We start from the raw sequence: 113584 nt of genomic DNA, 5'->3' as shown, positions 1-113584 counted from the left end.
CGCCGGTACGCACCGGTCAGCGGAGCATCTTGCCCGCAACCCGCAAGGGCTGGTGCCGGCGCTGGAGATCGACGGGCAGATGCTGACCCAGTCGCTGGCGATCATCGAATATCTCAACGACACCCGGCCGGAGGGCGGCCTGTTGCCGGCCGATGCCCTGGGACGCCAGCGGGTGCGCGCCATCTCCCATGCCATCGCCATGGAAATCCACCCGGTCTGCAATCTGCGGGTGGTGAAGCATATCGTTGAGCTGACCGGCGGCGGCGACGAGACCCGCAATGCATGGATGCAGCAGTATATTTCCTCCGGTCTGGCGGCGGTGGAGACCCTGCTGGACGCCCCGGGCACCGGCCAGTTCTGCCATGGCGACACGCCGACCATGGCCGATATCTGCCTGGTCCCGCAGCTCTACAACGCCCGCCGCTGGGGCGCCAATCTCGATGCCTGCCCGAGGGTGCTGGAGATCGGCGAGCGCTGCGAGGCGCTGACCGCTTTCGCCGCCGCCCATCCGGACCGGATCGGCCCGCCGGCGACCTGACCCGCCCCCCAGCTTGCCGTTTCGATCCGGCGGCAAGGCCCGGTTGCGGAAAACCGGTTCCCCCACCAGCCGGAACTGATCTAGTCTCCCCGCATGACCGGTTTTCATGCTCAGGATCCTGCCGATGCCGGCAGGATCGCCCTTCCCCTCTTGCTGCTGGCGCAATTCCTGATTGCCGCCGCCGGGCTCGTCGTCGAGATCGTCGCCGGCCGCATGCTTGCCCCTTACGTGGGCATGTCGCTCTACACCTGGACCGCGGTCATCGCCGTCGTGCTGGCCGGCTTTTCCGCCGGCCACTGGCTCGGCGGGCTTTATGCCGACCGGCCGCCCCGGACCGCGCTGCTTGCCCTGACCTTCGCCGGCGCTTTCGGCGCGATCACCACCGTTGCCGCCCTGCCACTGGTGCGGCTGCTGTCAGCCCCCGTGCTCGGCACCATCACCGATCCGGTCGGCGGGATCGTCATCCTCACGGGCCTGTTGTTCTTCCTGCCCTCGCTCGCAGCCGGCATTCCCTCGCCCATCCTGGCCCGGCTGGCGATCATCGACACCGCCCGCAGCGGCCGGGCGCTTGGCGCCCTGCACGCGGTCAGCGCCATCGGCGCCATCGCCGGTACCCTGGCCGCCGGCTATCTGTTCATCGCCTGGCTGGGCACGAGTTGGACCCTGATCACCGTCGCCGCGATCTACGCCGGCTTCGCCGTTGTCTGCCTGCTGGCGGCCCTGCGGCGGCCGGGGGAGGCACGGGCGCGCGCCGCGACGCTGACCTGCCTTGCCGGGCTGCTGGCGCTCGGCGCCGCCCCTTTCCTCACCGGGTCCGCCTGCACGGTGGAAAGCCGCTACTACTGCATCCGCTCGCTCGACATCTCCGGCGAGATCGGCGCCCCGGCGCGGCTGATGGTGATCGACCACCTCGGCCATGGCATCAATGTTCTGGGCGCGCCGAAGCGACTGGAAATGCCCTATACGGCGGTGATCGACGCGCTGGCGCGTGAACGCTTCGGCGGCCCGCCGGACAGCGCCTACTTCATCGGCGGCGGCGCCCTGACCCTGCCGCGCGCCTGGAGCGCGGACGCGCCCCGGCCCGGTCTCATCGTCGCCGAGATCGACCCGGAGGTGACCCGCATCGCCGCCCGGGATTTCGATGTGGACCCGAGCCGCTTCACCCTGCGCCATGCCGATGCCCGCGCCGCGCTGCGAGACACGGGGCAGGTCGAGGCGGTGATCGGCGATGCCTTCACCGATATCGCCGTTCCGGCCCATCTGGTGACGCGCGAGTTCTACGCCGAGATCGCGGCAAGGCTGACGCCGGATGGGGTCTACCTGATGAACCTGATCGACCACATGGACAGGCTGCACGCATTGGCCGCAACGGTGCGCACCCTCAAGACGGTGTTTCCGGTGGTCGAGGTCTGGATCGAGGCGGAGGATTTCGCCAGCGGCGGGCGCACCACCTTTGTCCTGTCCGCCGGCAGCACCCCCTCGCCCCAGAGCCGCATCCTGTTGCCACCGACAGACGCCGACGGCACGCCGCGCATACTCGGGCGCATTCCGCAGGCGCGGATCGACGCGCTGGTGACGCGGCTCGACCCGCCGGTGCTCACCGACGATTATGCGCCGATCGCCCGGCTGATCGGTCCGGCCGGATGACCGGCACCCGCCTGCATGTCTTGAAACCGCCGGTCGCGAACGCCACCTGACGGGCTCCAGATTGCAACCCGAAGGAGCCGGCATGCTGGTCACCACCACAAACACCCTGCAGGGCCAGGAGATCGCCGAATACAAGGGTATCGTCACCGGCGAGGCGATCCTCGGCGCCAACCTGTTCAAGGACCTGTTCGCCGGCATCCGCGACATCGTCGGCGGCCGGTCCGGCGCCTATGAACAAGAGCTGATGAAGGCCCGCAAGATCGCGCTGGAGGAAATGCAGCAGAATGCGAGGGCGCTTGGCGCAAACGCCGTGGTCGGCGTCGATCTCGACTACGAGACCCTCGGCCAGGGCGGTTCCATGCTGATGGTCAGCGCCACCGGCACCGCCGTCGTCCTGCGCTGACAAGGACGCAAGAGGCAAACAAGTCCGGCGCGGAAGCTCTCTTCCGCGCCGGATCCGTTCAGGTCATCTTGTTCGCAGCGTGCGCCGCGCCTACTCCAGCCCGTCGAACAGGGCGGTGGAGAGGTAGCGTTCGGCAAAGGACGGGATGATCACGACGATCCGCTTGCCGGCCATGTCCGGCCGCGCCCCGACCTTCAGCGCCGCGACCAGCGCCGCACCGGAGGAAATGCCCACCGGCAAGCCTTCCAGCACCGCCACCTTGCGTGCCATCTCGAAGGCCTCGTTGTTGGAGACCTGCAGCACCTCGTCATAGGCCTTGGTGTTGAGCACACCGGGAACGAAGCCCGCGCCAATGCCCTGGATCTTGTGCGGGCCGGGCGCGCCGCCGGACAGCACCGGGCTGTCGGTCGGCTCCACCGCCACCACATGCAGATCCGGATTGCGGGTCTTCAACACCTCAGCAACGCCGGTGATGGTGCCGCCAGTGCCAATGCCGGACACGAAGGCGTCGACCCGACCGTCGGTGTCGTTCCAGATTTCCTCCGCCGTGGTGCGGCGATGGACCTCCGGATTGGCCGGGTTCTCGAACTGCTGCGGGATGACCGCACCATCGATCTCGGCCAGCAGTTCCTCGGCGCGGGCAATCGCGCCCTTCATGCCCTTCGGCCCTTCGGTCAGCTCCAGCTCCGCGCCAAGCAGCTTCAGCATCTTGCGCCGTTCCACCGACATGGTTTCCGGCATCACCAGGATCAGCCGGTAGCCCTTGGCGGCGGCAACGAAGGCAAGGGCGATGCCGGTGTTGCCCGATGTCGGCTCGATCAGGGTGGTCTTGCCCGGGGCGATCTTGCCAGCCGCTTCCATCGCCTCGATCATCGCCAGACCGATGCGGTCCTTGACGCTGGCAAGCGGGTTGAAAAACTCCAGCTTGCCAAGGATCTCCGCCTTAACGCCGGCATCCTTCGCCAGCTTGTCGAGACGCACGAGCGGCGTGTCGCCGATGGTCTCGACAATGGAGGAATAGATCCGGCCCCGGCCGGGGGTTTGATCGCTCATCACAGGCTCTCCTGAAAAGCGGCGCGAGAAGGGCCGCGTGTCTTGCCGCCCAATGTAGAAGCGAGCGGTACAGGAAGCGAGGGGGACACCTTACCCCAAATGGCGAAATGTAAAATCTCGTCCTACAAATTACCGGCCAGGTAGAACGATTTTCCAGGAAATGCGGAATGACGCCCGCGCGCGCTTGCAGGTTCTGTCAGTGCCGCCCGGTGGAGCCAAAGCCGTTGTCGCCGCGCAGGGTCTCGTCCAGCGCATCGACCTCGATCAGGTCCGCCCGGGCCACCGGGGCGATGATCATCTGGGCAATGCGGCTGCCGCGTTCCACGGTGAAGGGCGCCTCGCCGAGGTTGATCAGGATCACCTTGATCTCGCCGCGATAGTCCGGGTCGATGGTGCCGGGCGTGTTCAGCACCGTCACCCCATGCTTGACGGCAAGGCCGGAGCGGGGCCGCACCTGCGCCTCGGTGTTGGGCGGCAGGGCAATGGCAATGCCGGTCGGCACCAGCGCCCGCGCGCCCGGCGCAAGCACCAGCGGCTCGTCCACCGCCGCCAGAAGGTCCATGCCGGCGGCCTCGTCGCTCTGATAGGCGGGAAGCGGCAGGTCGAGGCCATGCGGCAGGCGCCGCACGCGAAGGGGAAGGGTCATGGCTTGGGTCCGTTGGTAAGTGGGGCAACCTAGCTTGGTCTGGCTGACATCAAACGCCTAATAGCCTTAATATCAGCGCTTTGCGCGGCAGGCGCTTAGCTGGGCTGCCTAGCTTGTGTACCGAGATCGCTGGTTTTGTGGGCCGAATTAAAAAGTCGGTCAAGTAGGTTGCGGAGAATCATCCTTCAATTACCTTCAATTCGATACGGCTAGCCGTGGCATCCGTAGCGTGTTCGGAAAGGAGCCGCTTGATGGATTTGTTCAGAGGCATCATTTTCTTGATTTCTTGGATTTTGATTGTGAACGCGGCGTGGGTAGTTGTACTCGCCGCGTATCATCCAGATCGTTTCTCCATTTTATATAGAGATACTAGAGACTTTTCACCGGACAGAAAATACTCGCCTCTTCGTTCTAAATCACATCTTTTGGGTGCGGGGTTGGCATTTTTTATAGCTGGTCTAGTCATTTTCGATCTAGCGTTTTCATTTATTCCGAATAGCTGGGGGAGCGTGGATGAATACGGGGATTTTTACCCGTTAAGCCAAAGCCTCGCGGGGTTCATCTCCCTACCGCTAGCAATTGTATTGTTCCGCCTTATGGAGCATACAGGGCTTCGTGAGGAAAGTTTGGAGACTGCACAGCTCGAATCTCAGGCGAGAATTGAAGAGCTTGAATTTAACCTCAATGAAGTTACTGAACGCCTAAACAAATCCAATGACTATTACTACGAAACCTCTCATCAAATGGACCTTCAACGAATAATAAATGAAGAAATATTGAATAAGGAGATAATCGAAAACAGCAAATTAAAAAGTGAGCTTCTTGAAATCAGAAAATTAGTACCAGAAAAAACCCTGAAAGATTACGATGAGATGAAGGCTCAGAGAGCCATTGCTAAGACTCGAACCTATTATAGTTGAGCTCACAAAGGCTGATTTTGGCAAAGATCTGAGCCTTCAAAAACCGCCGGTCACGCCGGTCCGACGGTTGCGGCGAGACGGCGGGCGACTTCCGCCACCAGCCGTTCCGCCACTTCCGTCTTGCTCAGGGTCGGCCAGTTGGCAACGCCCTCGCCGCTGACCAGATGGATCGTGTTGCGCTCGCCGCCCATCACCCCGTGTTCCGGCGACACGTCATTGGCAAGGATCATGTCCGCGCCCTTGCGCGCCAGCTTGCCCCGGGCATTGTCGACCACATTCGAGGTTTCGGCGGCGAAGCCGACGACAAGGCGCGGGCGCAAGGTGGCATGCCGGCCGACGGTGGCGAGGATATCCGGGTTTTCGACAAGGGCCAGCGCCGGAACCGTGCCGCTGCCGTCCTTCTTGATCTTGCCGTTCTGCGCCTCGGCCATGCGCCAGTCGGCGACCGCAGCCGCCATCACCGCCACATCGGCCGGCAAGGCCGCATCGACAGCGGCCAGCATCTCGCGCGCGCTTTCCACATGCACCACCTCCACACCGGCCGGATCGGGGATCGTCACCGGTCCGCAGACCAGCGTCACCCGGGCGCCCGCCCGGGCAAAGGCGGCGGCGATGGCATGACCCTGACGGCCGGAGGAGCGGTTGGCGATGTAGCGCACCGGGTCGATCGGCTCATGGGTCGGGCCGGAGGTGATCAGCACATGCCGCCCGGCGAGCCCCGACAGAGGCGGCGCCAGCGTCTCCGCCACCGCCTGCAGGATTTCCATCGGCTCGGCCATCCGGCCAAGGCCGGCCTCGTTGCTTTCGGCCATCTCGCCGCTGTTGGGACCGACGAACCGCAGGCCGTCGGCCACAAGCTGCGCCTGATTGCGGCGGGTCGCCGGATGGGCCCACATGGCCGGGTTCATGGCCGGGGCGACCAACACCGGCCGGTCGCAGGCAAGCAGGACCGCCGTTGCCAGATCGCCGGCAAGGCCGTTGGCCATCTTCGCCATCAGATCCGCCGTCGCCGGGGCGACGATGACCGCATCCGCCTCGCGCGCCAGCCGGATGTGGCCGACATCCTGCTCCTCATCCCGGTCGAACAGGTTGAGAAACACCCGCTCCCCGGTCAGCGCCCCGACCGAGACCGGGGTGATGAACTGACAGGCGCCCTCGGTCATCACCGCCCGCACCCGGGCGCCGCGCTCACGCAGGCGGCGAATGAGATCGAGGCTCTTGTAGGCGGCGATGCCCCCGCCGATGATCAACAGGATACGCTTGTCGGTCAGGCTCACCGGCCATCCTCCCCCATAACGATTGCGCGCGCCGTTGCGGCGACCGGTCAGCTTCCGGAGCCGAAGGAGCGCGGCGCCGGCGCGATCACGCGCGAGCCCGAACCGGTCACCTCGTAGATCGCCAGACCGCGCTGGTTCAGGCCATCGCGGTTGAAGCGGAACACCCCGTCGATGCCGAGAAATCCGTCGCGGTTGGTCAGCACCCGCTCGGAGAAGCGGCTTGCCCCGGCGGAGCGCACCAGCCCGGCGGCCAGGATCGTCGCGTCATAGGCGAGCGAGGCGTTGCGCGGCGGCGCCGAGCCATGCACGGCGCGGTAGCGTTCCGCGAAGGCCTTGAAACCCGCGCCATCCGGCCCCGGATACCAGGCGCCCGACAAGGGCGGCGCGTTCAGCACCTGCGTGGCTTCCCACTGGCCGCTGCCCAGCATCTTGGTGGTCGCCAGGTTGACGCCGCTGGTCGTCAGGGTCTGCGCCACGAAGGGCGCGACATTGCCCGCCGGCACGAACACCGCATCGATCTGGCTGGCGTTGGCGGCGATGCGCCGGGCCTTTTCGGCAATGTCGGTGGTGTCGCCGCCCTGCACCTTGTAGCGCTCGATGGTAACGATCCGCGCGCCGGCCCGGCCGACCTCCTGGCGGAAGGCCGCCTCGACCACCGCCCCATAGGTATCGTCGGGCAACAGCGCGGCGAAGGAGCGTTTGCGCTGCGACGCCGCGTAGGTGACGATCCGCTGGACATCGCCGCGCGGCAGGAAGCTGAGGAGGTAGATGCCGCGCGAGGCGACCGCTTCATCGCTGGAAAAGGCGACGATCGGCACGCCCGAGGCGCGCGCGACCGAGCCGGCACCGCCCACTGCCGGCGCGAACACCGGCCCGAGCAGCAATTCCGCCCCTTCCGAAATCGCCGCCTGGGCGGCCGCCTTGCCGCCCGCCGCCGTGCCGGCGGTGTCCTTGACGAGGATCTGGATATCGGCGCCCTGGAAATCGCTCAACGCCAGTTCCGCGGTGTTGCGGAACACGGTGGCGATCGATGAGGCGCTGCCGCCCCCCGACATCGGCAGCAGCAGGCCGACCCGCACCGTTCCGGTCCCCAGTGTTTCGCCCGTTGTCGCCGGCTGGCCATCGGGTGTCGACGGATAGCCGGGATATTCGCCAAGGCTCGAGCCCATGCAGCCGGTCAGGGCGACCGCACCGGCGAGCATCGCTCCAAGGGACCCCAGGCGCGCCTTCGCGGCGGCGCCACGCATAACGTCGAAAATTCCAAGCACGGCGTCAGTTCTCCCAGAACCCGCGGACCGGCCCGCGTGCAGGACGAACATGCGCCTTCGCGCTGCGTCCGCCTGCCAGATTATCCTGATGAGATGCTTATCAGCCCGGCCCATTGCATGTAAATCTTGGTATCCTCGCCTTTTCCTGTCAAAAAGCGGGCCGGATGTGGAATTTCGATGCCCAAGCCATGCCGGAACCGGCCTTCCATGAGGCCACCACCCGCGCGAAACGCCCGCACACCGCCATTGCCCCCGCCCACGCCGCCCCTCCCGTGCCGCGAAAGACCCTGATGAGCATGTCCTCCCCTGACCCTGACGCTTCCCCAGACACGGGCCCAGCCAGCGTACCTGCCAGCGCACCCGCCTCTGGCGGACGGTCAGCGGACACAGGCTTCATCATCGGCGCCCACCGGTTCGAGGCGCCAAGGCTGGAGCCGGGGCTCTATATCGTCTCCACGCCGATCGGCAATCTGGGCGACATGACCGTGCGCGGACTGGAAACGCTGGCCTCAGCCAGCCTGATCGCCTGCGAGGACACGCGCATCACCGCCAAGCTGGTGCAGCGCTTCGGCCTCAGGACACCGCTCATCGCCTACCACGAGCACAATGCGAACCGGATGCGCCCGCGCCTGCTCGCGGCGCTGGAAAACGGCGAGGCGGTGGCGCTCGTTTCCGATGCCGGCACGCCGCTCGTTTCCGACCCGGGCTACCGGCTGGTGCGCGACGTGGTGGCGGCCGGCCATCGGGTGATTCCGGTGCCGGGTGCGAACGCCCCGTTCGCGGCGCTGGTCGGCGCCGGTCTCGCCTCGGACACGGTTTGCTTTGCCGGCTTCCTGCCACAGAAAAGCGGCGCCCGCTCCGCCCGCCTTGCCGAATTGCGGACGCTGCCGACAACGCTGATCCTGTTCGAAAGCCCGCACCGGCTGGCGCGCTCGCTGGCCGATATGGTCACGGTGCTGGGGCCCGACCGGGAGGCCACGGTCGCCCGCGAACTGACCAAGCGCTTCGAGACCTTCGAGCGCGGCACCCTCGGCTCGCTCGCCGAGCTGTTCGCCGACCAGACGGTCAAGGGCGAGATCGTCGTCGTCATCGGCCCACCGCAGGCGGAGGCCGAGGCGGATGCGGAAGATGCGGACGCGCTGTTGATCGCCGCGCTTGCCGGCAACAAGGCGGCGACGGCGGCCAAGCTGGTGGCGCAGAAGACCGGGCTCGACCGGAAGACCCTCTATGCCCGGGCGCTGGAGTTGAAGGCCGGCCCCGAGGCGGCGGACGAAGACGAAAGCGACGGGGAGCCGCAGACATGACCAAGATCATCATGCTGTTCTTCGCCGCCGTCGCGGCGATCCAGATCATCAAGCCTCTCGGCTGGCCCGGCCTCAAACACCGCCGCGACGCCTGGAAGCTGGCGCTTGGCGGTTTTCTCGCCACCGTGTTCGCGCTGGCCCTCACAACACTGTTCAAGTTTCCCGCCTAGGGAAAAGATCACACGAGACACGGTGGGACATGGAGCGGCAAGGGCGCAGCGGGAGTTCGGCGGAGCGACGCCAGGCCGCCTATCGGCTGGGCCTGCGGGCGGAGGCGCGGGCCGCGCTGTTCCTGCGCCTCAAGGGCTGGCGCATCCTCGCCCGGCGCTACCGGGCGAGCGGCGGGGAGATCGACATCATCGCCCGGCGGGGGCGTGTCGTCGCCTTTGTCGAGGTCAAGGCACGGGCAACGCCACAGGCGGCGCTGGAGGCAATTACCCCGGCAGGCCAGCGACGGATCGCGGCGGCGGCGCGCATGTGGCAGAGCGGGCGCACCGATCTTCACCGGTTGACCCTGCGCTTCGATGCGGTGCTGCTGTGTCCGCGGCACCTGCCCCGGCATATCGCCAACGCCTTTGTCCCCAACGAGTGATAACCCCGTCCCGTGACCATTGGCGCGGCGGCGCATCTGGACAAACCCGGCGGCGGCCCGCATATCTTGGGCAACACCCCTCAAGGCCGCCGGCTCCGATCCGGATCCCGGCCCCTCCCCCTTCGCCATACGGCAGCGGAGACGCCCATGTCGCTCAAGGTCGCGGTCCAGATGGACCACATCTCCTCCATCAACATTGCCGGCGACAGCGCCTTCGCGCTGATGCTCGAAGCCCAGACGCGCGGTCACGCGCTCTACCACTACACGCCCGACCGGCTGGCCATGACCGGCGATACGATCACCGCCGGCCTGGAGCCGGTCGAGGTGCGCGACGCAAAGGGCGAACACTTCGTTCTTGGCGAGCGGAAGATGGTCGATCTGTCGGAAATGGACGTGATCCTGATGCGCCAGGATCCGCCGTTCGACATGGCCTATGTGGCCGCCACCCACATGCTGGAAAAGATCCACCCGAAGACCCTGGTGGTGAACGATCCGGCCTCGGTGCGCAATGCGCCGGAAAAGCTGTTCGTCACCGAATTCGCCGACCTGATGCCGGAAACGCTGATCACCCGTGACCGGGAGACCATCGACGCCTTCCGCGCCGAGCATGGCGACATCGTCATGAAGCCGCTGTTCGGCCATGGCGGCGCCGCCGTGTTCCGGATCACCAACGACGATCTCAACTATGGTTCGCTCTACGATTTCTTCGCAGCGAGTTTCCGCGAACCCTGGGTGATCCAGAAGTTCCTGCCCAATGTCTCCGAAGGGGACAAGCGCATCCTCCTGGTCGACGGCCAGTTCGCCGGTGCGGTCAACCGGGTGCCGCAGGCCGGCGACCTGCGCTCCAACATGGTGCGCGGCGGCGCGGCGCGCGAAGCCGACCTGACCCCGCGCGAGCGCGAGATCTGCGCAAGGCTCGGCCCGGCCCTGCGCGAACGCGGACTGATCCTGGTCGGCATCGACGTGATCGACGGCCATCTGACGGAAATCAACGTCACCGCCCCCACCGGCATCCGCGCCGTCGCCCGGCTCGGCGGACCGGACATCGCCGCCCTGTTCTGGGACACGGTCGAGGCCAAGCGCGCCGGCTGACCCGGCGCACGCCCGTTCCTCATATGTTCTTGCTCTCCCGCATGGGTTGCGCTAGGTTGCCCCGCGTGACCATGCGGGGGGACGAGAATGGTGTCGCGGGTAACCACCGTTGCCTTTCAGGGCATCGAGGCCAAGCCGGTCGATGTGCAGGTGCAGATCGGCCCCGGCCAGGTCGCCTTCACCATCGTCGGCCTGCCGGACAAGGCCGTGGGGGAAAGCCGCGAGCGGGTGCGCTCGGCGCTGATTGCCTCCGGCCTTGCCCTGCCGGCCAAGCGGGTGACGATCAATCTCGCCCCCGCCGACCTTCCGAAGGAAGGCTCCCATTACGATCTGCCAATCGCGCTGGCGCTGATGGCGGCGATGGGCGCCGTGCCGGCGGATGCGCTTGAGCGCTATGTCATCCTTGGCGAACTCGCTCTCGATGGCGGCATCACGCCGGTGACCGGGGTGCTGCCGGCGGCCATCGGCGCCAATGTGCTCGACAAGGGGCTGATCTGCCCCGCCGCCTGCGGCTCGGAAGCGGCCTGGGCCGACCGGGACATGGATATTCTCGCGCCGAAGTCGCTGATCCAGCTCGCCAATCATTTCAAGGGAACCCAGATGCTGTCGCGGCCGGTGCCCCGGCTCAACACCAGCGCCGCCCCCTTGCCGGATCTTGCCGAGGTGCGCGGCCAGGAAACCGCGAAACGGGCGCTGGAGATCGCCGCCGCCGGCGGCCACAACCTCCTGATGGTCGGACCGCCCGGCGCCGGTAAGTCGATGCTCGCCGCCCGGCTGCCGTCGATCCTGCCGGCCCTGTCGCCGAAGGAATTGCTGGAGGTGTCGATGATCGCCTCCATCGCCGGCGAGCTGGCCGACGGGCGGCTGACCGAGCGGCGGCCGTTCCGCGCCCCGCATCATTCGGCCTCCATGGCGGCGCTTGTCGGCGGCGGCATCCGCGCCCGGCCGGGCGAGGTGTCGCTGGCTCACAATGGCGTCCTGTTCCTGGACGAGTTGCCGGAATTCCAGCCGCAGGTGCTGGATGGGCTGCGCCAGCCGCTGGAAAGCGGCGAGACGGTGATCGTGCGCGCCAATTACCGCACCTCCTATCCCTCGCGGGTGCAGCTCATCGCCGCGATGAACCCCTGTCGCTGCGGCCATGCCGGGGAGCCAGGCCATGTGTGCCGGCGCGGCGAACGCTGTGCCGCCGACTATCAGGCGCGCCTGTCCGGACCGCTGCTCGACCGGCTCGACCTGCGCATCGAGGTGCCGGCGGTCACCGCCAGCGACCTGATCCGCCCCGCCGACGCGGAAAACTCGGCAACCGTCGCCGCCCGTGTCGCGGCGGCCCGAACGATCCAGTCCGACCGCTTCGCCGCGCTCGGCGTTCCCGCCCGCACCAATGCCCAGGCGGGCGCCCGGCTGATCGAGCAGATCGCCGCGCCGGACGCGGCCGGCCTTGATCTGCTGCAACGGGCGGCGGACACGCTGCATCTGTCGGCGCGCGGCTATCACCGCATCCTCAAGGTGGCCCGAACCCTGGCCGACCTCGACGGCGAGGAGAAGGTGGGGCGGGTGCATCTGGCCGAGGCCCTCAGCTATCGCGGTGCCGACCCGGACCGGCGCGCCGCCTGAGCGGGTGGGCCAGCCTGAGCCGCTTCCGGCGCTGGCCCGCCCATGCGGGAGCGTCCTCGCAGGACATCGGCGCAACGGTTTTTCAACTCCTTTCCGGTCAAGCTGGCGGCGTCGGTCCCTGGCTGCCCACGGCGCCGTGAGGAGGGCCGCGTCCCCTGATGCCGGGCTGTCCGGTCACACCCTCTGAAGGAGACCGCCATGACCGGTCGTGACGATCATGGTTCCCCTCCCCCGGCCGCTCGCCGCACCGCCGCATCCACCGCGCCCCCGAGCAGGCACAAGAGCACGGCGGCCGCCGCGCGCGCGCCATCGCTGACCGCCCTCGCCGGCTTGCCACGATTTGCCGGCCTCCTGATTCTGGTGATCGCCGCCCTTCTGGCCGGGGCCGTGTCGCTGGTGCTGCTGGCCCCGTCCTCCGGCCCGGTACCGCTGGTCGGTCTTGCCCTCGCCTTCTTGAGCGGTGCGCTCGCCTCCCTCTGGCTGACGCGCGCGGGGAGTGCCCGGCCGGATGATGCCCCCCATGCCGCCAGGGTCGAGGCGCTGACGCTGGAGCGCGAGGCCCTGCTCGACGACATCTGGCGGCTCAAGGATTGCGAAGCGCGCCACCGCGACGTGCTCGATACGCTCGGCGACGTGGTGACCCGCTGGCGCGAGGGCGGCGCCCTGACCTACGCCAATGACGCGGCCATGCGCCTGTTTCCCGATGGCAGCATGAGCGTACTGCACGCGAGCGAGGGCCGCGAGACCGGCGACGGTTTCGCCGATATCCGCATCGACACGACCGAGGGACCACGCTGGTTCTCCCGGGTCGACGTGCCGGTGCGCGATCTGACCGACGGAACCCCGCTGGTCCAGACCATCCTGCGCGATGTCACCGAGCGGCGCCGGGTCGAGGAGGAACTGGTTGCCGCCCGCAACCAGGCGGAGACGGCAAGCGCCTCGAAAAGCCGGTTTCTCGCCACCGTGAGCCATGAGATCCGCACCCCGCTCAACGGCATTCTCGGCATGGCCGGCCTGCTCAGGGACACCCGGCTGACGGCGGAGCAGCACAGCTATGTGGATGCGGTGCACAGTTCCGGCGAAATCCTGCTGCTGCTGATCGATGAGGTGCTCGATCTGTCGAAGATCGAGGCCGGGAGACTGGAGCTCTCCCCCGCCCGGCTGGAACTGACCCCGCTGGTGGAAGGCGTGGTGGAGCTCCTCAGCCCGCGCGCCCAGGCCAAGGGGCTGGAAATCGGGTGCCACATCGGCCCCGAGGTCCCGACCCATCTGGTCGGCGACGGCACGCGGCTGCGGCAAATCCTGTTCAATCTTGCCGGCAATGGCTTGAAATTCACCGAGACCGGCGGCGTGACCATCGACGTCGATCACATCCATGACCCCGATCAGACGCCACCCGCCCGGCTGCTGGTGACCGTGCGCGACACCGGCATCGGCTTTACCGCGGAAGATGCCGACCGGCTGTTCCAGGAGTTCGAACAGATCGATCACGGCCCGGCGCGCCGCTTCGACGGCGCCGGCCTTGGCCTCGCCATCTCCCAACGCCTCGTCCAGATGATGGGCGGCACCATCACCGCCAGGGCCTCCTCCGGTGCCGGCGCGGAGTTCCTGGTCAACCTGCCCCTCGTCGGCGCGGACGGATCCCGGACCCAGCCCGAGCTCGCCGGCCAGCGCATCTCTCTGATCACGCAAAGCCAGGTCGAGGGACCGCTGATCGCCCGGCAACTGGGCGAGGCCGGGGCGCGCGTCACCCTGCTGGCGCCGGGCAACGAGGCCATCGACGAGGCCCTGGCCGACGCCGATCTGATCCTGCTCGACCAACTCTCTGTGACCGAGGCCGGGGGCTGGCTTGCCGGAGCGCGGGCGATCGGCATCGAAGCCCCCGCGATCGTCCTCGTCACCCCTGCCGAGCGGGATCGGCTGCCGCGCCTGCGGGCCGCCGGCTTTGGCGCCTACCTGATCCGCCCGGTGCGCTCTTCCTCGCTGCTGCAGGTGACTAAATCCATGCTGGAGAGCGGGGCGCCACTGGCCTCCTGGGACCTGCAGCAGGATGAACGGTCGCATCTTGCCACCGTGCGGCAACGGCAGGCCTCGCGCCGACCCTTGCGGCTTCTGGTCGCAGAGGACAACGACATCAACCGGATGCTGACGGAGGCGTTGCTGCGCAAGCTCGGACATGAATCCGTTGTCGTCGGCGATGGCGCGGAGGCGTTGAAGGCGATTTGCGAGGGCAACTTCGATGCGGTGCTGATGGATCTGCACATGCCGGGGATTGACGGAATCACGGCCATTCGCCGCCTGCGCGAGCGGGAGCGGGAGCAGGCCCTGCCCCGTGTCGCCGTGTTCGCGGTCACCGCCGATGTCACGGCGGAGGCGCGCGATGCGGCGCTGGAAGTGGGCGCCGACGCGGTGCTGGCCAAGCCGCTGGACCCGGACCTGTTGCGCGATCGCCTCAGTGCGCCGCAGGATGGCGGCAAAGCCGCCGGCTAACGACGATTGTCATGCAAGTGTCGGGAAAGTATGATTTATGACACGGCCAAGGTGGATAGCCATCCGGCCCGATGTTCCTGGTGCATGACGTCATTCTCACGACTGACGGGTGCGGGACAGCAAGGGTTCGACCGCAGCGCCAAATGGCCGGATCGGTCCGGGGGCACAACAGGGAAGGGCGTGATGGTCATGCCACGATCGGGACTCTTGTCACCCCGCAACTTCGTGCGGAAGTTCGTGCCGGCCGTCGCCTCTGGCGCCCATCGTCCGTTCTGGCTTCCCGGCACCGGCGCATCGCGGGTCCGACGCGACAGCCCCAGTCTCGGCCGCATCGGCTCGCTGGAGGTTCGCCTGGCGCGCAGCGCCAAGGAGATCCGCAAGGCGCAACAACTGCGGTATCACGTCTTCTACGAGGAGATGTCGGCCATCGCCAATGCCGAGGCCCTGGCCAGCCGACGCGATGTCGATGCCTATGACGCGATCTGCGACCACCTGCTGGTGCTCGACCATGAAGCGGTGGAACGCAACGCGCCGTTCGGGCGCAAGAAACCCCGGATCGTCGGCACCTACCGGCTGCTGCGTCAGGAGGTTGCCGAACGCAACGGCGGCTTTTACACCGCCGGCGAATACGACATCCAACCGCTGGTCGAGGCTCATCCGGGGCAGCGTTTCCTGGAGCTCGGGCGGTCCTGCGTGCTCAAGCCCTACCGCACCAAACGCACGGTGGAGCTGCTCTGGCATGGAATCTGGTCCTACGTGCTGATGCACCGGATCGACGTGATGGTCGGCTGCGCCTCCATCGCCGGCACCGATCCGGACCGGCTCGGCTCGCAGCTCTCGTTCCTGCATCATCACGCCCGCGCACCGGAAGAATGGCGCGTGCGGGCGGTCGACACGCGCTATGTCGAGATGAACCGGATGGACAAGGCCGAGATCAACGAGCGGCAGGCGCTGCGCGAGCTGCCGCCGCTGATCAAGGGCTATCTGCGCCTCGGTGCCTATATCGGTGACGGCGCGGTGGTCGACCACCAGTTCGGCACCACCGATGTGCTGATCATCATGCCGGTTTCGGCGCTCAACAGCCGCTATGTGAACCACTACGGCGCCGACGCGGGCCGCTACGGCAGCTAGGCGGACCGCCGCGGCGACAGGGCGCCCGGCTCAGGGCTGGGCGCCGTCATAGCCTTCGATGATCACCAGATCCGAAACCCCGGCATGGGCGCGCAGGGCCCGGGCCCGGGTGTAGGCGTCGCTGTGGTAGCAGGCCAGCGCCTGCTCGTAGCTGTCGAACTCGATCACCACATTGCGCTGACGCGCCGCCCCTTCGACGCATTCCGGCGGTGCGCCGCGCACCAGGAACAGGGCGCCATAGGTGCGAAACGCCTCCGCATTCGCCGCGACATAGGCTGTGTAGGCCTCCGGATCCGTCACATCGACCCGGCCGATCCAATACCCTTTGGCCATCTGCTGCCCTCCCCTCTTTCTCGAAACTCAAGGCCGCCGCATCCGTTCAAGAGGCCGCGTCTCCCCAGCCGTAGGCGAGACCGGCACGGCTGTAAAGGCGGTGCACGTGGGAACGGTACCCGCCACGCCCCGGCGGATTTAAGACCCCCTTAAATCGCCGCAATTAAACTGCACAGCCAAAGCGCCTTGCATGGCGGCGACCTGCCGTCGCGAGGCGCAACGAGGCAGAATTTAGTGGGGTTTGGCCCCCTCAACCGAACCGGGCATCATGGCACAAGGATCGTCACGCGGCGGACGCAAGGAACCGCGCCTGGGCGCAGGCGGCGGCGTTCTGGACATGCGCCTGACGCCCGCCGACCGACCTGCCGGCGGCGCCGTGAAGCGGTCCGGTGCCACGACCGCGAAATCCCGGCCCCGGACGGCGAGCGGCGGCAAGCCGGCGACACCCAAACGGCCCGCCGGCACATCCTCCCCCAAGGGACCGCGGGGACCGCGCGGCGGCGCGAGCCGGCGCCGCAAGCCTGTACGCAAGGGGCGCAAGACCCGGCGGATCGGTTTCGGCCGCCTCCTCAAGCGCGGCGCCTATTGGAGCGCCGTTCTCGGCATCTGGGCGTTGATCGCCGTGGTCGGCGTGCTGGGCTATTACGCCGCGCATCTGCCGCCGACCTCCGAATGGCAGGTGCCGCAACGCCCGCCGAATGTGCGCATTGTCTCCGCCGATGGAATCCTGATGGCCAACCGGGGCGACACCGGCGGCGAAGCGGTGCGGCTCGAACAATTGCCGCCCTATCTGCCGCAGGCGGTGATCGCCATTGAGGACCGGCGGTTTCGCTCCCATCCCGGTCTCGATCCGATCGGCCTTGCCCGGGCGATGGTCACCAACCTGACCTCCGGCCGGCTGGTCCAGGGCGGCTCGACCCTGACCCAGCAGCTTGCCAAGAACCTGTTCCTTCAGCCCGACCGGACGCTGAAGCGCAAGGTGCAGGAAGCGATTCTGGCGGTCTGGCTGGAAGCCAGCTACTCCAAGGACGAGATCCTGGAGATGTATCTCAACCGGGTCTATTTCGGCGCCGGCGCCTACGGTGTCGATGCCGCCGCACGGCGCTATTTCGGCAAATCCGCGCGCATGATCAACCTGGCCGAGGCGGCAACCATCGCCGGGCTGCTCAAAGCGCCTTCGCGCTACGCGCCGACCCGCAATCCGGATCTGGCCGACGAGCGGGCCGGCACGGTGCTGATGGCCATGGCCGAGGAAGGCTATATCACCGCCGCCGAAGCGCGCGATGCCATTGCCGCGCCGACCCGCGTCGTCACCCACCACACCTCGGCAAGCGAGAACTACGTCGCCGACTGGGTGATGGACCTTCTGCCCGGCTATGTCGGTGCCATCGACCAGGACATCACCGTCAGCACGACCATCGACCTCGGCCAGCAGATCGTCGCCGAGGACGCCCTGCGCCGGGCGCTGGCCGAGGACGGCGCCAAGCGCGGCGTCAAACAGGGGGCGGTGGTCACCCTCGACGGCTCCGGCGCGGTCAAGGCGCTGGTGGGCGGGCGGGACTATGCCGCCAGCCAGTTCAACCGCGCCGTCAACGCCCGCCGGCAACCGGGGTCGGCGTTCAAGCCCTTCGTCTATCTGGCGGCGCTGGAAAGCGGGCTGACGCCGGACACCGTGCGGGTTGACGAGCCGATCCGCTTCGGCAAATGGACACCGCGCAACTACTCCAAGTCCTATCAGGGGCCGGTCACCCTGGCCCGGGCGCTGGCCCTGTCGATCAACACGGTGGCCGCGCGGCTGGCGCAGGAGGTCGGCCCCCGGCATGTGATCCGCACCGCCCGCCGGCTGGGCATCACCTCACCGCTTGCCGCCAACCTGTCGCTGTCGCTGGGCACCTCGGAGGTAACGCCGCTGGAAATCGCCGCCGCCTATGTTCCGTTTTCCAACGGCGGTTACGGCGTCGTGCCACATGTGATCCACAGCATTCGCGGCAGCGATGGCACCCTTCTCTACAGCCGCACCGGCGGCGGTCCCGGACGGGTGATCGAGCCCGGCCTTTTGGCCAGCATGAATGGCATGATGGCCGACACCCTGACGATCGGCACCGGACGCAAGGCCCAGCTCGCGGACCGGCCCGCCGGCGGCAAGACCGGCACAAGCCAGGATTTCCGCGACGGCTGGTTCATCGGCTACACCGGCACGCTCACCACTGCCGTCTGGCTCGGCAATGACGACAATTCGCCCACCAAACGGGCAACCGGCGGATCGCTGCCGGCGAAGATCTGGAAAGAGGTGATGTCGGCGGCGCATCAGGGCCTGCCGGTGGCCGGACTTCCCGGCGTAGGCACCCAGCCGGTGCAAGTCGCCAAACCGACCGCCGGCGTCCCCGTTCCGGCCCGGCGCGACCGTGCGGAAGGAGACCCGGAGCGCCGTCTGGCGCCGATGGAGGGCGGCTCGCGCAGCCTGCTGGACCGGATCTTCGGCGGCTGAGCCGCCGCCCGCACGCGACCTCGGTCAGACCACCGCGCGCGCCCCGCGCGTCATCAGAAAGACAAGAAACGCCGCCACCCCATGCCCGGCGATGATCAGCGCCAGAGCCAGCCCGGTGCCGCCGAGCGTGGCGCTGACACCGATGCCGACGAGGGCCGCCGTTCCCATCTGGCCGATGCCGAGCAGGGAGGAGGCGGTGCCCGCCCGGTCGGGAAAGGGCAGCAGGGCCGCCGCCTGGGACAGGGGCATCGCCAGCCCGACCCCGGCCATATAGAGCATCATCGGCAGCACCACCGTCAGCACATGCGGCTGGGCGAGGAGCGCCAGCACCATCGCCAGACCGCCCAGCGCCAACATGCCGGTGCCCAGAGCGATGGCCGCCTCGCCGCCGAGACGCGGCGCCACCCGTTGCCCGATCAGCGTGCCGACGACATAGGCGCCGGCACAGACGCCAAAGGCGATGCCATAGGCGACGGGCGACAGGCCGTAGATATCCTGAAGAACGAAGGACGAGCCGGAGATGAAGGCAAACAGGCCGGCAAAGGTCAGGGTGACGATCGCCAGATAGGCGCGAAAGCCTTGATGCCGCAGCAGGCCGGCAAAGCCGCGCAGCATCCCGCCGAGGGAAAACCTTGAGGTCTCGCGTGCCGGCAGGGTTTCCGGCAGCCGCCGCAACACGGACACCAGCAGAACCCCGGCGAAGGCGAGCGAGACAAGAAACACCATCCGCCACCCGCCCGCGGCGGCAATCAGCCCGCCGAAGAACGGCGCCACCGACGGCGCCAGCCCCATGATCGACCCCATGCGCGCCAGTTCCTGCCCCGCGCGGGGACCGTCATAAAGATCGCGCACCATCGCCCGTGCCAGCACCACGGGTCCGGCGGCCCCGAAGGCCTGAAGGAACCGGGCACCGACCAACACCTCGATGGAGGGGGCGAAGGTGCAGGCAAAGCTGGCGACCGCGTAGATGCCGAGCCCGGCCAGCAGAACGGGCCTGCGCCCAAGCCGGTCGGCGAGCGGGCCATAGAAGACCTGCCCGGAGGCAAAGCCCGCCAGAAACAGCGACAAGGTGAGCTGGACCGCCTCCTTCGAGGTGGCCATATCGCGCACGATGTCCGGCAGAGCCGGGAGGTACATGTCCGTTGACAGGGGACCGAGGGCGGTCAGCGCCGCCAGAAGGAACGTCAGGGACCAGGTGTTTGGCTTTAAAATATCGTTTCAACCGCAACCAATAAGGAGCGCGCACCATAGATCAGCGCGCGGCGAAGGGAAATCCTTTTCGCACAGCAGCGGACGGCCCCGTACTGGCTTATCCGTAAAGGTGCAGCCCTGCCCCCTCGCGCCGCAGCCAGAGCCTGGCCTCATCGGTCTGCGGCGCCAGAGCGCGGCACAGCTCCCAGAAGCGGGGGCCGTGGTTCATCTCCGCCAGATGGGCGACCTCATGGGCGGCGACGTAGTCGAGAATATCGGGCGGCGCCAGAACCAGCCGCCAGGAAAACGACAGCCGGCCAGCGGCGGTGCAGGATCCCCAGCGGCTGCGGGTGTCCTTCAGCGACAGGCCCGCATGGGAGAGCCCGAGACGGGCGGTATGAACGGCCACCGCCTGTTCCAGATCGCGGCGCGCTTCGCGCTTCAGCCAGTCGGTGAGCTTGCGGGCAAGGTGACGCGGATCGCCGGGCACCTCGATCTCCGGCAGCCCCTCGCCCGGGCGCAGGGTCACCAGCCCCCGCAGACGGGCACCTGCGACCACGCGATGCAGCGCGCCGCGCAAGGGAATGGCCGCTCCATCGGCGAAGGGAATGCCTTCGGGACGGCGTGTCAGCCTGTCCGCCAGCCAGCCCCGATGATCTTCGGCAAAGCGCCGGGCAGTCTCCAGCGTGCCACGGGCCGGCACCGTGAGCACCGGATCGCCGCCAGCGGGCAGGCGCAGGATATAGCGCTTGGCGCGGTCGTTGCGCTTCAGGCGAATGGCCTGCCGCACACCGCCCACGGTCAGCCACAGCTCGTCCGGCAGGGGCTCGGGCGCCAGTCGGGCCAGAAGCCGCCTCACGCGCCCGCCAGTTCCGGATAGGTCAGCGTCGTGTCACCGGTCAGCGGGTTCTTGCGCGACCAGCGGTAGCGGATCGTCTCGAACCGCATGGCCCGGGCATCGTAGAGCAGCAGGCGCCCGACCAGCCCTTCACCAAAACCGGTGATTTCCTTGATCGCTTCCATCGCCTGCAGGGCACCGATGACACCGGTGAGGGCGCCAAGCACCCCGGCTTCGGCACAAGTGGGCAGGGCGCCATCGGGCAGGCGCTCGGGAAAGAGACAGCGATAGGTCGGATTGGGCTGTCCGTCCGCGTCGCTCTCATAGGGTTTCAGCAGGGTCAACGAGCCGTCCATCCGCCCGACCGCCCCGGCCAACAGCGGCCGCCTGGCAAAGAAACAGGCATCGGAAACCAGATACTTGGTGGAGAAATTGTCCGACCCGTCGATCACCAGATCGTAGCGCGAAATCAGCGCCAGCGCGTTTTCCGGACGAAGGCGCACCGGATGCGGTTCCACCTTCACATGCGGATTGAGCCGGGCGATGGCTTCCGCCGCGCTCGCCACTTTCGGCTCGCCAATCTGGTCCGTGTCATGGATCACCTGCCGTTGCAGGTTGGACAGCGACACGGTGTCGTCATCGACGATCCCGAGGGTGCCGACACCGGCGGCGGCCAGATAAAGCAGCACCGGCGCGCCGAGCCCCCCGGCACCGATGACCAGCACCCGGGCGGCCTTCAGCTTCTGCTGGCCGGGACCTCCGACATCCTGCAGGACGATATGGCGGGCGTAACGTTCCAGTTCGGCGGCGCTGAGGCTCATGGGGTCTACTTGGGTATCCGGTTCAAGGGAAGGCGGCGCGGCATCAACAGCGGCGCGGGGTTCACAAACTAGCCGAGCAGCCGGCCGACCAGCCGCGCGGTGTAGTCGACCATCGGGATGATGCGGGCATAGTTGAGGCGGGTCGGGCCGATCACCCCGAGCACGCCGATGATCCGTTCATCCTGATCGCGGAACGGCGAGACGACAATCGACGAGCCGGACAGGGAAAACAGCTTGTTCTCCGAGCCGATGAAGATCCGCACCCCGTCGCCGCGCTCGGCCAGCGCCAGAAGCTGGATCAGGTCGCTCTTGTTCTCCAGATCGTCGAACAACAGGCGGATGCGCTCCAGATCGCCGGCCGCGTCCATGTCCGACAGGAGATTGGAGCGACCGCGCACGATCAGCGATCCCACATCGTCGCTGGCGCCGGTGCGGGTGGCGATGCCGGCTTCCACCACCTTCGCCGTCAGCCGGTCGAGTTCCGCCTGGCGGCTGTCGCGCTGGCGCTCCAGATCGCGCCGCGCTTCGGCCAGCGTCCGGCCCCGGATCAGGCTGGTCAGAAAGTTCGAGGCTTCCACCAGCGCCGAGGGCGGCAGGCCGGCCGGCAGCGAGATAATGCGGTTTTCCACAGACCCGTCGTCGCCGACCAGAACCACCAGCGCCTTTTGCGGCTCGATACGCACGAACTCCACGTGGCGCAGGCGCACATCCGCCTTGTGGGTGAACACCACGCCAGCCCCGCGCGAGAGGCCGGAGAGCATCTGGCTGGCCTCGGTCAGAAGCTGCTCGCTGGTGCGCTCGCTGCGCGCCGCCTTGACCTGCACCTCGATCTGGGCGCGTTCGTCGCTGGTCAGGTCGCCGACTTCCAGCAGCGCATCGACGAAAAAGCGCAAGCCCCCTTCCGTCGGCATCCGGCCGGCGGAGGTGTGCGGCGAGTAGAGCAGCCCGGCATGTTCCAGATCCGCCATGATGTTGCGGATCGAGGCCGGCGAGAGCTGGATCGACGGCAGACGCGACAGATTGCGCGAGCCCACCGGCTCGCCGGTGTCGAGATAGCTTTCCACGATCGCCCGGAAAATCTCGCGCGAGCGTTGATCCAGATCGCTCAGGCTGACGGACGGAACGCCCAATGTCACTTCACCATTCCCCTGCAATGGCCCGCTACGCCCGGCGCCCTCATGCTCGGGCACGGGGCACGGCACCGCGTGCCGTTGATGGTCCGGACCTTGATATAGGACGTATTTGAGCGAAAATCCCGTCCCAACTGTCAAGTCGAATCATGATCGTGCGCTGCCCCGCGCTGTAGCAAGGCGGAGAGCGGGACCGGAGAGACGCACGCAAACGTTTCCTCCCGGCCCATCTTGCTCTAGAAGGGCGCCAGAAACCGCCCGGCGACAGACGCCGGTCGCCGGACAGCTTTGCCAGGAAGGGAACCTTACATGCGGCCATCCAAACGCGCGGCGGATGAAATGCGCGCCGTCACGCTGGAACGGAACGTCTCCAAGCACGCGGAAGGCTCCTGCCTCGTGAAGTTCGGCGACACCCACGTCCTGTGCACCGCAAGCCTGGAAGAGCGCATTCCGCCCTGGCTGCGCGGGCAGAACCGGGGCTGGGTCACCGCCGAATACGGCATGCTGCCGCGCGCGACCGGCGACCGCATGCGCCGCGAGGCCTCGGCCGGCAAGCAGTCGGGCCGCACCCTTGAGATCCAGCGCCTGATCGGCCGTTCGCTGCGGGCGGTGGTCGATCTGCAGGCGCTCGGCGAGCGGCAGATCTCGGTGGATTGCGACGTGCTGCAGGCCGATGGCGGCACCCGCACCGCGGCGATCACCGGCGCCTGGGTCGCCCTCAGCGACTGCATCACCTGGATGAAGACCCGCGACATGCTGACCCGGCCGGTGCTGAAGGACCATATCGCCGCCGTCTCCTGCGGCATCTACAATGGCACCCCCGTGCTCGACCTCGACTACGATGAGGACTCGACCGCCGAAACCGACGCCAATTTCGTCATCACCGGCTCCGGCGGCATCGTCGAGATCCAGGGCACCGCGGAAGGCGCGCCGTTCAGCGAAGAGGAATTCGCCCAGCTCCTGTCCCTGGCCAAGGGCGGCATCAGTCGGCTGGTCGAGCTGCAGAAGATGGCGATCCTCTAGAGAATGGCCCGGAAGACGAAAAGGTCCCTCGCATGAGCCAGTACAAGCTTGAACCCGGCCGGGTCGTGGTCGCCAGCCACAACGCGGGCAAGATCCGCGAATTTCGGGAGCTGATGGCCCCTTACGGGTTCGACGTGGTGTCGGCGGGCGAACTCGACCTGCCGGAGCCGGAGGAAACCGGGCTGACCTTCGAGGCCAACGCGGAGCTGAAGGCGAAAGCGGCCGCTGCCGCCTCCGGCCTGCCGGCGCTAGCCGATGACAGCGGCTTTTGCGTCTTTGCCCTGAATGGCGATCCGGGGATCTACTCCGCCCGCTGGGCCGGACCGGAGAAGGACTTCGCCATGGCCATGCGCACGGTGGAGGAGAAGCTGCATCAGGCCGGCGCGATCAGCCCGGAAGACCGGCGCGGCTCCTTCGTCGCCGTCCTGTGCCTCGCCTGGTCGGACGGGCGCAGCACCCTGTTCCGGGGGGAGATCGAAGGCCAGATCGTCTGGCCGCCGCGCGGCACAGAAGGGTTCGGCTACGATCCGATGTTCCAGCCGGACGGCGAAAGTCTTACCTTCGGCGAGATGACTTCGGAGCAAAAACATGGCCGCCCGGAAGCGGGCGAGGCGCTGTCGCACCGCGCCAGGGCCTTCGCCGCCTTTTCCAGGGCCTGTCTGGAGGGAAAATGACCCTGCCTGCGTCCGGCGGTTTCGGCATCTATGTGCATTGGCCCTTTTGTCAGGCCAAGTGCCCCTATTGCGACTTCAACAGCCATGTGCGTCACACGGCGGTCGATCAGGCGCGCTTTGCCGCCGCCTTCGAGCGGGAACTTGCCTATTTCGCCGAACGCACCCCGGGGCGGACCGTCAACTCGATCTTCCTCGGCGGCGGCACGCCATCGCTGATGGAGCCGGCCACGGTCGGGCGCATCCTCGATGCGATCTCCGGCCTGTGGTCGGTGGATCCGGCGGTGGAAGTGTCCATGGAGGCCAATCCCTCCAGCGTCGAGGCCGGACGGTTTCGCGGCTACCGGACGGCGGGCGTCAACCGCCTGTCGCTTGGCGTCCAGGCGCTCAACGACACCGATCTGAAACGGCTCGGCCGGCTGCATGACACGGCCCAGGCGAAAACGGCGATCGACATCGCGCGGAGCACCTTCGAGCGCATTTCCTTCGATCTGATCTATGCCCGGCCCGGGCAGGATGCCGACAGCTGGCGCGCGGAACTGTCGGCGGCCATCGACCTGGCCGCCGATCACCTGTCGCTCTACCAGCTGACCATCGAGCAGGGCACACCGTTCTTCGACCTCTACCGCGCGGGCAAGCTCGTCCCCCCGGACGGGGACCTTGCGGCCGGTCTTTACGAAATCACGCAAGAGCTCTGCGCCCTGCGCGGGCTGCCGGCCTACGAGGTCTCCAACCACGCCGCGCCCGACGCCCAGTGCCAGCACAACCTCGTCTACTGGCGCTATGGCGACTATGTGGGCACCGGCCCCGGCGCCCATGGCCGGCTGACCAGCGCGACCGGCAAGAGCGCAACGGCGGTAGAGCGGCACCCGGAAACCTGGCTGGAGGCGGTGGAGCGGCAGGGGCACGGGCTTGTCGAGGACCTGGGCCTGACCGAGGAACAGCAAGGCGATGAATTCCTGCTGATGGGCCTGCGGCTGGTGGAGGGCGTCGATCTGGCGCGCTACCGGTCCATCGCCGGCCGCGAGATCGATCCGCGCCGCATCGCCCAACTGATCGAGCATGGCATGATCGAGCGACTCGGCCCGGACTGGGTGCGGGTCACGCCGACCGGTTTTCTCGTGCTCGATGCGGTGGTCGCCGACCTCGCCGCCTGAAATCCGGCATCCAAGCGACGAACGTCCCCCGTCGGCGGCCAGCCCACAATCGTATGCCGCAGCGCACAACCATCTACGCGAAGCACTTTGTTTTGAAATGGAATTGTCGTCCCGCCGCGAAATCGGCCGTTAGGGGGCAGTTTTCCAGGATGTTGAAAGTATGCAACAAGTCGCGAACAATTGACACTTCCGACAAGAGTCTTAGTTGCTAGCTATCCTGCGCTTGTCATATTATTTTGCAATGCAAAAGAAGATGCCGGTGATCATTCTCCCGTCGCCGCGAATTTGCGAGGACCGATCACGTGTCGTTTTACCACCTTTATGAGCTCAATCATGCGGCCATGAGCCCGATCCGGGCCACCGCGGATCTGACGCGCCTCTATTTCAAGAACGCGATGAACCCGCTGTCGCACACGCCCTTCGGCCGATCCGTCGCCGCCGGATGCGAGCTGGTGGAGCGGCTGACACGGCGCTACGGCAAGCCGGAATTCGGCCTGACCGAGACGACGGTCGGCGGGGTGAAGGTGCCGGTTCGCGAGGAAATCGTCTGGCAGAAGCCGTTTTGCAATCTCCTGCATTTCGACCGCAAGACGGGGCCGCGCAAGCACAGCGACCCGAAGATCCTCTTGATCGCGCCCATGTCGGGCCACTACGCGACCTTGCTGCGCGGCACGGTGGAAACGCTGCTGCCAAGCGCGGAGATCTACATCACCGACTGGATCGACGCCCGCATGGTGCCGCTGGCCGAGGGCCGCTTCGATCTCGACGACTACATCGACTACATCATCGAGATGCTGCACTTCCTGGGGCCGGACACCCATGTGATGGCGGTCTGTCAGCCCTCCGTGCCGGCTCTTGCGGCCGTGGCGGTGATGGAACAGCGCGGCGACCCGCTGGCGCCGACGACCGCCACGTTGATGGGCGGACCGATTGACACCCGTATCAACCCGACCGCCGTCAACGACCTGGCCGAAAACAAGGGAATCGGCTGGTTCGAACGCCATGTGATCATGACCGTTCCCTTCCCCCAGCCCGGATTCCTGCGCGCGGTCTACCCCGGCTTCCTGCAGCTTTCCGGCTTCATGGGGATGAACCTCGACCGGCATGTGACCGCCCATCGCGACTTTTTCCAGCATCTGGTCCAAGGCGATGGCGACAGCGCGGAAAAGCACCGGGAGTTCTACGACGAGTATCTGGCGGTGATGGACCTGACCGCCGAGTTCTATCTGCAGACGGTCGACACCGTGTTCATCAAGCACGCCCTGCCGAAGGGCGAATTCCGCCATCGCGGGGAGCTGGTGGACTGCGGCGCCATCCGCAACACCGCCCTGTTGACGGTCGAGGGCGAGAAGGACGACATCACCGGGCGCGGCCAGACCAAGGCCGCCCACGACCTGTGCACCAGCCTCACCGACGACAAGCGCGCCCATTACATGCAGCCGAATGTCGGCCACTATGGCGTGTTCAACGGATCGCGCTTCCGGGCCGAGATCGCCCCGCGCATTCTCGACTTCATCCGCACCCATTCCCAGCGCCGGGACCGCCCCGCCGTCACCAAGGCACCGGCAAGCGCAGGCGCTCCGAAAACCGCCAACTCCACGCCCGTGACGGCCTCGGCGGACCCGCTCGCGGCGATCCTGCTGGCCGAGCCCAAGGGCGCAGCCGATGATCTGAAGGCGATTTCCGGGGTCGGACCCAAGCTGGAAACGGCACTCAACGGCGCCGGCATTTTCCACTACTGGCAGATTGCCGCCCTGACCGACGCGCAGATCGAAGCGCTCGACACCCGGCTCGACTTCCGTGGCCGGATCGAGCGGGATGGATGGCTCGATCAGGCCCGCAAGCTCGCCGGGCAGACGGTTTCCGGCTGACGCCCGATGGCGGGGCCGATGGCCCCGCCCGCGACCTCTCCGCCTTCAGCCCCTGCCTCAGAAAAGCGTGCGGCCATCCGCATCGAAACGGTAGAGCTGCCCCTCCAGCGGCGTGACATAGAGCGTGTCGCCGGCGGTGAAGGCGTGTTCGCCGAACAGCCTTGCGGTCAGCGCGCCCACCTCCTTGCTGTCGAGATAGAGAATGGTGTCGGCGCCCAGATGCTCCACATGCACCGCCTCGCCGCTCCAGCGCCCGCCATCGCGTGAAACGGAAAAATGCTCCGGCCGCACGCCGACCGACGCACAGCCCGGCTCACCCGTCCGCTCCGCATCCAGAAAATTCATTTGCGGCGAGCCGATGAAGCCGGCGACGAACCGGTTCGCCGGCTTGTTGTAGAGCTCCATCGGCGAACCGACCTGTTCCACGATCCCGCCATTCAGCACGACAATCCGGTCGGCCAGGGTCATCGCCTCGACCTGATCATGAGTGACATAGACCATGGTGGAGCGGATCTGCCGGTGCAACCGGGCGATCTCCAGACGGGTGTTGACGCGCAGCGCCGCATCGAGATTGGACAAGGGTTCATCGAACAGGAACAGCTCAGGGTCGCGCACGATCGCCCGGCCGATCGCCACCCGCTGGCGCTGACCGCCGGACAGCTCGGCCGGCCGGCGCTGCAGATAATCCTCCAGCGACAGCATCGCCGAGGCCATCTCGATCTGGCTGGCAATCGTTTCCTTCGCCGCGCCGGCCTGTTTCAACCCGAGTGCCATGTTGTCGCGCACGGTGAGATGGGGGTAGAGCGCATAGGTCTGGAACACCATGGCGATGCCGCGCTTGGCCGGCGGCACGGCGCTGACGTCGCGCCCGTCGATCTCCACCCGCCCGTCGCTGGCATCCTCCAGCCCGGCGATAATGCGCAGCAAGGTCGACTTGCCGCAGCCAGACGGGCCGACGAAAATCACGAATTCTCCGTCGGCGACGTCCAGATCGATCCCCTTCAGCACATCGACGGCGCCGAAGGACTTGCGAATGCCGGTCAGTTTCAGGGAGCCCAAGGATCTGTTTCCATCTGGTTGGAGGGACGTGGCATGGCGGGGAGGCAGGTCAGGAACGCAAAGAAACGGGGCGGCCGCTGCGCACGCTTTCGTCGGCGGCGAGGCAAATATGAAGCGACCGCACCGCATCGAGCATGTGCCGCTCAAGGTCGATGTCCTCGCGGATCGCCGCCAGCATGAAGGCCTGCTCGCGGGCGCAAAGCTCCAGATGCCCCGGTTCATCGGCCATGTCGAGGTCGCGATCCGGTCGGGCGAAGCGGCCATCGGCGCCGCGTTCGGCCCGGTGCACCCGGATCCGCGCGGTACGGGTATGCCCGTCGATGTCATCGGAGCGTGCGCCTTCGCCCCCTCCCTCATCCATGACGATCGACACGGCGCCCTTCGGTGAAATCACGTCCTTCACGAAATAGGCGGTCTCCGACATCATCGGACCCCAGCCCGCCTCGTACCAGCCGACCGAGCCGTCATCGAACAGCACCTGAAAATGACCATAGTTGTACATGTCGGCGGCGATATCGTCGGCCAGCCGCAGCCCCATGCCGCGCACCTCCACCGGCGCCGCATCGGTGATCTGACACATCACATCCACGTAATGCACGCCGCAATCGACAATCGGCGGTGTCGTCGACATCAGCCGGCGATGGGTTTCCCAGGTCGGCCCGCTCGACTGCTGATTGAGGTTCATGCGAAACACGTAAGGCCCGCCCAGCTCCCGCGCCTCGGCGATCAGCGTCTGCCAGGAAGGATGGTGGCGCAGGATATAGCCGACCACCAGCTTGCGATTGTTGGCCCTGGCGCAATCGACCACCCGGCGCGCATCGGCAACGCTCGTCGCCAGCGGCTTTTCCACGAACACATGCGCCCCCGCCTCCAGCGCCTTGATCGCGTAGTCCGCATGGCTGTCGGAATAGGTGGCGATGGCGCAGAGCTCCGGCTTCAGCTCCTCCAGGCTCTCCTCGAAGGAGCGATGCTGCGGATGCGCCGCCAGTTCCTCCGGCAGGGTCACCTCCGAGCGGTTGACCAGCCCGGCGATGGCAAAGCCCGGGTTTCGCTCATAGGCCAGCGCATGGCTGAGCCCCATGTTGCCGAGACCGACGACAAGGACGCTGACGGGCGGGGTGCGCGCGTTCATTTGACCGCTCCTGCGGTGATGCCGCGGATCAACTGCCGCGAAAAGATGAGATAGAGGATCAGCACCGGGACGATCGCCAGCGCCATCGCCGCGAGAATGGCGTTCCAGTTGCTGACGAACTGGCCGACGAACACCTGGGCACCGAGGGTGAGGGTCTTGGTTTCCTCCGCCGGGGCGAGGATCAGCGGGAACCACAGGTCGTTCCAGATCGGGATCATGGTGAAGACCGCCACCGTCGCCATGGCCGGACGCACCAGGGGCAGCACCAGCCGGAAGAAGATCGCGTATTCGGACAGGCCGTCGATCCGCCCGGCCGCCTTCAGGTCCTTCGACACCACCGCCATGAACTCCGACAGGATGAAGATCGACAAGGGCAGGCCTTGCGCGGTGTAGACGAGGATCAGCGCCCAGTGGGTGTTCACCAGACCGGTCGCCACCATCAGATTGAGAATGCCGACGGTACCGAGGCGGATCGGCACCATGATCCCCAGCGCCATGTAGAGCGCGACGAAGCGGTTGAAGGGAAAGCGGTATTCACTCAAGGCGAAGGCCGCCATCGCCCCGAGAAGCAGGACGAGGAACAGGCTGCCGAGGGTGACGAACAGGGAGTTCCAGAAATAGAGCGGGAAGTTGCCTTGCGCCAGCACCGTCGCGTAGCCGATCAGATCGAAGGTTTCGGCATCGGGCGGGGCCAGCGGCGCGCGGAAGATCGCCTTCTTGGTCTTCAGGGAATTGATCAGAACCAGCAGCACCGGAAACAGGGCGATCACGGTGAAGGTCAAGAGGATCGCATGGGCGCCGAGTTCCGCGATCAGATTGCGCCGGGCACGGGAGAAAGCCATCCTCGCCTCACATCTCGTAGCGCGTGAGTTTGCGCTGGATGACGAACAGGTAGACCGCGACGCCGGCGAGGATGATGAAGAACATCACCGTGGCGATTGCCGCGCCCATGTTGGGATCCCCGGGCTGGGTCTGCTGGCCATAGAAGGTGCGGTAGAGGATCGTGCCGAGCAGATCGGTGGAGAAATTCGGCCCGGCCAACGGCCCTTGGGTGGTGTAGATCAGGTCGAAAGCATTGAAATTGCCGACGAAGGTCAGGATCGAGATGATGCCGACGGTCGGCAGGATCAGGGGCAGCTTGATCTTGAAGAACTGCGACAGGCCGGTGACCCCGTCGCATTCGGCCGCCTCGATCACCTCGTCGGGGATCGACAGCAATGCTGCGTAGATCAGCATCATCGGAATGCCGACGAACTGCCAGACGGAAATCAGCGACAGGGTGGTCAGCGCCGTTTCCTCCTTGCCGAGAAACGGCATGAACAGATGGCCGAGCCCGACCGAGGACATCATGTCCTTGCTCACCCCCCACAGCGGCGACAGCATCAGCTTCCAGACAAAGCCCACCACGACGAAGGAGAGGAGCGTCGGCAGGAAGATCGCCGTGCGGTAGAATTTCTTGCCCGGCAGATGGGTCATCGACAAAAGCGCGGCGATCAGGATGCCGATCGGGTTCTGCACCAGCATGTGAATGACAAAGAAATAGAGATTGTTGCCCAGCGCATTGAAGAACGGGCCGACCCAGAACGGATCGAAGAACAGCCGCGCGTAGTTGGCAAAGCCCACGTAGAAACTCGCCTGGGACACCGGATCGCGCTGAAAGAACGACAGGCGCAGCGTCTCCGCCAGTGGCAGGATCATCACCAGCGTGTAGATCAGCACCGCCGGCGCCAGAAACACCGGAATATGCCAGGGAAAAGGCTTCTTCTGCGGTTTGCCGCCCATTGCCGCCACTGTCCTTGCCCACTGTCCGACCCGCTCCTCCGCGCCCGGGGACGGGCACGGAGGCGTTGACACGGGGTGCTCAGTTCTTCTGCGGCTCGTACCAGGCGGCAAGGCCGGCCTGCATCTCGGCGGCGGCATCGGCCGGCGACTGGGTGCCGTTCACCACATTGGCGGCAACGCCCCACATCTGGCTCCACAGGTTCGGCGTGCCGCGCGACAGGATCTGCGCCGCCGAACGAATGGTGGAATCGCAGCTCTTGCGCCAGGACACGAACTCGTTCGCCAACGGATCGTCGAGGGTGATCTCATGGCTGGAGAGCGAGAAGAACCCCGGCAGGCTGTTGGAATAAAGCTCCGCGAATTCCTTGGTGCCCATCCATTCCAGGAAGGTCCGGGCGGCGTCCGCATTGGGCGAGGCAGCGTTCAGGCCGATGGCGATATCGTTGTGATCGGAGATGTAGCATTTGTCCCCGGCTGCGGGCAGCGGCGGCGGGAAGGCGCCGAGCTCGAAGTCCGCATCGCGCTTGAAGCCGGAGATTTCCCAGGACCCGGCCGGGAAGATCGCCGCGCGGCCAAGGGTGAACAGGTTCTGGCTGTCCGCATAGGCCTGTGCCTCGAAGCCATCGCCGAGATAGGGCTTCCAGCCGGCGATCACCTCAAGCGGCTTGACCCATTCCGGGTCGGTCATCTTCGCGGTGCCGGCGATGAGCGCCTTGCGCCCCTCCTCGCCCTTCCAGTACATCGGTCCGATGTTCTGGTAAGCCATCGTCGCCGCTTCCCACTGGTCGAGCGTACCCATGGCCATCGGCACATAGGAGCCCTCGTCCTTCAGCTTGGCCAGCACATCCATGAACTCCGCCTGAGTGGTCGGCACCTCAACGCCAACCTCCGCGAAGGCGTCCTTGTTGTAGATGAAGCCATGGATCACCGCCGCCATCGGCACACAGAAGGTGGCGCTGCCATCGTCCGTGGTCCAGGCGCTGCGGGCGACCTCGGAGAAGTTTTCCAATGCGGGGAGATCGTTGAGTTTGGCCAGATACCCCTTGGCATACAGATCCAGAGAGCCGTCGAACGGACGGCAGGTGATCAGATCGCCGGCGGTCCCGCCTTCCAGCTTGGCGTTGAGCGCGGCGTTGTACTGGGTCGGCGCCACCGGGGCGAAGACCAGTTTGATACCTGGGTGCTTCGCCTCGAAGGCAGGGATGATCGTCTCCTGCCAGATCGACAGATCGTCGTTGCGCCAGCTCTCGATGGTCAGCGTCACATCCTCGGCGACGGCCGGGCCGCAGGCGGCCAGCACGGTGGCGGCCAGCAGTGCGCCCCTCAATGCGGTCTTCATGTCTGATCTCCTCCCACAAGCGCCTTTTCGGCACGATTGGCCACACGGTGGCAAACCATCCTTCCGGACGGTCATCGCACAGTGGCGCCATCGACACACAAGTTCAATACCTTTCCGACCAATTGCCAAGCCACTTTGCCGGAAAAACACGCCAGCGCCCGCCGCTCCTCTGCGTCGTCCATGCGCGAAAACCAGCAGAAAGGGCACCATGCGCGGTGAAAACCTCACGACAACCGCTCAGAAAAGCATCAAGCTTCCGAAGGGCTTCCCGCTTCTCCGCCAAAGCGTCTGCAGCGAGTGCCATCGGTCTCGCATGGGCCTGGCACCTTGGCCGAGAACGCAAGATCCAGCCCGGCGACTGTCCGCGACAAACATTCACTGGAACTGAGTGGTATTTTTTTGGTACCATAGCCGCAAGGAGCGCAAGATGCTGGATCTGATGGTGGCCATCGATGGCGGGGGAAGCACGTGCCGCGCGGCAATCGCGGACCCGTGCGGCCGCATTCTCGGGCGGGCGACGACCGGTCCGGCGAACATCGTCTCCGCCCCGCACGAGGCCCGTGCCAACATCGTCGCGGCGACGCAGGCCGCGCTTGCGGAGGCCGGCATGGCGGACTGTTCCCTGTCCCGGTTTCCCGCGCTGCTTGGCCTCGCCGGCGTCAATACCAGCACCCCGGACACCCTGGCCGAGCCACCGCTGCCGTTTGCTCGAACCGTCTTCGTCGATGATGTGGAGATCGCCTTCGAGGGCGCCATCGGCGAGGGCGACGGGCTGATCGCCATTTTCGGAACCGGATCGGTGTTCATGTCCCGGCGGGGCGGCCAGGTGACCAAAGCCGGCGGCTGGGGCTTTGTCAGCGGCGACCAGGCAAGCGGCGCCCGTCTCGGGCAGGCGCTGATCGAGCAGACCTTGCTCGCCCATGACGGCCTGCGCCCGCCCTCCGATCTGTCCCGCGCCCTGCTTGACGAATACGGCAATGACCCGGGCCGGCTGGTCGCGTTTGCAACCGCTGCCGCGCCGGTCGATTTCGCCCGCCTCGCCCCGCGCCTGTTCAAAGCCGCCGACGAGGGCGATGGGCTGGCGCTGGCGATCCTTACCGAGGCCTGCGGGTTCATCGACCGGGCGCTTGATCACTTCGGCTGGGCGGACTGCCCGCGCCTGTGCCTGATGGGTGGGCTGGCGCCGCTTTATCGCCTCCGGCTCGCCGCGCGCCATCGCGACCGGCTGTCGGAGCCGCGCGCCGATGCGCTCACCGGCGCCGTTGCCAGGGCCCGGCGCCACTTTCACCCCGCCGCCGAAACACCGCACCGTTAGGGTCTGGATTCATAAATGAGGCTGACATGGCATGGGAAATGGCAAAGCCTCGCGAGGAAGGGCGTGCGGAGCGGGCTTGCTGCCCGGTCAAATGCGCTGACGATGCAGGGCGAAGCCATTTCCATGTCCTTGAGGATTTGACCGGATTGCGCCTGCTCTGCGTCCCGAAAGGCTTGAAAATGAACCACATTTCCTGCGCTTCCGCTCCTCGATCAGAAGCAATCCGCCTCAAACCATTTCGACCTCATTTATGAATCCAGACCCTAGGAGCCTGCCAGCGATGCCGACCCATATGCGCCGTGAGATCGATGAGATCCCCGAAGCGGTCTTCCGCCTGCTGTCCGGGTCGGGCGACGCCCTTGCCGAAGCAGGCGCGGCCTTGCGGGCGCGCGCGCCGACGGTGCTGGCGACCATTGCCCGTGGCTCCTCCGACCATGCCGCGCATTTCCTGAAATACGCGGTGGAGCTGACCCTTGGCATCCCGGTCGCCTCGCTCGGCCCCTCGCTCGCCTCGGTCTATGGGGTGACGCCGCGCCTTGGCTCCGGCGCGGCGCTCACCATTTCCCAATCGGGCCGCAGCCCGGATATCGTTGCCATGATGCAGGCCGCGCGGGATGGCGGCGCGCTGACGCTCTGTCTCGCCAACACCCTGCCCTCCCCCCTGTCGCGCACCAGCGATCACGCCATCGACATTTGCGCCGGCCCGGAGCAAAGCGTGGCCGCGACCAAGAGCTTCGTCTGTTCACTGGTCGCAGGCCTGGCGCTTTTGGCCGAATGGGGCGAGGACGCAGAATTGCGCGCCGCGCTGCACCGGCTGCCGGAGCATCTTGCGGCGGCGACCCGGCTCGACTGGCCCGGCCTTGCCGAGGCGCTGGAGCCGGCGCGCTCGCTTTATGTGCTCGGCCGGGGGCCGACCGCCGCCATCGCCCATGAGGCGGCGCTGAAGTTCAAGGAAACCTGCGGTCTTCATGCCGAGGCCTATTCGACCGCAGAGGTCCTGCATGGCCCGGTGGAGATTGTCGGCCCCGGCGTTCCAGTGCTTGCCTTTGCCGTGGCGGATGCGGCCGAAAGCGGCATCGCCGCCACCGTCGACGGCCTCGGCCAGAAGGGCACCGACGCCTTCCTCACCGGCCCCTCCTCCGGCAGCGCGGCCCGGCTGCCGCGGATCGATACCGGCCACCCGCTCCTTGATGCCGCTGCCGCCATCGTTCCCTTCTATGCCTTCGTCGAAGCCTTCGCCCGCCAGCGCGGGCGCAATCCGGATGCTCCCCAGAGCCTGAGAAAGGTGACCGAGACCCGATGAGTACCGTTACCGCCATCACCTGTGCCCGCCTGTTTGACGGCGCGAACTGGCATGACAACACCGCCCTTCTGATCGACGGCGACCGGATCGCCGGTCTCGCAGCGCCCGGGGATTTGCCCGAAGGGTGCCGGATCGAGCGGGCCGACGGTCAGTGGCTGGTGCCCGGCTTTGTCGACCTTCAGGTCAATGGCGGCGGCGGCCTGCTGCTCAACGACGCGCCGACCGCCGAGACCATCGCCACCATCTGCGCCGCCCATCGCCCGTTCGGCACCACCGCCTTGATGCCGACGCTGATCACCGATACCGCCGAGACCACTCAAGCGGCGATCGACGCCGCCGAAGAGGCCGCACGCGCGAACATTCCCGGGTTTCTCGGCCTTCATCTGGAAGGGCCCCATCTGGCGCCGGCGCGCAAGGGCGCTCATGACGCGGCGCTGATCCGGCCGATGGAAGACACGGATCTTGATCGGCTGACCGCCGCCGCCCGTGCTCTGCCGGTGCTGATCGTCACCCTTGCCCCGGAAAACGCCAGCCCGGCGCAAGTGACCGCGCTTGCCGAGGCGGGCGCGGTGGTGAGCCTTGGCCACAGCAACACCGACTGCGCCACCGCCCGGGCCTATGCGGCGGCCGGCGCCCGGCTCGTCACGCACCTCTTCAATGCCATGAGCCCGCTCGCCCACCGGGAGCCGGGCCTCGTCGGTGCCGCGCTCGATACCGGCACCCTGTCGGCCGGGCTGATCGCCGATGGCTTCCATGTCGCCCCGGCGGCAATGGCCATTGCCCTCAGGGCCAAGGCCGGGCCGGGGCGGATCTTCCTCGTCACCGATGCCATGGCGCCACTTGGCACCGACATGACCCAGTTCACCCTGAACGGGCGGACCATCTACCGCTCCGGCGGCCGCCTCACCCTTGACGACGGCACCCTGGCCGGGGCGGATATCGACATGATTTCCTCCATCCGCCTGCTGCACCGGGAGGTCGGCATCCCGCTCGATGAGGCGCTGAGGATGGCGAGCCTTTACCCGGCCGAAGCGGTGGGCGTCGGCGCCCGCAAGGGACGACTTGCCGCCGGGTATGACGCGGATGTGGTCGCACTCTCGCCCGAGCTTGCCGTCCGGACGGTCTGGACCGGTGGAGAGCGGCAGGACATCGCCAACGCCGACACCTGAAGGGCTGCCGAGGGACGCCCGGGCTCAGATCCGGCCGGCGGCGGAGAGCCGGTCGATCTCCTCATCGGCCATGCCCAGCCATTCGCGCAGGACCTCGCCGGTATGCGCACCCAGCGCCGGCGGCCCGCGAAACACATCCGCCGGCGTATCGGAAAGGCGCATGGCCGGGGCCGGCACCGGCACCTCGCCGCCTTCCGGGTGGTCGACCTCCACGATCTGCCGGCGATGGCGCACCTGCGGATTGTCGATCACATCGGCGATGGCCGCCACCGGCTCGCACGGCACCCCCGCCGCATGCAAGGTGGCAAGGATCTCTTCCGCATCGGTCCGGGCGCCCCAGTCGTCGATCAGCGCCTCCAGTTCCGGCACATGCTGGTTGCGGGCAACAAAGGAGGAAAACCTCGGATCTTCCGCCAGCTCCGGCCGGCCCATCGCCTCGATGAAGCGGATGAAATGATAGTCGTTGCCGGCAACGATGTAGATCCATTTGTCATCGCGGCTGCGGAAGCAGTGGGAGGGCGCGAGGTAACGATCCCGATTGCCCAGCCGGGTCTGCTCGCGGCCGAGAAGCTGCCGCTCGGCAATGGCGGTGGTCAGCATCGACATGGCGCTGTCCATCAAGGTGGCCTCGACCACCTGGCCGCGCCCGGTGGTCGCCCGCGCCTGAAGCGCGGCAAGCGCGCCGATCGCCCCATAGAGCGCGGTGGAATAGTCGGCGACGAACACGCCGGCCATGGTCGGCGGCCCGTCCGCCGGCCCGGTCAGGGTCATCAGCCCGCTATGGGCCTGGGCCGCCCCGTCGAAACAGGGATGGGAGGCCATCGGCCCCTCCTGACCGAAGCCGGAGACGCGGACCAGGATCAGGCCTGGATTGATGGCGGCAAGCTCCGCGTAGCCGCACCCCATCTTTTCCATGGTTCCGGGCCGGAAATTCTCGATGACGATATCCGCCTCCCCGATCAGCCGGCGCAGCAGCGCCTGCGCATCGGGATCGCGGAAATCAAGTGTCAGGCTGCGCTTGTTGCGGTTGGCGCCCATGAAGAACAGGCTTTCGCCCTTGAGCATTTCGCCGATGCGCCGCCCTTCTTCTCCACCTTGAACCCGCTCGATCTTGACGACATCCGCACCGAGGTCGCCGAGAACCTGCCCACAAAAGGGTCCCGCAATATATCGCGAAAGATCAAGAACCCTTATTCCTTTCAAAGACTTCATTTCACCATCCTTGACCTTTGAATTACTCTTATTATACATTAATTCTCAACCGGAGCGAGAAGGAGAAACTGTCATGAAGATCCGTTTCTATTCCTGGCTGAAGACCAGGACCGGCTGCGAGGAGGAGACGATCACCCTGCCCGAGACGGTCACCACCATCGAGGGGCTGACCGGGCTGTTGGCGGAGAGACACCAGGACGCGGCGGAGCTTTTCCGGATGCCCCAGGCCCTTCGCTATGTCGTCGACCGGCGCTATGTGGAACCCTCCCATGGGATTTCCTCTGCCGATGAGATCGAGATCTACCCGCCGGTGACCGGCGGATAGGCTGTCTCCGCCGTGCCGGCACCCCCTGCCGCCCCGGCGCAATGGGGACAGCCCGGCCGGCGATCGAGGCGCATGCGGCGCAGGTCCGCCTGCCAGCCGTCATAGACGAGAATGGTGCCGGAGAGACTGCCGGCGCCGCCAATGATCTCCTTCAGAACCTCCATCGCCTGCAGCCCGCCGATGACCGCGAGCACGGGGCCGGCCACGCCGATTTCGGAGCAGGGCGGGGTCAGGGCCGGCGTCAGGACATCCGGATAGAGGCAGCGAAAGCATGGGTTGCCATCGCCCGGACGGAAGGCGGCGAAGGTGGTGACCGTACCGTCGGCGATCTGCGCCGCACCGCTGACGAGCACCTTGCGCTGTGCCAGACAGGCCGCGTGCAGGGCATCGCGGGTGGCGAAATTGTCGGTGCAATCGGCGACAAGGTCGTAGCCGGCGATGAGGCCGGCGGCGTTTTCTTCGTTCACCGGCGAAAAATGCTCAACCACCTCGATATGCGGGTTGGCGGCGCGCAGGGCCGCCGCCGCGCTCGCGGTCTTCGGGCTGTCGAGATCGGCAAGCCGGTGGATCACTTGACGGTGCAGGTTCGAGACCTCGACGAAATCATAATCGGCGATGCCGATGGTGCCGACGCCGGCGGCGCCGAGATACTGCAGCACCGGGGACCCGAGACCGCCGGCCCCGACCACCAGCACCCGCGCGGCCTTGAGCCGTTCCTGCCCGGTCCGGCCCCAGTCCGGCATCACCATCTGCCTCTGGTAGTGCACCTCTTCTTCGGCCGTCAGCGCTGCGCTCATCCGTTTGCCTCCTGTCGTTCGCACGCCTCGGCGAAGTGCCGGATATGCTCCAGAATGCGCCGGAAACCATTGGCCCGGCTCGGCGCCAGAAAACCGCCGATCCCCAGTTCCTCAAGGCGGGAGGGCGGCAGCGCGACGATCTCGGCAGGGGTTCGCCGATGATAGAGGCGGGTGGCGACCGCCAGCAGACCGCGCATCATCCGGGCATCGGACATCGCCCGCACGCTGATGCGGCCATCCGCCGGATCGCGCGCCAGCTCCAGCCAGACCTGGGACTGGCAGCCGTGAAACCGGGTCTCGTCGCAGCAGCGCTCCGGCGGCAAGGCGACAAGCCCCGCCTCCAGGTCGAGCAGCGCCCGGACCGCTTCGCCCCAGTCACCCTCGGCGGCGAGCGCGCCGCGCAGCTCCGCCAGCACCGCGTCGACCGGCGGCGGCGGCGCCTGCGCTCCCGTCTGGTTCTGCGGGTCCCTCTTTGCATGCGGCATCCCTGGTCTCCGACCAAGAGGTTCGCCCCCGGATGCCGCCCATTCGCGAGGGCACCCGGGGGCACGGTATCAGGCGGCCTTGCGCGCTGGCGCCAGCACCCCGCCGGTGATGGGCGTGGCAACGCCGGTGGTCAGCGGGTAGCTGATCGGCAGACCGCGCATCGAGCGGACGGCGAGATAGGCGAAACACTCCGCCTCGATCGCATCGCCGCGCAGGCCCACCGCCTCCGCCGGCACTGGTTCGGCGCCGGTACGCCGGGCCAGCTCGCGCATGATCACCGGGTTCTTGCGGCCGCCGCCGCAGACGATGATCCTGTCCGGACGGCGCGGCAGCATGTCCAGCGCCTTGCCGACCGTGCCGGCGGTGAAGGCGGTCAGCGTCGCCGCGCCATCGGCCAGATCGAGCCCATCGGCCATCGAGGCGGGGAAATCGTAGCGGTCGAGCGACTTCGGGAAGTCCGCCGTCAGGAACGGATGGGTCAGAAGCTCGGCAAGCCGCGCCTCATCCACGGTTCCCGATGCGGCAATGGCGCCATCCACATCCATCTCTCCCTTGCCATGGCGGCCGATCCAGTCGTTGATCGGACCATTGGCCGGACCGGTATCGAAGGCAATCATCTCCTCGCCATCGCACCAGGTCAGGTTGGCGACGCCGCCAAGATTGAGGATCGCCGTCTCGGCTCCCGCGCCGATCTTGCGCAACAGCGCCTGGTGATAGATCGCCGAGAGCGGCGCGCCATGGCCGCCCGCGTCCATGTCGGCGCTGCGGAAATCATAGACCACATTGGTGCCGACCATCTGTGCCATGCGGGCGCCATCGCCGAGCTGGCGCGTATAGCCGCGTGCGCCGTTCTCCGGCGCGATATGCAGCACCGTCTGGCCGTGGAAGCCGACCGCCTCCACATCCTGCGGCCGGAAGTCATTGGCCTTGAGGAACCGGTTGACCGCCTCCGACTGGGCCTCGGTCAGGGCCAGTTCGGCCTCGCGGAAGATCGCCGGATCCGCCCCCTCGAACCGCCACTCCAGCGCCGCATCGACGGTGCGGCCCAACAGCCCGCGCAGATCCACCGGATAGGGGGCGAGATCCCAGGGGCCGAAGGTTTCCACCGTCTCGCCGTCGGTCTTGATCATGGCCACGTCGATCATCCCGTCGAGGACGGTTCCGGTCATCAGGCCAATTGCCCAAACAGGTGTCATCTGGTGTCTCCTCGTCACGTGTCATTCGGCCATTGCTCAGGCAATGGCGCTTTGTTCCTGGGAAAGATGTTGCGGCAGGATCCGGCCCGCCGGTTTGCGGCACGAGCTGCAATGGCCGACCGCGCTGCGTCCGTGGTCGGCCAGACCGCAGCGAAAGGCGAGCGCACCGGCCAGCACCCGGTCGGCGCCATCCGTCAGCAGATTGCCGACAATGCCCTGACGCCCGTGGCTGATGACGCAGACCGCCACGTCGCCATTGGGATTGACGCAGAACACATGCCCGGCCCAGAAGCAGGGGCGCTCGGGCACCGGCAGATGCGGCAGGACCTCCTCCGACAGCATCCGGTCGAGGGTCTCTTCGCTCTCCAGCACCTCCGGACGGCCGATCGCCTGTTCCGCCCCGCCCGGCAGCAGGGGCTTGACCTTCACATGCTGATCGACCCGCCGCAAAAGCTGCAGGAACCGCGGGTCATACTCCGTCAGCGGCTCGCCAAGGTCGATCTGGTAAACGCCAATGGTCAGGTCCTCGCGCCCGGCCGCATGGTCGAGCAGGGTTTCCAGCCCGCGCAAGGTCTTGTCGAAATTGCCCTCACCCCGGTTGAGGTCATGGGACAGGCGGTTGCCGCCATCGAGCGAGACGAAGATCTTGTGCGGGAAACGCACCGACAGGATCTCGCGCACCCGCTTTTGCGTCAGCATGGTGCCGTTGGTGTGCCACTGCAGCTTCACCTCGGGCATCACCTCGGCGACCGTCGCCAGCAGCTCGGCGAAGCGCGGGTTCATCAAGGGCTCGCCGCGCCAGTTGAGGTGGATGCTCTGGACCGCCACGGAGGGGTTGTCGCGCAGGTCGATCAGCATGCGGCGCAGATCCTCCGGCGCCATGTCCTCCCGGCCGTGGCTCTGCTTGGTGTAGCAAAGCCGGCACGCCAGATTGCAACGGGATGTCGGATCGAGCCACAGCCATACCGGGGACGCCGTGACCCGCGCGCTGAGGTCAAGTGTCGGTGCGACGCTCATGATGAACAATCCTCGCTGTCTGGACCACCTTCCCGGGCCGGCGATCCGCCGGCACCGGGCCTCCCGGTCTTCTTCAGTGTCGTTCGTTCGTCTTCATTCCCCGGCGCGGGTGTCCCGCGCGCCATCTCCCAATGGCGCTGTTTGCCGGCTTATTTTCGTGTATCGCCAGCCCTCCCCGCCCCTTCCGCCGGATAGTAGAGCGGCACGCACCAGTGGTTCTTCGCCACCCAGTCGGTGTTGGGCAGGTCGCAATCCGCCTTCAGAAGGCGATGACACGGCTGCTCGTAGACCTTGCCGGTCGAGCGCTCGATCGGGTCGAAGACGATGTATTTGTACAAGCCGCTGATCATGCCTTCGGGCAGCCGCACCCGGTTGGGATGCTGCGGATCGAGAACATCGCGGGCGTAGCGGTTCTTCCAGGCGACGATGTCCGCCAGCCGGCGGGTCTGCACCACCCCGAGCGCGGCGGTGAACTCATCGATCCGGTGGTTCATGCTGGCGATGCGGTAGCCGGAGCCGCGCCCATAGTCGCGAAAGGAGCGCAGGTGCCGGGCCATCTCCGGATCGCGGGTCACCACCATGCCGCCCTCGCCGGTAGAGATCGTCTTGGTCGGATAAAAGGAGTAGACGCCGGCCTCGCCGAAAGCGCCGGCGCGGCGCCCGTTCCAATGCGCACCATGGGCATGGGCGCAATCCTCGATCAGGCGGATACCGGTCTCCCGGCAATAGGCGGCGATCCGCTCCACGTCGAAGGCGATGTGACCGCCGACGTGGACGATCCACGCGGCCTTCGGCCGGTGCCGTTCCGCCTTGGCGACGAAATCGTCGAAGGCACCGCAAAGGTCGGCGCGATTGCAATCGTAGAAGATCACCTCGGCGCCCGATTGCATCGCCGAGCGAGGCGTGGCCAGAAAGGTGTTGGAGGGCGACAGAACTCGCTCTCCCGCCACGCCGATGTAGTCGAGCACCGCCAGCGCGCCGCCGGCCCAGTTGTTGAAGGCCACCGCCTCAAGCCCGGTCATTTCCGACCAGAGCGCCTCGAATTCGCGGGTGTGATCGCCATCGCTCCAGCGCTGCGACCGCAGGATCGACCGCCATTTCCCCAGCACCAGCTCTTCGTCGCGCGGATCGAAGGCCACGGCAAACGGCAGCGGCGGCGCGGCGACGAGCGGCGGACGCTCCCTCTCGACCTCTGCGATCAGCGAACCGGTCATAGCAGCACATCCTCCCCGGGCTGGCCGAACAGGGCGGCGCCCAGTGCCCGGCCGTGCAATTCGAACTGGTTCGCCGCATGTTGCCGGGCGGCGAGCAGGTCCTGGTACATCCGGCCGATGGGCGAGCCGCGATAGAGCGCCGCCGCCCCGGCCGCGCGATAAAGCCCTGAGGCCAGCGCCAGACAGCGCTCCGGCACCCTGGTGGCGGACAGCCGATAGATCCGCCGCTCCTCCAGCGGCGGCTCGCCGCCGGCGGCAACCGCTTCTTCCATGGCGGCAAAGCTCTGTTCCATCGCCGCCAGCATCTCGCTCGCCGTTGCCGCAGTCTCGGCGCACAGACCGCGCACATGCGGATCCTCGGCGATCTTCTGCGCCATCATCGAGGTGCGGTCCGCGTTCTGCGCAAGGAAGGTCGCCAGCATCCCCTTGAGCCCGCCGATGGAGGAGGTGGACACGGCGCGAAACTGAAGCTGCGGCAGCGGCAGGCGGTAGAGCGCGCTCCGATTGACCGTCAGTCCCGGACTGGTGCCAGCGAACCGGTCCGCATGGCGATGGGTGCGATGGGCCGGCACGAACGCCTCGCCAATCCGCAGCGCATGGCTGCCGGTGCCGCGCAGGCCGGTGACGTCCCAGTCGCGGACAATCTCCACCGCGTCGCGCGGTACCAGAAACGCGCGCGGCTCGAGCCCCCCGTCCTCAAGCTCGCTCCCGGCCTGGCACAGCCCGCCGAGGATCAGCCAGTCGGCGTGATCGACACCGCTGGAAAACCGCCAGAACCCGGAGAGACGATAGCCGCCCGGCACAGGCTCCGCCCGTCCGCCGGGCATGTTGCTGGAGGCAAGGATCGCGCCTGGGTCGGCGCCCCAGACATCCTCCTGCGCGCGCGGATCGAACAAGGCCAGATGAAACGCCAGAATGCCCATGTTGGCGAGCACCCAACTCGCCGACATATCCGCCTCCGCCAGCAGCGCCTGCAACCGGAACAATAGCCGGGGCGAGGCCTCATGGCCGCCAAGCGCCGCCGGTTGCAACAGGCGAAAGAAGCCGGCCTGACGAAAGGTCGCGACGGTTTCAGGGGAAAGCCGCTGGGCGTCACTCCCCGCTTCGGCGCGGGCCGCAAGATCGGGCAGCATCTGCCGGGCCGCGCGCTCCAGGGACCCAAGCCCGGACGGCATGCCGCCCCCGCCCGTTTCGTCCATGATCGCCGTCGCACCACCCTGCACAGCACCCTCCCATGGCATCAAACCGCAGCTTCGAAACCATAGATTTATATTGGTAATACAAAGGTATCCTAACACCAAAAATTCCAGTCGTACAACCGGTGAATGTTCGCGAATTTTCTCCCCTCATCCCGTGTATGAGATAAGAGGTCCGTTTGCCGTCAGGAGCTCTGGAATGCTGGAAAGCTGGCCGCTTTTGAGGCGCGCGACCAGATCGCCTTCGCGACACCCCGCCACATCCACATGACAAGAAAGAACTATTTTAAGAAAATCGATATTTGACAGCGCTTCAAAGCTTGCGCAGGATGCGTGAACACCCGCCAAGCGGAGGGACCAGTCTGCAATGACAGGTGGCCGGAAGTATCTTTTCGCCTTGAAGGCCGCAGCGCTCGACAGCGGTCAACTGTATGACCGCGCCGCGTTTTTGGCTTCAATTGGTCTTCCCATCACCCTCGAACTGCACACCTTCGGCGACCGCGACCTGACGGCATCGGACGGGCGACAAACCTGCCTCGATAATCTCGCCCGCCTCAGGGACGCCCATGGTCCGCTCGATCTGACCGTGCATGTGCCGCTGCAGAAGATCGATCTCGTCACCCGGGCCGATTTCGACGCGGACCAGGTTGCCGACGCCCTTGGCTTTGCCGCCGAGGCCGGGGCCGGGCGGGTCGTCCTGCACCGCTACTGGGGACTGGTCCATGGCCAGTGCCCGGCCCGGGCGCAGCGCGACGAGGCGACCATGGCCTTCAATGATGTCATTCGCTCGCTGGCACTTGGCGCGCCGGAGCTGATGCTGCTGGTGGAGAACGTCGGCCACTATTCGCTGCTGCCGCGCGATGGCACCAGCTTCGTCGCCGGGCCGCTCGATCACTTCTTCCCCTGGGAAATCGCCGAATTCCGCGCCTTCACCACCGGCGCCGGGCTTTCGAATGTGGAAGCCTTCGTCGATGTGGCCCATGCGACGCTGTCGGCCAACCTGTTCAACTGGCGCCGCCGGTTCTACCGGGAAACCCAAGGGGACGCCCGCTTCAGCGCCATCACCGATGCGGATCTCGACCGCGCCGACCGGCTGCATCCGTTCGATTTTGTCGATGCGCGCATGCCCTACCTGCATCTCAGCGACAGCCTGATGGTCGATCCGGCCGGTGCGACCGGTCCCGACATCCCGCTTTCGGCGCTAGTTTCCGAAGGACTGGAGCTTGGCACCGGCAATCTGCCCTGGGCGGAGCTGCCCGACCGGCTGGCCGCCGACACGGCCGATGCGCCCCTTCCTGCCGTCACCCGGCTGGTGCTGGAGGTCGAGCCGGGACCTGAGGACAGTCACATCCGCAACGGCGCGCAGCACAGATCCTTGCGCCTCGTGCAACAGGTGATGGCAGGCGCGGCACTCCCCCCCTCCAGCCGCCGCGCCGGCGGTCATGTCTCCAGCCGCCGCGCCGGCGGCCAGTGATCCGGCGGCGTGAACGGCGCCGCTTCCGCGCCCTGATCGGCCATCCCGCGCAGCGCCCGGCATTGGCACGCCGGGTCATGCGCCTGCCGCCGGTTGGTCACGTCGAGGCATTCGGCGATCAGGTTCATCTGCATGCGTTCGAAGGGCGGATCGAACCGGCCCGTCAGCCAACCGATCGCATAGCCGGCGGCCAGCGTGCCGCTGACGGTGGTGATGTAGCCGACCGTATCGATCTGCGGGATGTCCGCCGCTTCCGGCGGCGGCGCCGAGCCCGCCGTCGCCCGCAAGGCCGTCCGTTCCGCCTCCGACATCAACTCCTGACGCACCCGCAGCGGGTCGATCATCTTGCGGCAATGGGGACAGGGGTCGCCAGGCCTGAACCGGACAAGCTGCACGATCTGGCCGGTGACCCGGCCATTGGCCCCCTCGATCAAGCCGCCGCAATCGATCGCCGGCACCAGGTAGCGCCGTGCCACATCGGCCAGCGCCAGCCGGCTGCTTTGCTGGTCGGTGCAGCCGAGCACCACATCGGCGGTCGCCACCGCCTCGACAATGGCCCGCTGCGGCAACCGACCGACCCAGGCCTCCACCGCGATCTCCGGATCGATCCGCGCCACATGATCGCAGGCAAGCTCCGCCTTCAGGGTCCGCGCCGCCACATGCTCGGGAAAACTGGCGTGCATCCGCTCCAGATTGGACGGGCTGACATGATCGGAATCGACAATGATCAACCGGCCGACGCCGGCCCGGGCGAGGGTCGGAATGGCAATCGAGCCGGTGCCGCCAGCGCCGATCACCGCCACCGTCGACCGGCGCAGACGCTGATAGGCCTCGATGCCGAAGGCGCTGGTAAACCGCGCCACCCGGTCCGGCGGCGGCGCTGCCAGCCCCGGCGCCGCGCCACCGACAAAAAGCTCCGCATCCGGCTCGCCCTCCAGTGCGATGGCGGCAAGATCGTGCCATTTCCCGGCCAGCCAGACCCGGGCGGCGATCCGGCGCGGGGCGTCCTTGCCGCGACCCGCCGTCACGCTGACGAAGACCGGGCAGCCTGCCGCCCGCGCATCCTCCTCCTGCTGCTCGGCCGGGGAAAAGACCGGCGCCTCACCGGCGGCGGCCAGCCGCAGATGGCCCGCGATCAAGCCCGGCGGATCCCCGGCGTCCGGCCCGCCGATCCGCGCCAGAGTGAAAACGATGACGGTATCGCTCCGGCACCAGCCCAGGGTCAGATCCAGCGGCGCGGTGACGGTGGCCGCCGATGCCAGCTCGTCGAGACGATCAAGCTCCTGCCGCCCGATGCGCAGCAGCAGCCGCGCGGGGGCTCCCTTGCCTGAGTGCGGCATGCTCATCCGCCCATCACGAATTCGCGAGTAACGAGGAAATGCATACCGGCCTGGACCTCGATGTCGCCAGAACAGGGCACGGCGGCATAGCGCTCGCGCGCCGTCTCCCGCTCCACCACCGCATTGCGTGCCGGCACGCCGACCAGTGCGGCGATCTCGGCGGCGGACATGCGCGCGCGCACGCCATCCGAGGCATCGAAGCGGCGGCGATTGACGGTGATTTCCAGATCCTGTGACACGATGGCTCCTCCCGGTTGATGGGCCAGATCTTCGCGTAGCGCCTGCCTGCCGCCTTTCGCCCCGGTGCCGTGTGGAGCGCCTCAGCTGGCCTTGCGCAGGCGCGGGTCGAGATCGTCCCGCAGGGCATCGCCAAACAGGTTGAGCGCGAAGGCGACCACCAGAATGGCAAGCCCGGAAAACAGCGCCGCCCAGGGCGCCAGAAACAGGAAATTGCGCCCTTCCGACAGCATCATGCCGAGCGAGGGCGTCGGCGGCTGGGTGCCCAGCCCGAGAAACGACAGCGAGGCCTCGACCAGGATCGCCGAGGACAGGAGCAGGCTGAGCTGCACCAGAATGACGCTCGCCAGATTGGGCAAAATATGGATGAAGATGATCCGGATATCCGAGGCGCCGATGGATTTCGCGCTCATCACATAATCGCTCTCGGCGATGATCAGCGCCGGCCCGCGCAACAGCCGCGCGAAGATCGGCGTGTAGACGACGGCAATCGCGGCGGCGGTGGGAAAGCCACCCGGCCCCAGCACCGCGATCACGCCGATGGCCAGAAGCATCACCGGAAAGGCAAACAGCACATCCATGCCGCGCATGATGATCCGCTCGATCCAGCCGCGATAAAAGGCCGCCAGCAGGCCAAGGATGCCGCCGAAAACCAGCGCGGTGAAGACGGCGGCGAAGGAAATCGCCAGGGACGCCCGCAGACCGTAGATCACCCGCGACAGCACATCGCGGCCGAACTGGTCGGTGCCGAACCAATGGGCGGCGCTCGGGCCGCTCATGCGATGCAGGATATCCTGAAACAGCGGATCGTAGGGTGCCACCAGCGGCGCCGCCACCGCCAGAAACGCCTGCAGGACGATCAGCGCCAGCGCGACGACAAAGAGCCCGGACCTGCGACGCAAGAGCCCCGCCCGGATCCTGCCGCCGCGCGGCGGCACTGCGATTTCGCCGCCGCTCATCAGGAAATCCTCGGATCGATCAGGGCATAGAGCAGGTCGACCAGAAAGTTCACCAGCACGAAGGCGGTGGTCACCAGCAGGATGGTCGCCTGCAACAGCGGATAGTTGCGCTCGGCAATGGCCCCGAGCAACAGCCGGCCAAGACCGGGAATGGCGAACACCTGCTCGATGACGATGGCCCCGCTGAGGAGATACCCGGCCATGATGCCGACACTGGTCACGAACGGGATCAGCGCGTTGCGCAGGGCATGGCGGTAGAGCACGGCCCGCGCCGGCACCCCCTTGGCGCGGGCGGTGCGGATGTAATCCTGCTGCATCGCCTCCAGCAGGGTGGAGCGCAACAGCCGGGCGAGATTGGCGGTGATCGGCAGGCTGAGGGCCACCGCCGGCAGGAGCAGGCGGCTGACATTGCCCAGCGGGTCCTCGCTGAAGGGCACATAACCGAGAAGCTGCAGGCTCGGCGCGAAGGTCGCCAGCGCCAGGATCATCAGGATGCCGAGCCAGAACGGGGGAACGGTCAGCCCGACCACGGATCCGGCCTGCACGATCGCCTCGCCGCGCCGGCCGCGCAGCCGCGCCATCAGTATGCCCAGGGGCACGGCCAGCACCACGGCGGCGGCCAGCGCCAGAACAGTGAGTTGCAGGGTCGGCCAGATATGCGCGGCAATCTCATCGATCACCGGCTTCCCGGTCCAGATCGACACGCCGAAATCACCGCGCAGCACGCCGGACAGCCAAGTGACATACTGCTCGTGGATGGGCAGATCGAGCCCCAGCCGGGTGCGCATCGCGGCGATCCGCTCGGGCGTCACCTCCGCATTGGCGCCGAGCATGATCGCCACCGCATCGCCGGGGATCAGACGAATGAAGGCGAAGGCCAGAACCGACACCCCGGCCAGCACCACGCCGAGATCGACCAGTCGCCCGCGCAACAGCCTCAACATGGCCGGGACACTCCCACGATCATCGTCTCTCGGAGCTCCACCGCCGCGATTGCGGCGGCGGAGGTCGTCTCCCCGGTCGGCGCCGCAGCGCCCTGCATTGGGCGGCAGGCTTCCATCATAAGCCGGCTTACTTTCCGAGTGTCACGGATTTCAGCGCGCCAAGCGAGCGGTTCGGATAGATGGTGAAGCCATCGACCCCGTCGCGCATGGCCGTGTAAAGCTGGCCGTAGGTCAGGAACACCGCCGGCCCGTCGCAGGCCAGCATGCCCTGCACCTTGCCGTAGATCTCGCGGCGGCCGGCCGGGTCGGTCTCCTCGCGTCCCTGATCGAGCAGCGCATCGAGCTCGGCGTTGGCGTATTTGAACACATTGGTCGAACCGCCACTGCGGAAGGTGCGGTAGAAATAATCGTCCGGCTCGATCGTGCCCGAATTGAGCGAAACGAACATGTCGAAGTCCGAATTGCGCCAATCCTGGACGAATTTGCCGATTTCCGGAATGTCGAGGGTGACGGCAATACCAATTGCCGCCAACTGCTGCTGGATCACCTGGGCCAGCGCCTTGGTGTCGTCGCGCGGCAGCACCAGCAGCTTCAGCTCCACCGGGGTATCGACCCCGGCTTCCTCCATCAGCGCCTTGGCCTTGTCCACGCTGGGGGTGAAGCAGGCAAAGTCGCTGGTCGGGGTGGCGAACTGCTCCAGCGCCGGCGACAACGGACCGCCGGGCACGCCGGCACCGAACAGCGCCGCCTGGACGAGATCGCTGCGGTTGATGGCGTAGTTGATCGCCTCGCGCACCTTCGGGTTGTCGAGCGGCGCCCGGGTGACGTTGAGCCCGACCAGCGAATAGGCCAGCTCCAGGGTCTCCGCCAGCTTGATGCCCGGCTGAGCCTTCACCTGCAGCGCCGTCACCGCGTCGATGTTCGGCAGCATCTGGTACTGGCCGCTGGTCAGGCCGACCTGCCGCGTCGCCGCCTCCGGCACGATGTTGTAGGTCACGCCCTCCAGCTTCGGCAGGCCGGTCTGCCAGTAGCCCTCATGGGCGGTCAGGCGGATCGCCACATTCGGCTGCCAGTCGACGAAGCGGAAGGCGCCGGTGCCATCGGGCTGGCGCTGCAGGCTCTCGGTATCGCCGAGGTATTTCGCCGGCACGATGGCGATGGAGGTGAGCGAGGAGAGCAGCGGTGCGGACGGCGCCTTGAGGCGGATGACCACCGTCGAGGGATCCGGCGTCTCAACGCTCTCCACCGCCGCCAGGCGGCTGGCCAGCGGCGAGCCGGTCTTTTCATCCATCACCCGCTGCAGCGAGGCGGCCACGTCCTTCGACGTCATCACGCCGCCGGAATGGAAAGTCACGCCCTCGCGCAAGGAAAAGGTGTAGGTCTTCTTGTCCTCGGAGATCTCCCAGGCGGCGGCAAGGCCGGGGACGATGGCCAGGTTCTCGTCGAGCGCGGTCAAGCCTTCATAGACGGTGCCGTCAATGACCTGAAACGAGGAAAAGGCGGTGACGATATGCGGATCGAGACCAGAGGGCGAACTGGCGACGGCCAGTTCAAGCGGCGCCGCCTGAACCGAAAAAGCACCCAGAAGCGCGGACGCGGCAACACCCTGCGCCAGGACAAACTTGCGAAAACGGCTCATCGCTCTTCACTCCCCCCAAGGAAACCCGGCCCCTGTCATTCCTGTATTGCCGAGCCTGTTCAATGTTTGCTAGGCTAGTCCACATGAATACCAATTTCAAGCGACAACCACGAGGGTCATCCGAGGCGGGCGCGCAACCCGTGCCGCTCCGCCGATATGGCCACAACCGGCGTGCATCCGTCCATGACTTTCAAGCGATCCGCGCATGAGTGACGCGCCCCTGCTGGACATTCGCGACCTCGGCCTGAAGGCTGTGGCCGGCCCTCTGGTCGAAGGTTTCAACCTGACGGTCGAGAGGGGCGAGATGGTGGGTCTCGTCGGCGAATCCGGCTGCGGCAAGACGGTCACGGCCCTGTCGATCCTCGGCCTGCTGCCGCATCCCGCCGTTCAGGTGAGCGCGGGGCGGATCCTGTTTCGCGGCACCGACCTGACCACGCTGGATGAGCCGGCCATGAACGGGCTGCGCGGCAACCGGATCGCCATGATCTTTCAGGAGCCGATGACCTCGCTCAACCCGATCATGACCATCGGCGACCAGATCGGCGAGGTTCTGGCCCTTCACCGACGGCTTGACGGCGCGGCCTGCGCCCGGGAGACGGCGCGGCTGCTCGACATGGTCGGCCTGCCCGGCACCAGTGCGCAGCAGGGCCGCTACCCATTCCAGCTCTCCGGCGGCCAGCGCCAGCGGGTGATGATCGCCATGGCACTTGCCTGCGAACCCGACCTGCTGATCGCCGACGAGCCGACCACCGCGCTGGATGTGACGGTTCAGGCGCAGATCCTGGAACTGATCAAGGAGATGCAGGAGCGGCTTGGCATGGGCTGCATCCTCGTCACCCACGACCTTGGCGTGGTCGCCGATATCTGCGACCGGGCGGTGGTCATGTATGCCGGGCGGATTATCGAGAGCGGCAAGATCAACGCCCTGTTCGGCGCGCCGATGCACCGCTACACCCGCGCCCTGCTCGACACCATCCCGGGCGCGAACCCGCCGGGACAGGACCTGCCGGCCATTCCCGGCTCGGTACCGCCACCCGGTGAGCGCCCCTCCGGCTGCGCCTTCACCGGGCGCTGTTCCGCCGCGCTTGACCGCTGCGGGACAGATCTGCCGCCGGCGATCAACCGCGCCGATCATCACGTCTTTTGCTGGAACCCCGCCTCATGAGCGCCCTTCTTTCGGTGCGGAACCTGGTGAAACACTACCGCGACCGCGACGGCCAGCCAGTGCGCGCGCTGAACGATGTGTCCTTCGATCTGATGCCGGGGGAGATCCTCGGCATCGTCGGCGAATCCGGCTGCGGAAAGAGCACCCTCGGGCGCACGGTGATGCGGCTGGAAACACCGACCAGCGGCAGCATCCGGCTTGGCGATCTCGACCTGTCGCGGGCACGCGGCGGCAAGCTGAAGGCCGCCCGCGCCGATATCCAGATGGTGTTCCAGGACCCGTTCGGCGCCCTCAACCCGCGCCACAGCGTGGAGACGATCATCGGCGAGCCGCTCATCGTGCATGGCCGCCCGGACCGGGCGGCGCGGGTGCGGCAGTTGCTGGATCTCGTCGGCCTGCCGCAAGCGGCGGCCCGGCGGCTGCCGCATGAATTTTCCGGCGGACAGCGGCAGCGCATCGCCATCGCCCGGGCACTGGCGCTGTCGCCCAAGGTGATCGTCGCCGATGAGGCGGTATCGGCGCTGGACGTTTCGATCCAGTCGCAGATCCTCAATCTCTTGCTCGAACTCCGGCGCGAATTCGGGCTGTCGATGATTTTCATCAGCCACGACCTGTCGGTGGTGCGCCATGTCAGCGACCGGATCGCGGTGATGTATTTCGGCGCCTTCGTCGAATACGCCGGCGCCGGAGCGCTGTTCGATGCGCCGCTGCACCCCTACACCCGGGCGCTGCTGTCGGCGATCCCGTCGGTTCCGGGCAAGGCGCGGCCGCGGCATCTGGGGCGGATCGTCCTCAAGGGCGATGTGCCCGACCCGGCGAACCGGCCGGAGGGCTGCCCGTTTCATCCACGCTGCTTCGCCGTGCGCGACCAATGCCGCACCACGCCACCGGCGCTGGCCGTACAGACCGGCGGCACACAGCCGGAACGGCTGTGCGCCTGCCACTTTCCCGGCGCGGCCGGCCCGGCCTGATCCGCCCTTAAAGGTCGGTCCGGGGCGGGCGGCCGGCGAGCAGCGCCGCGCCGTCCAGCGCATCGCCCAGCGGGGCATGAATGCGCCGGCGCAGGTCCGGCGCCAGCCAGGCCTCCATCACGCTGCCGAGCCCACCGATCAGCGACAGACGCGGGGCACCGCGCTCCAGCAGCGCGCGGCAGATGCCTTCGATCGCCGTCGCCGCGTCCTGCATGATCGCCCGCGCATGGGCATCGCCCTCTTCCGCGTGGCGCACCACCAGCGGGGCCAGCGCCGCGTAATCCGTCGCGGTGGCGCCATCCATCCAGGCAACCACCTGCAGCGGATCATGGCCGAAGCGCCGGAGCACCTCCTCCAGGAGCGCGCTGGACGGCACGCGGCCATCATGGGCGCGCAAGGCCAATTGGATGGCACGCAGGCCGAGACTGGCGCCGCTCCCCTCATCGGACACCGGAAAACCATAGCCGCCGACCTTGCTGGCGACGCCGCCGATCCGCACGAAACCGCAACTGCCCGTACCGACGATGACGATGCCGCCATCACCGCCATTATGTGCCCCAAGACAGGCGATGATGCCGTCGCTTTCGAAGGTCAGCGAAGCAAATGGATGGGCGCGGGCGGCCAGCGCCTCGGGCATTCCGGCGCGGGAATAGCCGGCAACTCCGGCGGCTGCAAAGATCCCGCCGGCATCGCCGAGCGTCAGCCCGGCCTCGGCCAGCGCCCCGGTCCAGGCGGTCTCGATCGCCGCCCAGGTCGTGTCGATGCCAAGCCGGGTCGCCGCCGGTCCGGCCAGCCCCTGGCCAAGCACGCGGCCATCGGCGGCCTGCAACCGCGCCCGGCACCCGGTGCCGCCGCCATCGATGCCGAGAAACAGCGCAGCCGCGCCGCTGTCCGATACAGCTCCGCTCATGCGCCCGTCCGACGCTCGATCCGGGCGCCGCAGCGACGCAGCTTGCCCTCCACATCCTCATAGCCCCGGTCGATGTGGTAGACCCGGTTGACGGTCGTCCAGCCACGCGCCACCAGCCCGGCAAGCACGAGGCACATGGAAGCGCGCAGGTCAGTCGCCATCACGCTGGCGCCATCAAGCGGGGAGCGGCCGCGCACCCGCGCGACCGAGCCGCGATGCTCGATGTTCGCCCCGAGCCGTTGCAACTCCGGCACATGCATGAACCGGTTCTCGAACACCGTTTCGCGGATGGTCGACACGCCCTCCGCCTGGGTCATCAACGTCATGAACTGGGCCTGAAGGTCGGTGGGAAAGGCGGGAAACGGCCCGGTGGTCATATCGACGGAGCGCAAGGGGCCGTGCCGCTCGGCGATCAGCCCGCGATCGCTGGGAAAGACGGTCACGCCGGCCGCGTCCAGCACCTCGCAGACACCGCCCAGATGCTCCAGCCGCCCGCCGGTCACCTCGACCTGGCCACCGGTCAGCGCCGCCGCGATCAGATAAGTGCCGGCCTCGATCCGGTCCGGCAGGATCATGTGCTCGGCAGGCTGCCAGAGGGTCAGCCCCTCGACCCGGATCCGGTGTGTGCCGGCCCCTTCGATGCGCGCACCCATGCGCGCCAGACAGGTGGCGACATCGACGATTTCCGGCTCGCGCGCGCAATTGACGATCTCGGTTTCGCCGCGCGCCGCCGTCGCCGCCATCATCGCCGTGTGGGTTGCCCCGACAGAGGGGAAGGCAAGGTTGATCCGCCCACCTTGCAGGCCGCCGGCCCTCGGCGCGGTGACATCGATCACCCCGCCGGCGGTCTCCACCGAAGCGCCGAGCGCCGCCAGAGCCTCCAGATGCAGATCGACCGGGCGCGTGCCGATGCTGCAACCGCCCGGCCGGGAAATCCGCGCATGGCCGAACCGGGCTACCAGCGGCGCCAGCACCAGGAAGGAGGCCCGCATCCGCCGGACGATGTCCCAGGTCGCCTCGGTGTTGACGATCCCGGTGGCGTGCAGCACCAGCCGCCCCTGCCGGGGACCATCAATCCGGACGCCGAATTCGCGCAGCAACTCCAGCATGGCCGTGACATCGGTCACCGCCGGCAGATTGCCCAGCACAAGATCCCGATCGCTCAGCAGGCTGGCGGCAAGGATCGGCAGGGCAGCGTTCTTCGCGCCGGCCACCTGCACGGAGCCGTCCAACCTGTGACCACCTTCGATTTGCAGTCTGTCCATGCACCCACGCCGCTGCCAGCCGGCGGGCCGCCGCCGGACGCACCGAGTATCCGTCAGTTGGCCTGTGCCGACAAGGCCGGACGAACCATCTTTCCCCTGCGCGGCCCTCGACAAAATTCCCGGCAAAGAGGGCTGGGTTTCCGGCCGCCGGGCTGCTATAACCTCATTTGGTAGTACTTTGGTCTTATTGAAAGTAGTGCGACAGGACAGCCATGCTCAACGCCGCCCGGACAGAAACCGTCAGTGCCCGCTATCGCGCCCTGGAGGAAATGGGCACGGCCCGTGTCCTCGACGCCTTGCTTGAGGGACAGACCGCCGCCACCGAGGCCGTGCGCCGGGCGCTGCCGGCGCTCGATGCGGCGATTGGCGCCAGTGTGCCGCTGCTGCGCGCGCCCGAGGCCCGGCTGATCTATTGCGGCGCCGGTACCTCCGGGCGGATCGCCATGATGGACGCGGTCGAGCTCAATCCGACGTTCAGCTGGCCGCAGTCGCGCATCAAGGTCCTGCTCGCCGGCGGGCTGGAGAGTTTCGAGGAAGCGCGCGAGGGCGCGGAGGACGATGCGGAGGCCGCCCGGGCGGAACTCTCCGCGCTGAAGCCTGGACCCGGCGATATCGTCATCGGCATCGCCGCCAGCGGTACCACCCCCTACACGCTGGCCGCCATCACCCTCGCCCGGTCTTGCGGCGCGCTGACCATCACCCTTGCCAACAACCCGGACACGCCGCTGCTGCAGGCGGCGGAGCATCCGGTGCTGCTCGACACAGGGCCGGAAGTGCTCGCCGGCTCGACGCGCCTCGCCGCCGGAACCAGCCAGAAGATGGCCCTCAACCTGTTTTCCACGGCGGTGATGGTCGCGCTCGGCAAGGTCTATCGCGGCCAGATGGTCGACATGCGGGCCACCAACGCCAAGCTCGTCAAACGGGCCATTGCCATCGTCACCGACATCGCCGGCAATTCCGAGGAGGCGGCGCGGGCGGCGCTGGAGGCGACCGACTTTCGGCTGAAGGACGCAATCCTCGTCAGCCATGGCGCCACCCCGGACCAGGCAAGCGCCCTGCTGGAGGCCGCCGATGGCAACCTTGCCGAGGCCATGCGCCAGCTTCAGGGATAGGCGTCAGCGCTTCCCCTTGCCCTTGGGGGTCGCCGTGCCACGATAGGCGGTCATGTCTGCCGGGCTGACGTCGGTCTCGTCGTAGGCACCGATCAGCACCCCGGTGTTGCCGCCGCCCGAACGGCGCGCCAGGATCGCCGCGTCGGAGACGGTGGTGCGCTGGCTTTCGCGCCGCGCCCAGCGCGCCAGCCGCTCGCGCATCATCGCAACAATGTCCGCATGATCCGGGCTCGCGCCGAGATCGGTGAACTCCTGCGGATCGGTTTGCAGATCGAACAGCATTGGCCGGAACCCGCCTTCCGCCTCGATCAGCTTCCAGCGCCGGGCGGCGACCATGAACAGGCGGGCGTCCTTCGGCGCAACGCCAAGCTCGCCGGCCATGGGCGTGCAGGAATAATCGTATTCGCTGACGGCAAAGTCGCGCCAATCGGCGGGCGGCGCCCCATGCAGGAACGGGCGCAGGGAGCGCCCTTCCAGGATATGGCCGGGGAACGCGCCGCCGGCCATGTCGACAAAGGTGGCGGCCAGATCGATCGCCTCGACCAGCGCATCGCAGGTGGTGCCACGGGTCGCATCCGCTTGCCGCGAGGGATCGCAGACAATCAGCGGCACCTTGACGGAGGGCTCGTGGAACAGGTCCTTCTCGCCGAGCCAGTGATCGCCGAGATAGTCGCCATGGTCCGAGGTGAGCACGATCAGCGTATCGTCGAGCTGGCCGGTTTCACGCAGATAGGCCATCAGCCGGCCGATCTGGTCATCGCATTGCTTGACCAGCCCCATATAGGCCGGGATCACCTTCTCCCGCACCTCGTCGCGGGAGAAATTGCGAGCCACCAGCGTCCGCTGGAAGGCAGCAAAGACCGGGTGTGGATCCTCGCGCTCGCGCGGATCGCGGATCGCCGGTTGTACATCCTCAGGCCCATAGCGCGCATGATAGGGCGCGGGAACGATGTAGGGCCAATGCGGCTTGATATAGGACAGATGGCAGAGCCAGGGGATCTTGCGGCGCGCCGTTCGCCGCTCCTCCAGAAAATCGATGGCCCGATCCGTCAGCCAGGGCGTTTCCGAATCCGTCTCCCTGACATTGGCCGGCTCGCCGGCGTGGTGCATCAGCCAGCCGCTGGCAATCTCGCCCGCTTCCGAAAGGGCCGAATTGGCATGATCGTGCCAAGGGTTGCGCCCTGAATATCCGCGCGCGCGCAGGAAGGCGTTGTAGGGCGAGGGCTTGGCGTCATAGGGCCCGTCCGGCCCTTCGGCCCACAGACCATCGTCGCGCACATAGGCATCGAAGCCGCATTCGCTGACCCGGGTGCCGATGATCCCGTCCCGGGCGATGCCGAGCCGCTCCAGCCCGGCATCGTCGGCCTTCATATGGGTCTTGCCGATCAGCACCGCATCCATGTCGCGCGCCCGCAAATGATCGCCAAGGGTCACCTCGCCGACCTTGAGCGGAAAATTGTTCCAGGCGGCACCATGGGAGTGCACATAGCGGCCGGTGTAAAAGCTCATGCGCGAGGGGCCGCAGATCGGCGACTGCACATAGGTCCGGGTGAAACGCACACCGCGAGCGGCCAGCGCATCCATATGCGGGGTTTCCAGCGCGCGGTGCCCGGCGCAGGACAAATAGTCGAACCGCAACTGGTCGAACATGATGAAAAGGATGTTGCGCGCGCGGCGTGTCACGGGCAGGCTCCCCAGTGGAGGACAGGCAAGGATCTGGCGCCCATGTGACGCCAGCCACCCCGCGCTTGCAAGCCTAACCCCACGCCGCTTGCCCCCGCATCCAATGCGGCAAGGTTATGCAAACAGGCGATTTTCTTATTTTACATTACCTTCCAATTCGGACACCCTGCCTGTCCAGCGCGGTTCGGGCATCGCTCCGGCCGCGACACCTCCAGAAAGGTGCGCAGGGCCGCCGGCCCGCGCCCGACAAGAACAAACGGAAGCGCCGCTTCAAGGCGTTCAACAAGGGCCGTGACGGTGCGCCACAAGATCGAACCTTTGCTGGAAAAAGCGGCGCAGACGCTCGCCATCGCCGGCGGCCTCGTCATGCTGGCCCTGACGGCGACCACGGTGATCAGCATCACCGGCCGGGCGCTGGGGGTGGGACCGATCCCCGGCGACTACGAGCTGGTGGAAGCGGGCACCGCCTTTGCCATCTTCACCTTCCTGCCCTGGTGCCATCTGAAGCGCGGCCATGTGACGGTCGATCTGTTCATGAGCCAGTTCGGACCGCGGGTGAATGCCGGCATCGACATCGTCGCCAATCTGCTGATGTCCCTTGCCGCCGGCCTGATCGCCTGGCGGCTGTGGCTGGGGATGCTCGACAAACAGGCCTACCACGAGACCAGCTTCGTTCTGCAGTTCCCGCTGTGGTGGGCCTATGCGGCCTCGTTGATCGGCGCGGTGCTGTTCGTCGTCATCTGTCTTTTTTCCGTCTGGCGCAGCCTCGACGAATTCCTCGTCAGGCCGCCGCACAGCGCCGTGCGCGAGGAGTAGCTTGGTGAGTTCCCTCGAATACGGTCTCTGGTCGATCCCGCTGCTGCTTGTCCTGATCTTCCTGCGCATCCCCATCGGGTTGGCCATGTTCGGTGTCGGCCTTGTCGGCACCAGCCTGGTGACCGGCACCACGGTGCCGGCGCTCGCCCAGCTCAAGTCGCTGGTCTACAGCACCTTTTCCAACTACTCGCTGTCGATCGTGCCGCTGTTCCTGCTGATGGGCCAGTTTGCCACCCGGGGCGGCATGTCGCGGGCGCTGTTTCGCGCGGCGGAAACGCTGGTCGGCCATCGGCGCGGCGGCGTCGCCATGGCGGCGGTGGCGGCCTGCGGCGGCTTTGGCGCAATCTGTGGCTCGTCGCTGGCGACCGCCGCGACCATGGGACAGGTGGCGCTGCCGGAAATGCGCCGCTGCGGCTATTCCGGCGCGCTGTCGACCGCGTGCCTGGCCGCCGGCGGCACCCTTGGCATCCTGATCCCGCCCTCGGTGGTGCTGGTGATCTATGCCATTCTCACCGAACAGAACATCGCCAAACTGTTCATGGCCGCCTTCGTGCCGGGCATCCTCGCCGCCGCCGGCTACATGCTGACGGTCTCGCTCTATGTGCGCTTTCGCCCGGACAGCGCCGGCAGCCAGCCGCGCGCCAGCGGCAAGGAGCGGCTTCAGGCGCTGATCGCCGTCTGGCCGGTGCTGACCATCTTCATCGTCGTCATCGGCGGCATCTACGCCGGTCTCTTCACCCCGACCGAGGGCGCCGCGGTCGGCGCCGCCGGCACCGGGCTGGTGGCCTGGGCCAACCGGGATCTTGGCTGGAACGGCCTCAAGGACGCCATTCTATCCACCGCCGCCTCGACCGGCATGATCTTCTTCATCGTCCTCGGCGCCACCGTGTTCAACAGCTTCCTGGCCTTCTCGCAATTGCCGCAACAGGCGGCGGGCTTCGTGGTCGAGCTCGGGCTCAACCCCTGGGCCGTGCTGGTACTGATCCTGATCTGCTATCTGGTGTTCGGCTGCATCATGGACTCCCTGTCCATGATCCTGCTGACGATCCCGATCTTCTTCCCGATCGTCTCGGCGCTGGATTTCGGCCTGCCGCCGGAAGAATTCGCCCTGTGGTTCGGCATTCTGGTGCTGATCGTCGTCGAGGTCGGGCTGATCACCCCTCCGGTGGGGATGAACCTCTTCGTCATCAATTCCATGGCCCCCGACGTGCCGCTCGGGCGCACCTATCGCGGCGTGGTGCCGTTCATCGCCAGCGACATCATCCGCGTGGCGATCCTGGTGCTGTTCCCCGGGCTGACGCTCTTCCTGGTGCGCCTGCTCTATTGAGCCGGCCTTTTCCGGGCCGCGTCCGGGTTGGCAACAAAATCCGGCAACCGGACCTCCGATAGCATCCACCACTGGCCCAGATGGGCGCGCACGATGGGATCGAAAAACCGGTCGATCTCGCCCAGCGCCTTCTTCATCGCCTCTCCGGTCGGGGCTTCCCGGTCAAGCGGCAGCGGCGGATGCAGGCGGACCCGAAACCCGCCCTTGCCGTCCCGCAGCATGTAGATCGGGATCAGCGGCGCACCGGAGCGCAGCGCCAGCTTGACCGCGTTCACGGCGTTGCCCCTGTCGGGCAGCGGCCGGCCGAACAGCGGCAGGTGGATCTGCCGGTCCCGCACCTCGTCGACGTAGCAAAGAACGTCACATCCCCCCTGCACCACCAGCCGGTGGATGTGTCGTGCAGACCGCTGCCCCGGCGGGAAGATATACATGCCGTAGCGGGCACGCAGCCGCGACAACAGCCGGTTCTTGTAGCGGTTCGCTTCCGGCTCCCAGATCCCGATCGACCGTCGTTCCAGACCGTTGCTGATCACATCACAAAGAAGCTCGAACGAAGCAAGATGCACGCTGACGTAGATGAACTGGCCGTCGGCAAGCCCCATGTCCCGCAAGGCATCAAGGCCCTCGACGGTCACGCGACCGGCGTTGCGGTAGCGCTCGACACAAGCATACTCCGCCACGGTCCGACCGGCATTCTGCCACCAGTTGGCGACGGCCGTTTGCAAGGCGCGTCCTTCGCGCGGCCCCTCCGGGGCGAGCACGGACAGGTTGTGCGCGATCCGCCGCGCATAGACCCGGCGCCGCTCCAGATGGCGCACGGCACTTGCAACCCTTTCGGCGAACGCCGGCGCTACATCCACCGGCAAGCGGCGGAACAGGGCATCCAGCACGACAAGACGGGCGCCGGAAATCCGATCGAAGATGTGGTAGCGCCGGGCCTGCCGCCCGGCGTCCCCGCGCGACAGCAGACGGTGCAGCGGCGGGGCTTGCGGCTCCGGCGCCATCGTCTCGGAAAACGCAACATCCTCCAGGCGCATGACCGTCCTTCAGCGCGCCCGCAGGCGCATCGGCAGGGCATCGCCGGGGCGCAGGGTCAGCCGGCAGACCGGCTGGATATCGGCGCCCTCCTGCAACTGCGGATCGAAGGCCTGCGCCAGAATGGCGAGCGACAGGATGGATTCGGTCAGCCCGAAGGACAGCCCGGCACAGATGCGCGGGCCGATGGCGAAGGGCACGTAGCCGAATTTCGACTGCCCGCCGCGTGCACCGCCCAGAAACCGCTCCGGCTCGAAGTGGTCCGCCCGCTCCCACAGGGTCGGGTTGCGGTGCAGCAGCCACGGGGCGACCAGCACCAGCGATCCCTTCGGCACCTCCCAGCCGCCGATCCGGTCATCGGCCAGCGCCTCGCGCGCCAGGATCGGTACCGGCGGATAGAGCCGCAAGGTCTCTTCGATCACCGCCCGGGTGTAGGGCAGGCGGGCGATATCATCGAATTCCGGCGTCCGTCCGGCCAGCACCGTATCCAGCTCCGCATGGAGACGAGCGCGGGCCTTGGGCGCCTGGGACAGCAGGAACCAGGCCCAGGCCAGGGTATTGGCGGTGGTCTCGTGCCCGGCCATGAAGATCACCGAGGCCTCGTTGCGGATCGCCTCGCGGGTCAGGGGGGTGCCGTCCTCGTCGCGCGCTTCCAGCAAGCCGCCGATCACCGAGGTCTCGCCATCGCGCTTGCGCGCCTCGTAGCTGGTGATGATCTCATCGAGCACCGCATCGATCCGGCGCACCGAGCGACGGATCGCCCGCCCGCGAAACCGGGGAAACCAGTCCGGAAGGCCCAGCAGCGACTGAACATCGATCTGGTCGATATGGCGCTGGTATGCGGTAAAGCTCTCCACCACCTCGCCGGCATAATCGCGGCCGAGCTGCCGGCCGAAGATCGTGCGGCAGATGATCTCGGCGGTCAGATGAGCCATCTCCCGCAAGACATCGACGGGCGCGTCTGCACCAAGCCGCCGCCACGCCTCGCGCCGTTCCAGCACCGTCTCCGCCATCGCCGGAAAGAAATCGGGGACCTTCGAGGCATGGATGATCGGCGCGACGATCCGGCGGCGAACCCGCCAGGTTTCCTTGTCGCTGATGAACAGACCATCGCCGATCAACGGTTCGAGCGCATGACGCATCTGCGCGCTCTTTCGCTGGTAGATCTCATGCTTGCGCACGAAGGCTTCCTGCACCGTATCCGGGCTGTTGCAGATGAAGATCTGCTTCTTCAGCACGGCAATGCGCAGCAGGGGCCGGGAAAACGCCATCGCCGGCCAGACCGACAGGAAGCTCTTGCGGGCAAGGCCGATCAGCTTGATGACCGAGGGCTGCTCCGGATGGCGATAGGGATAGGGCGGAACATAGCCATCGCCATCCGCCGGCACTGAAGCCCCGTCATCCTCTCGCATCCGGTCCATGCTCGCGCGCGCCTCCGCCAAATCCCCCGCGTGGGGTATCACAAAAACCCCCGCCCGGCTCCTGGAACAATCGGTCCGGATCCGTATCAGCCCGAGGCGCGCGGCGCATAACCCGCCGGATCGACCTGGCCCGGCCGGCCGTCGAGCTTCAGACGGGTCTCGGCCGGCGCGCTGGTGGCGATGACCCGGCCGCGACGCACCACCGCCAGCCGGGTGGCGCGCAGACGGATTGCCTCGATGGTGTCGGCCGCCTGCAGCAGCACGAAATCGGCGTTGCAGCCCTTGCCCAGCCCATAGCCCTCAAGCCCGAGGATCTTCGCCGGATTGCGCGTGACGCAATCGAAGGCATAGCGCATGTCGTCCCGGCTCATCATCTGCGCCACGTGCAGGCCCATGGAGGCGACCTCCAGCATGTCGCCCGAGCCCATCGAGTACCAGGGGTCCATCACGCAGTCGTGGCCGAAGGCGACATTGATGCCCATCGCCCGCATCTCCGGCACCCGGGTCTGGCCGCGGCGCTTGGGGTAGGTGTCGTGCCGCCCCTGAAGGGTGATGTTGATCAAGGGATTGGCGATGGCATGAACGCCCGCCTCGGCGATCAGCGGCAGCAGCTTGGAGACATAATAATTGTCCATGGAATGCATGGAGGTCAGGTGCGACCCGGTCACCCGCCCTTCCAGCCCGAGCCGGCGCGCCTCATAGGCCAGCGTCTCGATATGCCGCGACAGAGGATCGTCGGATTCGTCGCAGTGCAGATCGACCCGCAAGCCCCGTTCGGCGGCGATTTCGCACAAGGCCCGGACCGAACGGGCGCCATCGTCCATGGTGCGTTCGAAATGCGGGATGCCGCCAACCACGTCGACGCCCATGTCGAGCGCCCGCAACAGGTTGCGCTCCGCGTTCGGCGAGCGGTAGAGCCCGTCCTGCGGGAAGGCGACAAGCTGCAGGTCGAGATAGGGCGCGACCTGCAGCTTGACCTCCAGCAGCGCCTCGACACCGGTCAGCCGGTCATCGCAGACATCCACATGGCTGCGGATCGCCAGCAAGCCGCGCGACACGGCGAGATCGCAATAGCGCAAAGCCCTTTCCACCACCGCCTCGACGGTCAAGAGCGGCTTCAACTCCCCCCAGAGCGCGATGCCCTCCAGCAGGGTGCCGCTTTCGTTCATGCGCGGCAGGCCGAGCGACAAGGTCGCATCCATATGGAAGTGGCAATCGACGAAGGGCGGCGACACCAATCGCCCGCCCGCATCGAGCACCTCTTTCGCCTCTGCCGAGATGCCCGCCTCGACCGCAGCGATCCGGCCATCCGCGCAGGCAATATCCAGACCGGTGCGGCCATCGGGAAGGGCGGCGTTCTTGACGAGAAGATCAAAGGACATGGAGCGCTTTCACAAAAAAGCGCGCGGGGGGCGCGCGCATAAGCCGAACACGAAAAACCAAGCATCGGCAGTGTCGGCAAAAACGCGCGCCCGCTCAAGCCCCTTGCGCTGCCGCACGCGGCGTCAGTAGGGCAGGCCGACGTAGTTTTCCGCCAGCGAAGCCTGCGCGGCGGGCGAGGACAGCAGATACTCCAGCTCCGCCTGTTGCATCCGCGCCGCGAAGCCGCCCTTTTCCGGAAAGCTGTGCAGGACCGAGGTCATCCACCAGGAAAACCGCTCCGCCTTCCAGACCCGAGCCAGCGCCCGCTCCGAGTAACGCTCCAGCCCCTCGTCGTCTCCACTGCGGTAGTGGTCGATCAGTGCTGTGGACAGGTAGTGGATATCCGAGGCGGCCAGATTCAGCCCCTTGGCCCCGGTCGGCGGCACGATATGCGCCGCGTCCCCGGCCAGGAACAGCCGACCGTGGCGCAGCGGCTCGGCGACGAAGGAGCGCAGCGGCGCGATGCTCTTCTCGATCGAGGGCCCCCGCGTTACCCGGGCCGCCAGTTCCGCAGGCAACCGGGCGCAAAGCACGTCCCAGAACCGATCGTCGTCCCAATCGGCGACCTTTTCATCGAGAGGGCATTGCAGATAGTAGCGGCTGCGGGTGGGCGAGCGCATCGAACATAAGGAAAAGCCATCGGGATGGCTGGCATAGACCAGCTCATCCGCCGCCGGAGGGACATCGGCGAGCAGCCCCAGCCAGCCGAAGGGATAGACCAGCTCGAACAGCGACAGCCGGTCGGCGGGAATGGAGCGGCGAGAGACCCCGTGAAACCCGTCGCAACCGATGATGAAATCGGCGCGGATCGTCTGCCGGGTGCCATCCTTCAGGAACGAGGCGGAGGGCGCATCGGTTTCCAGCCCGTGCAGGGCGACCCCTTCGGCCTCATCGATGACGACCCCGTCCATGGCGTCGCGGGCGGCATAAAGATCGGCCGTCACCTCTGTCTGGCCATAGACCATCACGGTCTTGCCGCCGGTCAGCGCCGCAAGATCGAGGCGATGCAGCCGGTCGCCGACGGCGATCTCGATCCCCTCATGCACCAGCCCGTCCCGGTCCATGCGCGCGCCGACGCCGGCCGCGCGCAACAGATCCGCCGCGCCCTGTTCCAGAACCCCGGCCCGGATGCGCGACAGCACATGATCGCGGCTGCGCCGCTCCAACACCACGCTGGCGATCCCCTGGCGATGCAAAAGCTGCGACAGCAACAACCCGGAGGGGCCGCCGCCAATGATGAGAACCGAGGTGCTGGCGAGCGCGGCCATCACGCGCTACCCTCCATGGCAGATGGCCTCAATCCCGACGAAACAAACCACGCGCCCATGAGACCCTCCCCGTCCACCTGGCATCTATTCGGCATAATCTTGAGGGGTTTGCGGCAAGAAAGGAATGGAGCTTTCGTTCCAAGACCTGGATGAATCGAACATTTCCTTCGGCTCCGGAGTATGGCCTTTACGGCGAACCGGAGCAGCCGGACTTTCCCGATGTGCTGCATGTGGAACGGCTTGCCGTGCGCAGCGGCCCCCGCCACTGGCAGATCGCCGCCCACCGGCATCCCTCGCTGCATCAGATCTTCTGGATCGGCCAGGGCGGCGGAACGGCGCGGCTCGACGGCACGGAACACCGGCTGGACGATCACAGCCTGATCAATGTGCCGGCCGGCACGGTGCACGGGTTCCGGTTTCGCGCCGAAACGGAAGGAACGGTGGTGACCCTGCCATCGCGCCTTGCCGACCCGATCCGCACCGAGATCGATACGGCCCGGCTGCTCGATCGAGCGGCGGTCTGCGCCGCCGGCCCGCTGCCGCCCTACATGCTTCTCCCGCTCAACGAGGCCCATGGCCAACGCCGGGCGAATCGGCCCGCCGAACTGACGGCACTGGCAACGCTCCTTCTGATCTGGAGCCTTGGACGCCTCAGCGACGCCCGATCGACGACGCCGGCCACGGAGACCGCGGCCGCGCAGCTCTTCACCCGGTTCCAGGCCCTGCTGGAAACCCATTTCGACCGGTTGCATCCGGTCAGCGCCTATGCGGAGCGGCTGGCAGTGTCCGCACCGCATCTGTCGCGGGTCTGCCGGGCGGAAAGCGGGCGCCCGGCGTCAAGCCTCATTCGCGCCCGGCAGATGCTGGAAGCCCGGCGCCTGCTCGCCTACACACAGATGAGTGTGGGCGAGATCGCCTACCGGCTCGGCTTTGCCGACCCAGCCTATTTCTCGCGGGTGTTCGCGGCGGAGGTTGGCCATCCGCCACGACAGTTTCGCAAGCGGTTCACCGACAGCGGCGTCTGATCCGCGCGCCCCTCACATCGTGCGCTTCAAGGCGTCGCACAGGGTCCGCAGCACGGTGACGCGGGCATGACGCTTGTCCTCGGCGGCCACCACATTCCACGGCGCCCGGGGTGTCGAGGTGCGGGCGATCATCTCCTCGGCCGCCTCCGCATAGGCGTCCCATTTCAGCCGGTTGCGCCAGTCGTCCTCGGTGATCTTGAACTGCTTGTAGGGAATCTGTTCCCGCGCCTCGAAGCGGGCCAGTTGCTCCTGTTTGCTGATCGCCAGCCAGAATTTCACCACCAGGGTATCCGCCTCGCCGAGTTCCGCCTCGAACTCGTTGATCTCGCCATAGGCGCGGCGCCAGTCGGCCTCGCTACAGTATCCCTCCACCCGTTCCACCAGAACGCGCCCGTACCAGGACCGGTCGAAGATCGCCGTATGCCCCAGACGCGGCGCCCGCCGCCAGAAACGCCAGAGATAGGGGCGGGCCAGTTCTTCTTCGGCCGGCGCGGCGATCCGGTGGACCCGGTAGCGGCGCGGATCGAGCGGCCGGGTGACCCGGCGGATGGCGCCACCCTTGCCGGCCGCGTCATTGCCCTCGAAGGCAAGAACCAGCGACATGTCGCGAAAGGCCTTCTTGTCGGTCAGATGCGCCAGCTCGGCCTGCCAATGCTCCAGCTCCTCCTGATACAGATCCTTGTCCAGACTGCGGGTCAGATCCACCGAGGCCAGTGCATTGGAGGGGCCGCAGGGAGCAAGCCTCGGCGCGGTCGCGGGCGCCGCTTCGTCCGCCTCTGCCGGCGGCGTAGTCGCCAGACGCTTTGTCAGGGCCATCTCGACGCAGCGGCCCAGCGCCAGATCCCGGGCCTGCGGATCCTGCGAGGGGATCACCATCCACGGCGCGGCGGCGGTCGAGGTGGTCAGCGCCGCATGTTCGAAAATCCGCTGCGCCTTGGCCGAGCGGCGCACATCGGTCCATTCCGCCAGAATGCGGCGGCCGCGCGCCTTCTTCTTCAGGGGTTTCAGCCGCTCCTTCTGCACATCGGGCGGCAGCGAGAACCAGAACTTGAGGACCAGAACGCCCTCATCGACCAGCAATTGCTCGAACCGGTTGATGGCCGTCAGTCGCCGGTTCAGCTCCGCCTCGTCAATCTCCCCCAGCACCCGATCGCGCAAAGGCGCGTTGTACCAGGAAGACACGACGATGGAGGTCTGCCCCTTGGCCGGCAGATCGCGCCAGTAGCGCCACAACGGCGGGCGGTGACGCTCATCCTCGCTCGGCACATCATAGGCGTTGCAGATGACGTGGCGCACATCCATCCACTCCTGCAACCGGGCAATCGCCTCGTTCTTGCCCGCACCATCGACACCGGCGATGACGATGACCACCGAGAACGGTTTTTCCTCGATCAACTGGATCTGCGCCCCGAGCAGATCGGTCCGCAAGGCAGGCTCCAGCGCATCGTATTCATCCTTCGACAGGCTTGCCGGTGTTGCAACAGCTTGAAACACACCCAATCTCCCTTGCGGATACACTCGGCCATGCTAGCGCGAAGCGACGGCGGATCGAACGGGCTTTGACGATGGGACGCAAAAAGACATGGAAAAACGATCTGCAATCGGATGTTACAAGGATTGGCGGATTGCCGCTGAGCGCGTACATCTGACCCAGTTCCCTTCCCCGCCCGGACGTTGCCCCCGTCCCCGCGCGACCTGATTCGAGCAACGCCCCGTGACCGATCTCCTCAACCAGCTTGTCTCCTTCATCGGCGAAAACCCACTGCTGGCCAATGCGGTGGTGTTCCTGATCGCCATGGGCGAGGCCCTGTTCATCATCGGCCTGTTCGTTCCCTCCACCGTGGTTCTGGTGGGGGCGGGCACCCTGGTCGGACTTGGCAAGCTGGATCCCTGGCCGATCTTCCTGTGGACCACCCTCGGCGCCATCGTCGGCGACGCGGTGTCCTACTGGATCGGCCATGTCTACAAGGACCGGATCAAGCTGGTCTGGCCCTTCAGCCGCTATCGAACCCTGGTGGAACGGGGCGAGGACTATTTCCGGCGCCACGGCGGCAAGAGCGTCTTCATCGGCCGTTTCGTGCCTGGCGTGAAGGCGATCGTGCCCGGCATCGCCGGCATGGTCGGTATGAACGCCACAAGGTTCACGATCATCAACGTGACCTCCGCCATCGCCTGGGCGATCAGCCATCTCGGTCCCGGCTTCATCGCCGGCACGGCCTTCAGCGCCCTTGGCGAGATCAGCGGCCGGCTCGCCACCATGCTCGGCGTCTTCCTCGTACTGCTGTTCGTCGCGGTGATGATCGCCCGCTGGGTGATCCTGATCATCCTGCCGCTCTATGCCGGCAGCCGCGAGCGCATCGTCGGCTGGTTCGCCCGTCGTCCGGACCGGGTTTCGCTCTGGCTGGCGCGGATGTTCGACCCGAAACACCCGCGTTCGGCCGGCATGCTGGCGTCATCGCTGCTGCTGCTGACCAGCGTGCCGGTGTTCGTGGCCCTGGCGGCGGCGATCTCGCCCGACAACGGGTTGCAGCGGGCCGACACGGCGATCCGCAACCTGTTTCTCGGGCTGCGAACGCCGGTCGGCGACGACATCATGACCTTCCTGACCATGCTCGGCGACGGCTTGGTCACCAGCATCACCGCGCTGGTCGTGGTGATCTATCTGTTCGCCCGGCGCGCCTGGCGGCGCGGCACCGGCTTTCTGATCGCGATTGCCGGCACCGCCGTCTTCGTGCCGCTGTTCAAGCTGCTCGTGCACCGCAGCCGGCCGATCGACATCTACACCGGCGCCGATGCCTTCTCCTTCCCCAGCGGTCACGCCACGCTCAACACCGTGCTTTACGGATTGATCGCCGTGCTGGTTGCCCATGACCGCTCGCCGCTGGTCAAGGCCGGCGTCTTTTCCGTGACGGTGGTTCTGGTCGGTGCCATCGCCTTCTCCCGCGTCTATCTGGGCGCGCACTGGACGTCGGATGTGATCGGCGGCCTGACCTTCGGCACGGCGATGGTCGCGACCTTCGCCTTCGTCTTCGGCTCGATCCACAACGAGAAGATCGGCCGCTGGGCGCTGGCCGGGCTTGTGGCCCTGACCGTCACCGCCGCCGGCGGCACCCATGTGATGCGCAATTTCGACCGGGCGCGGGCAATGTATCAGCCTCAGGTGCCGGTGATCACCCTGGCGGCGGACGACTGGGTCAAGACGGGTTGGCAGGAGCTGCCGGCCCAGCGGATCGAACTGAACGGCGAACGCGGGGAACCGTTGATCGTGCAATGGGCCGGCGATCCGCAGGCCCTCGCCCGCGCGCTCGAACCGGCAGGCTACGTGCGCGCGCCGGGCTGGTCGCTGACCACCTTCACCGGTTTCCTCACCGGCCAGACCGCGCCGGAGGACCTTCCCGCCCTGCCACGTATCCAGAACGGCCACGGCGCCGAACTCGTGCTGATCAAACAGGATGCCGAGGAGATCGAGAGCGAGCGGGCGGGCCGCTGGGTGCTACGCCTGTGGCCCAGCGCCTACCGCATCGAAAAGGAAGGGCATGAGGAGCCGGTGTTCCTCGGATCGCTCATCCATGAGCGGATCCTGCGTCCGCTCAACGAGCTGTCGACCCCGCGCACCGACCAGACCCTGCCCGACCATGGCGACAATCCGCTGTTGGCCTTGCCGGGCGTTCTTATCCGCGAGCGGGAGGACGGCGCGCCGGTGGTGCTGGGCGGGAAGCTGCCGCAGTAGCCCTTGCCGGCCGGAGACCCGATACCAGCCAGCAGACGCTAAGCGGGGGCCGGCTCATCGCGCCCGGAGGCCGCCGACGTCTTGTCCTCCGGGGCACAGTACAGCCCGTGCAGGGTCTCCAGAACCGCCATCACCTCACGGCTGGCCAGCCGGTAATACATGGTTTGCCCCTCACGCCGTGGCGTGACGAGACCGAGCGCGCGCATCTTCGCCAGATGCTGTGACAGGGCCGACTGGCTGAGCCCCACCTGTTCGGCCAGCGCGCCAACGGATTGCTCGCCCTCGACCAGATGGCACAGCATCATCAACCGCCGCGCATTGGCCATCGACGACAGGAGCGCGGCGGCGCGATCCGAATTATGTTCCATTTCTTGTATATTCATACTTGCTAAATTAGCACATTCTCATATATTGGGAACCAGAAAATTCATCCCGGCCGCAGACCCCGCGGAGCCGAAGGGCAGAACCGCGGCGGCTGGGTATCGGCATTCAGATGTGAGGACCCATGACCGAATTCACTCCCCTAACCTCTGCGTTCGGCGGAATGCTGATCGGCCTGGCCGTGGTGCTGCTGATGGGCTCTCTGGGCCGTATCGCCGGCATCAGCGGCATTGTCGGAACGCTGTTTTCCTCCGCTCCCGCCTCGGAGAAGAGCTGGCGCGCCGCCTTTCTCGTCGGCATGATCGTCGCACCGACGGTTCTTTTCCTGATCACCGGCACCATGCCGGTCATTGAGGTGCCGCCGACGACGGCCATGCTCGTGATTGGCGGCGTGCTCGTCGGTATCGGCGTGTCCTTCGGCAACGGCTGCACCTCCGGACATGGGGTGTGCGGCATGGCGCGCCTGTCGGGTCGGTCCATCGCCGCGACGCTGACCTTCATGGCCACCACTGCGGCAACCGTCTACCTTCTGCGCCATGTGATCGGAGGCTGATCCCCATGACCAAGATCCTCGTTTCCTTCCTCATCGGCCTGCTGTTCGGCACCGGCATCGTGATTTCCGGCATGGCGAATCCGGCCAAGATCCTCAACTTCTTCGATATCGCCGGCACCTGGGACCCGAGCCTCGCCTTCGTCATGGGCGGCGCGCTGGTGGTCACCGCGATCGGCTATCGCCTGGTGCTCGCCCGCAAGCATCCGCTGCTTGCCGAAGGCTTCAGCCTGCCGACGCGGCGCGATCTCGACGCCCGTCTGCTCGGCGGCGCGGCGGTGTTCGGCATCGGCTGGGGCATTGCCGGCTTCTGCCCCGGTGGCGGCATTCCCGCCCTTGGGCTCGGCCGCAGCGAACCGATCATCTTTTTCGTTGCCATGCTGGCCGGCATGCTGGCCGTCAAGCTGCTCGAGACCATGCGCAGCCGCACGGCCAGCGCAACCTGACCCGCAATCAACACCATCCATTTCCTGACAAGAGGAGCGTGTCATGACCGCCTCGAATCTTCCCGTCGATACCTCGGTCAAGCCGGAGGTGACGGCCTTCTTCGATCCGCAGACCAACACCATCTCCTATGTGGTCAAGGATCCGGCTTCCAAGGCCTGCGCCATCGTCGACAGCGTGATGGACATCGACTACGCCTCCGGGCGCCTGTCGCACGCCTCCGCCGACCGGATCATCGAGCATGTGACCCGGGAGGGGCTCAGCACCGAGTGGCTGATCGAGACCCATGTGCATGCCGACCACCTGTCCGCCGCCCCGTATCTTCAGGAGAAGCTCGGCGGCAAGCTGGGCATCGGCGAGAACATCACCATCGTTCAGGACACCTTCGGCAAGGTCTTCAATGAAGGCACCGAGTTCCAGCGCGACGGTTCGCAGTTCGACAAGCTGTTCAAGGATGGCGACACCTACACCGTCGGCGGCATGACCTGCTTTGCCATCCACACCCCGGGCCACACGCCGGCCTGCATGACCCATGTCATGGGCGACGCGGCCTTTGTCGGCGACACGCTGTTCATGCCCGATGGCGGCACGGCGCGCGCCGACTTCCCCGGCGGCGATGCGGCGGAACTCTATCGTTCGATCCAGAAGGTGCTGGCCCTGCCGCGCGACATGCGCCTGTTCATGTGCCACGACTATGGACCGAACGGCCGCGACATCCGCTGGGAGACCACCGTCGGCGACGAGCGCGAACACAACATCCATGTGCGCGACGGCGTGACCGAGGCCGAGTTCGTGGCCATGCGCACCGGGCGCGATGCGACACTCGACATGCCGAAATTGATCATCCCGTCGATACAGGTCAACATGCGCGCCGGCCAGCTCCCGCCCAAGGATGAGAGCGGCAAGACCTTCCTGAAGGTCCCGATCAACGAACTCTGAGGAACCACCTACATGCAAAGTGCCAAGGTCGACGACACCATCACCGTGTCGCACCAGATCCAGCCGGATGACGTCCGGCGCATCCGCGAGGCCGGCTTCGTGGCGATCATCAACAACCGGCCGGATGGCGAGGCTGCCGACCAGCCCGCCGCCGCCGAGATCGCCCGGGCCGCCGCCGAGGAAGGGCTCGCCTATGCGGAGATCCCGGTGGGGCGCGACGGCATCGGTCCGGATCAGATCGCCGGCTTCGCCCGGGTCCTTGGCGAGGCGTCCGGTCCGGTGTTCGCCTTCTGCCGCACCGGCACCCGCTCGATCAATCTCTGGGCGCTGACCCAGGCTGGCGAGCGGGATCCGGACACCATTCTCCAATTGGCCTCCGGCGCCGGCTATGACCTGTCGCCGATGCGGCCCGTGCTGGAGCGCCTGACCGAGGGCGCCGGCCAGTAGCGCCAGACGAGCGATCCTATTCCCATGAAGCAGCTCAAAGCCTACCTGCCGATCCTTGACTGGGGTCGGCAGTACACCCGCGATGCCGCCACCAACGACCTGATCGCGGCCATCATCGTCACGATCATGCTGATCCCGCAATCGCTGGCCTATGCCCTGTTGGCCGGCCTGCCGCCGGAAATCGGGCTCTACGCCTCGATCCTGCCGCTGGTTGCCTATGCGGTGTTCGGCACCAGCCGGGCGCTGGCGGTCGGGCCGGTGGCGGTGGTCTCGCTGATGACCGCCTCGGCGGTCGGCGAACTGGCGGCCCAGGGCACGGCGGAATATCTCGGCGCGGCCATCGCGCTGGCCTTCCTGTCCGGGCTGATGCTGCTGGCCATGGGCTTCTTTCGTCTCGGCTTTCTCGCCAGCCTGCTCAGCCATCCGGTGATTTCCGGCTTCATCACCGCCAGCGGCCTGTTGATCGCCGCCAGCCAGTTGAAGCATCTGCTCGGCATTTCCGCCAGCGGGCACACCTTGCTGGAAATCGGCGGGGCGCTCGTTGCCAACCTCACCGCCATCAACCCCTACACCCTGGCCATCGGCATTCCCGCCACCGCCTTCCTATTCTGGGTGCGCAGCGGCCTGAAGCCGGCGCTGATCCGGCGCGGGATGGGGCCGCGCATGGCCGATGTCTTCGCCAAGGCCGGTCCGGTGGCAGCGGTTGCCGTCACCACCATCGCCGCGATTGTGTTCGATCTCGGCGCGAAAGGCGTTCGGCTGGTCGGCGATATTCCCACCGGCCTGCCGATGCCGACGCTGCCCCCCTTCAGCCTCGACCTGTGGGCCCAGCTCGCGGTTCCGGCCCTGCTGATCTCGGTGATCGGCTTCGTCGAATCCGTGTCGGTCGCCCAGACGCTGGCGGCCAAGAAGCGCCAGCGCATCGCGCCGGATCAGGAGCTGATCGGTCTCGGCGCCGCCAATATCGCCTCCGCCGTCTCCGGCGGCTATCCGGTGACCGGCGGCTTCGCCCGATCCGTGGTGAATTTCGATGCCGGTGCGGAGACCCCCGCCGCCGGCGCCTACACGGCGGTCGGCATCGCCCTGGCCACCTTGTTCCTGACCCCGCTGCTGGCCAGCCTGCCGCAGGCGACGCTGGCGGCGACCATCATCGTCGCGGTCTTGTCGCTGGTCGACCTTGGCGCCCTGAAACGGGTCTTCGCCTATTCACGCAGCGACTTCACCGCCATGGCCGGGACGATCCTCGTCACCCTTGGCTTCGGCGTGGAAATCGGCGTCATGACCGGTGTCGCGGTGTCGCTGGCGCTCTATCTCTACCGCAACTCGCGCCCGCACATGGCCATCGTCGGCATCGTCCCGGGCACCGAGCATTTCCGCAACATCAAGCGGCACAAGGTGATCACCGGCGAGACCGTGCTGTCGGTGCGCGTCGATGAAAGCCTGTTCTTCGCCAACAGCCGCTTCCTGGAAGACCGCCTGCTGGAACTGGTGGCCGAGCGGCCGCGCCTCGCCCATGTGGTGCTGATGTGCACGGCGGTCAACGAGATTGACGCCTCGGCGCTGGAAAGCCTTGAGGAAATCAACCGCCGGCTGAGCGATTCCGGCGTCTCCTTCCACCTCTCGGAGGTCAAGGGACCGGTGATGGATCGGCTGGAGCGCACCGATTTCCTTGACCACCTGAGCGGCCGGGTGTTTCTGACCCAGTATGAAGCCTTTGCCGCCCTCGATCCGACCACCGCGCATATCGCCGAAGCACGCAGCCCGCGCCGGGCAACCGAGCCGAATTTCTGGATCGGCCCGCAGATCTGACCGTTCAGAGCCGGCATGACCGCCATGGAACCGGAGCGGGCAACGGTCCACCGGGACCCGGCGACCGGTCTGACCTGGCGGTTCCGACCGGGACGGGGGTCGAGCGTGCTCGCCGTGGTGTTTTCCCAGGCCCGGGTGCCGGAAGAGCGTTTCGGGCTGGAGCGGCTGTTCGCCCGCACCCGGCACGACTGCCTGTTTCTCAATTGCCCGGACGCGCTCTGGTTCCTGGATTGCGACGACCAGATCGACGCCGCGATCGAGGCGGCCATCGCCGCCTCGTCCCCTTGCCGGGTCGTCTATCACGGAGCCTCGAAGGGGGCGCATGGCGCGCTCGTGGCCGGGCTGCGGCGCGGGGATGGTGCGATCCACGCCTTCTGCCCGGAGTTGCGTCTCGGCGCGCCGGGCTCGCAGAGCGCGCTCTACCGGCCGCAGAGCGCCGGGCCAGGCCCCGATCTTGCCGCCCTTCTGACCGCCGCGCCGACACCCAACCCGGTGCAGGTGGCGTTCGGCCTGCTCGATCCGATCGACGCGGCCGGCGCCACGGCCCTGGCGGGGCGAGAGGACGCGAATCCGAGGCTGCACGTGTTACGGCTGCGGTCCTCGCACGCGGCGCATGACCACCTTTACAGCCTCAACATCATTCGCAAGTTGATCACCCGCTATGATCGCGACCTGGAAGCGATGTGCGCCGAGCGCGGCCTGATCGCGGAAGACGCGCCGACCGATGTCGCGCGCTTCGCCGAGGTTGCGAGCCGGCTCATACGCGGCGAGGCGGACGCGCTCGGCGAGGCCCTGAAGGACCCTTATGCCCGCCACAACCCCGGCTATGCCCTGTGTCTCGGAACCGCGCTGATCGCCGCCGGGCGCTGTGAGGAGGCCGAAGCCCGACTGGCCGAGGCTCAGGCACTCATCGATGCCGACCCGGTGCTGTCCGGTCTTCCCAAGCGCTGGCGCAAGGCCGTCTGGCAGACGCGCATCGACGGGCGCCTTCATGCGGGCGCCACGGCCGACGCGGACCACCTCCGGCGGATGATGGCGCGGCAGTTTCCCGACAGCACGGCGGATTGAGGCCAGCCTTCCGGCTGAGACCGCTCCCCCGGAGCCGTCAGGCGTCCGGCCAAGGCTCCGGCTTGCCAATGTAGCCCCCTTGGGCGAGGCGCACACCAAGCGCGCCGAGCGGGGTGAAACTCGCCTCATCGGCCACATATTCGGCGATGGTCGGCAGATGCAAGGCTTCGGCAAGGCCGACGATGCCGGAAATGGCCGCCCGCTTGACCGGATCGGTGGCGACATCGGCGGTCAGCCCCCGGTCGATCTTGATGATGTCGAAGCTGTTCTCCCGCAGCAGACTGAAGGAGGAGAACCCCTTGCCGAACTCATCGAGCGCCACCCGGCATCCCAGCTGTCGCAAGCCTGCCAACGTACCCCACGCGCCCTCTGTCAGCCGCGCAACGGTGGTTTCGGAAACCTCGACGACGAGACGACGGGCCAGATGCCGCGCCCCATCGAGACGATCGAGCAAATGGCGGGAGAATTCGGGATGGCCGAGGGACTCCGCCGACAGATTGAGCGCCACCGGCAATTCGCCAGGATGGTCCTCCAGCCGGATCAGAACCCGTTCGACCGTCCAGCCGTCGATCCGCCGCATCAGCCCGTGCCGTTCGGCGGTTGCCAGCAGCAGGGAAGACCCTTGCAAACGTCCGTCCGGCGAACGCAACCGAATCAGAACTTCCTGCATTTCATTCGCGGATGTGTGCACGTCGCGGATAATCATCCGGTGCAGGCACAGCGCGTTCGCGGCCAATGCCTGTTCGATCTCGGCCAGATGGCGCACTTCCTCGCGCCGCCGCGCGGCGATCCGGTCAAAGGCGCGGTGTTCCGAAACCTGCCTGCCGCCGCCGGCCTTGGCCGTCATGCAGGCATGATCGGCCCATTGCAGCACATGGCTGACATCGGGAACGGCCTCGCGCACCAGGTCCGGATCGACTCGCGCCAGCCCCACGCTGGCCCCCGCCCGAAACCGCATGCCCTCCCATGTGAAATGAAAGCCGTCAAACGCCCGCACCACCTTGTCGCAGATGGACCGCGCCTCCAACCGGTCGGCACCGTCGATGACGAGGCCGAACTCATCCCCACCAATCCGAGCGGCGTGCACCCGGTCGTTTTCAAGTCCGCGCAACCGGCTGGCGATCTCGCACAGGAAGCGGTCGCCGGCTCCGTGCCCCACCGTATCGTTGATGATCTTGAAGTCATCGAGATCGATGAACACGATGGCAAAGCCCTGCCTCCGCACCAGAGCAAGGTCCTGCCTGCGCCCGGCCAGCGCCTCCAGCCGCGCCGCCACCCAGTTCTCGAAGGCCCGCCGGTTCGCCGCACCCGTCAGGTCATCCTCCAGCGCCAGGCGTTCCAGCCGGCTTTCCATCCGGCGGGTTTCGGTCACATCGCGCAAAATGACCACCGCGCCGTCGATGTCGCCTTGCTGATTGCGAAACGGCTCCAGCCGGGTGCTGACAATGGCCATGGTTCCGTCCGGACGCTTCTCCTTCTTGTCGTATTCGATGCGTTCGCCAAGAAAACACCGTTCGAAGCGTTGCTTGACCTCGGCGTGAAAGCGCGGCTCGCCGATCACATCGGCCAGATGCCGACCGACGAAACAGCTGGTGCTGGTGCGATGATGCAGGGCGTTGCTCTCATTCGTCATCCGGTAGCGAAAGTCCCGGCCGATGATGGATATCCGGTCCGACATTTGCGACACGACGCTCCGGTGCATGCGCAAGGCATCCCCCGCCTGTTGCAGGTCGGTGATATCGCGCCCGAAGGCGACGACACCAACCACCGCGCCAGAACCATCGCGCACCGGTTGATATCTCACATCGAAAAAGCGTCGCCCCAGGACCGAATGGTTTACCCAGTCCTGAAGTGTCGCCGGATGGCCGGCCAGGGCACTATCGAGAAACGGCTTGCGCCGCGAAAACGTTGCCGTACCGATCAGGTCGGGCAGCCGGATGCCAAGTGTCTCCTCCCGCGTCAACCCGCAGACCACCGCATAGGGCTCATTCGCCTCGGCCACGATGAAATCCGGGGTGCAGACGTAAATCGGGTCCGCCGCAGCCGCGAAGACCGCGCTGTGGAGCTCCAATAGACCGCTGGCTACTGCCTTGTTATCGTTATCGGTCATAGTCGTCTGTCATCGACGTTCACCCGACGGGGCTGCACTTTTCACGGCGACACGCCAGCCGCGCATCTCGGGGGAAGCCGACATCCCATTGCCAAAATCCGCAAATAAACGAAAAATAGAGAAAGAGCCGCGCCATACAAACGCCACCAAGTATGATAATCGCTCAAACGAGCCGATCGACCTACGTATAAATGAGCTTCATCCGACCGCAAGGTAAACGAACGGATACATGGATATTGGACATATCGAAATGATTCGCAAAGCTTGCATCTGCGTCTTGCTCGCAGGTCTTCTGGCGTCCGCGCCGGCCCAGGCCCATGAAGAATGCGGCAAGGCCTCCTGGTACGAGCTGCGCGGGCGAACCGCAAGCGGCGCCATGGCGGACCCGGAAGCCTACACCGCCGCCCATCGCACCCTGCCCTTCGGCACCAAGGTGATCGTGGAGAACCTGGCCAATGGCCGAAAGGTGACCCTGACCATTGTCGATCGCGGCCCCTTCGTCCGCGGACGGGTCGTCGATGTGTCGCGCCGCGCGGCGCGGGAGCTGGGATTCAAGTCCAAGGGCGTGACCCGCGTGCGCGTCACCCTGGTCTCGGCGGCGGCGGCCGCAGCGGACAAGACCGGGGCGAAATCGCAAGGATGCCGCTAGGGAACGATCCCCGGCAGATCGGGATCGCTGCCGAAACCGGATGGCCCGCGTTGTCCGCCGGACCGGAGAAGTGGTCCTGACCGAGGGGAGGGAGGGGGGAACCCCAAGGTCAGGACCGCCGCATCTCCCAACTAGAGACAAAGCAATTGCAACAGGATTCGCCTATTCTGGAAACTGGCAGTTTTACCAGAGCATCAAGCCTTAAAAGTCGCCAATACGGATGTTATTTACGCGCGACAGGCGAAATACCGCGAAGAACCTAGCGCAATGCGTCCGAACAATACGGCGGGTCCCGCGACACCTCGCCGATCAACCAGTCGCGAAACGCCGAAACCACCGGCCTGAGCGTCCGGTCCTCCGGATAGACCAGATGGTAGGCCGAGGGCAGGCGCAACACCGTATCGAACAACTGCACCAGCCGACCGTCGGCCAGTTCCTCGCCGACGAAAAACCGTGGCACCAGCGCGGCACCGAGATCATGGGCGGCGGCCTGGGCCATCATCACGAACTGTTCGAACCGCGGCCCCTGAAACGCCATGTCGGTTTCCACCCCGGCCACCTCGAACCATTGCCGCCAGGCGAGCGGCCGGGTCGACTGGTGCAGCCGCATCAGCGGCGCCAGGTCGGCGGGTTTGTCGATCCGGTAGCGGTCGCGGAACCCGGGCGAGGCCACAGCGATCACGTCCTCGTGGAACAGACGCTCGGCGATCGCGCCGGCCCAGACCGGTTCGCCGTAGTGGATCGCCGCATCGAACGGTTCCTTCGCAAAATCGAACGGGCGCAGCCGCACCGCCAGATTGAAGCTTGCCGTCGGGTACCCGGCGACAAAGCGCGACAGCCGGGGCGCCAGCCAGCGGGTGCCGAAACTCGGCAGGGTCGCCAGGTTGAGAACATCCGCATTGCCGGCAAAAGACATCACCTGACGGGTCGCCGAGGTCAGGTGTTCCAGGGCCGAACGCACGTCGTGCAAGTAGAGCCGCCCCGCGTCGGTGAGCACGATGCGCTGACGCACCCGCTTGAACAGATCGACGCCAAGGCGGGTCTCGAGATGGCGCACCTGCTTGGAAATCGCACCTTGCGTCAGATGCAACTCCTCCGCCGCGCGGGTGAAGCTGCCGTGCCGCGCGGCGCATTCGAAGGCGATCAGACTGTCGGCGTGGGGGACGAAACCGCGTTTCAAAGCCTATTCCATTTGCTCATGAACTCGGGACAACATATCACTTTGCGAAGACATGAACAGACCGGACACTCCGGCCGACCACATTCAGCGATGCCCCCCGCGCGCACTCGGCGTGCCCGGTGCGGACGGCGGCGCGCGGCAGTAGGAGACGACGATATGACGGCAGCCCAGACGGCTCAGGGAAAATCCGCCCCCGCAGGCGGCGGACAGTTTGCATGGGACGATCCGTTCCTGCTGCGCGATCAGCTCAGCGAGGACGAGATCCTGATCATGGAAACCGCCCGCGCCTATGCCCAGGACAAGCTGATGCCGCGCGTCCTCGACGCCTATGCGAACGAGCGCACGGATCGTGAGATCTTCAACGAGATGGGCGAGCTCGGCCTGATCGGCGTGACCCTGCCGGAAGACTACGGCTGCGCCGGCACCTCCTATGTGGCCTACGGGCTGGTCGCACGGGAAATCGAGCGGGTCGACAGTGGCTACCGGTCGATGAACTCGGTGCAGTCCTCGCTGGTGATGTATCCGATCTACGCCTATGGCGACGAGGCGCAGCGTAAGAAGTACCTGCCGAAGCTCGCCTCGGGCGAATGGGTCGGCTGCTTCGGCCTGACCGAGCCGGACGCGGGCTCCGATCCGGCCGGCATGCGCACCCGGGCGGAAAAGATCGACGGCGGCTACCGGCTCAAGGGATCCAAGATGTGGATCTCCAACTCGCCGATCGCCGATGTCTTCGTCGTCTGGGCCAAGTCCGACGCCCATGACGGGGCCATTCGCGGCTTCGTTCTGGAAAAGGGCATGAAGGGCCTTTCCGCGCCGAAGATCGGCGGCAAGCTGAGCCTGCGCGCCTCGATCACCGGCGAGATCGTCATGGACAATGTCGAGGTCGGCGAAGACGCGCTGCTGCCGAATGTCTCCGGCCTGAAGGGGCCGTTCGGCTGCCTCAACCGCGCCCGCTACGGCATTTCCTGGGGCGCGCTCGGCGCCGCCGAGGATTGCTGGCACCGGGCCCGCAACTACGGGCTGGAGCGCAAGCAGTTCAACAAGCCGCTGGCCCAGACCCAGCTCTTCCAGAAGAAGCTGGCGGACATGCAGACGGAAATCGCCCTTGGCCTGCAGGCCAGCCTGCGCGTCGGCCGGCTGTTCGACGAAGGCCGCGTGGCGCCGGAGATGATTTCCATCGTCAAGCGCAACAACTGCGGCAAGGCGCTGGATATCGCCCGTCAGGCCCGCGACATGCACGGCGGCAATGGCATTCAGGAAGAATACCATGTGATGCGCCACGCGCAGAACCTGGAGACGGTCAACACCTACGAGGGCACCCATGACGTTCATGCACTGATCCTCGGTCGGGCGCAGACCGGCCTGCAGGCGTTCTTCTGATCCGAAAAAACCTTCCGGCGGCGGGTGCACCGCGCCGCCGGGCCCCTTCCGCCGTTCAAGGGTTTCTTCCTGCATGGCTGACCGCAGCGTAGACGTCGCCATCGTCGGCGGCGCGGCAATGGGCTCCTCGATCGCCTGCCATCTTGCGATGGACCCGGCGTTTTCCGGCTCCGTTCTGGTGCTGGAAAAGGACCCGACCTACCAGTATTGCGCCTCGGCGCTTTCCGCCGCCTCGGTACGGCAGCAGTTTTCCAGCGCCATCAACATCGAAATCTCGCTTTATGGCGTCGCCTTCCTGCGCGAGATCGGCACCCACCTCGCCACGGCGGACACCCGGCCGACGGTGGACCTGCACGAGGGCGGCTATCTGTTTCTCGCCACCGCCGACAAGCGGGAGATCCTGGAGCGCAACCATGCGCTTCAGACCCGGCTCGGCGCCGACATCGCCTTCCTCGAACCGGATGCGCTCACCCGGCAGTTTCCCTGGCTCAATGTGGAGGACATCGCCGCCGGATGCTGGGGACGCAGCGGCGAGGGCTGGTTCGACGGCTACGGGCTGATGCAGGCGTTTCGCGGCAAGGCGCGTGCGCTTGGCGTTCCCTATCACGGCTCCGGTGTCGCCAAGGCGGAACGGGACGGCTCAGGCTTCCGGCTGACGCTGGAGGATGGCTCCACCGTGTCCTGCGGCACGCTGGTCAACGCCGCCGGCGCCAGCGGCGCGACGCGGCTTGCCGCTGATCTGAGCATCGACATTCCGGTGCATTGCCGCAAGCGGATGATCTTCACCTTCGACTGCCGCGAACAGGTTCCGGGCTGCCCGCTGCTGATCGACCCGAACGGCACCTATGTGCGGCCCGAGGGCACCGGCTTTCTCTGCGGCTCGGCGCCGCCGGAAGCCGAGGACCCGGATTGCACCGATTTCGAGGTGGATCACGGCTTCTTCGAAGAACATCTGTGGCCGACGCTCGCCACCCGCATTCCCGCCTTCGAGGCAATCAAGCCGGGGGCTGCCTGGGCCGGGCACTACGACATGAACCTGTTCGACCACAACGCCATTCTCGGCCCGGTCGATGCCCTGCCCGGCTTCTATCTGTGCACCGGTTTTTCCGGGCATGGGCTGCAACAGGCCCCCGCCGTCGGCCGGGGTCTTGCCGAGCATATCGCCCATGGTGGCTACCGCAGCCTCGACCTCTCCGAGCTGGCCTTCGAGCGGATCGCCGCCAACCGCCCGGTGCAGGAAATCAACGTGGTCTGAGCGGGCGGACCGGAGACACCCGGCCCTCCCGCTTCATCGCCTCAGATGGCAGCTTCGATATCCGCGACAATCGCCTCGGCGGCGGCCCGCCGGTCAGGCGCAGTCAGGATCGGCCGGGCCACCACCAGATAATCGGCCCCGGCACGGATCGCATCCGCCGGGGTCATGATGCGCTTCTGGTCGCCCGCTTCACTGCCGGCCGGGCGGATGCCCGGGGTGACGGTCACCAGATCCGACCCCAGAACAGTGCGCAGGCTGCCCACCTCCTGCGGCGAGCAGACGATGCCGCCCATATGGGCCGCGCGGGCATCCGCCGCCCGGGTGCGCACCAGATCGACAACGCCGCCGGCGTAACCGGCCGCCGCAAGGTCCGGCTGGTCCATCGAGGTCAGCACCGTCACCCCAAGCAGGCACAGATCGCCCCCGGCTTCCTCCAACGCGCCAACGGCTGCACGCATGGCCTTCGGATAGGCGTGGATGGTGACGAAGCGAACACCCATCTTCGCGATATTGGCAACCGCCTTGGCCACCGTGTTGTCGATGTCGAGCAGTTTCACGTCAAGGAAGACACTGTGCCCGGCCTCGGCCAGTTCCTGCGCGAAGGCGAGCCCGCCGGCGAACTGCAACTGCATGCCGATCTTGTAGGTGCCGACCGCACCTTCGGTCTGGCGCACGATCTCACGTGCTTCCTCGACGGTGGGCACGTCGAGACCGAGGATCAGACGGGAGCGCGCGCTGGTCGGCGCGAAACGGCGGGCGGGCGGTGTGGCCTGCGGCTGCATGGGCGGTCTCCTTGGGGCAGAGGTCGGTCGGGAATGCCCCCTCATACGCCCGTCATCGCCCGCTGACCAGAGGCCGCTCATGCGATTGGCCGCGCAGGCGGGTATTTCCTTGTTCCCGGCAGCCTGATACAAGGCAGGGCCGTTCCGCCGCAACGGCCACCACAAGAAGGAATTCTGCGTCATGCGGACCGCGACCACGACGCGCGCCACCAAGGAAACCGACATCAGCGTGACCATCGAGCTGGACGGCACCGGGCGGTTCGATATCGCCACCGGGGTCGGCTTTCTCGACCACATGCTGGAGCAGCTGTCGCGCCATTCGCTGATCGACATGACGATCCGCGCCAAGGGCGACACCCATATCGACTTTCACCACACCGCCGAGGATGTCGGCATTGCCCTTGGTCAGAGCCTGCGCAGCGCGCTCGGCGACATGACCGGCATTGCCCGTTACGCCGATTGCCATCTGGCGATGGACGAGGCGCTGACCCGCTGCGCCCTCGACGTTTCCGGCCGGCCGTTCCTTGTCTGGGACGTGGAGTTTCCGCGTGACAAGGTCGGCGACTTCGACACGGAGTTGTTCGAGGAGTTCTTCCGGGCCTTTGCGATGAATGCGGGCATCACCCTGCATATTGCCAACCTGACCGGCAGCAACTGCCACCACATCGCCGAGACCTGCTTCAAGGCGGTGGCCCGCTGCCTGCGCAAGGCGGTCGAGCCCGACCCGCGCCAGAGCGGGCGCGTTCCCTCCACCAAGGGGCAGCTTGGCGGCTGAGGCAAAGGGGAAACCGATGGCGATCTATTCCGTCTTGCTGCCACCGGGCAGCCACAGCGAGGCGCCGATTGAGGCGGACCTCGAACGGGCGGTTTTCGTCAAGGAAGGCTTTTGCTGGCCGGCCCTGTTCTTCAGCGTCATCTGGAGCCTATGGCACCGGTTGTGGCTGGTGCTGATCGGCTACCTCGTCATCGTCCTGGTGCTGGAGGCCACCTCGCGCCTTGTCGGCGGCATCGCGCCGGGCGTCACCGGGCTGCTGTTCGCCCTCCTGTTTGCGCTGGAGGCCAATGGCCTGCGCCGCTGGACGCTGGAACGGCGCGGCTGGCAACCGGTTGCCATGGTCGAGGGTTCCAGCCGCGAGGCGGCGGAGGTCCGCTTCTTCGCCGGGCTGGCCGGCAGGATCGCGGCCAGGCCTCCCGTATCGCCCTCGCCCGTGCCGCCATCGCCGGCACGCCCGGCCCCGGCGAGCGCCCCCCGGATCGGCGGCGAACAGGTCGTCGGCCTCAGTTTCGGCCCGCATCGACGCTGACCGCTCCCTTTCACCCAGACACGCCCTTGCCGACCGGGCCCGCAAGACGGATCGAACACCCATGCTGATCGCTATCATCGACTATGGATCGGGCAACCTGCGCTCCGCCGAAAAGGCGTTCGAACGGGCCGCGCGCGGCCATCGGGTGGCGGCGAAGGTGCGGGTCACCGCCGATCCGGCGGTGGTCGCCTCCGCCGACCGGATCGTTCTGCCGGGGGTCGGCGCCTTCGCCGATTGCCAGCGCGGTCTCAAGGCGGTCGATGGCATGGAAGAGGCGCTGGTCGAGGCGGTCACCGAAAAGGGGCGTCCGTTCTTCGGCATCTGCGTCGGCATGCAGCTGATGGCCAGCCGTGGCCTGGAATTCGAGACCACCGAGGGATTCGGCTGGATCCCCGGCGACGTCACCGCAATCACCCCGAGCGACCCGGCCCTGAAGATCCCGCACATGGGCTGGAACACGCTGGACGTGACCAACGATCATCCGCTGCTCACGGGCATCGACACCGGACCTGACGGGCTGCACGCCTATTTCGTCCATTCCTACCAGCTCAAGGCCAGCGATCCGTCGCAGGTGATCGCCACCAGCGACTACGGCGGACCGCTGACCGCCATTGTCGCCCGCGACACCATGGTCGGCACCCAGTTCCACCCGGAAAAGAGCCAGGCACTGGGCCTCGCCGTCATCGCCAATTTCCTCAACTGGGCGCCCTGAAGCGCGCCGCCGTCCAACCGGAACACCATCATGCCGATCCTCTTTCCCGCCATCGACCTGAAGGGTGGCCAGTGCGTGCGCCTGAAACTCGGCGACATGGACCAGGCGACCGTCTTCAACGACGATCCCGCCGCCCAGGCCCGCAGCTTCCAGGACCAGGGCTTCCACTGGCTGCATGTGGTCGATCTCGACGGCGCCTTCGCGGGAGAAAGCCGCAATGGCGCGGCGGTGGATGCGATCCTGTCGGCGACCACCAATCCGGTGCAGCTCGGCGGCGGCATCCGCACTCTCGACCAGATCGCCGCCTGGCTGGACAAGGGCATTGCCCGGGTGATCCTCGGCACGGTGGCCGTGCGTGATCCGGAGCTGGTCAAGACGGCCTGCGCCCGTTTCCCGGGCAAGATCGCCGTCGGCATCGACGCGCGCGGCGGCAAGGTCGCGGTGGAAGGCTGGGCGGAAACGGCCGAGCTGACCGCCATCGACCTCGCCCGCCGCTTCGAGGACGCGGGCGTTGCCGCGATCATCTACACCGATATCGACCGGGACGGCATTCTCAAGGGCATCAACTGGGAGGCAACGCTGGAGCTGGCCGCAGCAACGGCGATCCCGGTGATCGCCTCCGGCGGCCTTGCCTCGATCGCCGATGTGGAGCGGCTTGCGACCGACGACTGCGCCGTGCTGGAAGGCGCGATCACCGGACGGGCGCTCTATGACGGGCGTCTGGACCCGGCGGCGGCGCTGCGCCTGCTCGGCGCCCCCCAAGGCAACGCCTGACATCGACGCCCCGCCGGGAAGGGCCGCACGCATTTTCATCCTTTCCCGGCTTTGCACCTGCCCCACTGGGCGTTATGCTGCACCCGCGAAAAATACCGAAGGCCTCGCCGAGATGCTGAAAGCCCGTGTCATCCCCTGCCTCGACGTCAAGGACGGCCGCGTCGTCAAGGGCGTGAACTTCGTCAATCTGGTCGATGCCGGCGATCCGGTGGAGGCGGCCAAGGCCTATGACGCGGCCGGCGCCGACGAATTGTGCTTCCTCGACATCACGGCCAGCCATGAGGGCCGCGACACGATCTTCGACGTGGTGCGGCGCACCGCCGAAGCCTGCTTCATGCCGCTGACCGTCGGCGGCGGCGTGCGCAGCGTGGAGGATATCCGCAAGCTCCTGATCGCCGGCGCGGACAAGGTGTCGATCAACACCGCCGCCGTGAAGAATCCGCAGTTCATCCGCGAGGCGGCGGAGAAATTCGGCTCCCAGTGCATCGTCGTCTCGATCGACGCCAAGCAGGTCAACGCCCCCGGCGAGCCGGAGCGGTTCGAGATCTTCACCCATGGCGGGCGCACGGCCACCGGCATCGACGCCATCGCCTTTGCCCGGCAGGCGGTCGAGCTCGGTGCCGGCGAGCTGCTGGTCACCTCGATGGATCGGGACGGCACCAAGCTGGGCTTCAACATCGCCCTGACCCGCGCCATTGCCGATGCGGTCTCCGTACCGGTGATCGCCTCGGGCGGCGTCGGCACCCTCGATCACATGGTCGAAGGCATCCGCGACGGCCATGCCACCGCCGTTCTGGCCGCCTCGATCTTCCATTTCGGCACCCATACCATCGGCGAGACCAAGACACATATGGCGCGCGCGGGCATTCCCATGCGTCTCGACGCCTAGCGGGCATGCAGACTCTTACCGACAGCGGCGGACCATCAGACCAATGACCGGCTTCACACTTTCCGATCTCGACCGCATTATCGCGGCGCGCGCGGCCAGCGACGACGCTGGCTCCTATACGCGCAAGCTCATGCAAAAGGGCGTGGGCAAGATCGCGCAGAAGGTCGGCGAGGAAGCGGTGGAGGCCGCGATCGCCGCCGTCGAGAACGACCGCGAAGGGCTGACCGGCGAAGTGGCGGACCTGCTGTATCATCTGCTGGTCCTGATGCGCGCGCGCGGCGTGTCGCTGGACGAGGTGATGGCGGAGCTTGACCGGCGCACCGCCCAGAGCGGACTGGCGGAAAAGGCCGCCCGTCCGCCCGAATAATCCGGCCCGGGTCACCGGGCCAAACGCAACGCGCATCGGGGCGCCGCTTTCGACATGGAACACAGTCTGATCAAGGTGAGCGAGGAAGAGCTGTCACCTTACCGCGTCTTCAGCGAAAGCGAATGGGCCCGGCTCCGCGCCGATACGCCGATGACGCTGACCAGCAAGGAAGTGCGTCAGCTCCAGAGCCTCAACGACCCGGTGTCCATCGCCCAGGTGGAATCGATCCTTTTGCCGCTGTCGCGGCTGCTCGCCTTCTATGTGGAGGCGACCCAGCAACTGCACCGGGCAACCAACCGGTTCCTGGGCAGCAACGACGGCAAGAACCCGTTCATCATCGGCATCGCCGGCTCGGTTGCCGTGGGAAAGTCGACCACCGCCCGCCTCTTGCAGGCGCTGCTCGCCCGCTGGCCGGCCAGCCCCAAGGTCGACCTCGTCACCACCGACGGGTTCCTCTATCCCAATTCGGTGCTGGAAGCCGAAGGCCTGATGCGCCGCAAGGGCTTTCCCGAAAGCTACGACCGGCCGGCGCTGCTGAAGTTCCTGTCGGACCTGAAGGCGGGCAGGCGCAACGTCCAGGCGCCAGTCTACTCCCACTTCTACTACGATGTGATGCCGGGCCAGCACGTGATCGTCGACCGGCCGGACATCCTGATCCTTGAAGGGCTCAATGTCCTTCAGACCTCGAACCTGCCGCGCGACGGCAAGGCCGTGCCCTTCGTCTCCGATTTCTTCGACTTCTCGATCTATATCGACGCCGAAGAGGAGGTGCTGCACGAGTGGTACATCTCCCGCTTCATGCGCCTGCGCGAGACGGCGTTCCGCGATCCCGGCTCCTATTTCAACAAATACGCAATGGCCAGCGACGAGGACGCGCTGGCCATCGCCGAGGCGCTCTGGGCTGAAATCAACCTCGTCAACCTGAACGAAAACATCCTGCCGACCCGTCCGCGCGCCGACCTGATCCTCAGCAAGATCGAGACCCACGCGATCAACGAAGTGCGGCTGCGCAAGCTCTGACGCCCGGCGCCAGCAGCGTACCGCGTCAAACCGGCCGCATGCCGTTCAGCGCCAGCACCTCGCCCACCAGATAGAGCGAGCCGCAGATCAGCACCCGTGGCGGCTCCGGATCGTCGTGCGACGCGATGACGATGCTGCCCAGCGCCGCCTCCAGACCGGCAAAGGGCGTGGCGTCGAGCCCGGCCGCGCGCGCCGCCTGCACCAGCTCCTCCGGCTCGCGGAAAACGGCGCTGCTGACCAGCGGCACGGTCGCCACATGCCGGGCAAGACCGGCGTAAGGGGCAAAAAAGCCCACCGGGTCCTTGGTCTTCAGCATGCCGGTGACAAGATAGAGCGGGCGCGCATCACGTTCTTCCTGCTCGCCGATGAAGGCGGCAATGGCCGTGCTGGCGCCCGGGTTGTGACCGCCATCGAGCCAGACTTCCGCACCATCCGGGCACAGATCGACCACCGGCCCGCGCGTCAGCGGCTGCAGGCGGCCCGGCCAGTCGACCGAGGAAAGCCCCTGCTCGATGGCCGCGACCTCCGGCAGGCAGCCGGCGCAGCGCAGCGCGGCAATCGCCATGCCGGCATTGATGATCTGGTGCCGGCCGGCGAGCCGGGGACGGGGCAGGTCGAGAAGGCCAGCCTCATCCTGATAGGTGAAGCGGCCGTTTTCCTCATAGGCGGTGAAATCCTGACCGAACAGGGTCAGGTCGGCGCCGCGATCCGCCGCGACCTCGGCAATGACCGCGGCAGCTTCCTCCGGCTGCGGCGCGATCACCGCCGGAGCGCCGGGCTTCAGGATCCCGGCCTTTTCGAAGGCGATATCGGTCAGGGCCGCGCCGAGATAGCGTTCATGGTCCATCGACAGCGGCGTGATCACGCTGGCGAGCGGCGCCTTGATGACATTGGTGGCATCGAGCCTCCCGCCGAGCCCGACCTCCAACAGCAGGATATCCGCCGGCTCTTCGGAAAACAGCAGCATCGCCGCGGCGGTGGTGACCTCGAAAAAGGTGATCTCGGCGCCGGCATTGGCCTGCTCGCACCGGTCCAGCGCGTCGATCAGCCGTTCATCGCTGACCAGCTCTCCCGCCAGCCGGATCCGTTCGTTGAAGGAGACGAGATGGGGCGAGGTGTAGACATGGACCTTGCGCCCGGCCGCCTCCAGGATCGCCCGCATGATCGCGGTGGTCGAGCCCTTGCCGTTGGTTCCGGTGATATGGATCACCGGCGGCACGCGCTGCTCCGGATTGCCGAGCGCGCGCAGGAGCCGCTCCAGCCGGCCGAGCGAAAGGTCGATTTCGCGCGGATGCAAGGCCAGCAGCCGGTCGAGGATCGCGGTGACTTGGTCCATGTGACAGTGCTCGATGCCGCGCGATGAGGATGAGGGAAAAGGCCGTCCGCCCGGTTTCCGGTGGACTTCAATAGCGAACCCCGGCCGGGTCGGGCAAGGGCCGATCCGGCCATGTCGCGATCCCGACAGCCCATGTCGGCCAAATCCGGCCTTTCAGCCCGTGGCCGGCCCGCCTCAGGCGGCGGAGGACGCCTTGCCGCCCTCGGCCGCGCCTTCGGTCGGCGACGTCGCCGCCTCGGCCTCGGTCTCCGGCGCAGCGGTCTCCGTGTCGTCCAGCTCCGCCGGCTCCGGCGCGGTGACCGGGGTCTTCATCAGCAGCGCACAGACCCGGGCAACCGTTTCCGGCAGGTCATGGCGATGGACCACCATGTCGACCATCCCGTGATCATGCAGGTATTCGGAGCGCTGGAACCCCTCGGGCAGCTTCTCGCGGATCGTCTGCTCGATGACACGCGGGCCGGCAAAGCCGATCAGCGCGCCCGGCTCGGCCATATGCACATCGCCCAGCATCGCATAGGAGGCGGTGACGCCGCCGGTGGTCGGGTTGGTCAAAACGACGATATAGGGCAGCCCCGCCTCGCGCAGCATCTGCACGCCGACGGTGGTGCGCGGCATCTGCATCAGGGACAGAATGCCTTCCTGCATCCGCGCGCCGCCGGATGCGGCGAACATGACGAAGGGAGTCTTGCGCGCGACCGCCGCTTCCATGCCGGCCAGCACCGCCTCGCCGGCGGCCATGCCGAGGGAGCCGCCCATGAAGGCGAAATCCTGCACCGCCGCGGTCATCGGCATGCCCTTGAGCGCACCGGTGGCGACCAGCACCGCATCTTCCTGGCCGGTCTTGGCGCGGGCATCGCGCAGCCGGTCGGTGTAGCGCTTCTCATCGCGGAACTTCAGCGGATCCTGGGTGACCTCGGGGGTCTTCACCAGCTCGAACGCGCCATCGTCGAAGAACAGTTCCAGCCGCTTGCGCCCGGGAATGCGCATATGCACCCCGGATTTGGGCACCACCCACTGGTTGGCCTCCAGGTCGCGGTGGAACACCATCTCCCCGGTCTCCGGGCACTTGATCCAGAGATTTTCCGGAACATCCCGCTTTTGCAGGAGGTTGCGGATTTTCGGGCGCACCAGGTTGTTGATCCAGTTCAAGGCAGCTTCCGTCCGTTTCTTGACCAGGGAGCGCGCCTTATGTCACGGCGCGTCATGCCCTTCAATCCCGCAAGTATCCCGGCGCCCGCAGCAGGAGGCGTGCCGGTCACCGATCCGTTTCGTCAGCCCTTCCGGGCCCGGGCCACGCCCGATGCCAGCTCACGCACCAGCCGGGCAACAGCCTCCACCGTGTTATCGGTCGCCTTTCCGGCATCATCAAGGCTGGTCCGCACCGCGTCGACCAGAACCGAACCAACCACGACGCCATCCGCATCCCGGCCGATCACCGCCGCGTCCTCGGCGGTCTTGACACCGAAGCCGACGGCAACCGGCAGCGAGGTGTGACCCTTGATCCGCTTCACCGCGTCGGTAACCCGCGCATGGCTGGAAATCGTCGCCCCGGTGATGCCGGTCACCGATACGTAATAAACGAAACCGGAGGTATTGGCGAGCACGGTGGGCAGCCGCACATCATCGGTGGTCGGCGTGGTCAGGCGGATGAAGTTGAGGCCCGCGTCCAGTGCCGGCAGGCACAGCTCGTCATCGGCCTCCGGCGGGATGTCGACGATGATCACCCCGTCGACGCCCGCCTCGACCGCCGTTTTAACGAACACCTTGGGATCGCGCACATAGATCGGATTGTAATAACCCATCAGCACGATCGGCGTGTCATTGTCGTGCTTGCGGAAGGCCCGCACCATGTCGAGCGTCCGCTCCATGGTCTGACCGCCGGCCAGGGCCCGCTGGTTGGCAAGCTGGATCGGCACGCCCTCGGCCATCGGATCGGAAAAAGGCATGCCCAGCTCGATGACATCGGCGCCGGCGGCCGGCAGGGCATTAAGGATCGCCTGGGCAGTGGCCAGATCCGGATCGCCGGCGGTCACGAAGGTCACCAGTGCCGGCCGGTTCGCTGCCTTGCATGCCGCGAAGCGGCGGTCGATCCGCGTGTCACTCATTTGGCCCTGTCCCGCTGAATATCCGTGAAGGCGCGCCAGACGCGCGCCGTCAGGATGTAGGGGGGGAAGCGACCCTCTGTCAATCGACCCGGCGGGACGGAAGCCCGATTTCGCTCTAAAAACCGCGCCATTGCGCCCCGCCGAGGCAAACGGTGCCGCCCTAGAGGCGCCCCTCCTGCGCCCGGTCGAAGATCTCCCGTGCCCCGTCCAGGGTCAGTTCAAGCGGATTGCCGCCGGCGGTCGGATCGACGATCGCCATTTCCGCAATGCGCTCGCGCTGGCCCCCATCGACATTCAGCCCGGCCAGCGTATGGGGAACATCGAGCTCCGCCCGAAGGTCGAGAATGGTCTTCAGCACACCGTCGAACCCGCCGGAGATGCCGAGATAACCGGCCAGCCGGTCGATCTTCGTCTCGATTGCCGGACGGTTGAACACCATCACATAGGGCATGAACACCGCGTTGGTCATGCCGTGGTGGGTGTCGTAGAGCGCGCCCACCGGATGGGACAACGCATGGATCGCGCCGAGCCCTTTCTGGAAGGCGACCGCGCCCATCGCCGCCGCCGACATCATGTGGCCCCGGGCGACGATATCGCCCGGCACCTCGGTCACGCGCTTCAGGTTCTCAAGGACGAGACGCATGCCCTCAACGGCGATGCCGTCGCCCATCGGGTGATAAAAGGTGGAGGAATAGGCTTCCAGGCAGTGGGCAAGCGCATCCATGCCGGTGCCGACCGTGAAGTAGCGCGGCATGCCGGTGGTCAGCACCGGATCGCAGATGACCACCGCCGGCAGCATCTTCGGATGGAAGATGACCTTCTTGGTGTGGGTGGTCTCGTTGGTGATGACGCCGGCACGGCCCACTTCCGAACCGGTGCCCGCCGTGGTCGGCACGGCGATGATCGGCGCGATGCCGGCCGGATCGGCGCGGGTCCACCAGTCGCCGATATCCTCGAAATCCCACATCGGCCGGGTCTGGCCGGACATGAAGGCGATCACCTTGCCCGCGTCGAGGCCGGAGCCGCCGCCGAAGGCGATGACGCCGTCATGGCCACCGGCGCGGTAGGCGACGACGCCGGCCTCCACATTGCCGCCGGTGGGGTTGGGCTTGATGTCGCTGAACACCGCCGGCTCAAGGCCGGCCGCGCGCAGGATGTCCAGCGCCTCGGCGACCATCGGCAGCCTGGCAAGGCCCGGGTCGGTGACCAGCAGCGGGCGCTTCATGCCAAGCTCGGCGGCACAGCCGCCCAGCTCCTGAATGCGGCCGGCGCCGAAGCGGATGGCGGTGGGGAAGGACCAGTTGACGGAAGGAGGCGTGCTCATTGGCAAAAACCATCTAGAGGGGGAGAGAAACGACGCGCCGGGACGGCCCCGTCCCGGCGCGATGGAAAGCTGTCAGGTCGCAACCCGCAGGTGGTAGGACTTCGGCCGGGTCAGCGACAGGAAGCCCTGCTCCGACAGGGCCGCGCCCTTGCCCGTGTCCTTGACGCCGGTCCAGACCAGCGCCGGATCGAGATAGTCGCAGCGGTTCATGAAGACGGTGCCGGTTTCCAGCTGGTCGCCGATGGCAATCGCCGCCTCCTCGTCCGCCGTCCAGACGGAGGCGGTGAGGCCATAGGGGCTGTCGTTCATCAGCGCCACGGCCTCTTCGTCATTGCGCACCTTCATGATGCCGACCACCGGACCGAAGCTTTCCTCGCGCATCACCGACATCTGGTGATCGACATCGATCAGCACCTGCGGCGCGATATAGGGAGTGCCGGCCTTGTCGGCGGCAAACGCGCTGCTGTCGACCAACGCCGTCGCGCCCTTGCGCAGCGCTTCGGCGGTCTGCTCGCGCACCCAGGCGGCGAAGCGTTCCTGCGCCATCGGCCCCAGCGTGGTCGCCTCGTCAAGCGGATTGCCGAGCACATAGGAGCGGGCCACCGAGACGATCCCCTCCACCACCGCGTCATATTTCGATTCATGCACATAGACGCGCTCGATGCCGCAGCAGCACTGGCCGGCGTTGTAGAAGGCGCCGTCGGCAAGGTTCTCCACCGCGAAGTCGACATTGGCATCGGCGCGCACATAGGCCGGATCCTTGCCGCCAAGTTCCAGCCCGAGGGTGGCGAAGGTGCCCGCCGCCGCCCGCTCGATCGCCCGTCCGCCGGCCACCGATCCGGTGAAGTTGATGTGGTCGATCCGGCCGGAGGCCAGCAGCGCCTCGGTCTGGGCATGGCCGAGGACGATGTTCTGGAACACCCCCTTCGGCAGGCCGGCGGCCTTGAACGCCTGGTCGAGCCGCTCGCCGACCAGAAGGGTCTGCGCGGCGTGTTTCAGGATCACCGTGTTGCCGGCGATCAGCGCCGGAGCGACGGTGTTGATCGCCGTCATGAAGGGATAGTTCCACGGCGCGATCACCATGACGATCCCGACCGGAACCGGCCGGACGTAGCGGGTGAAGCCGGGCCGGTCGGTGTAGCGGCGCGGCTGCAACGCCTCTTCGGCGATCTCCGCCATGTAGCCGGCGCGTTCGCGGGTACCGCTCATTTCGCCGCCATAGCGAACCGGCCGGCCCATCTGCCAGGCCAGCTCGGGAACGATCTCGTCGTTCATCGTCTCCAGCGCGGCCACCGCCGCCATCACCGCCGCGCTGCGCTCGGCGATCGGCCGCGCCGCCCAGTCGGCCTGGGCCTCGCGCGCGGCGGCGACCGCCGCGTCGATCTCGGCACCGGTTGCCACCGGGCGCTCCGCATAGAGCGACCCGTCAACCGGAGAAATCAGTCTGATCGTGTCCGACATGTCATAACCTCGAAAACAGCCCTCACTGCGGAACGGCTGGTGGCAGTAAAACCCGGTGCGGCCGGCCCTTGAGGGGCCGGCGTGACGTCAGCAGCGTTCGAACCCGCGGGCGATCTCGTAGTCGGTGACCACCCGGTCGAACTCCTCCTGTTCCCACTCGGCCGCGCGGACATAATGCGCGACCACCTCTTCGCCAAGCGCTTCGCGCAACATTTGCGATGCCCGCAAGGTCTCGGTCGCATCGCGCAGGGTCTGCGGGATCTCCAGCGCCCGTTGCGCCTCATAGAGATCGCCGGTCGCCGGCGGATCGAGCGGCAGTTTCTCCTCGATCCCCTTGATCCCCGCCGCCAGCTGCGCGGCCAGGGCAAGGTAGGGGTTCATGTCCGACCCGCCAATGCGGCATTCGACCCGGACCGCGTTCGTCCCCTCGCCGCACAGCCGGAAGCCGGCGGTGCGGTTGTCGACCGACCAGACGGTCTTGGTCGGGGCGAAGGTGCCCTTCTGGAAGCGCTTGTAGCTGTTGATGTAAGGGGCCAGGAAATAGGTGTAGTCGGGGGCGAATTTGATCAGCCCGGCCATGTAGTGGCGCATGGTCTCCGACATGCCATAGGCGCCGGACGGATCGCGGAAGGCGCTCTCGCCATCCGCCGTCCAGAGCGACTGGTGCACATGGGAGGAGGAGCCGACACGCTGATGGTGCCATTTCGGCAGGAAGGAGGCGGCCCGGCCGTGCTGCCAGGCGATCTCCTTGGTCGCGTGCTTGGCGATGGTGTGAAAATCGGCACAGTCGAGCGGGGCCGAATAGCGGATGTTGAGCTCCTCCTGACCGCTTTCCGCCTCGCCCTTGGAATTCTCGATCGGGATACCGGCGGCGTAGAGATGGTTGCGCAGCGGACGCATCACCTCCTCTTCCTTGGTCGTCTGGAAGATATGATAATCCTCGTTGTAGCCGGAGATCGGCGTCAGATCGCGAAAGCCGGACCGGCGGATTTCATCAAAGCTCTTCTCGAACAGGAAGAACTCCAGCTCGGTCGCCATCATTGCCGAAAAGCCCATGGCCTCAAGCCGGGCGATCTGCGCCTGCAGCACCGCGCGCGGCGAATGCGGCACCGGGGCATGGGTGTGATGATCGAGCACGTCGCACAGAACCATCGCCGTCCCCTCGAGCCACGGCACGTGGCGCAAGGTGGACAGATCCGGGCGCATCGCATAATCGCCATAGCCGCCGGACCAGCTGGTCGCGGCATAGCCCTCGACCGTGTACATCTCCAGGTCGGTGGCCAGAAGATAATTGCAGCAATGGGTCTCTTGGTGGGAATGGTCGATGAAGTTCCGCGCATGGAACCGCTTTCCCAAAAGCCGGCCCTGCATGTCGACCAGACAGACCAGCACGGTATCGATCTCGCCCTCGGAGACCGCTTGCTTCAGGGCATCGAACGTCAGATTTCCAGCCATCGGGATTTACTTGCCTGCTAAACGGAGACGGAAGGCCCGGGCGCGGCGGCCCGGACCCGCAGAGGACGGGGGAAGCGCGCGCCGCTCCCCCCGGCAGATCCTTCAGGTGTAGCGATAGGGCCGGCCGGCCTTCTGCATGTCCGAATTGTACTTCTTGAAGATCTCGACCACCTTGGCCTTGACCTCCGATTCCGCGGCGATCTCGTCCCAGAACTTGACCGCGGCCTCTTCCACCGTCGCCCATTCGGCATCGGGGATCGAGGTCAGCTCCATCTTGGTGCCGTTGACGCGCAAGGACGCTTCGCCGCCCCAGTACCACCACTGCCGGTAGTAGTGAGACGAGTCCATCGCCAGCTGCAGCATCACCTTGAGATGATCCGGCAGCTCGTTCCAACGCTCCATGTTGGCGAAGAACGACCCGGCCCAGGCACCGGAGATGTTGTTGGTCAGGAAGTAGTTGGTCACATCCGCCCAGCCGACGGTGTAATCCTCGGTGATGCCCGACCAGGCAACGCCGTCGAGCTCACCGGTCTGCACCGCGACCTCAATGTCCTCCCAGGGCAGGGTCACCGGCACGACGCCGAACTGGCTGAGGAACCGGCCGGCGGTCGGGAAGGTGAAGACCCGCTTGCCCTTCAGATCCGCCAGGCTGCGGATCGGATCCTTGGTGGCGAAGTGACACGGATCCCAGGCGCCGGCGGAGATGTGCTTGACGCCGACCTTGGCGTATTCCTCTTCCCAGATTTCCTTCAGCCCGTACTGGTTGAACAGCACCGGCACGTCCAGCGAATAGCGGCTGGCGAAGGGGAAATAGCCGCCGAACACGGTGACTTCCGTCGGCGAAGCCATGGAATCGTCATCCGACTGCACCGCGTCGATGGTGCCCTTCTGCATGGCCCGGAACAGCTCTCCGGTCGGCACGAGCTGATCGGCGTAGAAAAGCTCGATCTCCATCTCGCCGTTGGCCGCCTTGTTGAAGGCATCGATGGCCGGCTTGATCACATGCTCGGCCAGAGCCGTTCCGGCATAGGTCTGCATGCGCCACTTGATCGGCGCCTGACCGAGGACGGCGGGCGCGGCAAGCGTCGAGGCACCGGCGGCGGCAACAGTGCCAAGGCCGGCTTTCTTCAGAAAATCGCGTCTGTTCGTCATTTTTCATAACTCCCCTGTGGAAGGTGTTTGAAGATCGCACCCCTTGGCGGGGTGTCTTTTTGGTGGTCAGGCGGGAGGCAGGGTCGACGGCGGACCCGGCCGGTTATTTTCCATAGACATAGTCCGGCAGCCAAAGGGCGATGTCGGGAAAGGCCATGAGCAGCGCCAGCGCCAGGAGCATCACCATGACGAACGGCGCGATCGAGCCATAGATGTCGCGCAAGGTGATTTCCGGAGGCGCCATCGCCCGCATCAAGAACAGATTGTAGCCAAAGGGCGGGGTCATGTAGGCGATCTGGGTGGTGACGGTGTAGAGGATGCCATACCAGACCAGGTCGAAGCCCAGCGCCTGCACCAGCGGCACATAGAGCGGCGCGACGATCACCAGCATTGCCGTATCGTCGAGGAAGGTGCCCATGACGAGAAACGACAGCTGCATCAGGATCAGGATGACCCAGGGGTTGAGGCCGAGTTGTTCGGTGAAGAGGTTCTCAATCGCCTTGACCGCGCCAAGCCCGTCGAACACCGCGCCGAAGCCGAGGGCGGCGAGGATGATCCACATGAACATGCAGGAGATCGCCAGCGTCTGACGGACGCAGGTCTCGAACACGCCCCGGGTCATGCGCCCCTTGAGCACCGCCGCCGCGAAGGCGGTCATGGCGCCGATCGCCGAGCTTTCGACCAGCGAGGTCCAGCCATTGACGAAGGGCACCATCATCGCCGCGAAAATGCCGATCGGCAGCACGCCGGCCGACAGCAGCCGCAGCTTCTCCGTCATCGGCACCGTGCGTTCGTCCTTGCTCAGCACCGGCCCCAGCTCCGGCTGCAGCCGGCAGCGGATATAGATGTAGAGAATGAACATGCCGGCCATCATCAGACCCGGCACGACACCGGCGAGCCAGAGCTGCCCCACCGGCTGGCGGGCGATCATCGCGTAAAGCACCAGCACCACCGACGGCGGCACGAGGATGCCGAGCGAGGAACCGGCCTGGATCACCCCGGTGACCATGCGCTTGTCATAGCCCCGGCGCAAAAGCTCCGGCAGGGCGATGGTGGCGCCGATGGCCATGCCGGCGACCGACAGGCCGTTCATCGCCGAGACCAGCACCATCAGCCCGATGGTGCCGATGGCCAGCCCGCCGCTGACCGGTCCCATCCACACATGGAACATCTTGTAGAGATCGTCGGCGATCTTCGATTCCGACAGGACGTAGCCCATGAAGATGAACATCGGCAGCGTCAGCAGCGGATACCACTTCATCAGCTTCATCGCCGCCGAGAAGGGAATGTCCGAGCCGCCGGTGCCCCAAAGGCTGAGCGCGGCGATGGCCGCGACACCGCCAATCGCGCCGAACACCCGCTGCCCCGTCATCAGCATCAGCATCATCAAGGCGAACATGAAGATGGCGATCATCTCATAGGACATCAGAATTCCTCTCCCCGGATCCGGGCGATGTCCTTGAAAAGCTCGGAAAGCGCTTGCAGCAGCATCAGCAGGAAACCCGAAATCATGATCAGCTTGACCGGCCACAGATACGGGCGCCAGGCGGTCGGGCTGCGCTCGATATAGCCAAGCTTCTCCGAGGCGGCGTCCGGCCCGCCGGTCAGGAAGGCGACGACGATATCCTTGAGGAAGGTGAACGGCTCATCGCCGAAATGCCCCAGCGAATAGGCGGTCGACCCGACGCCGCCATAGAGCAGCACGCCAAGGAAGAACATGAGCAGCAGCACGGTGAAGGCATCGACCCAGGCGCGCTTCTTCAGCGACCAACTGGCGTAGAACAGATCCATGCGCACATTCGAACCAAGCTGGATCGAATAGGGTCCACCAAGAATGTAATAGGCGACCATCGCGAACTGGGCGACTTCCAGCGTCCAGATCGAGGGCAGGAAGAAGGTCTTGGAGATCGAGGACCACAGCAGGATGCCCGCCATCACGAAGATGCCGTACATGATCAGCCGGCCGAGCCTGCGGTTGAACGCATCCACCCAGCGGACGTAAACCCGCATGACCTCAAGCATGACCGCCCTCCGGCTGGCCTGATGCCGCCAGGTCCTCCAGCGCGAAGGCCAGCGCGTCGCCGAGACGTTCCGCCCAGAGGGCCTCGGCCTCGGGGCTGGCAACCTCGTCGTTGCGGATCTCGATCATCACACAGGGAAGACCGCGCCCTTCGCCGTGGCGGCCGACCGTGTAATAGACCCCGTCGGCGGGCGAATAGGGCACATTGTCGCCGGGCATCGTCGCCGAATCGGCGGCAAGCGCGGTCAGGATCGGCTCGGCAAGACGCCGGTCGGTATCGGACAGGATGCCGATCGGCCAGGGCCGGGAGACCCCCTTGTAGACGGGCGTGAAACTGTGGATCGACACCACCGCGGTCGGCAGTCCGGCCTCGGCGCGGACATCGAGAAGCTCGGAAACGGTCCGGTGAAACGGGGTGTGCACCAGATCAATGCGCGCCTGCCGGTCCGCCGGCGACAGGCCGCGATTGCCGGGCACCTCGGTGGTCTCGCTCACCTCCGGAATCAGGTCGGCGGCGGCGGGATCGCGGTTGCAGTCCAGAACCAGCCGCGACAGATCCGGGTAGACCAGCGGCGCATCGAACAGAGCGCTGAGGTGACGCGACACGCCCAGCGCGCCCGGGTCCCAGGCGATATGCGCGCGGCGCGCAGCCTCGTCGAGGCCGAGCCCGCCGAATTCCGCCGGCAGCGCCTTGGAGGCATGGTCGCACAGAAACACGAACGGCCCCAGGCCTTCCGCGTTTTCCGTGACGACGACCGACGGCACGCCCCCCCGCGTTTCAGCTTGCTGCTGCATCCATCTCCCCCCGAAGCGTCCGGTCGATGGCGTCTGTTTATTTTGTTACAGAATTGCACCATCACCGTTCTTCTGTAATATCTGATACACAGATTGCCGGGATGTCAAATGGATTCCGGAAGCAGGAGCGAACCGGGCGATGCCTCAGTCCCTGGCGGAGGAAATCCGCAACCGACTGTCCGAATTCACCACCACCGAGCGGCGGGCGGCGCTGGCGTTGCTTGCCAATTATCCTATCCTGGGACTTGGCACGGTGGCCCAATTCGCCCGGGCGGCGGGGGTCAGTTCCCCCACCATCCTGCGCTTCGCCGCGCGCATCGGCTTTGCCAGCTACCCGGCCTTGCAAGCGCGCCTGCGCAGCGAACTGGAAGACCAGATCAACTCGCCGCTGGCACGGGTCAAGGGCGGCCCGAAAGCGGGTGACGCCGGCATTTCCACCATCGCCGAGGCCTGTCTTACCAACATTCGCGAGACCTTTCGCCACCTGCCGGCCTCCGAACTGGAGGCGGTGGCGGCGCTGCTGGCGGACGAGCGGCGCGGGCTTTATCTGCTCGGCGGGCGCTTCACCGATGCCCTGGCCCGCTACATGGGCGCACATCTGCGCATTCTGCGCGGCGGTGTCACGCATATCGCCGGACAGGAAGGCAACTGGCGCGATTTCCTGATCGACATGGGCCGGCGCGACGTTCTGGTGGTGTTCGACATCCGGCGCTATCAGGCGGACCTTGCCCGGCTTGCGACCGCCGCTGCGGATCGCGGCGTCACCATCATCCTGATCACCGACAGCTGGCTGTCGCCGATTGCCAGCGTGGCGACCCATGTGCTGCCGGCGCGAGTCTCGGTACCCTCGCCCTGGGATTCCACCGCCGCGCTGATGACAATCGCCGAGGCGCTGGTGGCCGGCGTCACCGGCGCCGATCCGGAGCGGGCGGAGCGGCGCATGGCCATGCTCGAAGCCTATCGCGACGACAGCGACCCCGCCCGGCCGCAGCAGCCGGCCGCAGGCGAGGACAGGCCGGAGCCCCTCAAGTCGCCGGATCCACAAGCAGATCGCCCCGGGCACTCCTGACCGCCGCACGCAACGCGCTCACGAAACGCAACAGGTCCGGCGATCCCGCGTCTTCCGCCCGGGTCGACAGACCGACCGGGCCAAGGGTGATGCGGGTGTCCACCAAGAGCTCGGCAAGCGTGCCCTCGGCCAGGTCGTTGGCCACCACACCTTGCGAGATGATCCAGACCGCGTCGGAGGACCGGACGAAGGCACGGCCGAAGGCATTGGAGACCGTCTCCACCCGGCGGGGCAGGCGGCCAATGCCATTGGCCACCACCAGCCGTTCCACCAGCGGCCGGATCGCCGCCGCCGCGCTGGGATACAGCACGATGTAGTCCGGCAGGCGGGCGAGATCGGGCTGGGCCAGCAGCGGATGGCCGGGCCGGACCACCAGCGACACCTGTTCGGAGTAGAGCTGGACGAAACTCAGCCCCTGCATCGCCTCCGGATGGCCGAGCCGACCAATCACCGCCTCCAGCGCGCCGGTGCGGAGCTGATCGAGCAGGTGCCCGTTCGGTCCGGTGACGATATCGAGGGTCGCCCCCGGACCGCCTTCCAGATAGAGCGCCACGGCGCGCGGGATCACGCTGGCGGCCACACTCGGCAAGGCACCGATGCGGATCAGCGTCTCTCCGGCCATCGCCGCCTGTTCAAGCCCGTCAATGCCCTGGCGCAGCGCCGCAACCGACAGGCTGGCGTAGTGGCGGAAGATCTCCCCTTCCGTCGTCAGCGCCACCCCGGCCCGGCCCCGCTCCATCAAGGTCACGCCGAGGCGGTCTTCCAGTTCCTTCAACGTCCTGGAAATCGCCGGCTGGGTCACGGACAGCGCCGCCGCCGCCTCGGTCAGGCTGAGGCGCCGGGCGATTTCCAGAAAGGCGGTCAGGTGCCGCAGCTTGATCCCGGCGTCGACCTGCATGAACGCTCCTTTGGTTATGAAACTGCCGATATTTCTCATTTTACATTACCATTTCAAATGAGCATGGTGACCCTGAGGTCGTACTTGGCAAGGGGAAAACGGTGAGAGCGATACGGCACGACAACCGGGTGCTGCACGCAATGTTGCGTCCGGGCAGCGGCGACCAACCTGGCCCCGCCGTGGCCTTTTCCAATTCCCTCGGCACGGACCTGCGGATCTGGGACCGGGTGATCTCTGCCCTCCCCTCCGACTGGCACCTCCTGCGCTACGACACCGCCGGCCACGGCCTGTCCTGCGGTGGCGGCGGTATGTCAATCAAGGATCATGGTGCTGATCTGGTGGCCCTGATGGATGCCTTTGACCTCGACCGGGCGGTGATCGTCGGCCTGTCGGTCGGCGGGCTGATCGCCCAGTCCGTGGCGCTCACCCGGCCGGAGCGGGTCGGCGGCCTTGTCCTCAGCAACACCGCCGCGCGGATCGGCACCCCCGATCTGTGGACCCAGCGCATCGCGGCGATTGCCGAAGGCGGCATGGCGGCGATTGCCGATGCGACCATGGAGCGCTGGTTCTCCGCCCGGTTTCGCCGCGAGTGCCCCGACGATCTCGCCCTGTGGCGCGCCATGTTGGCGCACACCCCGGCGGACGGGTACACGGCGCTGGCAGTGGCGATCCGTGACGCGGATTTTCGCCCCCACGCCAGTCGGATCACCGCTCCCACCTTATGCATCGGCGCCAGCGATGATGCCGCCACGCCGCCCGATGCGGTGCGCGCGCTTGCCGGGCTGATCCCCGGCGCGGTGTATCAGGAGCTTTCCGGCCCCGGCCATCTGCCCTGCATCGAGGCGCCGGAGGCCATGGCCGGGCTGATCCGCGCCTTCATCGACAGCAAGGTGTCCGCATGACCATGACCCGAAAAGACATCGGCCTTGCCACCCGGCGCGCCGTCCTGGGCGAGGCGCATGTGGCGCGGGCGCAAGCTGCAACGACGGCCTTCGATGCCCCGTTTCAGGATCTCATCACAGAGGGCGCCTGGGGCCGGGTCTGGACCAGCGAGGCGATCAGCCGGCGGGAGCGGTCGATGCTGACCATTGCGCTGCTGGCCGCGCTCGGCCATGACGAGGAACTGGCCATGCATTGCCGGGCAACGGCACGCACCGGCGCCAGCGCGGAGGATGTGCGCGAGGCGCTGATGCATGTGGCAATCTATGCCGGGGTGCCGGCGGCCAACCGGGCGCTGAAGATCGCCAAGGCGGTCTTTGCCGAGATGGCAACGGAGACGGACAACGCAAAGGGTGGGGACCATGACAAGGGCTGATTTTTACCGGCGCGACCGGAGGCAGCATCCGGTGCCGCTCTCGCCCGGCTACAAGAGCACGGTGCTGCGCGCGCCGCTCAGGCCGCTGCACGCGGTGGAGCAATCGGCGCTGGAACGCAGCGGCCCGGCGCTTGGCAATACGGCGCTCGGTCCGCTCGACCATGACCTGATCCGCAATGCCGCCCAAGGCGGCGACGCCCTCGGCGAGCGCATCTACGTGTTCGGCCAGGTGCTGGACGAGAACGCCCGACCGGTTCCGAACGCGCTGATCGAGATCTGGCAGGCCAATGCCGCCGGGCGCTATGCCCATGTGAAGGATGGCTATCTGGCACCGCTCGATCCGAACTTCTCCGGCTGCGGGCGCTGCGTCAGCGACGGCGAGGGCCGCTACCTGTTCCGCACCATCAAACCCGGCCCCTACCCCTGGCCGAACAACGGCTCCGACTGGCGCCCAGCGCATATCCATCTGTCGATCTTCGGCGAGGCCTTTGCCCAGCGGCTGGTGACCCAGCTTTACTTCGAGGGCGATCCGCTGATCCCGCTCTGCCCAATCGTCAACACCATCCCCGATCCGGCGGCCATCGACCGGCTGGTGGCGCGGCTCGACATGCGCAATCAGGAGCCGTTCGACTGCCTCGCCTATCGCTTCGACATCGTCTTGCGCGGCCGGCGCCAGACCCATTTCGAAACCCGGCCGGAGGGCGCATGATGATTGGCAAGCTACAGGAAACGCCGTCCCAGACCGCCGGGCCCTATGTGCATATCGGCACGGCGCCGCAGAGCATCGGCCGGCCGCCGCTGACCGGACAGCCGGGACCGCGCGCGGAGGCGGAGGGCGAGCGGATCATCATTGAGGGAACCGTCTTCGATGGTGCCGGCGCGCCGCTGCGCGATGCCATGCTGGAGATCTGGCAGGCGGACAGTGCCGGAAGGGTCGGCGCAGAGGGGCTGTTCGCCCGCTGCCTGGCCGATTTCGACACCGGGCGCTATCGCTTCGAGACCGTGCGCCCCGGCCCGCACCGGGAGGGACAGCCCGCCCATGTGGCCCTGCTGATCTTCGCGCGCGGCATCAATTTGCATCTGCACACCCGTATCCACTTCCCCGAGGAGCGGGAGCGCGTCGCCGCAGATCCGGACCTGCGCCGGCTGGAGCCTGAGGCGCGCGAGACGTTGATCGCCACCCAGGAAGCGGCGGGGCACTACCGGTTCGACGTCCATCTTCAGGGCGCGAACGAGACCGTCTTCTTCGATATCTGACCGGGAAGCCCGCAACCGGGCAGGAGCCACCACCATGTCCTCCTTCACCTCGCCGCTCTACCGCGACCTCTTCGGCGACCCGGAGACGGCGACGCTTCTGGACCCGGCGGCGGAGCTCTCCGCCATGATCGAGGTGGAACGGGCACTGGCCCGGGTTCAGGCCCGCTGCGGGATGATCCCGGAAGCTGCCGGCGCGGCGATTGACAGCCAGCTCAAGACCTGTCTTCCCAACCCGGCGGACCTTGCCGCCGGCACCGCCTCCGCCGGCGTCGCGGTGCCGGCCCTTGTCGCTGCCCTGCGCGACCGTCTGGGAGAACCGGGCGCCGATTACCTGCATTTCGGCGCCACCTCGCAGGATATTGTCGACAGCGCCCTGATGCTGCGCTGCGCCCGGTTGCTCGCCCTTTACGAAACCCGGCTGGAAACGCTGATCGCCGCGCTCTGCGGGCTGGCGTGCGATCACGCCGGCACGGGGATGGCCGGGCGCACCCGCGCCCAGGCGGCAACGCCGATCAGCTTCGGCCTGCGCGCTGCAAACTGGGCCCGGCCGCTGGCGATATTGCTCGCCCGGCTGCGCACGCTGCGGCGCGGCGGCCTGCCGGTGCAGCTGGGCGGTGCCTCCGGCGACCGCTCGATCCTCGGCGGCGATGGGCGCCGGGTCGCCGACGCCCTGGCCATGGAGCTCGGCCTTGCCCCTTCCGTACCCTGGATGACCGACCGACGCCCCATCGGCGACATTGCCCATCTGCTTTCGTCCCTTTGCACGGCACTCGGCAAGATCGGCGCGGATGTCCTGATCGCCAGCCGGTCCGAGATTGGCGAGATCCGGCTTGAGGGCGCCGGTGGCTCCTCAACCATGCCGCAGAAACAGAACCCGGTGGCGGCGGAAGCGGTGATCGCGCTGGCGCGCACAGCCTGCGGGCTGGCGAGCCTGATCGGCACAAACGGCATTCACGCGGAAGAACGCGATGGCGCGGGCTGGATGGAAGAGTGGCTGGTGCTGCCGCAGCTTTTCGCCGCCAGCGGCGCCGCGCTTTTGCGGGCCGGTGAGCTGGTCGCCGCGCTGCGCCCCGCCCCGGAGGCCATGGCGGCGACGCTGGAGGCAAGCGGCGGGCTGCTATTGGCCGAGCGGCTGTGCTTCGCCCTGCTGCCGCATCTGGGGCGCGCGGGCGCGCAGGCGCTGGTCAAACGGGCGGCGGTGACCGCCCGGGCCGAAGGAACACCGCTGGTCGCAGTGGTCCAAGCCCTGAGCGATGCTCCGCTCGACTGGGCGGCGCTCGCCGATGACGCGGCGGGGCTTCAAGCCGCCGCCGCCATGACCGAGGAGATCCTGGCGGAGATCGACGCCGTTCTGGCGAAACAAGCTTAGCAGAGGTCGCGGCGGCGGGATTGCCCGCCGCGCACCGCTTACCTCTGGCCGCGGAAATACGGCTTCAGCATTGCCCTTGGATAATCCGCCTTGCGGGCGACCACCACCAGCGCGGCAATCGACAGAAGATAGGGCATCATCAGGAACACCTGCCCCGGCACTACACCCCCCACCTCTGTCTGCAAACGCACCTGAAAAGCATCGAAGGCGCCGAAGAGCAGCGCTCCGATCAGCGCCTTGCCCGGCCGCCAGGAGGCGAAGACCGTGAGCGCAATGCAGATCCAGCCACGGCCGTTGACCATGTTGAAGAAGAACGCATCGAAGGCGGACATGGTCAGAAACGCCCCGCCCAGCGCCATCAACGCCGAACCGGCGACCACCGTTCCCATGCGCAGCAGCGTCACCGACAGACCCTGCGCCTCGATCGCCGAGGGATTGTCGCCCACGGCGCGGATGGCAAGGCCGAGCGGCGTGCGGTAGAGCACGAAAGCGACCACGACGACGAATGCCAGCGCCAGGAAGGTCAGCGGGGTTTGCTGAAACAGCGCCGGGCCAAGGAAGGGCAGGTCCGACAGATAGGGAATATCGGCCGGCTGGAACGCCTCGATGCGCGGCGGCGAGGACACATCCGGCAGGGCGGTGCGGTAGGTGTAGTAGCTGAGACTGGTGGCGAACAGCGTCACGCCAATGCCCGAAACATGCTGCGACAGGCCGAGCGGCACGGTCAGGATGGCATGGACGAGCCCGAAGGCCGCACCGGCGAGCGCGGCCACCAGCACCCCGCCCCAGAGGCCGGCGCCCAGCCAGACCGCCATCCAGCCGGCCATCGCCCCGGCGGTGAAGATGCCCTCGATGCCCAGGTTGAGAACGCCGGCCCGCTCGCACAGAAGCGCACCGAGCACGCCAAAGATCAGCGGCGTGGCGATGCGCAGGGCCGCCGCCCAGAAATTCGCCGTCAGCAGGATCTCGAGAATGTCGCTCATGCATCCGCCTTTCGCGCTTTCGGGGTGACAAGGCGGATTCGGAAGCGAACGAACAAGCCGGAGACCAGCACGCAGATCAGCGATGTGGCCACCACCAGATCCGCGAGGTAGTTGGAAACGCCAATCGCCCGGCTCATGGAATCGGCGCCGACGAAGATGCCGGCGATGAACAGCGCGGCGAAGACGACCCCGAGCGGCGACAGGCCGGCCAGCATGGCGACGACAATGCCCGTATAGCCGAAGCCGGGCGACAGGTCCGCCGTCAAATAGCCTTTCAGCCCAGCCACTTCGCTGACACCGGCGAGACCGGCAAGCGCGCCGCTGAGCAGGCCGACGCGCACGAAGGTGGCAGTCACCGGGATGCCCGCGTGCCGGGCAGCCTCCGGGTTTTCGCCCACCGCGCGGATCTCGAAGCCCCAGACCGTGCGCTTCAGGAAGACATGCACCGCTATCGCCATTACCAGGGCCAGGATCAGGCCCGAATGCACCCGCATCCGCTCCAGCAGCTTGGGCAGCATCGCCTCATCGAGCATCGGCTCCGACTGCGGCCAGCCCATGCCCATCGGATCCTTCATCGGCCCTTCGAGCATCATCTGCACGGCGAGGATCACCACGAAATTGAGGAGCAGGGTGGTGACCACCTCATCGGCGCCGAGCCGCACCTTCAAGAGGGTCGGCAACAGCATCATCATGCCGCCGGCAAAGGCCCCGGCGAGCACCACCAACGGGATCAGCAGGGCGGGCGGCGCGGAGATCGCGCCGGTGCCTACGGCAACCGCCGCCAGCGCCCCGGCATAAAGCTGGCCCTCGCCGCCGATGTTCCACAGCCGGGCGCGGAACGCCACGGCGGCGGCCAGTCCGGTCAGGATCAGCGGCGTTGCCCGGGCCAGCAGTTCGGAAAAGGCAAAGACCGACCCGAAGGCGCCCCTGGCCATCAGAAGATAGGCCTCAAGCACCGGTGCGCCGGCGGCGGCAATCGGCAGGCTGGCGAGCAGAAGGGCCACCAGCGCGGCAGCCACCGGCGCGCCGATCCGGCGGGCGGGGGAGACGTTTTCGCGCGGCTCGAAGCGGATCATGCGGCCTCGCTTTCGGTATGGTGCCCGGCCATCATCAGCCCGACGCTTGCCCGATCGAGCTCTTCGCTCGGGCGCGGCGCGCTGAGGTGGCCGCGATGGATGACGGCGATACGGTCGGACAAGGCGAAGAGCTCGTCGAGATCCTCGGAGATCAGAATGACGCCGGCGCCGCGCGCCCGCGCCGCCAACAGACGGCGATGCACATCGCCGGTGGCGCCGATATCGAGCCCGCGCGAGGGCTGGGCGGCGAGCACCACCACCGGGCCGGCATCGAGGGTGCGGGCGAGCACGATCTTCTGGATGTTGCCGCCGGACAAGAGCCGAGCGACCGCACCGCCACCCGGACAGCGAATGTCGTAGGCGGCGATCGCCTCGCGCGCCCTTGCGGCGATGGCGGCAAAATCGAGAAAGCCGAAGCGCTGATAGCGGCGCCCACGGATTTCCTCGATGACGAGGTTTTCCGCAACCGTCATGGCGCCGACGACGCCATCGCGATGGCGATCCTCGGGAATACGGGCAATGCCGCTGCGGATCATATCTCCCGCATCATGGGCATGGACCGGCTTGTCGCGCAGGAAAAGATTGCCGCGTTCGGCCGGAAGCAGACCGGACAACAGCCGGGCAAGGGTCGCCTGACCGTTGCCGGAGACCCCGGCGATGCCGAGGATCTCGCCCTCATGCAGGGTAAAACCGACATCGCGGATGCTGTCGCGCCCCTCACCGGCGGTGACCCCATCAAGGGTGAGCAGCGCTGCACCGGGCGCCTTCGGCTCGCGCCGGCTCGGCGTCACCGCATGGCCGACCATCAGTTCGGCGAGCTTCTGCCGGTCGCACTCGGCGGTTGGCAAATCCGCCACCTTGCGCCCCAAACGCAGCACGGCCACCCGGTCGGAGGCAGCCAGCACCTCGGCCAGCTTGTGGGAGATGAAGACAATGGCGATCCCTTGCGCGGCAAGGGATTTCAGCGTCGCGAAAAGCGTGTCCGATTCCTGCGGGGTCAGCACGGCGGTCGGCTCATCGAGGACGAGCACCCGGGCATCGCGGTAAAGCGCCTTGAGGATTTCCACCCGCTGCTGCTCGCCCACGGACAGGCGCGAGACCCGGATGTCGAGGTCAACCTCCAGCCCCGAGCGGCGCATCAGCTCAGCCAGTCGTGCCCGGGCGTTGCGCCCGGCAAGGCCGGGGCGGATCAACGGCACGGTGCCAAGCACGATGTTCTCGAAGGCGGTGAGGTTTTCCGCCAGGGTGAAATGCTGATGCACCATGCCGATGCCGGAGCGCAGCGCGGCGCCCGGCGACCCGGGTTCCATCGGCTGGAGCCGACCATCGGCGCCCGCCACCGAAACGGTGCCCTCGTCGGCGACGTAATGGCCGAACAGGATGTTCATCAAGGTGGTCTTGCCGGCACCGTTCTCGCCCAGCAGCGCGACGATCTCGCCGCGTCGCAGCTCCAGATCAACGCCCTCGTTGGCCATCAGCGCGCCAAAGCGCTTGGTGATGCCGGACAGTGCCAGCACCACCGGTTGTTCGCCCGGACCCGTGGTCATAGCCTCTCCCTCACTACCTGCCGCGCCTTGCGCCCCAGTCCGGCGCCGGTGCCCCGCGCCGGCTGGCAGGCTCGCTTCTTCTTGTCATGACTTTTCTTCGGGGCGGGAGGCCTCCGCCGGCAGGCGGAGGCACGTGCCTGGCTGCGGCCCCGTGGCCGCAGCGCCGGTTACATGGTCGACTTGGGTTCGCCGTCGTTGACGTTGACCCGGAACAGACCGTCGCGGATTTCCTGTTCCTTGGCACGCGCGGCGGCCACCGCGTCGGCATCGGCAAGGCTCTCGTCAACGACGAAGCTGCCACCGCCATGGCCCATGTAGCTGTACTGGCCATAGTCGATCGGCTCGAAGGCATCGCCGGAAACCACCTCGACCACCCGGTCGATGGTCGGCTCCATGTGCCACAGGGCACTCGACAGGATCGTGCCGGGATAATCGGCGGCGGTGTCGATGACATTGCCGATGGCCAGAATGCCCTTTTCCTTGGCCGCGTCGGAGACGCCGAAGCGCTCGGCGTAAAGGATATCCGCGCCCTTCTCGATCATCGCAAAGGCGGATTCCTTGGCTTTGGGCGGATCGTACCAGGAGTTGATGAAGGTCACGAGGAACTTGACGTCCGGATTGACCGCCTTGGCGCCATCCATGAAGGCGTTCATCAGCCGGTTGACCTCGGGGATGGCATAGCCGCCGATCATGCCGATGACATTCGACTTGGTGGCCTTGCCGGCGATCATGCCGGTGAGATAGCTCGGCTCGTGGATCCAGTTGTCGAACACGGCGAAATTCGGCTTGGCCGGACCGAAGGACGACCCCATCAGGAAGGCGGTGTCCGGATATTCGGCCGCGACCTTGCGCGCCGCCCGCTCCACGGCGAAGGCCTCGCCGATGACCAGATCCATTCCTGCTTCCGCATATTCGCGCATCACGCGCTCATAGTCGGTGTTGGCGACGTTCTCGGAGTAGGCGTAGGTGACGTCGCCGCGTTCCTCGGCGGCCTTCAGCGCCGTGTGGATCCGTCCGACCCACTGCTGCTCGACCGGAACCGTGTAGATCGCGGCAACCTTCAACGGCTTGTCCTTGGCGATCGCGGGTGCCCCGGTGACCGCGATCGCGGCCGCCGCGGCCAGACCGAGAGCGGCCCGCCGCGTAACGGCAAAACGGGAAAGAAATGCCATGTGTTTCCCCCTGGCGCTTGGATGATGCGGCTGGATTTGACCATAGAACAGGCGCGCTCACAATGGAGGCAGACCTGCCGCCAAGCTGTTTTTTGAACGAATGGACAAAATTTGATCGTTTGGGCAAATTTTCAGCGCCAGCCGGCAAGATTTCCCGCATCGCACACCCTGTTCATGCCGCATCGCACCTTGGCCAGCGGTGCCAAAGACCCAGGCGGAACGGCTTTGGACGCAACGTCAACTTGGGCACCCCAGCCTTCCCGCTCCTGGCCCTCAGCTTTTACCGGTACGGCGCCGCGCGCGGCTCAGGAAGCTCTTCAGGTCGACCACGCCGGTCAGCTGCGTGAACAGCGCGAACATGATCATCCCGCTTGCCACCAGCGCCGCCAATGCGGCAAAGCGGATCACCAGGAGCGGCGAGGCCAGTGCGCCGGCCAGCATCATCCCGCCGGCATAGACCCCAACGCCCATCAACACGCTGGCCAGCGCCAGCAGCGGCAGGCGCCGCCGCGCACTCGGGTCGAGACGGAAATGCCCGCGCCGCCACAGCGCGCCGGCGAGCAATCCGGTGTTCACCCATCCGGCCAGAGTGGTGGCAAGGGCAATGCCCACATGACCGAGAAACGGCGACAGGGCCAAGGCGCCAATCACATTGACCGCCATGCCGACGCCGGCGAACCACATCGGCGTCACCGTGTCTTCGCGGGCGAAGAACCCGGGCGAGAACACCTTGTTGAGCACGAAGGCCGGCAGCCCGGCGGCATAGGCGACAAGCGCCGCCGTGGTGGCGGTTGTCGCCGCCGCATCGAAGGCGCCGCGCTGATAGAGCACGGAGACGATGGCCTGCGGCACGACGATCAGCGCCACCGTCGCCGGCAGGGTCAGCGCCAGCGCGAATTCCAGCGCGCGGTTCAGCGTCCGGTTGGCCCCCTGGTCCTCGCCGGAGCGCAAGCTGCGCGACAGGTCCGGCAGCAGCACCACGCCAATGGCGATGCCAACGACGCCCAGCGGCAACTGGTAGATTCGGTCCGCATAGTAGAGATAGGAAACCGCACCGGCCTGGGCCGAGGCGATGATGGTGCCGACGGCGATGTTGATCTGTGTGATGCCGCCGGCGACGACACCGGGAATGCCCAGCGCCCAGAGCCGCTTGACCGCCGGTGTCAGGCGCGGGCGGCGCAGGGGCACGGAAAATCCCATGTGCCGGACCGCGCCATAAACCAGTGCAAGCTGGGCAAGCCCGGCCACGGTCACGCCCACTGCAAGGGTCGCGCCGAGCCCGGTGCCCGGCTCCAGTCCGCTGGCCCAGATCCCGCTGAGGACGATGATCATCACGATGTTCAGCACCACCGGCGCCAGCGCGGCGGCAGCGAACCGCCGATAGGTGTTGAGAATGCCGGACAGGAAGGCGACCAGCGACATGCACAGCAGATACGGGAAGGTGATGCGCGACAGCAGCACCGCCAGATCGAACTTTTCCGGATCGCTGGCAAAGCCCGGTGCCAGCACCCAGACCAGCGCCGGCATCGCCACCTCGGCCAGTGCGGTCAAAGCCAGCAGGGTCCACAACAGCGCGGCGAGGATCTCGGCGGCGAACCCACGCGCCCCCTCGTCGCCGTTCTCCTCCACCGACCGGGCGAACAATGGCACGAAGGCGGAGTTGAACGCCCCTTCGGCGAACAGCCGGCGAAACAGGTTCGGCAGGCGAAAGGCGACGAAGAAGGCATCGGCGACCGGCCCGGCGCCGACGAAGGCGGCGATCATCACATCGCGGAAGAAGCCGAGCACACGACTTGTCATCGTCGCGCCGCCGACGGTCGCGAAATTGCGGAGCAAGCTCATGGAACCTCGCTATACGGCGCTGGTGCGGCGCGGTCGCCGGCGCCCGGGCTCCTCGCCCTCTTCGCCGTCGACGGCCTCGCACAACCGCGTGCGAATGGCTTCCTGCCGGCCGATATTGCCAATTTTCTGACCGGTCAGATCGGTCACATAAAAGACATCCACCACCCGCTCGCCGAACGTGGCGATATGGGCGGAATTGATGTTGAGATTGAGCCCCGAGATCGCCCGGGTCAGATCGAACAACAGACCCGGACGGTCCAGCCCGGACACTTCCAGCACTGTGTGCCGGTTCGACCAGGAATTGTTCACGAGCACCTCCGCCTCGATGCGGAAGGCCTTCATGCGTCCACGCGCTGCCGCCTTGCGGGCGACGCTGTCCGGCAGACGCTCCTGGCCGCGCAGGGCTTTCTCGATCAGGGTACAGATCCGCTCGCCGCGGCGCAGCTCATCGTCATCTCGCGGCAGTTCCCGGGAAATGAAGATGGTATCAAGCGCATAGCCGTCGGTGGTGGTGTCGATCTGCGCATCGACGATATTGGCGCCGGCGACGAAACAGGCGCCGGCGATGGTCGAGAGCAGCTTGGGATGGTCCGCCGCCAGAACGGTGATTTCGGTAACCTCCTCAAAGGCATGCGCCACCACGCGCGAGGCGAACCCGGTCGCCGCCGCATCCGCCTCGCGGATCATCTGCGCGTCCGCCAGCTTGCGCTCCAGCGGCACGCGCAGCCAGTAGGCCGGGTAGTGCCGCTCCAGATAGGCCTCCCGCGCCTCCGGCTCCCAGGAGGCCAGCGCCTCGGCCAGTTCGGCCTTGGCCGCCGCCACCCGCTGGTTGTGCGGCGCCTGACTGTGGCCGCCGCTCAACAGCGGCTCCGTCTCATAATAAAGCGTGCGCAGCAACTGCCCCTTCCAGCCGTTGAACACATTCGGCCCGACGGCGCGGATATCGGCAACGGTGAGGATCAGCAAGAGCTTCAGCCGCTCAAGGCTCTGCACCACGCGGGCGAAATCCTCGATGGTCTTGCGGTCCGACAGATCGCGGGACTGGGCAATGGTGCTCATGTCGAGGTGATGCTCGACCAGCCAGGCGACCGTGTCGGTCTCCGAGGCGCTGAGACCGAGGCGCCGGCACAGGCGCCGGGCGATGCGCGCACCGGCGATCGAATGATCCTCAGGCCGCCCCTTGGCGATATCATGCAAGAGCATGGCGACGAACAGCACCTTGCGGTTCTGGATCGTCCGGATCAGATCGGTGGCCAGCGGATGATCGTCGCCGGCCTCGCCGCGCTCGATCTCGCCCAAAACGCCGATCGAGCGGATCAGATGCTCATCGACGGTGTAGTGATGATACATGCTGAACTGCATCATCGCCACGACCTTGCCGAAATCCGGCAGAAACCGGCCCAGAACGCCGGTCTCGTTCATCTTGCGCAGCAGGGTTTCCGGATCGCTGCGCGAGGTCAGAACCTGAAGGAACAGCCGGTTCGCCTCCGGGTCCTCACGCAGCTGCGGACCAATCAGCTTGAGCGAGCGGCGCACCCGTTTCAGCATTTCCGGATGCAGCATCG

Annotated in this window: 105 protein-coding genes (2 of these 105 only partly in view); 50 read left to right on the top strand and 55 right to left on the bottom strand. The window is 66.7% G+C overall.

Features of this window, described 5'->3' with window-relative positions; all coding sequences use genetic code 11:
* The 3 genes from maiA to LC062_RS14790 form a co-directional block, all read left to right on the top strand.
* Window positions 1–538, top strand: the 3' portion of a protein-coding gene (maiA, locus tag LC062_RS14800) for a maleylacetoacetate isomerase (protein WP_224911810.1). The gene continues 110 nt to the left of window position 1, outside the view; only the last 538 of its 648 coding nucleotides appear in the window; the start codon falls outside the window, past its left edge; its stop codon occupies window positions 536–538.
* A 93-nt stretch (window positions 539–631) separates the two neighbouring features.
* A complete protein-coding gene (locus tag LC062_RS14795; RefSeq protein ID WP_224911809.1) occupies window positions 632–2185 on the top strand; it encodes a fused MFS/spermidine synthase in 1554 nt (517 codons plus the stop codon).
* An 82-nt stretch (window positions 2186–2267) separates the two neighbouring features.
* The gene (locus tag LC062_RS14790; RefSeq protein ID WP_224911808.1) at window positions 2268–2588 is read left to right on the top strand and encodes a heavy metal-binding domain-containing protein; all 321 of its coding nucleotides are present in this window, start codon (window positions 2268–2270) and stop codon (window positions 2586–2588) included.
* A 90-nt stretch (window positions 2589–2678) separates the two neighbouring features.
* Here the strand turns inward: LC062_RS14790 and cysK are convergent, their stop codons facing one another.
* A complete protein-coding gene (gene cysK / locus LC062_RS14785) occupies window positions 2679–3641 on the bottom strand; it encodes a cysteine synthase A (protein WP_224911807.1) in 963 nt (320 codons plus the stop codon).
* 196 nt (window positions 3642–3837) lie between these two features.
* A complete protein-coding gene (gene dut / locus LC062_RS14780) occupies window positions 3838–4287 on the bottom strand; it encodes a dUTP diphosphatase (RefSeq protein WP_224911806.1) in 450 nt (149 codons plus the stop codon).
* 251 nt (window positions 4288–4538) lie between these two features.
* On the opposite strand from dut, the gene LC062_RS14775 reads away from it, so the two are divergent.
* The gene (locus LC062_RS14775) at window positions 4539–5207 is read left to right on the top strand and encodes a hypothetical protein (protein ID WP_224911805.1); all 669 of its coding nucleotides are present in this window, start codon (window positions 4539–4541) and stop codon (window positions 5205–5207) included.
* 50 nt (window positions 5208–5257) lie between these two features.
* Here the strand turns inward: LC062_RS14775 and coaBC are convergent, their stop codons facing one another.
* Window positions 5258–6484, bottom strand: a complete 1227-nt coding sequence (gene coaBC, locus LC062_RS14770) for a bifunctional phosphopantothenoylcysteine decarboxylase/phosphopantothenate--cysteine ligase CoaBC (RefSeq protein ID WP_224911804.1) — start codon at window positions 6482–6484, stop codon at window positions 5258–5260.
* Between the two features lie 47 nt (window positions 6485–6531).
* Complete coding sequence (locus LC062_RS14765; protein ID WP_224911803.1) at window positions 6532–7752, bottom strand: penicillin-binding protein activator; 1221 nt, start codon at window positions 7750–7752, stop codon at window positions 6532–6534.
* Between the two features lie 296 nt (window positions 7753–8048).
* Here LC062_RS14765 and rsmI point away from each other — a divergent pair, with 296 nt between their 5' ends.
* The 7 genes from rsmI to LC062_RS14730 all read left to right on the top strand — a co-directional run bounded on the left by rsmI (window position 8049) and on the right by LC062_RS14730 (window position 15975).
* Window positions 8049–9056 carry a 16S rRNA (cytidine(1402)-2'-O)-methyltransferase gene (gene rsmI, locus LC062_RS14760; RefSeq protein ID WP_404829731.1) on the top strand — a complete coding sequence of 336 codons (1008 nt, stop codon included), beginning with the start codon at window positions 8049–8051 and terminating at the stop codon, window positions 9054–9056.
* Window positions 9053–9226, top strand: coding sequence for a hypothetical protein (locus tag LC062_RS14755; RefSeq protein ID WP_181760029.1), 174 nt, complete (start codon window positions 9053–9055; stop codon window positions 9224–9226). Before rsmI ends, LC062_RS14755 begins: the two co-directional genes overlap by 4 nt.
* A 29-nt stretch (window positions 9227–9255) precedes the next feature.
* Entirely contained in the window at window positions 9256–9648 is a 393-nt protein-coding gene (locus LC062_RS14750; protein WP_224911801.1) for a YraN family protein, read from the top strand.
* Between the two features lie 147 nt (window positions 9649–9795).
* A complete protein-coding gene (gshB, locus tag LC062_RS14745) occupies window positions 9796–10740 on the top strand; it encodes a glutathione synthase (protein WP_224911800.1) in 945 nt (314 codons plus the stop codon).
* A gap of 87 nt (window positions 10741–10827) precedes the next feature.
* Window positions 10828–12354 carry a YifB family Mg chelatase-like AAA ATPase gene (locus LC062_RS14740; protein WP_224911799.1) on the top strand — a complete coding sequence of 509 codons (1527 nt, stop codon included), beginning with the start codon at window positions 10828–10830 and terminating at the stop codon, window positions 12352–12354.
* Window positions 12355–12552: 198 nt separating this feature from the next.
* On the top strand, window positions 12553–14844 hold the full coding sequence (locus tag LC062_RS14735) for a response regulator (RefSeq protein WP_224911798.1): 2292 nt from the start codon (window positions 12553–12555) through the stop codon (window positions 14842–14844).
* A 189-nt stretch (window positions 14845–15033) separates the two neighbouring features.
* Entirely contained in the window at window positions 15034–15975 is a 942-nt protein-coding gene (locus tag LC062_RS14730) for a GNAT family N-acetyltransferase (protein ID WP_224911797.1), read from the top strand.
* A gap of 30 nt (window positions 15976–16005) precedes the next feature.
* Here LC062_RS14730 and LC062_RS14725 read toward each other — a convergent pair whose 3' ends face one another.
* Complete coding sequence (locus LC062_RS14725) at window positions 16006–16308, bottom strand: DUF1330 domain-containing protein (protein ID WP_224911796.1); 303 nt, start codon at window positions 16306–16308, stop codon at window positions 16006–16008.
* Window positions 16309–16576: 268 nt separating this feature from the next.
* Here LC062_RS14725 and LC062_RS14720 point away from each other — a divergent pair, with 268 nt between their 5' ends.
* Window positions 16577–18796 (top strand): transglycosylase domain-containing protein, encoded by a 2220-nt coding sequence (locus LC062_RS14720; RefSeq protein WP_224911795.1) that lies wholly within the window; start codon window positions 16577–16579, stop codon window positions 18794–18796.
* Window positions 18797–18820: 24 nt separating this feature from the next.
* On the opposite strand, the gene LC062_RS14715 is transcribed toward LC062_RS14720, so the two are convergent.
* From LC062_RS14715 to hrcA, 4 genes are all read right to left on the bottom strand, one after another.
* Window positions 18821–19972, bottom strand: coding sequence for a multidrug effflux MFS transporter (locus LC062_RS14715; protein WP_224911851.1), 1152 nt, complete (start codon window positions 19970–19972; stop codon window positions 18821–18823).
* A 133-nt stretch (window positions 19973–20105) separates the two neighbouring features.
* A complete protein-coding gene (locus tag LC062_RS14710; protein ID WP_224911794.1) occupies window positions 20106–20846 on the bottom strand; it encodes a M48 family metallopeptidase in 741 nt (246 codons plus the stop codon).
* Window positions 20843–21646, bottom strand: coding sequence for a molybdopterin-synthase adenylyltransferase MoeB (locus LC062_RS14705; RefSeq protein WP_224911793.1), 804 nt, complete (start codon window positions 21644–21646; stop codon window positions 20843–20845). The genes LC062_RS14710 and LC062_RS14705 overlap by 4 nt, the downstream gene beginning before the upstream one ends.
* A 68-nt stretch (window positions 21647–21714) precedes the next feature.
* Entirely contained in the window at window positions 21715–22782 is a 1068-nt protein-coding gene (gene hrcA, locus LC062_RS14700; protein ID WP_224911792.1) for a heat-inducible transcriptional repressor HrcA, read from the bottom strand.
* A 303-nt stretch (window positions 22783–23085) separates the two neighbouring features.
* Here hrcA and rph point away from each other — a divergent pair, with 303 nt between their 5' ends.
* From rph to phaZ, 4 genes are all read left to right on the top strand, one after another.
* Window positions 23086–23799 carry a ribonuclease PH gene (rph, locus tag LC062_RS14695; protein ID WP_224911791.1) on the top strand — a complete coding sequence of 238 codons (714 nt, stop codon included), beginning with the start codon at window positions 23086–23088 and terminating at the stop codon, window positions 23797–23799.
* Window positions 23800–23831: 32 nt separating this feature from the next.
* Window positions 23832–24473, top strand: a complete 642-nt coding sequence (gene rdgB / locus LC062_RS14690; RefSeq protein WP_224911790.1) for an RdgB/HAM1 family non-canonical purine NTP pyrophosphatase — start codon at window positions 23832–23834, stop codon at window positions 24471–24473.
* On the top strand, window positions 24470–25627 hold the full coding sequence (gene hemW / locus LC062_RS14685) for a radical SAM family heme chaperone HemW (protein WP_224911789.1): 1158 nt from the start codon (window positions 24470–24472) through the stop codon (window positions 25625–25627). Before rdgB ends, hemW begins: the two co-directional genes overlap by 4 nt.
* A 341-nt stretch (window positions 25628–25968) precedes the next feature.
* The gene (gene phaZ, locus LC062_RS14680) at window positions 25969–27498 is read left to right on the top strand and encodes a polyhydroxyalkanoate depolymerase (protein WP_404829730.1); all 1530 of its coding nucleotides are present in this window, start codon (window positions 25969–25971) and stop codon (window positions 27496–27498) included.
* Window positions 27499–27555: 57 nt separating this feature from the next.
* Here phaZ and LC062_RS14675 read toward each other — a convergent pair whose 3' ends face one another.
* From LC062_RS14675 to LC062_RS14655, 5 genes are all read right to left on the bottom strand, one after another.
* Window positions 27556–28557: an ABC transporter ATP-binding protein gene (locus tag LC062_RS14675; RefSeq protein WP_224911787.1), complete on the bottom strand. Its 1002-nt coding sequence runs from the start codon at window positions 28555–28557 to the stop codon at window positions 27556–27558.
* Window positions 28558–28606: 49 nt separating this feature from the next.
* Window positions 28607–29689, bottom strand: a complete 1083-nt coding sequence (locus LC062_RS14670) for a Gfo/Idh/MocA family protein (RefSeq protein ID WP_224911786.1) — start codon at window positions 29687–29689, stop codon at window positions 28607–28609.
* A complete protein-coding gene (locus LC062_RS14665; RefSeq protein WP_224911785.1) occupies window positions 29686–30531 on the bottom strand; it encodes a carbohydrate ABC transporter permease in 846 nt (281 codons plus the stop codon). The genes LC062_RS14670 and LC062_RS14665 overlap by 4 nt, the downstream gene beginning before the upstream one ends.
* Window positions 30532–30538: 7 nt before the next feature.
* Window positions 30539–31471, bottom strand: coding sequence for a carbohydrate ABC transporter permease (locus tag LC062_RS14660; RefSeq protein WP_224911784.1), 933 nt, complete (start codon window positions 31469–31471; stop codon window positions 30539–30541).
* Window positions 31472–31550: 79 nt separating this feature from the next.
* Window positions 31551–32810, bottom strand: a complete 1260-nt coding sequence (locus LC062_RS14655) for an ABC transporter substrate-binding protein (protein ID WP_224911783.1) — start codon at window positions 32808–32810, stop codon at window positions 31551–31553.
* A 427-nt stretch (window positions 32811–33237) separates the two neighbouring features.
* On the opposite strand from LC062_RS14655, the gene LC062_RS14650 reads away from it, so the two are divergent.
* From LC062_RS14650 to nagA, 3 genes are all read left to right on the top strand, one after another.
* Window positions 33238–34125, top strand: a complete 888-nt coding sequence (locus tag LC062_RS14650) for a BadF/BadG/BcrA/BcrD ATPase family protein (protein ID WP_224911782.1) — start codon at window positions 33238–33240, stop codon at window positions 34123–34125.
* Between the two features lie 280 nt (window positions 34126–34405).
* A complete protein-coding gene (locus LC062_RS14645; RefSeq protein ID WP_224911781.1) occupies window positions 34406–35428 on the top strand; it encodes an SIS domain-containing protein in 1023 nt (340 codons plus the stop codon).
* Entirely contained in the window at window positions 35425–36597 is a 1173-nt protein-coding gene (gene nagA / locus LC062_RS14640; RefSeq protein WP_224911780.1) for an N-acetylglucosamine-6-phosphate deacetylase, read from the top strand. Before LC062_RS14645 ends, nagA begins: the two co-directional genes overlap by 4 nt.
* A gap of 24 nt (window positions 36598–36621) precedes the next feature.
* Here nagA and LC062_RS14635 read toward each other — a convergent pair whose 3' ends face one another.
* Window positions 36622–37809, bottom strand: coding sequence for a CaiB/BaiF CoA transferase family protein (locus LC062_RS14635; protein WP_224911779.1), 1188 nt, complete (start codon window positions 37807–37809; stop codon window positions 36622–36624).
* Window positions 37810–37882: 73 nt separating this feature from the next.
* Between LC062_RS14635 and LC062_RS14630 the strand changes: the two genes are divergently transcribed.
* Complete coding sequence (locus tag LC062_RS14630) at window positions 37883–38134, top strand: MoaD/ThiS family protein (protein WP_224911778.1); 252 nt, start codon at window positions 37883–37885, stop codon at window positions 38132–38134.
* Here the strand turns inward: LC062_RS14630 and LC062_RS14625 are convergent.
* The 6 genes from LC062_RS14625 to LC062_RS14600 all read right to left on the bottom strand — a co-directional run bounded on the left by LC062_RS14625 (window position 38110) and on the right by LC062_RS14600 (window position 44067).
* A complete protein-coding gene (locus LC062_RS14625) occupies window positions 38110–38931 on the bottom strand; it encodes a HesA/MoeB/ThiF family protein (protein ID WP_224911777.1) in 822 nt (273 codons plus the stop codon). The two genes, LC062_RS14630 and LC062_RS14625, sit on opposite strands and share 25 nt — an antisense overlap.
* Window positions 38928–39416, bottom strand: coding sequence for a SufE family protein (locus tag LC062_RS14620; RefSeq protein WP_224911776.1), 489 nt, complete (start codon window positions 39414–39416; stop codon window positions 38928–38930). The genes LC062_RS14625 and LC062_RS14620 overlap by 4 nt, the downstream gene beginning before the upstream one ends.
* Before the next feature lie 69 nt (window positions 39417–39485).
* Window positions 39486–40613 (bottom strand): anhydro-N-acetylmuramic acid kinase, encoded by a 1128-nt coding sequence (locus LC062_RS14615; RefSeq protein WP_224911775.1) that lies wholly within the window; start codon window positions 40611–40613, stop codon window positions 39486–39488.
* Between the two features lie 36 nt (window positions 40614–40649).
* Window positions 40650–41630, bottom strand: coding sequence for a radical SAM protein (locus LC062_RS14610; RefSeq protein ID WP_224911774.1), 981 nt, complete (start codon window positions 41628–41630; stop codon window positions 40650–40652).
* A gap of 149 nt (window positions 41631–41779) precedes the next feature.
* Entirely contained in the window at window positions 41780–42844 is a 1065-nt protein-coding gene (locus tag LC062_RS14605; RefSeq protein WP_224911773.1) for a DegT/DnrJ/EryC1/StrS family aminotransferase, read from the bottom strand.
* Window positions 42841–44067 (bottom strand): acyl-CoA dehydrogenase family protein, encoded by a 1227-nt coding sequence (locus LC062_RS14600; RefSeq protein WP_224911772.1) that lies wholly within the window; start codon window positions 44065–44067, stop codon window positions 42841–42843. The genes LC062_RS14605 and LC062_RS14600 overlap by 4 nt, the downstream gene beginning before the upstream one ends.
* A gap of 340 nt (window positions 44068–44407) precedes the next feature.
* On the opposite strand from LC062_RS14600, the gene LC062_RS14595 reads away from it, so the two are divergent.
* Window positions 44408–45514, top strand: coding sequence for an apurinic/apyrimidinic endonuclease family protein (locus tag LC062_RS14595; protein ID WP_224911771.1), 1107 nt, complete (start codon window positions 44408–44410; stop codon window positions 45512–45514).
* On the opposite strand, the gene LC062_RS14590 is transcribed toward LC062_RS14595, so the two are convergent.
* From LC062_RS14590 to LC062_RS14570, 5 genes are all read right to left on the bottom strand, one after another.
* Window positions 45481–46860, bottom strand: a complete 1380-nt coding sequence (locus LC062_RS14590; protein ID WP_224911770.1) for a HesA/MoeB/ThiF family protein — start codon at window positions 46858–46860, stop codon at window positions 45481–45483. The two genes, LC062_RS14595 and LC062_RS14590, sit on opposite strands and share 34 nt — an antisense overlap.
* Window positions 46857–47093 carry a hypothetical protein gene (locus tag LC062_RS14585; protein ID WP_224911769.1) on the bottom strand — a complete coding sequence of 79 codons (237 nt, stop codon included), beginning with the start codon at window positions 47091–47093 and terminating at the stop codon, window positions 46857–46859. The genes LC062_RS14590 and LC062_RS14585 overlap by 4 nt, the downstream gene beginning before the upstream one ends.
* A gap of 81 nt (window positions 47094–47174) precedes the next feature.
* Window positions 47175–48050, bottom strand: a complete 876-nt coding sequence (locus LC062_RS14580) for an ABC transporter permease (RefSeq protein WP_224911768.1) — start codon at window positions 48048–48050, stop codon at window positions 47175–47177.
* Window positions 48050–48994 (bottom strand): ABC transporter permease, encoded by a 945-nt coding sequence (locus LC062_RS14575; protein ID WP_224911767.1) that lies wholly within the window; start codon window positions 48992–48994, stop codon window positions 48050–48052. The genes LC062_RS14580 and LC062_RS14575 overlap by 1 nt, the downstream gene beginning before the upstream one ends.
* A gap of 127 nt (window positions 48995–49121) precedes the next feature.
* Window positions 49122–50633 (bottom strand): ABC transporter substrate-binding protein, encoded by a 1512-nt coding sequence (locus LC062_RS14570; protein ID WP_224911766.1) that lies wholly within the window; start codon window positions 50631–50633, stop codon window positions 49122–49124.
* A 205-nt stretch (window positions 50634–50838) separates the two neighbouring features.
* Here LC062_RS14570 and LC062_RS14565 point away from each other — a divergent pair, with 205 nt between their 5' ends.
* Together LC062_RS14565 and LC062_RS14560 are read left to right on the top strand one after the other, a co-directional pair.
* Window positions 50839–51798 carry an ABC transporter ATP-binding protein gene (locus tag LC062_RS14565; protein WP_224911765.1) on the top strand — a complete coding sequence of 320 codons (960 nt, stop codon included), beginning with the start codon at window positions 50839–50841 and terminating at the stop codon, window positions 51796–51798.
* Window positions 51795–52769 (top strand): ABC transporter ATP-binding protein, encoded by a 975-nt coding sequence (locus tag LC062_RS14560; RefSeq protein ID WP_224911764.1) that lies wholly within the window; start codon window positions 51795–51797, stop codon window positions 52767–52769. Before LC062_RS14565 ends, LC062_RS14560 begins: the two co-directional genes overlap by 4 nt.
* Before the next feature lie 7 nt (window positions 52770–52776).
* On the opposite strand, the gene LC062_RS14555 is transcribed toward LC062_RS14560, so the two are convergent.
* On the bottom strand, window positions 52777–53679 hold the full coding sequence (locus tag LC062_RS14555; protein ID WP_224911763.1) for a BadF/BadG/BcrA/BcrD ATPase family protein: 903 nt from the start codon (window positions 53677–53679) through the stop codon (window positions 52777–52779).
* Window positions 53676–54944, bottom strand: a complete 1269-nt coding sequence (murA, locus tag LC062_RS14550) for a UDP-N-acetylglucosamine 1-carboxyvinyltransferase (RefSeq protein WP_224911762.1) — start codon at window positions 54942–54944, stop codon at window positions 53676–53678. Before murA ends, LC062_RS14555 begins: the two co-directional genes overlap by 4 nt.
* A gap of 212 nt (window positions 54945–55156) precedes the next feature.
* On the opposite strand from murA, the gene LC062_RS14545 reads away from it, so the two are divergent.
* A complete protein-coding gene (locus tag LC062_RS14545) occupies window positions 55157–56056 on the top strand; it encodes an N-acetylmuramic acid 6-phosphate etherase (protein WP_224911761.1) in 900 nt (299 codons plus the stop codon).
* Between the two features lie 3 nt (window positions 56057–56059).
* On the opposite strand, the gene LC062_RS14540 is transcribed toward LC062_RS14545, so the two are convergent.
* Window positions 56060–57739 (bottom strand): sulfatase-like hydrolase/transferase, encoded by a 1680-nt coding sequence (locus LC062_RS14540; RefSeq protein ID WP_224911760.1) that lies wholly within the window; start codon window positions 57737–57739, stop codon window positions 56060–56062.
* 291 nt (window positions 57740–58030) lie between these two features.
* Here LC062_RS14540 and LC062_RS14535 point away from each other — a divergent pair, with 291 nt between their 5' ends.
* Window positions 58031–58555 (top strand): TRAP transporter small permease, encoded by a 525-nt coding sequence (locus tag LC062_RS14535; protein ID WP_224911759.1) that lies wholly within the window; start codon window positions 58031–58033, stop codon window positions 58553–58555.
* A gap of 4 nt (window positions 58556–58559) precedes the next feature.
* On the top strand, window positions 58560–59882 hold the full coding sequence (locus LC062_RS14530; protein ID WP_224911758.1) for a TRAP transporter large permease: 1323 nt from the start codon (window positions 58560–58562) through the stop codon (window positions 59880–59882).
* Here the strand turns inward: LC062_RS14530 and LC062_RS14525 are convergent.
* The 4 genes from LC062_RS14525 to pobA all read right to left on the bottom strand — a co-directional run bounded on the left by LC062_RS14525 (window position 59876) and on the right by pobA (window position 65028).
* Window positions 59876–60919 carry a lysophospholipid acyltransferase family protein gene (locus LC062_RS14525; RefSeq protein WP_224911757.1) on the bottom strand — a complete coding sequence of 348 codons (1044 nt, stop codon included), beginning with the start codon at window positions 60917–60919 and terminating at the stop codon, window positions 59876–59878. The genes LC062_RS14530 and LC062_RS14525 overlap by 7 nt on opposite strands.
* Window positions 60920–60928: 9 nt before the next feature.
* Window positions 60929–62338 (bottom strand): cytochrome P450, encoded by a 1410-nt coding sequence (locus LC062_RS14520; RefSeq protein WP_224911756.1) that lies wholly within the window; start codon window positions 62336–62338, stop codon window positions 60929–60931.
* Window positions 62339–62424: 86 nt separating this feature from the next.
* Window positions 62425–63720 carry an amidohydrolase family protein gene (locus LC062_RS14515; protein ID WP_224911755.1) on the bottom strand — a complete coding sequence of 432 codons (1296 nt, stop codon included), beginning with the start codon at window positions 63718–63720 and terminating at the stop codon, window positions 62425–62427.
* A gap of 123 nt (window positions 63721–63843) precedes the next feature.
* Complete coding sequence (pobA, locus tag LC062_RS14510; protein ID WP_224911850.1) at window positions 63844–65028, bottom strand: 4-hydroxybenzoate 3-monooxygenase; 1185 nt, start codon at window positions 65026–65028, stop codon at window positions 63844–63846.
* Between the two features lie 149 nt (window positions 65029–65177).
* Between pobA and LC062_RS14505 the strand changes: the two genes are divergently transcribed.
* Window positions 65178–66053, top strand: coding sequence for a helix-turn-helix domain-containing protein (locus LC062_RS14505; RefSeq protein ID WP_224911754.1), 876 nt, complete (start codon window positions 65178–65180; stop codon window positions 66051–66053).
* Between the two features lie 12 nt (window positions 66054–66065).
* Here the strand turns inward: LC062_RS14505 and pap are convergent, their stop codons facing one another.
* On the bottom strand, window positions 66066–67547 hold the full coding sequence (gene pap / locus LC062_RS14500; protein WP_224911753.1) for a polyphosphate:AMP phosphotransferase: 1482 nt from the start codon (window positions 67545–67547) through the stop codon (window positions 66066–66068).
* A gap of 220 nt (window positions 67548–67767) precedes the next feature.
* Here pap and LC062_RS14495 point away from each other — a divergent pair, with 220 nt between their 5' ends.
* A complete protein-coding gene (locus tag LC062_RS14495) occupies window positions 67768–69783 on the top strand; it encodes a bifunctional DedA family/phosphatase PAP2 family protein (protein ID WP_224911752.1) in 2016 nt (671 codons plus the stop codon).
* A gap of 38 nt (window positions 69784–69821) precedes the next feature.
* Here LC062_RS14495 and LC062_RS14490 read toward each other — a convergent pair whose 3' ends face one another.
* Window positions 69822–70151 (bottom strand): ArsR/SmtB family transcription factor, encoded by a 330-nt coding sequence (locus LC062_RS14490; protein ID WP_404829727.1) that lies wholly within the window; start codon window positions 70149–70151, stop codon window positions 69822–69824.
* A gap of 137 nt (window positions 70152–70288) precedes the next feature.
* Between LC062_RS14490 and LC062_RS14485 the strand changes: the two genes are divergently transcribed.
* Genes LC062_RS14485 through LC062_RS14460 form a run of 6 tightly spaced genes read left to right on the top strand, consistent with a single transcriptional unit; the run spans window position 70289 to window position 75421 of the window.
* On the top strand, window positions 70289–70717 hold the full coding sequence (locus LC062_RS14485) for a YeeE/YedE family protein (RefSeq protein ID WP_224911750.1): 429 nt from the start codon (window positions 70289–70291) through the stop codon (window positions 70715–70717).
* 5 nt (window positions 70718–70722) lie between these two features.
* Complete coding sequence (locus LC062_RS14480) at window positions 70723–71160, top strand: DUF6691 family protein (protein ID WP_224911749.1); 438 nt, start codon at window positions 70723–70725, stop codon at window positions 71158–71160.
* A 43-nt stretch (window positions 71161–71203) separates the two neighbouring features.
* Window positions 71204–72097 carry an MBL fold metallo-hydrolase gene (locus tag LC062_RS14475; RefSeq protein WP_224911748.1) on the top strand — a complete coding sequence of 298 codons (894 nt, stop codon included), beginning with the start codon at window positions 71204–71206 and terminating at the stop codon, window positions 72095–72097.
* A gap of 12 nt (window positions 72098–72109) precedes the next feature.
* Entirely contained in the window at window positions 72110–72544 is a 435-nt protein-coding gene (locus LC062_RS14470) for a TIGR01244 family sulfur transferase (protein WP_224911747.1), read from the top strand.
* Between the two features lie 24 nt (window positions 72545–72568).
* Complete coding sequence (locus tag LC062_RS14465; protein ID WP_224911746.1) at window positions 72569–74353, top strand: SulP family inorganic anion transporter; 1785 nt, start codon at window positions 72569–72571, stop codon at window positions 74351–74353.
* 15 nt (window positions 74354–74368) lie between these two features.
* A complete protein-coding gene (locus tag LC062_RS14460; protein WP_224911745.1) occupies window positions 74369–75421 on the top strand; it encodes a hypothetical protein in 1053 nt (350 codons plus the stop codon).
* 37 nt (window positions 75422–75458) lie between these two features.
* Here the strand turns inward: LC062_RS14460 and LC062_RS14455 are convergent, their stop codons facing one another.
* Window positions 75459–77531: a bifunctional diguanylate cyclase/phosphodiesterase gene (locus LC062_RS14455; RefSeq protein WP_224911744.1), complete on the bottom strand. Its 2073-nt coding sequence runs from the start codon at window positions 77529–77531 to the stop codon at window positions 75459–75461.
* A gap of 250 nt (window positions 77532–77781) precedes the next feature.
* Between LC062_RS14455 and LC062_RS14450 the strand changes: the two genes are divergently transcribed.
* Window positions 77782–78180 (top strand): septal ring lytic transglycosylase RlpA family protein, encoded by a 399-nt coding sequence (locus LC062_RS14450; RefSeq protein ID WP_224911743.1) that lies wholly within the window; start codon window positions 77782–77784, stop codon window positions 78178–78180.
* 259 nt (window positions 78181–78439) lie between these two features.
* On the opposite strand, the gene LC062_RS14445 is transcribed toward LC062_RS14450, so the two are convergent.
* Window positions 78440–79360 (bottom strand): LysR substrate-binding domain-containing protein, encoded by a 921-nt coding sequence (locus LC062_RS14445; protein WP_224911742.1) that lies wholly within the window; start codon window positions 79358–79360, stop codon window positions 78440–78442.
* Window positions 79361–79516: 156 nt separating this feature from the next.
* Between LC062_RS14445 and LC062_RS14440 the strand changes: the two genes are divergently transcribed.
* Together LC062_RS14440 and LC062_RS14435 are read left to right on the top strand one after the other, a co-directional pair.
* Window positions 79517–80740 carry an acyl-CoA dehydrogenase gene (locus LC062_RS14440; RefSeq protein ID WP_224911741.1) on the top strand — a complete coding sequence of 408 codons (1224 nt, stop codon included), beginning with the start codon at window positions 79517–79519 and terminating at the stop codon, window positions 80738–80740.
* A gap of 73 nt (window positions 80741–80813) precedes the next feature.
* Complete coding sequence (locus LC062_RS14435; protein ID WP_224911740.1) at window positions 80814–81995, top strand: NAD(P)/FAD-dependent oxidoreductase; 1182 nt, start codon at window positions 80814–80816, stop codon at window positions 81993–81995.
* A 41-nt stretch (window positions 81996–82036) separates the two neighbouring features.
* On the opposite strand, the gene pyrF is transcribed toward LC062_RS14435, so the two are convergent.
* On the bottom strand, window positions 82037–82777 hold the full coding sequence (pyrF, locus tag LC062_RS14430) for an orotidine-5'-phosphate decarboxylase (RefSeq protein ID WP_224911739.1): 741 nt from the start codon (window positions 82775–82777) through the stop codon (window positions 82037–82039).
* Between the two features lie 181 nt (window positions 82778–82958).
* Here pyrF and hisB point away from each other — a divergent pair, with 181 nt between their 5' ends.
* From hisB to coaA, 7 genes are all read left to right on the top strand, one after another.
* On the top strand, window positions 82959–83552 hold the full coding sequence (gene hisB, locus LC062_RS14425; RefSeq protein WP_224911738.1) for an imidazoleglycerol-phosphate dehydratase HisB: 594 nt from the start codon (window positions 82959–82961) through the stop codon (window positions 83550–83552).
* A 16-nt stretch (window positions 83553–83568) separates the two neighbouring features.
* Window positions 83569–84081, top strand: coding sequence for a DUF2628 domain-containing protein (locus LC062_RS14420; RefSeq protein ID WP_224911737.1), 513 nt, complete (start codon window positions 83569–83571; stop codon window positions 84079–84081).
* A 61-nt stretch (window positions 84082–84142) separates the two neighbouring features.
* Window positions 84143–84793, top strand: coding sequence for an imidazole glycerol phosphate synthase subunit HisH (gene hisH / locus LC062_RS14415; protein WP_224911736.1), 651 nt, complete (start codon window positions 84143–84145; stop codon window positions 84791–84793).
* A gap of 30 nt (window positions 84794–84823) precedes the next feature.
* On the top strand, window positions 84824–85567 hold the full coding sequence (hisA, locus tag LC062_RS14410) for a 1-(5-phosphoribosyl)-5-[(5-phosphoribosylamino)methylideneamino]imidazole-4-carboxamide isomerase (protein WP_224911735.1): 744 nt from the start codon (window positions 84824–84826) through the stop codon (window positions 85565–85567).
* 112 nt (window positions 85568–85679) lie between these two features.
* On the top strand, window positions 85680–86456 hold the full coding sequence (gene hisF, locus LC062_RS14405) for an imidazole glycerol phosphate synthase subunit HisF (RefSeq protein WP_224911734.1): 777 nt from the start codon (window positions 85680–85682) through the stop codon (window positions 86454–86456).
* Window positions 86457–86499: 43 nt separating this feature from the next.
* On the top strand, window positions 86500–86823 hold the full coding sequence (locus LC062_RS14400) for a phosphoribosyl-ATP diphosphatase (RefSeq protein WP_224911733.1): 324 nt from the start codon (window positions 86500–86502) through the stop codon (window positions 86821–86823).
* A 54-nt stretch (window positions 86824–86877) separates the two neighbouring features.
* On the top strand, window positions 86878–87843 hold the full coding sequence (coaA, locus tag LC062_RS14395; protein WP_224911732.1) for a type I pantothenate kinase: 966 nt from the start codon (window positions 86878–86880) through the stop codon (window positions 87841–87843).
* Between the two features lie 25 nt (window positions 87844–87868).
* Here coaA and LC062_RS14390 read toward each other — a convergent pair whose 3' ends face one another.
* The 10 genes from LC062_RS14390 to LC062_RS14345 form a co-directional block, all read right to left on the bottom strand.
* A complete protein-coding gene (locus LC062_RS14390; protein WP_224911731.1) occupies window positions 87869–89179 on the bottom strand; it encodes a bifunctional folylpolyglutamate synthase/dihydrofolate synthase in 1311 nt (436 codons plus the stop codon).
* Between the two features lie 174 nt (window positions 89180–89353).
* Window positions 89354–90328, bottom strand: a complete 975-nt coding sequence (gene accD, locus LC062_RS14385) for an acetyl-CoA carboxylase, carboxyltransferase subunit beta (protein ID WP_224911730.1) — start codon at window positions 90326–90328, stop codon at window positions 89354–89356.
* A gap of 122 nt (window positions 90329–90450) precedes the next feature.
* Window positions 90451–91284 (bottom strand): tryptophan synthase subunit alpha, encoded by an 834-nt coding sequence (gene trpA, locus LC062_RS14380; protein WP_224911729.1) that lies wholly within the window; start codon window positions 91282–91284, stop codon window positions 90451–90453.
* 160 nt (window positions 91285–91444) lie between these two features.
* Window positions 91445–92608 (bottom strand): iron-containing alcohol dehydrogenase, encoded by a 1164-nt coding sequence (locus tag LC062_RS14375; protein ID WP_224911728.1) that lies wholly within the window; start codon window positions 92606–92608, stop codon window positions 91445–91447.
* A gap of 72 nt (window positions 92609–92680) precedes the next feature.
* Complete coding sequence (locus tag LC062_RS14370) at window positions 92681–94069, bottom strand: aldehyde dehydrogenase family protein (RefSeq protein WP_224911727.1); 1389 nt, start codon at window positions 94067–94069, stop codon at window positions 92681–92683.
* Window positions 94070–94156: 87 nt separating this feature from the next.
* Window positions 94157–95524, bottom strand: a complete 1368-nt coding sequence (locus LC062_RS14365; RefSeq protein WP_224911726.1) for a glutamine synthetase family protein — start codon at window positions 95522–95524, stop codon at window positions 94157–94159.
* Window positions 95525–95626: 102 nt separating this feature from the next.
* On the bottom strand, window positions 95627–96676 hold the full coding sequence (locus LC062_RS14360) for a TRAP transporter substrate-binding protein (protein ID WP_224911725.1): 1050 nt from the start codon (window positions 96674–96676) through the stop codon (window positions 95627–95629).
* A 103-nt stretch (window positions 96677–96779) separates the two neighbouring features.
* The gene (locus LC062_RS14355) at window positions 96780–98102 is read right to left on the bottom strand and encodes a TRAP transporter large permease (RefSeq protein ID WP_224911724.1); all 1323 of its coding nucleotides are present in this window, start codon (window positions 98100–98102) and stop codon (window positions 96780–96782) included.
* Window positions 98102–98698, bottom strand: a complete 597-nt coding sequence (locus LC062_RS14350) for a TRAP transporter small permease subunit (protein ID WP_224911723.1) — start codon at window positions 98696–98698, stop codon at window positions 98102–98104. Before LC062_RS14350 ends, LC062_RS14355 begins: the two co-directional genes overlap by 1 nt.
* Window positions 98691–99491, bottom strand: a complete 801-nt coding sequence (locus tag LC062_RS14345; protein ID WP_224911722.1) for an N-formylglutamate amidohydrolase — start codon at window positions 99489–99491, stop codon at window positions 98691–98693. The genes LC062_RS14350 and LC062_RS14345 overlap by 8 nt, the downstream gene beginning before the upstream one ends.
* 139 nt (window positions 99492–99630) lie before the next feature.
* On the opposite strand from LC062_RS14345, the gene LC062_RS14340 reads away from it, so the two are divergent.
* Window positions 99631–100560, top strand: coding sequence for a MurR/RpiR family transcriptional regulator (locus LC062_RS14340; protein WP_224911721.1), 930 nt, complete (start codon window positions 99631–99633; stop codon window positions 100558–100560).
* Here the strand turns inward: LC062_RS14340 and pcaQ are convergent.
* On the bottom strand, window positions 100517–101458 hold the full coding sequence (pcaQ, locus tag LC062_RS14335; RefSeq protein WP_224911720.1) for a pca operon transcription factor PcaQ: 942 nt from the start codon (window positions 101456–101458) through the stop codon (window positions 100517–100519). The two genes, LC062_RS14340 and pcaQ, sit on opposite strands and share 44 nt — an antisense overlap.
* A 101-nt stretch (window positions 101459–101559) precedes the next feature.
* Here pcaQ and pcaD point away from each other — a divergent pair, with 101 nt between their 5' ends.
* Genes pcaD through LC062_RS14310 form a run of 5 tightly spaced genes read left to right on the top strand, consistent with a single transcriptional unit; the run spans window position 101560 to window position 105399 of the window.
* Window positions 101560–102360: a 3-oxoadipate enol-lactonase gene (pcaD, locus tag LC062_RS14330; protein WP_224911719.1), complete on the top strand. Its 801-nt coding sequence runs from the start codon at window positions 101560–101562 to the stop codon at window positions 102358–102360.
* A 2-nt stretch (window positions 102361–102362) separates the two neighbouring features.
* Window positions 102363–102773 carry a 4-carboxymuconolactone decarboxylase gene (pcaC, locus tag LC062_RS14325; RefSeq protein ID WP_224911718.1) on the top strand — a complete coding sequence of 137 codons (411 nt, stop codon included), beginning with the start codon at window positions 102363–102365 and terminating at the stop codon, window positions 102771–102773.
* On the top strand, window positions 102760–103482 hold the full coding sequence (pcaH, locus tag LC062_RS14320) for a protocatechuate 3,4-dioxygenase subunit beta (protein ID WP_224911717.1): 723 nt from the start codon (window positions 102760–102762) through the stop codon (window positions 103480–103482). Before pcaC ends, pcaH begins: the two co-directional genes overlap by 14 nt.
* The gene (gene pcaG / locus LC062_RS14315; protein WP_224911716.1) at window positions 103479–104030 is read left to right on the top strand and encodes a protocatechuate 3,4-dioxygenase subunit alpha; all 552 of its coding nucleotides are present in this window, start codon (window positions 103479–103481) and stop codon (window positions 104028–104030) included. The genes pcaH and pcaG overlap by 4 nt, the downstream gene beginning before the upstream one ends.
* Before the next feature lie 34 nt (window positions 104031–104064).
* Window positions 104065–105399 (top strand): lyase family protein, encoded by a 1335-nt coding sequence (locus LC062_RS14310; RefSeq protein WP_224911715.1) that lies wholly within the window; start codon window positions 104065–104067, stop codon window positions 105397–105399.
* Window positions 105400–105437: 38 nt separating this feature from the next.
* Here LC062_RS14310 and LC062_RS14305 read toward each other — a convergent pair whose 3' ends face one another.
* From LC062_RS14305 to LC062_RS14280, 6 genes are all read right to left on the bottom strand, one after another.
* On the bottom strand, window positions 105438–106382 hold the full coding sequence (locus LC062_RS14305) for an ABC transporter permease (protein ID WP_224911714.1): 945 nt from the start codon (window positions 106380–106382) through the stop codon (window positions 105438–105440).
* The gene (locus LC062_RS14300; protein WP_224911713.1) at window positions 106379–107458 is read right to left on the bottom strand and encodes an ABC transporter permease; all 1080 of its coding nucleotides are present in this window, start codon (window positions 107456–107458) and stop codon (window positions 106379–106381) included. Before LC062_RS14300 ends, LC062_RS14305 begins: the two co-directional genes overlap by 4 nt.
* Window positions 107455–109005 carry an ABC transporter ATP-binding protein gene (locus tag LC062_RS14295; RefSeq protein WP_224911712.1) on the bottom strand — a complete coding sequence of 517 codons (1551 nt, stop codon included), beginning with the start codon at window positions 109003–109005 and terminating at the stop codon, window positions 107455–107457. The genes LC062_RS14300 and LC062_RS14295 overlap by 4 nt, the downstream gene beginning before the upstream one ends.
* Before the next feature lie 167 nt (window positions 109006–109172).
* Window positions 109173–110177: a BMP family protein gene (locus LC062_RS14290; protein WP_224911711.1), complete on the bottom strand. Its 1005-nt coding sequence runs from the start codon at window positions 110175–110177 to the stop codon at window positions 109173–109175.
* 273 nt (window positions 110178–110450) lie between these two features.
* Complete coding sequence (gene murJ / locus LC062_RS14285) at window positions 110451–112019, bottom strand: murein biosynthesis integral membrane protein MurJ (RefSeq protein WP_224911710.1); 1569 nt, start codon at window positions 112017–112019, stop codon at window positions 110451–110453.
* A gap of 9 nt (window positions 112020–112028) precedes the next feature.
* On the bottom strand, window positions 112029–113584 hold the 3' portion of the coding sequence (locus tag LC062_RS14280) for a [protein-PII] uridylyltransferase (RefSeq protein WP_224911709.1). Its footprint extends 1261 nt past the window's final position; 1556 of the gene's 2817 nt are visible here — the last part of the coding sequence; its start codon lies beyond the right edge, outside the window; its stop codon occupies window positions 112029–112031.

It is taken from the genome of Stappia indica (assembly GCF_020177335.1).
Classification (GTDB): Bacteria; Pseudomonadota; Alphaproteobacteria; order Rhizobiales; family Stappiaceae; genus Stappia; species Stappia indica_B.
Note: the sequence above shows the minus strand (reverse complement) of the source record. Positions and strands in the feature narration are given on the sequence as shown.

Excerpts from the sequence above, each read along its gene's own strand:
- LC062_RS14610 (WP_224911774.1), bottom strand. The coding sequence starts at position 41,630 with ATGAGCGTCGCACCGACACTTGACCTCAGCGCGCGGGTCACGGCGTCC.
- pcaH (WP_224911717.1), top strand. The coding sequence starts at position 102,760 with ATGACAAGGGCTGATTTTTACCGGCGCGACCGGAGGCAGCATCCGGTG.
- cysK (WP_224911807.1), bottom strand. The coding sequence starts at position 3,641 with ATGAGCGATCAAACCCCCGGCCGGGGCCGGATCTATTCCTCCATTGTC.
- LC062_RS14670 (WP_224911786.1), bottom strand. The coding sequence starts at position 29,689 with ATGAACGCGCGCACCCCGCCCGTCAGCGTCCTTGTCGTCGGTCTCGGC.
- LC062_RS14740 (WP_224911799.1), top strand. The coding sequence starts at position 10,828 with ATGGTGTCGCGGGTAACCACCGTTGCCTTTCAGGGCATCGAGGCCAAG.
- pcaQ (WP_224911720.1), bottom strand. The coding sequence starts at position 101,458 with ATGCAGGTCGACGCCGGGATCAAGCTGCGGCACCTGACCGCCTTTCTG.
- phaZ (WP_404829730.1), top strand. The coding sequence starts at position 25,969 with ATGAGCCCGATCCGGGCCACCGCGGATCTGACGCGCCTCTATTTCAAG.
- LC062_RS14705 (WP_224911793.1), bottom strand. The coding sequence starts at position 21,646 with ATGAGCCTCAGCGCCGCCGAACTGGAACGTTACGCCCGCCATATCGTC.
- coaA (WP_224911732.1), top strand. The coding sequence starts at position 86,878 with ATGGAACACAGTCTGATCAAGGTGAGCGAGGAAGAGCTGTCACCTTAC.
- LC062_RS14775 (WP_224911805.1), top strand. The coding sequence starts at position 4,539 with ATGGATTTGTTCAGAGGCATCATTTTCTTGATTTCTTGGATTTTGATT.
- LC062_RS14450 (WP_224911743.1), top strand. The coding sequence starts at position 77,782 with ATGATTCGCAAAGCTTGCATCTGCGTCTTGCTCGCAGGTCTTCTGGCG.
- LC062_RS14575 (WP_224911767.1), bottom strand. The coding sequence starts at position 48,994 with ATGTTGAGGCTGTTGCGCGGGCGACTGGTCGATCTCGGCGTGGTGCTG.
- LC062_RS14625 (WP_224911777.1), bottom strand. The coding sequence starts at position 38,931 with ATGAGCGCAGCGCTGACGGCCGAAGAAGAGGTGCACTACCAGAGGCAG.
- LC062_RS14795 (WP_224911809.1), top strand. The coding sequence starts at position 632 with ATGACCGGTTTTCATGCTCAGGATCCTGCCGATGCCGGCAGGATCGCC.
- pcaC (WP_224911718.1), top strand. The coding sequence starts at position 102,363 with ATGACCCGAAAAGACATCGGCCTTGCCACCCGGCGCGCCGTCCTGGGC.
- hisB (WP_224911738.1), top strand. The coding sequence starts at position 82,959 with ATGCGGACCGCGACCACGACGCGCGCCACCAAGGAAACCGACATCAGC.
- LC062_RS14505 (WP_224911754.1), top strand. The coding sequence starts at position 65,178 with ATGAATCGAACATTTCCTTCGGCTCCGGAGTATGGCCTTTACGGCGAA.
- LC062_RS14615 (WP_224911775.1), bottom strand. The coding sequence starts at position 40,613 with ATGACACCTGTTTGGGCAATTGGCCTGATGACCGGAACCGTCCTCGAC.
- LC062_RS14360 (WP_224911725.1), bottom strand. The coding sequence starts at position 96,676 with ATGACGAACAGACGCGATTTTCTGAAGAAAGCCGGCCTTGGCACTGTT.
- LC062_RS14480 (WP_224911749.1), top strand. The coding sequence starts at position 70,723 with ATGACCAAGATCCTCGTTTCCTTCCTCATCGGCCTGCTGTTCGGCACC.
- LC062_RS14295 (WP_224911712.1), bottom strand. The coding sequence starts at position 109,005 with ATGACCACGGGTCCGGGCGAACAACCGGTGGTGCTGGCACTGTCCGGC.
- murA (WP_224911762.1), bottom strand. The coding sequence starts at position 54,944 with ATGGACAGACTGCAAATCGAAGGTGGTCACAGGTTGGACGGCTCCGTG.
- LC062_RS14370 (WP_224911727.1), bottom strand. The coding sequence starts at position 94,069 with ATGTCGGACACGATCAGACTGATTTCTCCGGTTGACGGGTCGCTCTAT.
- LC062_RS14570 (WP_224911766.1), bottom strand. The coding sequence starts at position 50,633 with ATGAGCCGTTTTCGCAAGTTTGTCCTGGCGCAGGGTGTTGCCGCGTCC.
- LC062_RS14525 (WP_224911757.1), bottom strand. The coding sequence starts at position 60,919 with ATGCGCCTGGAGGATGTTGCGTTTTCCGAGACGATGGCGCCGGAGCCG.
- LC062_RS14400 (WP_224911733.1), top strand. The coding sequence starts at position 86,500 with ATGACCGGCTTCACACTTTCCGATCTCGACCGCATTATCGCGGCGCGC.
- LC062_RS14665 (WP_224911785.1), bottom strand. The coding sequence starts at position 30,531 with ATGGCTTTCTCCCGTGCCCGGCGCAATCTGATCGCGGAACTCGGCGCC.
- LC062_RS14290 (WP_224911711.1), bottom strand. The coding sequence starts at position 110,177 with ATGGCATTTCTTTCCCGTTTTGCCGTTACGCGGCGGGCCGCTCTCGGT.
- LC062_RS14635 (WP_224911779.1), bottom strand. The coding sequence starts at position 37,809 with ATGAAGTCTTTGAAAGGAATAAGGGTTCTTGATCTTTCGCGATATATT.
- LC062_RS14435 (WP_224911740.1), top strand. The coding sequence starts at position 80,814 with ATGGCTGACCGCAGCGTAGACGTCGCCATCGTCGGCGGCGCGGCAATG.
- LC062_RS14730 (WP_224911797.1), top strand. The coding sequence starts at position 15,034 with ATGCCACGATCGGGACTCTTGTCACCCCGCAACTTCGTGCGGAAGTTC.
- gshB (WP_224911800.1), top strand. The coding sequence starts at position 9,796 with ATGTCGCTCAAGGTCGCGGTCCAGATGGACCACATCTCCTCCATCAAC.
- hisH (WP_224911736.1), top strand. The coding sequence starts at position 84,143 with ATGCTGATCGCTATCATCGACTATGGATCGGGCAACCTGCGCTCCGCC.
- LC062_RS14465 (WP_224911746.1), top strand. The coding sequence starts at position 72,569 with ATGAAGCAGCTCAAAGCCTACCTGCCGATCCTTGACTGGGGTCGGCAG.
- LC062_RS14365 (WP_224911726.1), bottom strand. The coding sequence starts at position 95,524 with ATGGCTGGAAATCTGACGTTCGATGCCCTGAAGCAAGCGGTCTCCGAG.
- LC062_RS14590 (WP_224911770.1), bottom strand. The coding sequence starts at position 46,860 with ATGAGCATGCCGCACTCAGGCAAGGGAGCCCCCGCGCGGCTGCTGCTG.
- hisF (WP_224911734.1), top strand. The coding sequence starts at position 85,680 with ATGCTGAAAGCCCGTGTCATCCCCTGCCTCGACGTCAAGGACGGCCGC.
- LC062_RS14545 (WP_224911761.1), top strand. The coding sequence starts at position 55,157 with ATGCTCAACGCCGCCCGGACAGAAACCGTCAGTGCCCGCTATCGCGCC.
- LC062_RS14515 (WP_224911755.1), bottom strand. The coding sequence starts at position 63,720 with ATGTCCTTTGATCTTCTCGTCAAGAACGCCGCCCTTCCCGATGGCCGC.
- LC062_RS14620 (WP_224911776.1), bottom strand. The coding sequence starts at position 39,416 with ATGCCGCATGCAAAGAGGGACCCGCAGAACCAGACGGGAGCGCAGGCG.
- LC062_RS14790 (WP_224911808.1), top strand. The coding sequence starts at position 2,268 with ATGCTGGTCACCACCACAAACACCCTGCAGGGCCAGGAGATCGCCGAA.
- LC062_RS14720 (WP_224911795.1), top strand. The coding sequence starts at position 16,577 with ATGGCACAAGGATCGTCACGCGGCGGACGCAAGGAACCGCGCCTGGGC.
- LC062_RS14355 (WP_224911724.1), bottom strand. The coding sequence starts at position 98,102 with ATGTCCTATGAGATGATCGCCATCTTCATGTTCGCCTTGATGATGCTG.
- LC062_RS14750 (WP_224911801.1), top strand. The coding sequence starts at position 9,256 with ATGGAGCGGCAAGGGCGCAGCGGGAGTTCGGCGGAGCGACGCCAGGCC.
- dut (WP_224911806.1), bottom strand. The coding sequence starts at position 4,287 with ATGACCCTTCCCCTTCGCGTGCGGCGCCTGCCGCATGGCCTCGACCTG.
- LC062_RS14555 (WP_224911763.1), bottom strand. The coding sequence starts at position 53,679 with ATGAGCGGAGCTGTATCGGACAGCGGCGCGGCTGCGCTGTTTCTCGGC.
- LC062_RS14455 (WP_224911744.1), bottom strand. The coding sequence starts at position 77,531 with ATGACCGATAACGATAACAAGGCAGTAGCCAGCGGTCTATTGGAGCTC.
- murJ (WP_224911710.1), bottom strand. The coding sequence starts at position 112,019 with ATGAGCTTGCTCCGCAATTTCGCGACCGTCGGCGGCGCGACGATGACA.
- LC062_RS14655 (WP_224911783.1), bottom strand. The coding sequence starts at position 32,810 with ATGAAGACCGCATTGAGGGGCGCACTGCTGGCCGCCACCGTGCTGGCC.
- pyrF (WP_224911739.1), bottom strand. The coding sequence starts at position 82,777 with ATGCAGCCGCAGGCCACACCGCCCGCCCGCCGTTTCGCGCCGACCAGC.
- LC062_RS14565 (WP_224911765.1), top strand. The coding sequence starts at position 50,839 with ATGAGTGACGCGCCCCTGCTGGACATTCGCGACCTCGGCCTGAAGGCT.
- hisA (WP_224911735.1), top strand. The coding sequence starts at position 84,824 with ATGCCGATCCTCTTTCCCGCCATCGACCTGAAGGGTGGCCAGTGCGTG.
- LC062_RS14305 (WP_224911714.1), bottom strand. The coding sequence starts at position 106,382 with ATGAGCGACATTCTCGAGATCCTGCTGACGGCGAATTTCTGGGCGGCG.
- rdgB (WP_224911790.1), top strand. The coding sequence starts at position 23,832 with ATGAGCCAGTACAAGCTTGAACCCGGCCGGGTCGTGGTCGCCAGCCAC.
- LC062_RS14595 (WP_224911771.1), top strand. The coding sequence starts at position 44,408 with ATGACAGGTGGCCGGAAGTATCTTTTCGCCTTGAAGGCCGCAGCGCTC.
- LC062_RS14725 (WP_224911796.1), bottom strand. The coding sequence starts at position 16,308 with ATGGCCAAAGGGTATTGGATCGGCCGGGTCGATGTGACGGATCCGGAG.
- LC062_RS14650 (WP_224911782.1), top strand. The coding sequence starts at position 33,238 with ATGCTGGATCTGATGGTGGCCATCGATGGCGGGGGAAGCACGTGCCGC.
- LC062_RS14660 (WP_224911784.1), bottom strand. The coding sequence starts at position 31,471 with ATGGGCGGCAAACCGCAGAAGAAGCCTTTTCCCTGGCATATTCCGGTG.
- LC062_RS14485 (WP_224911750.1), top strand. The coding sequence starts at position 70,289 with ATGACCGAATTCACTCCCCTAACCTCTGCGTTCGGCGGAATGCTGATC.
- LC062_RS14520 (WP_224911756.1), bottom strand. The coding sequence starts at position 62,338 with ATGGACCGGATGCGAGAGGATGACGGGGCTTCAGTGCCGGCGGATGGC.
- LC062_RS14420 (WP_224911737.1), top strand. The coding sequence starts at position 83,569 with ATGGCGATCTATTCCGTCTTGCTGCCACCGGGCAGCCACAGCGAGGCG.
- LC062_RS14580 (WP_224911768.1), bottom strand. The coding sequence starts at position 48,050 with ATGAGCGGCGGCGAAATCGCAGTGCCGCCGCGCGGCGGCAGGATCCGG.
- LC062_RS14300 (WP_224911713.1), bottom strand. The coding sequence starts at position 107,458 with ATGATCCGCTTCGAGCCGCGCGAAAACGTCTCCCCCGCCCGCCGGATC.
- LC062_RS14345 (WP_224911722.1), bottom strand. The coding sequence starts at position 99,491 with ATGCAGCAGCAAGCTGAAACGCGGGGGGGCGTGCCGTCGGTCGTCGTC.
- LC062_RS14475 (WP_224911748.1), top strand. The coding sequence starts at position 71,204 with ATGACCGCCTCGAATCTTCCCGTCGATACCTCGGTCAAGCCGGAGGTG.
- LC062_RS14440 (WP_224911741.1), top strand. The coding sequence starts at position 79,517 with ATGACGGCAGCCCAGACGGCTCAGGGAAAATCCGCCCCCGCAGGCGGC.
- pcaG (WP_224911716.1), top strand. The coding sequence starts at position 103,479 with ATGATGATTGGCAAGCTACAGGAAACGCCGTCCCAGACCGCCGGGCCC.
- LC062_RS14755 (WP_181760029.1), top strand. The coding sequence starts at position 9,053 with ATGACCAAGATCATCATGCTGTTCTTCGCCGCCGTCGCGGCGATCCAG.
- LC062_RS14340 (WP_224911721.1), top strand. The coding sequence starts at position 99,631 with ATGCCTCAGTCCCTGGCGGAGGAAATCCGCAACCGACTGTCCGAATTC.
- hemW (WP_224911789.1), top strand. The coding sequence starts at position 24,470 with ATGACCCTGCCTGCGTCCGGCGGTTTCGGCATCTATGTGCATTGGCCC.
- LC062_RS14645 (WP_224911781.1), top strand. The coding sequence starts at position 34,406 with ATGCCGACCCATATGCGCCGTGAGATCGATGAGATCCCCGAAGCGGTC.
- LC062_RS14310 (WP_224911715.1), top strand. The coding sequence starts at position 104,065 with ATGTCCTCCTTCACCTCGCCGCTCTACCGCGACCTCTTCGGCGACCCG.
- rsmI (WP_404829731.1), top strand. The coding sequence starts at position 8,049 with ATGTCCTCCCCTGACCCTGACGCTTCCCCAGACACGGGCCCAGCCAGC.
- LC062_RS14460 (WP_224911745.1), top strand. The coding sequence starts at position 74,369 with ATGACCGCCATGGAACCGGAGCGGGCAACGGTCCACCGGGACCCGGCG.
- LC062_RS14630 (WP_224911778.1), top strand. The coding sequence starts at position 37,883 with ATGAAGATCCGTTTCTATTCCTGGCTGAAGACCAGGACCGGCTGCGAG.
- LC062_RS14735 (WP_224911798.1), top strand. The coding sequence starts at position 12,553 with ATGACCGGTCGTGACGATCATGGTTCCCCTCCCCCGGCCGCTCGCCGC.
- rph (WP_224911791.1), top strand. The coding sequence starts at position 23,086 with ATGCGGCCATCCAAACGCGCGGCGGATGAAATGCGCGCCGTCACGCTG.
- LC062_RS14375 (WP_224911728.1), bottom strand. The coding sequence starts at position 92,608 with ATGAGCACGCCTCCTTCCGTCAACTGGTCCTTCCCCACCGCCATCCGC.
- LC062_RS14390 (WP_224911731.1), bottom strand. The coding sequence starts at position 89,179 with ATGGACCAAGTCACCGCGATCCTCGACCGGCTGCTGGCCTTGCATCCG.
- LC062_RS14560 (WP_224911764.1), top strand. The coding sequence starts at position 51,795 with ATGAGCGCCCTTCTTTCGGTGCGGAACCTGGTGAAACACTACCGCGAC.
- trpA (WP_224911729.1), bottom strand. The coding sequence starts at position 91,284 with ATGAGTGACACGCGGATCGACCGCCGCTTCGCGGCATGCAAGGCAGCG.
- LC062_RS14470 (WP_224911747.1), top strand. The coding sequence starts at position 72,110 with ATGCAAAGTGCCAAGGTCGACGACACCATCACCGTGTCGCACCAGATC.
- LC062_RS14350 (WP_224911723.1), bottom strand. The coding sequence starts at position 98,698 with ATGCTTGAGGTCATGCGGGTTTACGTCCGCTGGGTGGATGCGTTCAAC.
- LC062_RS14605 (WP_224911773.1), bottom strand. The coding sequence starts at position 42,844 with ATGACCGGTTCGCTGATCGCAGAGGTCGAGAGGGAGCGTCCGCCGCTC.
- nagA (WP_224911780.1), top strand. The coding sequence starts at position 35,425 with ATGAGTACCGTTACCGCCATCACCTGTGCCCGCCTGTTTGACGGCGCG.
- pobA (WP_224911850.1), bottom strand. The coding sequence starts at position 65,028 with ATGGCCGCGCTCGCCAGCACCTCGGTTCTCATCATTGGCGGCGGCCCC.
- LC062_RS14490 (WP_404829727.1), bottom strand. The coding sequence starts at position 70,151 with ATGGAACATAATTCGGATCGCGCCGCCGCGCTCCTGTCGTCGATGGCC.